The sequence below is a fragment of the Streptomyces sp. NPDC101166 genome (assembly GCF_044768125.1).
GTDB lineage: Bacteria > Actinomycetota > Actinomycetes > Streptomycetales > Streptomycetaceae > Streptomyces.
The window spans coordinates 219935-335277 of sequence record NZ_JBIWPF010000006.1; the positions used below are offsets into that span (position 1 = coordinate 219935).

Consider the following 115343-nt stretch of genomic DNA (forward strand, 5'->3'; position numbering starts at 1 on the left):
GACGGGGTCCCCCTGACGATGTCGGCGCTCTCCGGCCCGCAGTTCATCAGCAGGTCCAGGACCGACAGGTGTGAGGAGAACCTGTCGCCCGCCTGCGGGTAGACCGGGTGCGCGTAGTGGAAGTACTCGATCCGCAGGCCTTTCAGGCCGGCGGGCTCCAGGTAGTTCGCGGCCTGTGGTCCGGCGATGAACGCGTCCGCGCCGAACCGTTCGCACAGCAGCGGGATGATCGTCTGGCGGTCGAACTCCGGCAGGCCGAGCCGGGAGATCCGGTGCACGGGACAGTCGATCTTGAGCTGGTCGAGGCAGTAGTCGATGAACGGCAGGCACACGTCGTTGAGGGTGGTGAAGTCGGTCGCGTAGTAGGCCTGGAGGAAGTCCGCGTGCTGGCGGAAGTACGGGGCCCGGCGGTAGGCCATCTGGACGGCCTTCCAGTGCTTGCGCCGCCAGCCGTCGTCGACGAGGCGCACCTCGTCGATCGGCCGCTCGGCCCGCAGGTCCTCGTGGGCGAGGGGGATGGTCAGGAGCAGTTCGCCGCCCGGGCCGCCGATCTTGTTGCGGTTGAGCATGTTCCGCCGGCCGATGCGGCTGCGGTCGTGCAGGACGAACAGGTCCGAGCGGGCGATCTTGGCGAAGTAGCCCAGCCACGGAAGGTAGGCCGGCTGGTGCGCGCTGATGATCATCGTGTCCCCCTCCTGTCCGTGAACTCCCCGGGCTCGATCGGCTCCGTGGGCCCTGTGGGCTGTGTGGCCTCTGTGAGCTGCGTGGGGTCGGCGGGCCGCCACCGGACGACGCGGGACGCGGCGGCCACCGCTCCCCAGCCCGTCTTGAACCTCGCCTGTCCCCCGCCGGCCGCCGCGCCGAGATCGACCGTGCCGACGCCGCGGGCGGCCAGTTCGGTGAGCGCCGACCAGAACGCGAGGTGCCCCGCGTTGGCGGCCCGCCCGCGCTCGCTGGTGAGCTGCATGAGGTGGAACGCCCCGGGCGCGCCTTCCTCGCCCGGCGTGCCCCCGGCGCCCGGCCCCACCGCCTCGGCTCCCGGCTCGCCGACCGCGAACACCGACGCCGCCTGCACCCCCTCCTCGTCGAGCACCACCGTGGTCACGGCCTGCTCGCCCGCGGTCAGGAAGGCGAGGTCCGACGCGGTCACCGCCGAGGTGACGCCGTGGCGGGAGAGCGTCTGCCGGTACAGGTCGAGCAGGTCGCTCTCGTGGCCGGGCGCCGCGGGGGAGGCGACGAGGCCGAGCGCGCCCGCCCGTCGCACGGCCGTACGGCAGTTGCCCCTGGCGGCCTTCCACACCGCACCCGCGTCGCCGGCCAGGCGCAGGAGGTACGTGTCGCGGCCGGGCCGGGCGGGCCAGGTCCCGCTCTGCCGGTCGACGCCGGGGAAGGCGCCGTACGGGGGGAGCAGCGTCGTCAGCTCCGTCAGTCCCCTCTCACGGCACACCGCCTCGGCGAGGCCCGCGAAGTCGACGGGGCGGCCCTGCCGTTCGGCGGACACGGCCAGGGAGCCGTAGCCGTAGCAGCCGATCTGCGCCCGGCTGCCGGACACGCACAACGGCACCAGCACCTCGTCCCCCTCCGCCCGGCGCACGGCCGTGGGGACGAACCGCAGCCGGGGCGCGTCGGCCAGGCCGAGGGCGAGCCAGCGGCGGCGCGCGAACGGCAGTTCCGCCCGTGCGGCGGCCAGCCGGACGTCCCACGCGGCCTCCGGCAGCGCCGACACCTCCGCCCTCTCCCGCAGTTCAGTCACGGCCGGCCTCCTCGTCCCGCACCGACCGGTCGGCCGCGATCATCGCCTCCGCCAGCGACTCGGCCGTGAGGCGCGGCTGCGGCTGCTTGGCCACCGTCAGCACGCGCGGCCACAGGGAGTCCGCGCCCGTCATCGGTCCCGCCGCGTACCGGGCGTAGGGGGCGAGCCGGTGCAGCGGGTAGTAGTTCCACGTGCTGGGGATCCCGCGTTCGGCCAGGGCGCGGGCGAAGACGAACCGCTGTCCGGGCCGACGGAACAGCAGCTCGACGCCCGGCCCGAGACGGGGATCGGCGGCGACGGGCTCACAGGTCGTCAGCTCGGCCGCCACCGCGGCGCGGACCCGTTCGTGCAGGGCGGCGGCCTCGGCCGCGACGCCGGACGCGGTGCGCAGCAGGGCGGCCGCGGACGCGACCTCCCAGCGGGACGGGGCGTCCTGGCGCACCGGCCCGGTCCCGGTCGGCAGATGGTCGGCCTTGGTGTGCGACCAGCCCGGCGTGCGGGCCTCCGCGCGCTGGACGGCGGCCCGGACCGCGACGGGCGCGTGCGCCACGATCCGCGCGGCCACCGCCCGCCGCAGCGGAGCCGGGTCGAAGCCCCGTCGCATCCGCCCCCGGCTGGCGAGCGGCGCTGAGGCGAGCGGCGTCGAGGTGAGCAGCGCTCCGCCACCGAGCCCGCCGAGCGGCTTGCCCTCGCCGAAGCTCAGGACGAGGGGACAGCCGGCCGCGCGGAACCGGCGCAGCACCTCGGGCGCGACGCAGGCCTGCGCGAGGTCGAGCACCACCGTGCCGCCCCGCTCGCCGATCCGCTCGGCGTGGGCCGCGTGTTCGTCCAGACCGAGCCCGTTGGTCAGCACGACCGCGCGGCCTGCGAGCTCCACCGACGTGAACGCGGGGCCGTGTACGGGGTCCGCGTCGACCAGCACCGGCCGCGCGCCCGCCGCGAGGACGGCGTCGGCCACGGCGGGGCAGTTGAAGGTGGACAGGACGACCTCCTCGGCGCCGGTCTGCCGCACCGCGAGCGCGAGGGCGGCACGCCCGGTCGCGGTCAGCACGCAGGCGGGCCGTCCGGTGTGCTCGCGCAGCCGGGCGGCGAGCTCCGCACCGGCGTGCCGGGGCCGGGCGGCGGCGACGGCGGTCGCGGCCAGCCGGCCCGCCGACATGCGGGACGGGTGGAGGTAGCCGACCGGGCGGCGCGGCGGGGGCGCGTACCACAGGTCGGACGGCTCGGTCCGGTCGAGGATCACGGTCGCGCCGCCCCCGCCGTGTCGTCGGCCGCGGCGGTCATGGACGTCCCGGTGGCGCCGCTCTGCGGCCAGTCGGTGCGCTGGAGGCGCAGGGGCATCTCGCCCGAGCCGGCGCGGACCCACTCGACGGTCTCCCGCAGTCCGCTGACGAAGTCGCGGCTCGGCCGGTAGCCCAGCAGGGTGCGGGCCTTGGTGAGGTCGGGCCGGCGCGACCGGATGTCGGGCCCGGTGTGCGGGACGTGCTCGATGGGCGCCCCGGTGCCGCTCAGCTCTGCGGTCAGCCGGGCCAGTTCGGCCACGGTCGTGTCGTTGGTGTCGTCGCCGACGTTGAAGGCCTCACCGGCGGCGGCCGGGGTGAGCAGGGCGCCGATCAGTCCGGCGGCGAAGTCCTCGGCGTGGCACCAGGCCCGGGACTGCGTTCCGTCGCCGTGCACGGTGACCGGCTTCCCGGCCACGGCCTGCGCGGCCAGGGCTCCGACGGCGTACGTGCCGGTCCTGAGCGGGCCGTAGACGTTGAAGGGCCGCACGATCGCGAACGGCAGGCCGTCCTCGGTGCCCCGGGCCGCGGTCATCGACTCCGCCGTGACCTTGCTGACGGCGTAGGACCAGCGCGGGTCGTCGGCCCGTACCGACAGCCACTCGTTCTCCTGCGCGCCCTTGGCGTCGCTGCCGTACACCTCGCTGGTGCTCAGCAGCAGGAAGCGGCGCAGCCGCGGGTTGCGCACGGCGTAGTCCAGGGCGACGGCAGTGCCGTCGATGTTCACCCGCAGGGTCTCGCGGGGGGCGTTGCGCACCTTGGCCACCCCGAGCAGCGCGGCGGCGTGGATCACATGGTCGACCTCGCCGAACCGGTCGAGGGAGCCGCGCTCGGTGACGTCGGCCCTGCCGGTCTCCACCGCGGACTCGTGCAGCAGCCCGGACAGCCAGGCGGGCGTGCCCTCGGGATCCCGGTCGTCGACCAGGACGACGCGGTGGCCGGACCGGATCAGGCCGGCGGCGACCCAGGTGGCCAGGAAGCCGAAGCCGCCGGTGATCAGGGTGCGCGGCGCAGTGTGCGGGTTGCTCATGCCCTCCCCCTCGCGGGTGTCGATCCGTGCACGATCTTGGTGACGGCGTCGACGACGCGGTCGCAGTCGTCGTCGGTCATCCCGCGCCACAGCGGCAGCGAGAGCAGTCCGGGGAAGGCGGCGTCCATGGCCGTGAACGGCGTCGTCAGCCGCGGGTCGGCGTCGGCGAACGCCGGCAGCCGGTGCAGCGGCGTGTAGTGCACCTGGCACCTGATCCGCCGGTCGAGGAAGGCGGCCAGCAGGTCCTTCTTGGACGTGCCGAGGCCCTCGACGTCGAAGACGACCGGGAACAGGTGGTGCGCGGAGCCGGTGCGCCGCCGGCCGGGCACGGTGCGCACGAACGGCAGTCCGTCCAGCAGGTCGTGGTAGCGCGCGGCCAGCCGGGCGCGCTCGCGCCGGGACTCCTCCGCCCGGCCCGCCTGGACGACCCCGACGGCGGCGTGGAACTCCGAGAGCCGCAGGTTCAGTCCGGGCTCCCGGATCGTGTAGGGCCAGGGGTCGTGGTCGCCGGTGTGCTCACCGGCCGGCTCCATGTTGTGGTTGCGCAGGGCGCGCAGTGCGCGCAGCAGGCCCGCGTCCGCCGTGCTCACCGCGCCGCCCTCGCCGGTCGCGATCGGCTTGGCCGGGTGGAAGCTGAAGTAGGCGGCACGGGAACCCGGCCAGGACCCCACCGGCAGGGTGCCGTCATAGGTGGCCCCGGCCGCGTGGCAGGCGTCCTCGACCAGGTCGGCGCCGTAGCGCTCGCACAGGGCCGTCAGCGCGGTCATGTCGGCGCTGTGCCCGGCGTAGTGCACCGGGACGACGACGGTCATGGCGTAGTCGCGGTGGACGCGGTCCAGGAGGTCGCCGAGGCTCTCGGGGCACACGGTGAGGTCGTCGGCCCTCACGTCGCACAGGCCGACGTCCCAGCCGAGCAGCCTGGCCGAGGCGGCGGCGGCGGCGAAGTTGAGCGTCGGCGTGACCAGGAGCTTCGGCCCGGGGACCGTGCGTCCGAGCTCGTGCAGCAGGGCGTGGACCGCGCCCGTTCCGCTGGACAGGGTGACGGTGGGGGCGCCGGTCAGGCGCCGGAGTTCCTCCTCGAAGAGCGGCACCTGGCCGCCGTTGGTCCAGAACCCGGACTCCAGCGTCGTCATCAGGGCCGCGGCTTCCTCGGCGTCCCAGTGAGGGCGGGCATAGGGCAGTTCGGGCTCAGGCATCGCCGCTCCTCGTACAGTCGACCCGGGCGGCCAGTCCGGGGACGGACGCCAGCCAGTCGTAGGTCTCCCAGCAGTTCTTCCGGCTCTCGTAGTCGTCCTCCTGCACCTCGAACACGACTCCGGTCCCGGGCGCCGGGCCCGCCTCTCCCCCGTCGCCGGCGGCCGAGGCCGCCGCGTCGAGCGCGGCGGCGAGCATGCCCGCCAGCAGGTCGGGCGGGACGTCGCCGGCGAGCGGCGGGACGCCCTCGCGGCACTGGTCCGGCCAGCCCGGCATGGCGTGCCCGGAGAACGAGGAGAAGTGGACGTGCTTGACCGGCGGCTCGGGCAGGGCGAACGGCGCCACCGGCTCCGGGCGCTGCTCCAGCCGGGCCATGGCGGTCAGCGTCGAGTAGGTCACCGCCCAGTGGCAGACGTCCCAGGTGACGCCCACGCGGTCCGAGCCGAGCGCGGCGATCGGGGCGAAGTCCGCGGGGAGCACGAAGACCGAGTCGAAGTCGACGCCCTGGGCACCGATGACCGGCATGTTCTCGACGCCGATCCAGATCGGCGCGTCCCCCAGGTGGGCGTCGAGTGCGGCGATCCGGTCCACGACCCGGGCCCGGGCGCCCGCGAGGTCGAACGCGGGCCAGTCGGCGAGCTGCACGAACTGGTTGGCGTGCAGGACGACGCCCTGGGCGCCCGCGTCGGCGGCCAGGTCGCAGAACCGGCGCAGCCGGTCGTAGGCGGTCCGGTCGCCGACCCAGTCGGCGTTCTCCGTCGGAAAGTGCAGGGTCAGCGCACGCGCGCCGACGTCGAACGCGTACCGCAGGTTGTCGCTCAGCGTCCGCCACTGGTCCTCGTGGACGAGGTCGTCGCCGTCGAAGACGTAGGCCTCCACTCCGCCGAGCTCCCGGGCCCACCGGGTGTCGATCTGGCTGCGCCGCAGGCCGTCGAAGGTCAGCCGCAGCGTGGCTCGCGCACCGCTCACAGCTGTTCGACCTCCGCCGCGTTGAGCATGCCCCGGCAGTCGAGGATGAGGTCGGAGGAGGCGAGCACCGTCTCGTAGTCGATCTCCTCGTGGTCGGTCACCAGCAGGACGGCGTCGGCGCCGCGGCACTCCTGTGCGGTCAGATCGACGGCGGTGAAGGCGTCGGGGACCCGGTCGACGCCCAGCCAGGGGTCGGTGACCTTGACGTCGGCGCCCATGCTGACGAGTTCGGCGGCGATCGCGAGCGCGGGCGAGTTGCGCGCGTCCGCCACGCCCGACTTGAACGCGACGCCGAGGACGAGCACGGTGGCGCCCTGCAGGGCCCGGCCGCGCTGCTCCAGCGAGGCGGCCAGCCGCTGGATCACATGGCGCGGCATCGAGTCGTTGATCTCGGCCGCCGCGTGCAGCAGTTCGCTCTTGTGGCCCGCGGAGTGCAGCGCGTGGTTGAGGTAGTGCACGTTGTTGGGCAGGCAGTGCCCGCCGACGCCCGGACCGTGGTGGAACGGCATGTACCCGAACGGCTTGGTCGACGCGGCGGAGATCACCTCGCGCAGGCTGATGTTCATCTCCGACGTCGCCTTGCTCAGCTCGTTGACGAAGGCGATGTTGAGGTAGCGGAAGGTGTTCTCCAGCAGCTTGGTGAACTCGGCGACCTCGCAGCTGGAGACGGGGACGACCTCCTTGAAGACCGTCCCGTAGAAGGTGCGGATCGCCTCCAGTGACCGGTCGTCGAGGCCGGAGACCAGTTTCGGCACGTCGCACAGCACGCTGTCGCGTCCGGGGTCGACGCGGTCGGGGCTGTAGGCGAAGAACACGTCGACGCCCGCCTTGAGCCCGGAGAGCCGTTCGAAGAGCGGGGCGATGTGCCGGCGGGTCGCGCCGGGGTAGATCGTGGACTCGATCACGATCAGGGCGCCCGGCCGCGCGACCTCGGCGACCTGTGCCAGCGCGCGGTCGAGGGTACTGAGGTCGGGCTGCTTGTCGTCGGTCAGCGGCGTGGGCGTGGAGATGACGTAGACGTCGACCTCGGGCACCTCGGCCAGGCCGGACACCGGAACGTACCGCTTGTTCCCGGTCTCTCTGCGCAGTTCCTCGTCGGTGACGTCGACGAGGTACGACCGGCAGGCGCGCAGTGACTCGTACCGGGCCGGATCGATCTCGACCGCGTACAGGGTGTGGCCCGAGGACGCGATGGCGATGGACAGCGGCAGACCCACGTACCCCTGGCCGATGGCTGCGACTCGCACGTTCCCCCCTTTCGTCGACATTCGTCGTGGTCGGTTGTGGATCTGCTGGGTTGATCGGGTGTCGGACGGCGGCGAGCGGGCGCTCAGGCCTGGTCGGCGGTCGCCGCCTCGCCTTCGAAGATCGGCAGTTCGGTGGTGGCGACGCGCAGCGAGCGCCGGTTGAAGCGCTCCGCGGCGGCCACCGCCCCCAGCGAGGCCGCCGCCGCCAGTCCGGCGGCCACCCGGCCCGCCCGTGAACCGGAGCGGACTCCCGCGAGCGCGGCCAGCGCCCCGCCGGTCAGGCCGAACCTGCTGAGCACGCCGGTCAGCGCGAGCGAGCCGACCGCTTCCTCGACATGGCCGCGCAGGCCGAGCCGGGAGTCGTCCCGGTAGCTCTTGGGCTTGACGTAGGTGACCGTGCTCATGCCGAGCCCGAGGGCGGCCATGATCGCGCCGACGTTGCCCTTGGTGAAGGTCAGCTCGCCCAGCCGGCGGGCCACGTCCTGGCGCATGACGAAGAACGAGCTGGCCCCGTGCGGGATCGGACGCCGGCCGAAGCGGGTCTCCAGGAAGTAGAAGACCGCCTGCCCGACCAGCAGCCGCGCCGGGTCGTCGCGCTTGCGGGTGGAGGTCACGCCGAACACCGCCGCGGTCTCGGGCCCTTGCTGCTCCAGCGCGGCGACGAGTTGCGGCACCACCTCGGGCGGGGTCTGCATGTCGGCGTCGAGCACGCACACCATCGCGCCGCGCGCGGAGAGCATGCCGGCTTTGCTGGACGCGGGCTGCCCGCAGTTCGGGCGGAGCTGGACCCAGCGGAACTCCGGTGTGGTGGCACGCAGTTCGGCGAGGATCCGCGGGGTGGAGTCGGTGCTGCCGTCGTCGACGGCGAGCACCTCGAAGGAACGGCCCCAGTTCTTGCCGACCCGCACCGCCCGTTCCACGGCCTCCCGGGCGATGTCCTCCTCCTTGTACATGGGGATGACGAAGCTGAGGTCCACGCCGTCGGCCGAGTCGGTGCGGTGCTCGTTGAGTTTCCGGCTCATGTTGTCCCTACGGTTGTGACCGGCTCTGACTGCCGCCGCCCTCGGGCGGCTCGCGTCAGGCGGCTCGTTTGAAACTGACCATCATCTGGGCGGTGGGCGCGAACCTGGCGCGCAGGAAGTCGACGCCGGCGAAGAACGCGGTGAGCGGCTCGTACACCCGGTTCATGTAGGCGGGCCGCTGCGGGGTGACCTTGATCCAGCCGCGGTCGCTGAGCCACGCCATCACGCTGATCGCCCACTGCGGGGCGCCCTGGGTGTAGTAGCTGTCCGACTTGACGAGCCCCACCTGGCGGCCGAGCCGGTCCAGTCCGGGCTCGGTGAACAGGACGAAGTGGCGGGGGCAGTGCAGTCCGCCCCAGTTGCGGTGGCGGAAGAGCCGGGCGTCGACGGTGGCGGTGTTGGGCGTCTTCATCAGCAGCACGCCGTTCTCCGACAGCAGGCCGGTCATCGCTGCCATGACTCTGCGCGGGTCGGGCACGTGCTCGATGATGCTCATCATCAGGATCAGGTCGAACGGCTCGTCGGAGGTGAACTCCTCGATGGGCATGCAGTGGTAGACGTGGCCGGCCGCCTCGGCCAGCGGCGCCGCCGCGGACTGGAGGTCGACCTCGTGGGTCTCGGCGACCCGCGGATCCGCGCGGCGGACGGTGGTGAGCAGCCAGCCGGCCCCGCCGCCGACGTCGAGGACCCGCAGCTTCTCGCCGGGGACGCCCTTCAGCACCTTGGCGAGCATCCGCACGTCGAGCCGTTCCTTGACGCGCTCGGTGAAGGTGGTCGACTCGGCGATGCCGCCGTAGGAGTAGTAGTTGGGCGGGTAGATCTCGTCGAGCCGGTCGGCGGGCGGGGAGTCCAGGTACACGGCGGTGCATGAGGGGCAGAGCGCGTAGCGGTACTGCTTGTCGCTGGTGAAGTACTCCTTGTCGTACGCCTTGGCGAACAACTCGACCTCGGTCTCCCCGCAGACCGGGCAGGGCATCAGTTCCTCAGCCACGACGGGCCTCCTTGATCAGCGTCCTGATGGCCGCTCCGTATCCGGTGCGACTGGCCTCCATCTCCGCGGCGAGCGGGGTCCGGGACAGGAACTCCCCCATCTCCGCGAAGCGGGTGTACGAGATCGCCGGATCCCAGTGGTGCAGCAAGTGCTGGTTGAAGCCGGCCGAGCCGAAAGTCCGCGACACCGGTCCGGTCCCGAACAGCCGGTTCACCGGACCGTGCAACTCGACGGTGAAGTCCACGTCGCAGGGGGCGTCCAGCTGCCGGTGCTCGACGACCGTCCGTACGGTCGCCAGCAGCGGGAACACCGCGCCCACCGCGAAGACCCAGGTCAGCGCGGCGAGCGGGAAGCCCGCCAGGAGCAGCCCGGCGACGATCGCCGTGTGCACGGTGAACGAGCGCAGCGAGGCCAGCAGTCCGCTGGAGGTGCGGCTGGACGTACGGGCGGTGCTCTTGCGTGCCTCGCTGTGCCCACGGTTGCGGAGCAGGACCTCCAGCACGTGGATCCCGGTGACCGCCTTGAGCATGTTGAGCACCGACAGGCACAGGTGGTAGGTGGTCTCCGTGTCCTCGTGGTCGCCGAGGTGGGCGTGGTGCGTCATGTGCGTGTAGCGGTAGTTGGCGGTCGTGGAGCCGTACAGGATCCACACGCACCAGTCGCCCAGCCGGTCGTTGAGCTTGCGGCGCCGCGCCAGGTTGGTGTGCGCGGCCTCGTGGCCGAAGAGGAACAGCGAGTGCAGCCAGTAGCCGGTCCAGCAGACCGCGAGGACGACGAGCGCGGCGGTCGCCGCCGTCGAAAGCGTCCGCGAGGCGAGCGCGACGACGATGAGACCGGCTGCCGACGCCAGGTAGCACAGGGCGATGTCGCGCCAGACGATCCCGTAGCGCGGCCGCAGCGTCTTGCGGTAGTCGACCCAGCGCACGCCGTCCGCAGAGACGATCGACGGGAGGTGCGGCGATCCCGGGTTGCCTGTGCGCCGGGTCCCGCCCGTTGCCGACTCCATGCGTGGGTTCCCCCCTTTGTGTCAGTGGCCGTCCGGTGGACCGCGCCGTGTCTCGGATGGCTGTCCGGTGGACCGCGGTGACGACGTGGCAAGCACAACACGGTGGTCGGCGGGCGGCCTGAGTAGTCACTACTCAATTCCGCGGACGGCCCTGGCCGGCCGCCGTGCGGTCAGGTACTCGGTGACGCGAAAGGCCAGGTCGAGGGACTGATCGGGATTCAGGCGCGGGTCGCACACCGAGCGGTAGCGGGCGGCCAGGGCGTCGTCTGCGACGCCCACGCCGACACACTCCGTCACGTCGTCCCCCGTCAGTTCCAGGTGGACGCCGCCGGGGTGTGCGCCCAGGCCCCGCAGGACGTCGAGGAAGGCGGTGAGCTCGGCCAGGACGTCGTCGAAGCGGCGGGTCTTGTGACCGGAGGGCGCGGTGACGGTGTTGCCGTGCATGGGATCGCAGACCCACGCCACCTGGCGGCCTTCGGTCGTGACCCGCTCGACCAGGGCCGGCAGCGCGGCCCGGACGCGGTCCGCGCCCATGCGCGTCACCAGCGTGAGCCGCCCGGGCTCGCCCTGGGGTGAGAGTCGGTCGATCAGACGCAGCAGCTCGTCCCCGGTGACGGTCGGCCCGACCTTCACCGCGATCGGGTTGCTGATCCGGGAGAAGTACGCCACGTGCGCGCCGTCGAGCTGCCGGGTGCGTTCACCGATCCACAGCAGATGGCCCGACGTGGCGTAGGCGCGGCCGGTGACCGGGTCCACGCGGGTCAGCGCCGACTCGTAGTCCAGCAGCAGCCCTTCGTGCGACGTGAACAGCTCGCCGGGGATGTACCAGCCGTCGGCCCCGGTGAAGCCGCCCGCGCGCTCGATCTCGGCGGCGAGCTCCGCGTGCCGGGCCCGCTCCGGGGAGGCGCGGGCGAACCGCAGGACGCACTCCAGGGCGTACGCGGGGTCGGCGTGCTCGCCGCTGCCGTACGCCCGTACGAGGTTCAAGGTGGCGGCGGAGGCGTGGTAGACGCGGAGCATGCGGTGCGGGTCGGGAGTGCGGTCGGCCGCTGTGAAGGCGTGGCCGTTGACCGCGTCGCCCCGGTACACCGGCAGTTCCACGCCGTCGCGGACCTCGGTCGGGGCCGAGCGCGGCTTGGCGTACTGTCCGGCCAGGCGCGCCACCGTGACCGTCGGCAGCGCCGTCGCGTAGCCGAGGACGGTGGCGAGCTGCTGGAGCAGGCTCGCGCTGCGGCCGAGGGCTCCGGCGTCGACGGCGTCCAGGGACTCGGCGCAGTCGCCGCCCTGGACGAGGAACGCCTCGCCGCGCGTGACCGCGGCCAGCCGGCCGGTGAGCCGGTCGCACTCGCGGGGCACGACGAGCGGCAGGCTCGCCGTGAGCGCGGCGACCGCCTCGTCCCGTGCGGCGGGGTCGGGCCACCGGGGCTGCTGGCCGGCGGGCAGCGAGCGCCAGTCCGCCGGCGGGTGCGCGGCCCGCGCTTGCGTCGCGGGGTCCGCCGTGGTGTCCGTCAGGGGCGTCACGCCGTGAGCTCCGCTCCGTGTGGCACCGGCGTGAGCGCACCGGTGACCAGGCCGTCGAGGATCGCCGAGCCGTGCCGGGTCATCACCGACTCGGGGTGGAACTGCACGGACGTGAAGCCGGGTCCGCGCAGCGCGTGCACCTCGCCGGTGGCGGGGTCGTGCGCCACGTCCACCGGGCCCGGGCACAGCGGGGCGGACAGCAGCGCGCTGTCGGAGCAGGCGGTGAACGTGTTGTAGAAGTAGACCGGCTCCGGGGCGCCGAACAGGTCGATCGTGCGGCGCACTCCCTGGTGGGGGCGGTCCAGCCGGCGCAGCGGCAGGCCGAGCAGCGAGCACAGGATCTGGTGGCTCAGGCACACGGACACGAACGGGATGCGCAGGTTGAGCAGGCTGCCGGTGACGGCGCGCAGGTGCGCGATCTTCGGGTGGCCGGCGTCGCGCGGGTCGCCGGGACCGGGGCCGAGCACGACCAGGTCGTATCCGCTGATCCGGTACGGCTCGTCGAAGCGGCGCACGGTCACCTCGTAGCCGAGGCTGCGCAGCTGGAGCGCGCTCATCGCGGTGAACGTGTCCTCGGCGTCCACGATGAGCAGTTGGCCGCGCGCCGCGGGCCGGGCCGGGGCGGGGGTGAGCCAGAAGTCCGACAGGGGGGCGTTGCGCCGGTCGAGGGCGGCCCGGATGCGGGGGTGCCCGTCGAGTCCCGCCGGTCGCCGGGTGCGGGCCGGCCGGTGCAGGGCGTCGAGCAGCCCGGCCGCCTTCGCCCGGGTCTCGGCGGCCTCGGCGGCCGGGTCGGAGTCGCGGACGAGGGTGGCGCCGACGCCGATGCGCATCCGGCCCGCCGCGTCCACGTCCGCCGTCCTGATCATGATGGCGGAGTCCATGCGGCGGCGGTTCGCGGCGTCGCGGCCGATCAGCGCGGCCACGCCGGAGTAGTAGGCGCGGCCCGTCGGCTCCAGCCGGGCGATGACCCGGCAGGCGCTCTCGACCGGGCTGCCGGTGACGGTGGGCGCGAGGAGCGTCTCGCGCAGGATCTCCCGTACGTCGCGGGTGCTGCGGCCGACGATGCGGTACTCGGTGTGGGCGAGGTGGGCCATCTCCTTCAGGTGCGGCCCGACCACGTGCGCGTCGTCGCACACGCGGCTCATCATCTTCAGTTCCTCGTCGAGCACCATGTACAGCTCGTTGGTCTCCTTGCCGTCGGCGAGGAACTCCAGCACGCGCGAGGGGGTCGGGCCGTCCTCGGGGTAGCGGTAGGTGCCGCTGATCGGGTTCATCACGGCGACGCCGTCGTCGAGGCTGACGTGCCGCTCGGGGCTCGCGCCGATGAAGGTGCGCTCCCCGGTGTGGACGAGGAACGTCCAGTACGCGCCGGGCTCCCCGCGCAGCAGCCGGCCCCACAGTGCCAGCGCCGTGCGCACCGACCAGCCGGGCACTTCGGTGACGTAGGTGCGCTTGAGGACGAAGTTGGCTCCGGAGCCATGCCCGATCTCCTCGGCGAGGACCCGGCGCACCAGGTCGCCGTAGGCCTCGTCGTCGAGGTCGAAGCCGCCCTCGCCGGTCTCGACGGGCCAGCGCGACACCAGCTCGAGCACCTCCTGGACGGGCAGCAGGGCCTGCTCGCGCACGGACATGGCGAGGACGGGTTCGCCGTCGTCGCGGTGGTCGTAGCCGCGCTCGCCGATCACCCGGTACGGCAGCACGGCGAGCACCTCGTGGGCGCCGGGCGTGCCGAGGTCGGGCACGGGCAGCTCGGCGGTCCCGGCGACCTCCGTGAACTCGCCGGTGAGCAGGTCGACATGGCCGGGCGTGCCGCTCTCGGGGCGGTGGAGCACCGCGAACGGGCGTCCGGAGCAGGCGAGTTCCTCCAGCCGCCGTGCTTCCCGCGCTTCCTGCTGTTCCCGCTCTTCCGCGCGGTCCCGCGCTTCCCCGTGGTCCCGGCGGCCGGTCATACCGGACCTCCCGGGGACGTGAGGGCCGTCGCCGTCAGCGCCTCGAGCACGGCCGCGGCCGGCAGTGTCACGGCGCAGCGGGTCGCCGCGTACTCCAGGGCCATCCGGTGGTGCCCGGCGGTGAAGTCGGCGACCGCGTCGGCCACGACGAACGGCTGGACGTCGTGCGCGAAGGCGTCGCACGCGGTGAGCAGGACCCCCACATGGGCGTAGACCCCGCAGATCACCAACTGGTCGCGGCCGCGCTCGCGGAGCAGGTCGAGCAGGCCGGTGCGGTGGAAGGCGCTGGCCCGCCATTTGGTCAGGACGGTGTCGTGCGCGCCGGGCGCGATCAACTCGGGGATGCCGCGGTCCTCGGGGGCCGCGGACATGCCGGCGCCCCAGAAGTCCTGGAGCAGCCCTCGCTGCTCGCGGGTCATGCCGCCGGGCTGCGCCGTGTACACGACCGGGACGCCGACCTCGGCACACCGCTCGCGCAGCGCGGCCACGTGGGCCAGCAGCTCGGTGCGCGGCCGGTCGGCCCCGGCGAACGGGGCGAGGAAGTAGTGCTGCATGTCGTGCACCAGCAGCACGGCCCGGCGCGGGTCGACGGTCCAGGCGGCGGTGTTCGCCGGAAGTTCGGCGGGGCGGGGCATCGGATACGGGTCGATCGGTGCGATCGCCACGTCGGGTGTCCTTTCGGGGTCGGGGAGGTTCGGCGCCGCGCGGGCGCGGTCGGTGACGGTCGCCGTGCGGGGCGGCGGAGGTCGCAGGGCCTGCGCAGAGGCCGGCGCGATACGGACCGCGCAGAAGCCGGCCGCGGGGGCGGCGCAGGACCGCCGCGGTCGAAGGCGGCGGTCGGGGACCGCGCGGCCGACGGCGGCGGTGCAGCCGGTCGGAAGGGGCCGCGGGGCCGTCGGGAGGGTGGTGGTCTGCGGGGTGTGCGGTTCAGCCGCCCAGGGCCGCCCCGCCGTCCACGGTCAGCTCGTGCATCGTGATGTGGGCGGCGCGCTCCGACAGCAGGAACAGCACCGCGTCGGCGATGTGGGAGGGCTCGGCGACCCGTCCGAGCGGGATGCCCACACGGTAGGCGTCCGGGACGCCCTCGACGGAGGCGCGTTCGGCCGCGTCGCCCTGGAGGGCCGTCAGCATCGGGGTCCGGGTGGAGCCGGGGGCGACCACGTTGCAGCGGATGCCGTGGCCGGCCAGCTCCAGACCGAGGCACTTGGTGAACATGGCGGAGGCCGCCTTGGACGCGGCGTACGCGGACATCGACACCCGGGGCGTGAACGCCGCGTTGGACGCGACCGTCACGATCGCGCCCCGGCCGCGCGGCGTCATCCGGCGGGCGACCGACCGGCTGACGTGGAAGACCCCGCTCGCGTTGACGGCGAACGTGTGGTCCCACTCCTCGTCGGTGAGTTCGGCCGCCGGTCCGCTGCGCAGCACGCCCGCCGCGTTCACCAGGTGCCTGATCGGGCCGAGTCCGGACTCCACCTCGGCGATCGCGGCCTCCACGTCCGCGCTGTCCGCGACGTCGACGGCGACCGCGAGCACCTGGCTCCCGTCCCTCTCCAGGGCGGCCGCCAGCTGCCACAGCGCCGTGACGTCCCGGTCGAGCAGCGCCACCGGAACGCCGGCGGCGGTGAGGGCGCGGGCCACCTCGGCGCCGATGCCGCCCGCCGCGCCGGTCACCACGGCCACCCCGGACAGCTCGGCGGACGGCGTCGCCGGGGGCGTGCGCACGGCCGGGGCGCTCACCGGGTCACCTGCCCGAGGACCCGCCCGACCACGTCGCCGGGGATGCGCAGCGTACGGGTGGAGAAGCCGCGCAGGGCCTCCAGGTAGCGCTCCTGGAGCGCCGCCTCGTCGACCTCGACGCTCTTCCCGCCGCGCAGCAGCGTGCGGCCGCCGACGATCACCGTGTCCACGTCCGCCGACCCGGCCAGCCACAGGAAGCTCTCCAGCGGCCGGGGGTTGAGCAGATAGCGCCAGTCGTCGGCCGGGACCAGCAGCAGGTCGGCCTGCTTGCCGGGCTCCAGGCTGCCGACGGCGTCGTCCCAGCGCAGCCCCTTGGCCGCGATCCGGGTGCCCATCGCCAGCGCGTCGGTGGGCAGCACCTCGGTCTGGTCGGCGCTCATCTCGTTGTACATCTGCCAGGCGGCGCGCATGGTCTCGGCGATGCCGGCGCTGGGCGTCGAGGAGCCGTCGGTGGACAGCGACACGTCCAGCCCGGCGCGGCGCAGCGCCGGTACGACGCCGGTCTCGGTCAGCGAGGACTCGCCCGAGGGGCCGTACTTGCCGGGCGAGTGGCTGATGTGGGCGCGGGCCGCGAGCATCAACTTCTGCTCGTGCTCGTCGAGGAATCCGGCGTGTCCGGCCATGAACCGGTCGTCGACCAGGCCGAGTTCGGCCAGTCGGCGCAGCCCGGTCTCGCCGTGGTAGGTGCGCATGACGTGCGCCTCGTTGCGCAGCGCGCTCACGTGCGTGGCGAAGGGAAGATCGTGGCGTTCCCGCAACTCGGCCATGCCACGCGCGAGTTCGTCGGTCATGTTGGTGACGTAGGCGATGCTCGGCCGGCATCGCAGCCGGCCGGACGCGTCGGCGGAGACCAGGCCGACGAGTTCCTCGAAGCCGGCCAGGATGCGGTCGGCGTCCCGGGTGCGCACGAAGCGGGACTGCTCGGGCGGGCAGACGGCGTCGCTCGCCCAGGTGCTGGCGGAGAAGCGGATGCCGAGCCGGCGGGCAGCGGCGACCATGGACGCCGGGCGGTTGAGCGAGCCCATGTCGCCGAGGGTGGTGACGCCGCCGCGCAGCTGGGTCCACATCGAGTACTCGGCGATGGCCTGCGCCTCGTCCGGCGTCATGCCGTCGATCAGGTCGTCGAAGCGGTCGAACGTGGCGGAGATCTGGTGCATGTCGCCGCCGCCGCCCATGAACGCGACCTGGTCGTCGCGGTCGGACACCGGCCGCAGTGCGCCGCGCATCGGCAGTCGCATCGCGAACATCTCGTGCCAGTGCGCGTTGACGAAGCCGGGCAGGACCATCATCCGGCGCGCGTCGACGGTGCGCAGTCCGGCCCGTCGGGCGGGGTCGAGGGCGGCGACCGCCTCGTCCACCTCGGCTGCGGAACCGACCGCGGCGATCCGGTCGTCGACGATCAGCACGGCGCCGCGCGCGTGCACGGACTCATGGGCGTCGGCGGTGTAGACGGTGCCGCCGGAGATCAGCTGGACGCTCATGACGCCGCCCCGGGCCCGGCCGGGACGGGCCGGGCGAGGGACGCGAAGTGCGCGAGCCACCCCGTGAGCGTGGGCGCGGCGACCAGCGCCTCGAACTCGACCGGGATGCGCTGCCTGCGCCAGCGGCTGACCAGCCGCATGATCTCCAGCGAACTCAGACCCAGGACGACGAGGTTGGCGTCCGGCTCGATGGCGTCCCGCGGGACCCCGAGCACGGGGGCGAGAGTCGCCCGCAGTTCCTGTTCGGTGGGCGGGGACGGAGGGGAAGCGGGGGCGGAGGAGGTGTTCACATCAGCCTTCCTGCTCGGACGCGGCCTGCGCGGCCAGCGCCTTCTTGTCGACTTTGCCGAGCGGGGTCAGGGGGAGCTCGCGCAGGTAGCGCACCGCGTCGGGCAGTTTGTAGTCGGCGACGCCGCGTGCGTGGACCGACCGCTTGAGATCGGCGAGGGACGGCTCGGCGCCGTCGGCGACGAGATAGGCGCAGATCCGCTCGCCGAGGAACTCGTCGGGCACGCCCACCACCGCGGCCGCCGCCACGGCGGGGTGCGCGAGCAGCAGGTCCTCCACCTCGCCGGCGGAGACCTTGTCGCCGCCGCGGATGATCATCTCCTTGATGCGGCCCTCGATGACGAGGTCGCCGTCCGGGGTGAGCCGGGCGAGGTCGCCCGTGCGGTAGAAGCCGTCATCGGTGAAGGCGCGCCGGTTGTACTCGGGTACCCGGTAGTAGCCGCGCAGTGTGTACGGGCCGCGGGTGAGGAGTTCGCCGACCTCGCCGGCGGGCAGTTCGTCGCCCCCCTCGCCGACGATCCGGATCTCGTCGGCGTCGGAGATCGCCCTGCCCTGGGTGGTGAGCACCGACTCGGCCGGGTCGTCCGGCCGGCTGAAGGTGAGCAGGCCCTCGGCCATGCCGAACACCTGTTGGAGGCGGGCGCCCAGGGCCGGCTGGATGCGCTCGGTGAACTCGCGGGTCATGCGCGCCCCGCCGACCTGCACCAGGCGCAGGCTGGACAGGTCGGCCTCGGTCCACTCGGCGTCGTCCAGCCAGAGCGCCATGATCGAGGGGACCATCGCGGTGACGGTGGCCCGGTGCCGCTCGATCAGCGGGAAGCAGTCCGCCGGGTTGGGCGTGTCGGCGAGGACCACGGTGCCGCCGGTCTGGAGGGTGCCGACCACTCCGGGGCAGCCGAAGGCGAAGTTGAACTCGATGGGCAGCACCGCGAGGTAGACGTCGTCCTCGGTCAGTTCGCACACCTGGGCCGCCCGCTCCGACATGTACACGTAGTCGTCGTGGGTGCGCGGGATCAGCTTGGGCAGGGCCGTGGTGCCGCCGGACAGCAGGAAGAACGCCACGTCCGCGGGGTCGGGCTCGGGCAGCGGCGGCGCCTCGCCGGCCGCCGCCTCCAGCTCGGCCACCGACACGAAGCCCTCGGCCTTGTCGCCCAGCACGAACAGGGAGGTGAGGGTGCCGGTGTCGGCCTGCACCCGTCGGGCCAGTTCGCGGTGGTCGAAGCCGCGGTGCGTCTCGGGCACCACGTAGCCGACCGCGCCGCTCAGCTCGACGAGGTGGGTGATCTCGCTGGCGCGGTGCGCGGGCAGCGAGAAGACCAGCTTGGCGCCGAGCCGCATCAGGCCGAAGGCGATCGCCACGAACTCCGGCACGTTCGGCAGCTGGACGACCAGGCGGTCGCCGGGGCGTATGCCGTGCGCGGCGAACCCGGCGGCCAGCCGGTCGGCCCAGCGGTCGAGTTCGGCGTAGCCGACACGGCGCTCGCCGTGCACGAGGGCGATCCTGTCCCCGTGGCGCCGCGCACGGTCGCGCAGCACCGCGCCGAGGGTCTCCCCGCGCCAGACGCCGTGCTCCCGGTAACAGCGGGCGACGTCGTCGGGCCAGGGGGTGCATCCGTCGAGCATCGTCGCGCTCCTAGGCTTCCGGGGTTGCGGCGGCGGCTGCGGGACCGCTGTCGGCGGCGGCCTCGGTGATGCGGACGACGGCGGCGCCGGCCTCCATGCCGGTGCTCGCGCCGATGAGCAGCACATGGTCGCCGGGCCGCACCTGTCCGGTGCGCCACACGTGTTCCAGGCCGAGGAAGAGGTCGGCCGCGCCGGTGTGGCCGACGGTGCTGACGTACTCCCAGACCGTCTTCTCCTCGGGCACGTCCAGCGGCAGCAGGAACATGGCCTCCAGGGCGGGACGACCGAAACCGACGTGGCAGACCCGGACGATCTGATCGAGTGTCAGATCCGCTTCCTTGAGGGTGCGTTCGGTGATCTCGGCGACACGGTCGCCGAAGTTCTTGATCGGTGGGGCCTGGCCCTCCGCCCACTGTTCGCGGACCTTCTCCGCGCGCTCGGCGAAGTTCAGGCCCCGGCCGCGGGTGACGCCCGGGGGGAAGAGCTCCTCGCCGGCCCGGTGAAGGATCTCCATGGAGGAGTCGGACAGGGAGCCCACGGCGAGCAGCTCGGCGAAGCCGGTGCGGCGCGAGAGGACCACGGCCGAGCCCGCGTCGGCGAGCACGAACAGCCCCGAGGCCCGCCAGCGGTCGACTCCGGGCGTCGAGTAGTTGTCGCCGGTGGTGATCAGCGCCGCGTCGTGCGTGGGGTTCGCCGTCAGCCGGTTGGCGGCGATCTCCAGGGAGGCCAGCATGCCGAGGCAGCCCTGCTTGACCTCGACGGCCGGGATCGGGCGGTCGACGGTGTTGTTGAGGATGTAGTGCACCGCGGACCAGCCGTCGGGGCCCTGGTGGTGGGTGTAGCTGTGCAGCAGGATGCCGACGTCCTCCGGGCCGTGCCCGGATCCGGCCAGCGCGACGCGGGCCGCGTCGATCGCCAGCTCGGGGGCGGGGGTCGACTCGCTGACGGCCGCCGACCGCATGCCCGAGGCCTGCCGGGCCCCCTCGTCGTACAGGCCGTCCGCGACCGCGCGCTCGGCCGGGACGAGGGGCGGCAGGTGGCTGCCGATCCCGGCGAGATACAGGTTCGCAGTCCTCATCGAGCCGACTCCTTCGTGGGTGGGGCCTTGGTGGGGTGGGTCCTTGGGGGCGGGGGTGGGTCGGCGGCAAGCACAACACCGGTCGCGTCCGGCACTCATGAGTAGGCGGTACTCAACCGGCGGGGCCCCGGACGCCCCTCGCGCGGGGCGGGTCGCGCACGTCGCCCGTGGGGTTCCGGGCGGCGGTCGGGGTGGCCGATTTGAGTACCGACTACTCGCGCCGCTGCGCGGGCCGCGCTGCTGTGCTGCTGCCTGCGCAGCCGCCGTACGGCCCGTCCGCGGCGGCGGGCCGCCGGCCCCCGGGAGGGGCGGCTCCACGCGGTCACCAGACCACGAGGTCACTAGGTCACGAGGGAGAACCCATGTCGAGGTCGCGTCCGGAACCGGGCGACTGGTCGAATGCCGCCGAACTCGCCGAGCTGCAACGGGCACAGCTGCCGAGGGTGCTCGCCCAGGCGCTGCGCTCGCCGTTCTACGCGGCCCGCTACCGGGGCCGTGACGCGCCGCGCACCGCCGAGGACTTCGTCGGCGTCGAGCCGACCACCAAGCAGGACCTGCGCGACCAGTACCCGTTCGGCATGCTCGCGGTGGACCGCGAGGAACTCTCCACCTACCACGAGTCGAGCGGTACGGCGGGCGAGCCGACCGCCTCCTACTACACCGACGAGGACTGGACGGACCTCGCGGAGCGCTTCGCGCGCAAGTGGGTCGGGATCGGCCGGTCCGACACGTTCCTGGTGCGCACCCCCTACGGCCTGGTGATCACCGGGCATCTCGCACAGGCGGCCGGACGGCTGCGCGGCGCGACCGTCGTGCCGGGGGACGCGCGGTCGCTGGCCACCCCGCTGTCCCGGATGGTGCGCGTCCTGCGGTCCCTCGACGTGACGCTCACCTGGTGCAACCCGACCGAGATCGCGCTGCTGGCCGCCGCGGCCCGGGCGGCCGGACTGCGCCCGGCGGAGGACTTCCCGTCCCTGCGGGCGATGTTCACCGCGGCCGAGCCGCTGACCGCGGTGCGCCGGCGGCGGCTGAGCGAACTGTGGGGCGGCATCCCGGTCGTCGAGGAGTACGGGTCGACCGAGACCGGCACGATCGCGGGGCAGTGCCCCGAGGGGGCGCTGCACCTGTGGGCGGACCGCGCGGTCTTCGAGGTGTACGACCCCCGCACCGGCGAACTGTCCCCGTCCGGCCGGGGCCAGATGGTCGTCACACCGCTGTACCGGGACGCGATGCCGTTGCTGCGCTACAACCTCGCCGACGAGGTCGAGGTGTCGGCCGAACCGTGCGCCTGCGGCTGGGCACTGCCCACGGTGCGGGTGCTCGGACGCGCGGGCACGGCGTACCCGGTGGGTTCCGCCTCGGTCACCCAGGAGCGCCTGGAGGAGCTGGTGTTCGGGCTGCCGGCGCGCTACGAGGTGCTGTTCTGGCGGGCGATGGCCCACCACGACGTGCTGCGCGTGGAGTTCGAGGCGCCGGACGCGGTCCGTGACCGGGCCGTGAAGGAGCTCGGCGAGGCCATCGACCGCCGGCTCGGCGTACCGCACCGCGTCACCGGTCTGCCCCCGGGGACGCTCGTCCCCGTCGAGGCCCTCACCGCACAGCGGGACATCCTCAAGGCCCGCTACCTCTTCGCGGAGGGCGAGAACTGGGACGCGTGGAGCAAGGGAGTCACGTTCGCATGAGCCGGCTCCCCGCTCCGCCCGTGCCTTCTCCCCTCCCGTCCTCAGAGCTCCGAACAACAGTGGAGCGCGGCTCGCGGGGTCTGGCACGCACGCTCGCCGCGTTGCCGGAAGCCCCTGGTAGCTCCGCTACGAGGAGCTTCCGGCGCCTTGCGATCGCACGCACCGGACGCCGCGAGCTGATCGGACTCCACTTTTGTTCGGAGCTCTTACTCTTCCTGCCCTCGTCGTCCGCCGCGGGCGACGCCGACCGTGAGCGGTGACCCCATGAGCGATGTGTACCGACTCCCGCCGAACCCCGAGGATCCGATCGCGGTCGTCGGCATCGGCTGCCGCTTCCCCGGCGGGGCCGACTCGCCGCACGCCCTGTGGGAACTGCTGATGGACGCGGTGGACGCGTCCGGCCCCCTTCCGGAGGAGCGGTGGGCGCCGCAGCGGGCGCAGTCCCGCGAGAACGCGGCCCTGCTGTCGCGGGTGACGTCGAACGGCGCGTTCCTCGACGACATCGCCGGCTTCGACGCGTCGTTCTTCGGCGTCTCCGCCACCGAGGCCCGCCAGTTGGACCCGCAGCAGCGGATCGCGCTGGAGGTCGCGTGGGAGGCGCTGGAGCACGCGGGCATCCCGGCCTCCGGCCTGGCCGGCACCGACGCGGGCGTGTTCATCGGCGTCGGCACCGACGACTACGGCCGACGGCTGCTGGAGGACCTGCCCGGCGTGGAGGCCTGGACCGGCATCGGCTCCTCGCTGTGCGGTGTGCCCAACCGGATCTCGTACACGCTCGATCTGCGCGGACCGTCCGTCGCCGTGGACACGGCGTGCTCGTCCTCGCTCGTGGCGGTGCACCAGGCGTGCGCGAGTCTGCGCGCGGGCGAGGTGCCGGTCGCTCTCGCGGGCGGCGTCATGCTGATGGCGGGGCCGGGCCTGACGACGGTGCTGGACCTCGCGGGCGCCATCTCGCCGGACGGCCGTTCCAAGGCCTTCGACGAGGCCGCCGACGGGTACGGCCGTGGCGAGGGCTGCGGCATCGTCGTCCTCAAGCGCCTCGCCGACGCGCGGCGCGACGGCGACCGGATCGTCGCGCTGATCCGCGGCACCGCCGTCCACCAGGACGGCCGCACCGAGGGCATCATGGCGCCCAGCGCGGCCGCCCAGGCGCACCTGATGCGCAAGGCGTACGAAGCGGCGGGCGTCGCCCCGCACGACGTCGACTACGTGGAGGCGCACGGCACCGGCACCAGGGTCGGCGACCCGATCGAGGCGTCGGCCCTCGCCGGGGTGGTCGGGGCCGGGCGCCGAGGGGCCCGGCCGTGCCTCATCGGCTCGGTGAAGACCAACATCGGCCACTGCGAGGCCGCGGCGGGCATCGCCGGGCTCATCAAGACGGCGCTCGCGATGGAGCACGGCGTCATCCCGCCCACCCTGTCGGTGGCCGGCCCGCGCCGCGAGATCCCCTGGGCGGAGTCGGGTCTCCACGTGGTCACCGAGCCCACCCCCTGGCCCGAGACCGGCCGCCCCCGCCTGGCAGGCGTGGCCAGCTACGGCTACGGCGGCACGATCGCCCACGCGGTCCTGGAACAGGCCCCGGCGGATGCTCCGCGGATCGCTGCGCGGGACGGACAGGATTCACCGGCCGGCGGCGCAGCGGGAACGCCGAGTGCCGGGCGGGGCGCGGCGGCCGGGCGGGGGCCCGCCCTGTATCCGGTGTCGTCGGCGACCGCGGGCGGGCTGAGCCTTCAAGCGGGGCGGCTGGCCCGGGGGCTCGGCGGGCACGCGCTCGCGGACGTCGGTCACACGCTCGCGCACCGCAGGGCGCACCTCGCCGCCCGTGCCGTCGTCCTCGCCGCGGGCCGGGACGAACTCGTCGACGCACTGCGGGCGTTGGCAGAGGGCCGGCCGGATCCGGCCCTCGTGACCGGTGAGCCGGCCGGCGGTGCGGGGAACCCCGTGTGGGTGTTCTCCGGCCACGGCGCCCAGTGGGTCGGCATGGGCCGGGAACTGCTCGCCGAGGAGCCGGTGTTCGCCGCGGCCGTCGACCGGCTCGGCCCCGTGTACGCCGAGGAGCTCGGCGTCACCCCGCGCGAGGTGCTCACCGGCGGCGACCTGGAATCGGTGGACGTCATCCAGGCGATGCTCTTCGCGATGCAGATCGGCCTCGCCGAGGTGTGGCGCCGCCACGGCCTCGCGCCCGGCGCGGTCATCGGGCACTCCGTGGGCGAGATCGCCGCCGCGGTCACCGCCGGCGTGCTGACCGAGGAGGACGGCGCCCGCCTCATCTGCCGCCGTTCCGCCCTGCTGCGCAAGGTCGCCGGCAAAGGCGCCATGATCATGGTGGACCGGCCCTTCGACGAGGTGCGCGACCGTATCGGCGTCGCGCGGGACGACCTGTGCGCGGCCATCGCCGCCGCGCCCTCCTCCACCGTCGTGGCCGGCGACGTCGCGGCCGTCGACGAGGCCGCCGAGCGGTGGGCCGCTCTGGGCTGGACGGTCCGCCGCGTCGACTCCGACGTCGCGTTCCACAGCGCCCACATGGACGAGATCAGCGGCGACCTCGCCGTCGCCGTCGCCGATCTGGAACCCCGCACCCCGCAGGTCCCGCTCTACCTCACCGCGGTCGACGACCCGCGCTGCGGCCGGCGGCAGGACGCGCACTACTGGGCCGGCAACCTGCGCAACCCCGTCCGCTTCCACCAGGCGGTGCGGGCGGCGGTCGAGGACGGCCACCGGCTCTTCCTGGAGGTCTCCGCGCACCCGGTGGTGAGCCACTCGATCACCGAGACCCTCGCCGGGGCCGGCGACGCGCTGGTCGTGCCGAGCCTGCGCCGCAACCGGCCCGAGAAGGCGACGCTGCTCGCCTCGCTGGCCGCGCTGCACTGCCGGGGCGTGAAGATCGACTGGTCGGTGCTGCAGCCCGCGGGCCGTCTCACCGATCTGCCCACCGCCGCCTGGCAGCACGACCGGCACTGGGTCGACGCACGCGGCGGCGCCGAGCCGCCGGTGGACACGCTGCTCGGCCCGGAGACCGCGGTGCACGGTTCACGCACCCGCGTCTGGCAGACCACGCTGAACCTGCGAACCCGGCCGTATCCCAGACGCCACCCCGTGCTCGGCACCGAGATCGTCCCGGCGGCCGTCCTGATCAACACGTTCCTCACCGCGGGCCGTACGGACGTCCTGACCGACGTGCGGCTGCGGCAGCCGGTGGTCGTCCCGCAGCAGGAGCCGCGCGAGGTGCAGATCGTGAGCGACGAGGGCGGGCTGCGCCTGGTCTCGCGCCGGGCCGGCGCGCCGGACACGGCGTGGGCGACGCACACGCTCGCCGCCGTCGGGGAGCCGGCCGGGCCGGGCGCACCCCTCGTCGTCACGGACGCGTCCGAGGCGCTCGACCCCGGCCACGTCGTCGAGCGGCTCGCGGAACTCGGCGTCGCCGACATAGGGTACCCGTGGACGATCGAAGAACTGCGGCGCGGGGACGGCACGTTGACGGCCGTGGCGAGCTCGGACCTCGACCGCAGCTGGGCGGCCGTCCTGGACGCCGCGCTGTCCATGGCGTCGGTGATCTTCCCGGGCCCCGGTGTCCTGCGCATGCCCGCGCACATCGACCACGTCACCCGTCTCGGCCCCGCACCGCGCCGCGCACGCATCACGGTCCGCCTCGACGAGAACCGCCCCACGACGGTGCACGTCGAGGTGCGGGGGCTGGGGGAGACGGCGGGCGACGCCGCGCTCGGCGCCGGGTCCGTCGCGACACTGCGGGGGCTGCACTACGGCGAACTCGACGGGGACCTGTCCGGCGAGGAGCCGCGCTCGGGCGGCCGGTTCGAGGTGGCGTGGCGGCCGTTCCCGGTGGACGGGGCGGAGCGGTCCGCCCTGGTGGGCCGTACGGTCCTGGTGCTGGGCCCGATCGACGTGGCGCGGGCGCTGGTGCCCGAGGCCGCCGCGCACGGGGCGACGGTGAGCGCCGACCCGGCCGGGCTCGCCGACGCCGACCACGTGCTGTTCGCGCCCGACGGCGCCGAACCGGCCGAGGTGGCGGTGGAGTTCGCCCGTCTGGTGGCCGGTGTCGCCGCGCTGCCGGGCCGCAAGCCGGTGCTGTGGTGCCTGACCCGGGGGGTGCGCGAGGCCGCCGACCTCGGCGGGTCCCCGCTGTGGGGCATGGGCCGGGTCGTGGCGAGCGAGCACCCGGAGTTCTGGGGCGGCGTCATCGACGTGCCGCGGGGACCGGCGGAGGACCTGCCGGCACGCCCGCTGTTCCATCTGCTCCATCTGCGGCCCGCCGAGCCGGTGCTCGCCGTGAGCGACGGCGAGGTGTGCGCGCCGCGGCTGGTGCCGGCCGAACCCGCCCGGGACGGGGACCGGTTCACCTGCCGCCCGGACGGCACGTACCTCGTCACCGGCGGTCTGGGCGTGCTCGGCCTGAAGCTGGCCGGGCATCTCGCCGAGCGCGGCGCCCGCCGGATCGTTCTGCTGGGCCGCACGCCCGTGCCACCGCGGGCCCGCTGGTCCGACGGCGATCCGCGGGTCGAGGCGCTGCGGCGTCTGGAGGCGGCCGGGGTCACCGTCCGCACGGTGGCCGCCGACATCACGGACGCGGCGGCGGTGCGGGCGGCGCTGGAGGCGCTCGACCTGCCGCCGGTGCGGGGCGTCGTCCACGCCGCGGGCACGGTGCACAGCGCGCTGATGCACCGGCTGCGGGGCGAGGAACTGCGTGCGGTGATGCGGCCCAAGGTGGACGGCGCGCTGGTCCTGCACGAGCTCTTCCCGCCGGGCACGACGGACTTCTTCGTGCTGTTCTCCTCCGCCGGCCCGCTGCTCGGCCTGCCGGGCCAGGGCGCGTACGCCGCCGCCAACGCGTTCCTCGACGCGCTCGCGGCGCACCGGCGGCTCGGGGGGCACACGGAGTCGGTGGCCATGGCGTGGACGAGCTGGCGCGGGATGGGCATGGCGACGGCCGCCGAGGCGACCGATGTGGAGCTGGCGGCGCGCGGCACCGCCGACATCGCCCCGGACGTGGCGTTGCGCGCCTTCGACCAGACGGCCGGGCGGGCCACCAGCGGCCTGGTGGCGGTGATCGGCCTGCTGCGCGGTCACACCGGTCCACGGCCGGCGCTTCTGGCCGAGCTGGCCGCCGAGGACGCCGCCCAGCCGCAGGAGGTGCCCGACTGGGTGGGTCTCACGGGCGACGACCTGGCCGCATACCTGCTGGAGGACGTCCGCCGGCGGGTCGCGTCGGTGCTCGGGACGCGCCCGGAGGCGGTCGGCGTCCACCGGCCGCTCACCGAGGCGGGCGTGGACTCCCTGCTCGCCGCGGCGATCCGGGTGGCCCTGGAACGCGACCTGGGGGTGCCCCTGCCCGCGACGCTCCTGTGGAACCACCCCACGGTCTCGGAGATGGCGGCCTTCCTGGCCACGACGCTCGCGGACACCCGCGCCCCCCAGGAACAGACCACGGCCTGACGCTGCCCGGAGGGGCCGGCCCCACGACACCCGGCCCCTCCCCCGCGCCGGCACGCGTCCGGGCGCACCGGTCATGGGGGGTGAGTCAGTGGTCGGCGCTCTCCGCCGGCGGCCTGAGCATCGCCTCCGCGCCGTCCAGGCTGCGCTCCACCGTGAAGCGGAAGAAGGCGAGTTCGTGGTCGGCGACGTCCGCCGGGTTCGCCTCGCGGGCGATCGCCTCCGCGGCCGCGGCGGCGAGGCCGGGGCGGGTGTCGTCGCCGGCGAACGCGGCCATGACGCGGCCCATGTCCGCACGGGCCGTCGGGTAGTCGCCGCGGTCGTCCTCCACGGCCACCAGCATGAAGGCACTGTTGAGCAGGTAGCGGTAGACCTGCGTGGCATGCTCGCCGAAGCCGGCGTCCAGGAGCACCCTTATGCCGATGTCGATCGTCGACAGCGCCGACGGCACATTGGGGCCCACGACCACCATCCGGCGTGCCACACCGGGGTACCGCCGCAGCACCGCGCGCCCTTCGAGCATCAGCGTGCGGAACCACTCACGCCACGGAACGTCCGCGTCCGGCACGGGTATCCGGGAGATCACCCGGTCGGTGACGCCCATGACCACCGCGTCCCGGTCGCCGACGTGGTGGGCGATGACGCCGGGCCAGACGCCGAGTTTCGTGGAGACCTGCCGGATCGACCAGCCGTCCAGCCCGCGCTCGGCGGTGAGCTCGACCGCACTGTCGATGATCTTGTCGGCCGTGATCGGCGGCAGCCCCGACGAGGCGCGTGACTTGCGGCGTGGCGCTGTCTGCGACATGGCGAAACCACCTGTCCGTGGGAGTGGTCGGCGCGGCGGCTCCGGCACCGGTGAGTGCGTTCAATGATCAAGTCTAACCTATTAGCCACTGTCTAAGAGCATGCTGTAAGCTATTAGTCACTGTCTAAGAGGGTGTCTGTCAACCCTCTCGCACGCGTCCCCGCACACCGCGCTCCGCTCCCGGGCGACGCGTGCTCGCGCGCCCTCACTCCCGTCCACTCCTCCCGGAGAGGCCTCCGCCCATGCGCAAATGGATGCCGTTGCTGGCCGTGTGCCTAGGCACCTTCATGCTCCTCGTCGACGTGACCATCGTCAGCGTCGCCCTGCCACAGATGACCGACTCCCTGGACACGTCGTTCTCCGCCCTCCAGTGGGTCGTCGACGTCTACGTCCTGGTGCTGGCCGCCCTGCTGATGGCGCTCGGCTCACTGTCCGACCTCACCGGCGCCCGCCGCGTCTACCTCGCCGGTCTCGCCGTGTTCGCGCTCGCCTCCCTCGCCTGCGGCCTGGCGAACAGCAGCGAGATGCTGATCGCCGCCCGAGGCGTGCAGGGCCTCGGCGCGGCCGCCATGTTCGCCACCAACACCGCGCTCCTCGCGAGCAACTACGAGGGCCGCGACCGCGGCGTCGCCTTCGGCCTGTGGGGCGCGGTGAACGGCGCCGCCGCGGCCGCCGGCCCCATCCTCGGCGGCGTGCTCACCGAGCACCTCGACTGGCGGTGGATCTTCCTGGTCAACCTGCCCGTCGCCGCCGTCGCCCTCTACATCGGCGGCAAACACCTCAGCGGCTCGTCCACCCGGACCGACCGCCGTGTGGACCTGCCCGGCGCCGTCGGCTTCACCCTGGCCGCCACCCTGCTCATCTTCGCCCTGATCCGCGCGGGCGAGGACGGCTGGGGCGCGACCGGCACACTGCTGCTGTTCGGCGGTTCCGCTCTCGCGCTGCTCGCGTTCGTCCTCGTCGAGCGGGGCCGGCGGGACCCGATGCTGGACCTCGGCCTGCTGCGCACCCCGTCCTTCGGCGGCCTCATGACCGGGGCGGTCGTCTTCAGCGCCGCCGCCTTCGCCAACCTGGTGTTCGTGTCGGTGTGGGCGCAGACGGTGCTGGACTTCAGCCCCGTCAAGGCGGGCCTGATCCTGATGCCGCTCAGCGGCATGTCCTTCGTCGCGGCCGGGCTCGCGGGCCGCTTCCTCGCCCAGGCGCCGCCGCAGTACCCGATCGGCGGCGGTCTGCTGCTCATCGGCGCGGGCACGCTGATGGAGATGTCCGTCTCGGGCTCCTCGGGCTGGCTCGCCCTGCTGCCCGGCTTCCTCGTCACCGGCCTGGGCGTCGGCATCGCCTCGCCGATCCTCGCCTCGGCCGCGCTCGCCGCCGCACCGGCCGACCGCGCGGGCATGGCGGGCGGCGCCGCCAACACCTTCCGCCAGCTGGGCTTCGCGCTCGGCATCCCGGCCGTGGGCACCCTGATCTCCGGCGCGGTCGCCACGAAGCTCTCCGCGAGCGGGCTGTTCACGCACACCGACGAGGCGGCCGAACTCGTCACCGGCGGCCAGTCGGCGAACGTGCTCGCCGGCGTCCCGGAGCAGTCGAAGGCCGCGGCGACGGCCGCCGTCGAGGACGCCTACGCCGCCGGCCTGGACCGGGCGTTCCTCGCGAGCGGCCTCGCGGCGCTCGTCGCCGGCGTTCTCGTCCTGTTGGTCGTACGCCCCTCCGCGCCCCGCCCGCAGGACATCCCCGAGCAGGAGACGCTCCGGTCCGACCCCGCGGACAGCGCCGCCCGCCCGGCCTGAGGCGCGCGAAGCGCGAAGCGCACGCGAGCGCGGCGCCGCCCGCCCCGTCCAGGGGCGGGCGGCGCCGCGCCGGTGGCGGTGGCGGTGGCGGTGGGACAAGACGGCACGGCGGGCGCGGGCGGCGGACGGTGCGGCGGTGGTCGTGTGCGGGCACGCGTCGGAGGCCGCCCACCGGTCGTGGTGGGCGGCCTCGGGCGGTCGAGCCCGGCCCGGGAGCGGGGGTGTCCCCGGGCCGGACGTTCAGTGGACGGCGGTCCCGCCGTCGGCGGCGTCGGTGCGGGCCTGGGCGTCGATGCGCCGCTTGGCGTCCTTCCAGTCGATCGGCAGCTGCCCGACCGGCGTCTCCCAGAAGGTGAACGTCGAGTCGCGCATGGTGGAGCGCAGGCCGACCATGATGCTCTTGTGGGGTTCCGCCCGCGCGTACGCGTACAGGGCGTCCCGGTCCTCCCAGGCGGAGAGCGTGAAGAACACGCCCTTGGTCAGCTGGGCCTCCAGCGAGGCCCCGAGGGCACCGGGCGCCTTGCGCACCTGCCCCCACGCCGACAGGGACTTGAGGAAGAAGCGCGGCACGTCCTTCAGCGATCGCACCTCGAGCCGCGAGGCCATGATGAAGGCGGTGGTGTTGGGCCGGGCCGGGTTCGGCTTCACCCAGGGAAGAGTGGGCACGGTAGTCTCGCCTCCACAGTTGGTGAGTGGCACTATCTATATTAGACAGTGGCGCTGCCCAATGCCAGTGGACGGAACGGAAAAGCTGTGCGCATCTCAGAACTGAGCCGTCGCAGCGGTGTCCCCACCGCGACGATCAAGTACTACCTGCGAGAAGGCCTGCTGCCGCCCGGTCGTGCGACCGCCGCGACGCAGGCGGAGTACGACGAGCACCATGTGCGCAGGCTGCGGCTGATCCGCGCCTTGATCGGGGTGCGGGGACTGTCCGTCAGCGCGGCCCGCAATGTGCTGGACGCCGTCTCCGAGGGCCAGACCGACACGCACTCGCTGCTCGGCCTCGTCTTCGGGCTGTCGCCCACCGGAGAACCGGGCGAGAAGCCCGGCGAGTCCGACGAGGAGGACTCCTCCTCTCCGGGCGGCTCCGAGGCCGCTTCCCTGCTCGCCGAGCTGGGCTGGGACGTCACCGAGCACAATCCGGCCCGGCACGTCATCGACCGGACGCTCTGGACCCTGCGCTCCCTGGGCGTCGACTACGACTGGCAGTCGCTCCTGCCCTACGCCCGACTCGCGGAGAAGACCGCGGTCCTCGATCTCGACCAGTTGCAAGCGCCGTCGGACCCGCTCGAGAAGGCCGAGCGGGCGGTGCTCCTGACCTTCCTGCTGGAACCGGCGCTGCTCGCGTTGCGCCGGCTCGCGCAGGAGGCCGAGTCGCACACCCGGTTCGGCGCCTGACACCGCGCCGCCCCGGCCCCTCCCCACCGCCGGCCGGGTGACCGACGCGTGAGTGGGAGGTACTCAACTACACGTGCCGGTGAGCCCTTTCACCGATTCGCGGCCCTGTCGTCCGCGGACACAAGTGAGTACCGGAAACTCAGGAACACGGTCCCTTCCGCGTGGTCTTCTCGGGGCGAACGGAAAACGACGGCAAGCCGTTTGTGAAACGCTTCGCGGGGAGGAAGGGAAATGCAGTTCCGTATCCTGGGGTCACCCGAGTTGTACGACGACGTGCGCCGCCGGCACACACCGCTCAACGCCCCCAAACAACGCCTTCTGCTGGGCGCCCTGGTCTCACAGGCCCATCGCACCGTGTCCCGTGAAGCACTCGTACGGGAACTGTGGGGCGCGAAACCCCCGCGGAAATCGGCGAGCACCCTCAACGCCCATGTCTCACTGCTGCGCAAATCCCTGCTGGACCTGGAACCGCAGCGGGCGCACGCGCCACGGCTCGTGGCGCGCGGCTGCGGATACCTGCTGGAGGCGACGCCCTCGGAGACCGACTTCGGGCGTTTCCGCCAGGGGCTGGCCCGGGCGCGCCGGACGGCTGCCGACGACCCCGAGCACACCTGCGCGACGCTGCGCGAGGCGCTCGCCCTGTGGCGCGGCACCGTACTGGAGGGCGGCGCCCACGGCCCGCTCTGCGCGCGGCTGGCCGCCCGGCTGGAGGAGGAGCGACTGCAGGCGCTGGAGCTGCTGTTCGACTGCGCGCTGCGCACCGGTCTGCACCGCTATGTCGTGCCCGAGCTGGAGGAGGTCGCCGCCGCGCACCCCTGGCGCGAGCGCTTCCACGACCAGCTGATGGAGGCGCTGTGCGGCTGCGGCCGGGAGGCCGAGGCGATCGGCGTCTACCACCGGGCGCGCCGCCATCTGCCCGCCGGCGCCGACGGCGCCCCGCTGCTCACCGCCCGCCTGGACCGGATCGGCGCCCGCTCCGCCGCACCCCCCGCTGCCGGCGCGCGGCCGTTCGGGACCGGCCGGCCGGAGGCGGAGCAGGAGGTGCAGTCGGTGTCCGGCTATCTCCGGGAATTGCTCAGCGGACAGGTCCTGCTGTCCCCCCGGGGCTGACGTTCCGGAAAACCACCGGTCCCTCCCCATGAAAACGCCTCGCGCCCCCGCCGGAAAGCGGGGGCGCGAGGCGTTGCCACCGATGAGCGGAGACGGGTTCAGAGCTCGGCGACGATCTGCGCCGCGGCCTCCCGTCCGGAGGAATACCCGGCCTCGTGCGAGCCGATCTGGTCCACGCCGTGCCGCTTGGCGTGGAAGTACGCGCCGCACAGCTTCACCCGGGTGCCGACGTTGACGTCGTAGATGTCCTGCTGCATCTCGCGGACGGACACGTCGATGATCGGGTGCGTGTACGGGAATTCGGCGATGACCGTTTCCGGGGCGACCTCGCGCGGATAGTCGAGGGTGACGAAGTAGTCCTTCTCGGCGGTGAATCCGTGGAGCTTGTTCATGTAATAGGCCACGTAGGTGCGGTCCTGGCCGTCGACCCGCACCTTGCCGTAGTTCCAGGCCTCCCACCGTTCGCGGTCGGCGGGCATCACCGAGGGGTCGGTGTGCAGGACGACCCGGGAGCCGTTGTAGCGGACCTTGGACAGCACCTCGCGCTGGCGCTCGGTGGGGTTGTCGAGCAGGGCGAGCGCCTCGTCGGCGTGGGCGCCGACGACGACGTGGTCGAAGCGCTCGCTGCCGCGGGCGGTGGTGACGGTGACGCCGTCGTCGTCCTGACGGATCGAGGTGACCGGCTCGCCGGTGCGGATCTCGGGGCCGATGGCGGCGAGCGCCTTGCGGACGTAGGAGATCGAACCGCCGCCCACGGTGCGCCAGTCCACCTGCCGCCCGCCGAGCCCGCCCTCGTCGTGGCCCATGAAGAAGGCGATGGCGGTGCTGGCGGGCATCTCCCAGATCAGCTCGGCGGGGATGGACCACACCGCCGAGCACAGCAGGATGACGTACGAGGTGCGGAACGCCTCGCTGTAGCCGCCCCGGTCGAGGTACTCGCCCAGCGGGACGTCGGCCTTCTTGCGGACGAAGTCCCGGCGCCCCTCGGTGTTAAAGCGGCGCGCCTCGCGCCAGATGGTCAGGAACTCCTCGGAGTAGCGGGCCGCCACCTCCTCCTCGGCGAGGTCGAACTCGCGGGTGCCGTACTCCAGTCCGCTGTCGAGGTCGAAGAAGTTGAAGGCGCCCTTGTGCTCGACCTGCTCGACGCCCAGCTCGTCGAAGAACTCGCACAGGTTGGTGTAGGCGGGCCGGTTGAACACCACGAACGCGGTGTCGATGCCGAGGGTCCTGCCGTTCTCCTCGACCTCCACGGTGTTGGCGTGGCCGCCGATGCGGTCCTCGCGGTCGAAGACCGTGACACGGGCGCGGTCACGCAGGTGGTAGGCCGCGGAGAGACCGGAGACACCGGCGCCGACGACGGCGACACGAGGGAGGGTGGGCTGCGACATGGTCATGTCCTTCACAGGTCGGTGTCATGCGTAGGCGTCATGCGTGGGTGAGGTCGGTGAGAGCGGCGCGGCCGGGAGGTCCCGGCGGAGCGGTCAGGTCGCTCAGGTCGGCGAGATCGGTGCGGCGCAGCTGTCCGGGTCGGCCGTCTTCCGTGGCCACCGCCAGGACGTGGCCCGGACCGGGGAAGAGCAGGTCGAAGTGCCAGCGGGCGGCCGCGTCCGGCGGCTGGAGCGGATCGTGCACGGCGATGCGGCCGCCCGGGCGGCGGGTGAGGGCGAAGGATCCGAGGTCGCGGGTGAGCCCGGTGCCCAGCCCCTTGAGGTAGGCCTCCTTCAGCACCCACAGCTCGCCGGCCAGCGCCCCGCGCGCCCCGGGCGCGGCCGCGACGAGCTCCGCCCGCTCGGCCGGGGCGAGCCGCCGGGCCAGGTGGTCGGTGAGCTCGGGGGCGGCGGGCAGGGGCTCCACGTCGACGCCGCAGCCGCGGCCACGGGTGACGACGCAGGCGATGAGCCCGGGGCAGTGCGAGAGGTTGAACCGGACGCCGTCGTGGGGCGGTCGGGGTTCGGGCCGCCCGTGGACGCCGGCGGTGAAGCGCCAGTGGTCCAGCGGGCGGCCGGTGCGGGCGCTGAGGGCGTACCGGCACAGCAGCCGCGCGCCGAGGTGACGGCGGCGCGCGCCGGGGGTGAGCCGCCGGTCGAGGCCCGCCCGTTCACCGGCGCTGAGCAGACGGGCGCCGCCGAGGGCGGAGGCGAAGGAGTCCACGGCCCGCTCGGGCAGCAGCCACAGGTGGCTCGTCTCGCTCCGGGTCACGCGGCGCTCCTCGGCGGTCGGGGTCGGGTGCGGGTCGGGGGGCGGCAGTCGGGCACCGCGTTCGCGGTCCGCCCTACAGTTCGTCGGCGCGTTCCGCGAGGGGAAACTGCCAGTGGGAGAACAGGCGGTTGTCGCGATGGAGGTGGCGCAGCACCTGCATCACCTCGTCGACGACGCTCTGGTCGGTGATGAACTCGTGCGGCCACACCTGCCGGCGCAGCCGTTCCATCTGGAGCAGGAGGAGCGCCCCGCTGGGCAGCGGATCGTCCAGCACCTCGTGCGAGTGCACGAAGGTGTGCACGCACGCGGCGGCGGCGTGCAGCAGGCAGTACTCCTTGGCCATGTCGAACAGTTCGGGGGACTGTGCGTACGCCCGGCCCAGGGAGGCCTTGAGGGCGGCGGCGCGGTCGGCGAGCGGCCACACGCGGTCGAGGAGTTCCTCGGCGGCGTCGGCGGCGAGGCCCAGCCGGTCGCGCTCGGCGCCCTTGGCGGCGGCGGCCAGGGCGCGCAGCCGGACCAGGCCGTCGGGCGCGGCCTGTACGGCGTCGTCGAGGCCGCGGCTGAACAGCTCCTGCTTCCAGGGCTCGTAGCCGGGCAGATCGCGGTCCATGCCGAAGAGGACGGCGACGCGCTCGGCGGCCCGTGCGTCGCCCTCGGGGGCGCCCGTGGTGATCGTGGTGAGCAGACCGCCGAGCTGGTGGCCGAGATTGCGCAGGTTCACCACGGTGTTGCCGTCGGCGAAGTTGGTCACCAGCAGGTCGCGCAGCATCTTCTGGTGCATCGAGAAGTGGGCCTGTCCGCGCAGGAACATCCGGGCGCCCAGGACCGTGTTCAGCTCCGCCATGCTCTTCTCCAGCAGCGTGGGGAGCAGGTACTTGGCGACCGAGGACACGACGCTGACCTGTTCGGGGGCGGCCTGCAGACCGCGGGAGGCGCCGAGGCTCACCGCGTCGGCCACCATCAGGTCGGCGAACGCCTCGGTCAGCTGGCGCCGGGTGTAGGGGACGTCGCTGACGGCGCCGCCGAACAGCATGCGGTTCTCGGTGAAGTCGAGGTTGACCCGCAAGGTGGTGTCGACGGCGGCGAGAGCCAGGCTGCTGATGACGGCGCGCATGGCCTGGCTGGCCTTGAGGGCGATCTCCAGGCCCTGCCCTTCGCCGCCGATCCGCCACTCGTCCGGGACGAACGCGCCTTTCAGGCGCACCCCGCTCAGGTCGAGGGCGCGCAGCCCGTGCAGGGGCTCGCCGGGAAGCTCCTCGATCGTGTCCGGCGCGGCCGTGTCCTTGTCGAGGACGAAGACGGAGTGGGCGGCCGGTCCGCCGCGCTTGCCGGTGCGGGCGAAGACGGCCATCCGGCCGGCGACGGTCGCGTTGCCGATCAGCCACTTCTCGCCGGTGAGGAGGTAGCCGCCGTCGACCTTCTCGGCGACGGTCTCGTTGGCGAGCAGGTCGCTGCCGTGGTCGCGTTCGGACAGTCCCCACGACAGTCCGCCGCCGTGCCTGAAGTCGGCGATGAGCCGTTGCTTCTGCTCGTCGGTGCCGGCGATCCACACCGGCATGAAGGCGAGGTTGGTGATGACGAGGGCGGTGGCGGTGGTCGGGTCGCGGCGGGCGACGAGGCGCATCAGGTTGAACCCGGTCTGCACGTCGCCGGCCCGTCCGCCCTGGGCGGCCGGCAGCGAGTACTCGTGGACGCCGAAGCGGCGTAGCTGGTTGACGAAGGAGTGCGGGTACTCCTCGCGCTCGTCGCTCTCGAGGACCCGGGCGAAGGACATCCGGCTGCCTGCGTCGTACGGGTCGCCGAGGTACCGCTCCAGTTCGGCGGCCAGGGCGACGAGTTCGGCCTTGGACATGAGTAGCGCTCCTAACGGGCTGTCGGATGGGGGGCGCCGGCCAGGCGCACGGGCCGGGCGGTGAAGAGCCGGCCCGTGTCCCGCAGGGCGCGCACGGCGTCGAGCGCGGGGGTCATCAGGTCCCCGTGGCGGCGCGGGTCGACGCCGTCGGCCCTCGCCAGCAGGTAGCCGAGGACGGCGCCGAGCCAGCCCGGGTCGCCCGGCTCGGCCCCGTACAGGGACCGGTCGCGGCCGGCCCGCCACAGGTGGAGGCAGCACGCGGCGGCGTGCAGCCACGCGTACCGCTCGGCGGTGTCGACCAGCGCGTTCGGGTCGGCGCCGGGCCGGCGCGCGGCCCGGGTCAGCTCGCCCAGCCCGGCCGCCGCGTCGGCGAGCCGCCGTACGAGGACGCCGGTCTCCCCGAGCCCCTCCGCCACGCCCACGGCCTCCGGGAGCGCGGCGAGGACCGGGTCGGCGCCGCGGGCGAACAGGTCGAGCCGGGCGGGGTCGTACGGCGGCAGCTCGGCGTCGAGGGTGAACACGGTCCGAACGGCGGCCGGGTCCGGTCGGCCGCCGCCCTCGGTGAGGGTGGGCAGCTGCCCGGCGTAGGAGCGCAGGTTGGACAGAGTGCTGGCGTCGATCACCCGGACCACCGCCGAGTCGCGCTGGAGCTTCTGGAACAGCCCGGCCCCCGGCGCTCGCTCGCGCAGCACCGAGCGGGTGGCGAGGACCGTGCCGCAGCGCCGGATGAGGTCGTCGGCGGCCTCGGCGACGACGTGCTTGGCGGCGAGCGCCCACACGCTGAACGCCTCCGGCGCCACGTGCACCCCGCGGGCGGCGCTCAGCGCCACCGCGTCGGCCGCCAGCAGCGCCGCCGACGCGACCGCCAACTCCCGCCGTGCGTAAGGGGTGTCGGCGAGGGCGTCACGGCCGACGCGCCGCTCGTCGGCGAAGTCCAGGGCCAGGCGGACCGCGGTGTCGGCGATGCCCAGGCTGCCGGCCATGCTCATCAGCCGCACCGCCTGCTGGGCCTTGACCGCGGCCTCCAGCCCCTCGCCCTCCTTGCCGACCAGCGCCTTTGGGGGCACCTGGACGTCGTGGAAGCGCAAGGAGGCGAGGTCGATGCCACGCATGCCGCCCGTGCGGGGTGCGGGCACCCGCTCCAGGCGGCCTTCCGGCACGTCCGCCGTCTCCAGCAGGACCGCGGAGAAGGCGGCCGGGCCGCGTTCGCCGGTGCGGGCCACCACGTACACCGCCTCGCAGCGCAGTCCGAGGCCCACCATCCACTTCTCGCCGCTCAGCAGCCCGTCGGGGCCGAGCCGCACCTCGCCCGCGAGCAGGTCGCTGCCGTGCGCGGCCTCGGTCAGCGCGAACGCCACCGCGCCCCCGCCGCGCAGGATCCGCGCCGCCCGCCGCTGCTGCTCCTCGCTGCCGTGCAGCTGGAGGCAGGTGGCGGCGATGATGCTGAACATCGTGCCGGGCATGACGTTGACGTCGCGGCGGGCGGCGGAGCGCACCAGGGTCAGACTGCGGTCGAAGGACTCGAACGCGCCGCCCCACCGCGCGGGCAGGTAGTTGAGGTGGAACCCGGCGCGGACCAGCTCCGCGCACAGCTCCTCGGGGAACTCCTCCCGCTCGTCGCGGGCGACGGCGGCGGCGAAGCCGTACGGGTTGGCCTCGTCGGCGGGGTCGCCGAGCCGCTCCTCCAGTTCCTCGGGCGTCAGCGGGCTCATCGCAGCCCCACCGAGGTTCCGGGCGCCGGGCTCTCCAGCGGCACCGGCCGGTAGTCGGCGGCGGACGGCGGGATGTGCACCCCGGCGGTCCGCAGCTGGGCCAGCCGGGTGTGGAAGGCGGCGCCGCGCATCAGGTGGTGGGCCACGTCGGCGACCCGGCGGTTGCCCGGCGTCTTGAGGTAGCTGCCGGTCACCCAGTCGTTGAAGCTGCCCATCGCGGGGCCGCACCAGATCTGGTAGTCGAGGGCGCGCTCCTCGTCGCCGGTGACCGCCCAGCGCGAGGCCATGCCCAGGTACCAGCGGAAGACCAGCGCCATACGGCGTTTGGGGTTGCCGGCGGCGCGTTCCAGCTGTTCCGGGTCGCGGCGGCTGAAGTAGGTGACGCAGTCCCGCCAGACGTCGTCCAGGGACCGCCGGAAGATCTGCTGCTCCAGCCGGGCCCGGTCGGCCGGCGGGATCGTCTCCAGGCCGTCGCAGGTCTGGTAGAGCTCGTACAGGCGCTTGGCCCGCATGGGGAAGAACGTGCCCTTCTTCAGCACCTGGAGTTCCACCCCCATCTCGAACATGTCGGCCGCCGGGGCCATCTCGCAGTCGGCGATGCCGGCCTCGGCGAGCATCGCCTTCGCCCTGGCGGAGGCGCCGGACTCCAGACAGGACTGGTTGACCGAGCCGGTGACCACGTAGGCGGCGCCCATCGCGAAGGCGGCGGCCACCGCGGCCGGGGTGCCGAGGCCGCCGCCCGCGCCGACCCGTACGGGTACGGCGTAGCGGAACTCGCGCTGCACGGTGTCGCGCAGCCGCAGCAGGGTCGGCAGCAGCGCGGGCAGCGGGCGCCGGTCGGTGTGGCCGCCGGAGTCCGCCTCCACGGTGATGTCGTCGGCGAGCGGCACGTGGTGGGCGAGCGCGGCCTGTTCCGTGGTGATCAGGCCCTGCTCCAGCAGGGCGCTGACCAGGGCGGCCGGGGCGGGGCGCATGAACCGCTCGGCGGTCTCGGCCCGGGAGACCTTGGCGACGACCCGGTTCTCGGCGACGGCCCGGCCGTCGGGGCCGCGGCGCAGCCCGGCCAGCCGGTAGCGCACCACGTGGGCGGTGAGGTCCAGGTACGCGGACGCCTCCACGCAGCGCACACCGTGCCGCAGGAACAGGTCGACGGCCTCCCTCTCCAGCCGGTCCTCGCTGGGGCTGTGGATCAGGTTGACGGCGTACGGCAGTCCGGGGATCTCGGCGGCGAAGCGGGCGAGCGCCCGCTCGATGTGCTCCGGAAGCAGTCCGGCCGCGCCGAAGGAGGCGAGGAAGCCCTCCCGGGCGAGGGCGACGACCATGTCGGCGGAGGCGATCCCGCCGGCCATCGCGCCCGCCATGTAGGGCTGGGCGACGCCGTGCGCGGCGCGGAAGGCGGCCGAGCCGAGGCGTTCGGGGAGCAGTGGCTGGGCTGCGGCGAGCAGCGGCAGGCCGTCGCCCTCGGCGGTGGCGAAGCCTCCGGAGACGGCGCCGATGCCCTCGGGGGTGGCGGTGATGAAACAGGGCCGGTCCAGATCGGCCAGGGCGTCATAGATGCCGGCCGGGTCCGTGCTGGGATACCGCTCTCCGTACCACCGGAGAGGGGTGTCGCGAAGGGTCATGGGAAACGAAGCTCCTTGGCTGAGCGGCGGGGTGGGCGGGCCGTCACTCGCCGGCGGAGCGGACCTCGACGGCCACGTCGGTCAGTTCGTAGATGCGCAGGCCCGGCTTCCACAGGTCGGCGTCCGCGACGACCAGCAGCCGGCCCTCCTCCCGGCGGACCTCCTTGACGTGCACGTCGAAGAAGAGCTCCTTGTCGTGGCGCAGGATCTGCCCGCGGTACTTCCAGGACGTCTCCACGTCGGTGGCCATGGCGAAGCGGGGCCGCTCGACGCCGTCGGCGAGGTTCTCCTCCAAGACGAACAGGCGCAGGGCCTGCAGCACCGCCTCGACGCCGAGCGATCCGGGCATCACCGGGTCGCGGTGGAAGTGGCAGTCGAAGTACCACTCGTCGGGGCGGATCTCCCGGCGGCCGTGCAGGTAGCCGCGGCCGTGCCGGCCGCCGTCGGCGACCAGGTCGACGTGGTCGACGAGCGCGAAGTTTTCACCGGGCAGGCGCAGATGGCCGCCGGCCGGGTCGGTGAACGCCGGTGCTCCTGCGGGCAGTTCGATACGGCGCACGCGGGCGGCGGCCGGCTGCTCGGCCTCGATCCACGGGGCCGTGTACCGGCCGTTGTCGAGGCCGACCTGGTTGGCGAGGGCCGCATCGCTGAAGTAGCCGAAGAGGGACTCGCCGGTGTAGAACACCTCGCCGTCCGCGGAGAGTTCGTAGCGGAAGTTCTGCAGCACCGCGCCCTGCACGGCGCTGGTCATCAGCAGTTCGGAGCGGTGCCGGATCGTCTTGCCGCGCAGGTCGACGTCCTTGACGAGGGTGGCGCGGCCGTCGAGGTTGCGGATGGCGTACTGCTCGTCGGGGTTCTTCAGGGTGGCGCCGAGGTAGTAGCCGAGGAAGATCGCGGCCTGCAGCGAGCTCTCCATGTACACGCAGTTCGGCATGTGCGGGTACGCGTTCTGCTCGTAGTACCAGGCGTCGGCCGGGGAGTCGTACTCGGTGACCATCTCCGCGCCGGGCGAGAGGTCGCCGCGGGTGCCCTTCAGGGACATGACGCGGTCGACGAACTGGAAGGCCCCGTTGGGGATGTAGGGGGCGCGGCTGTCGCGGTAGACCTCGAACTCCGGGCCCATCGCCATGTCGAGGAGGCCCTTGGCGGCGTGCGCGAGGTGCAGTTCGTTGATCATCGCGGGTTCGCCGTCGCGGTTGCGGCGGCCGAGGAAGCGCGGGACGCCGCCGACTTCGGGGCGGTACGGCGTCCCCTCCTTCTCCCGCACCTGGAGGCCGAGGTTCTTCATCCGGACCACCGGCTTGTCGCCGAGGTAGATGAGGACGTCGGCGATGACGGTGGCGCGGGGCAGGAGGGTGAGCTCCATGACCTCGACCTCGTAGCGGATCTCCCGGCAGGCCTGGGTGATCTGGCCGCGGACCTGGACCTCGATGGGGGTGTCGGTCACGCACTGGAAGCGGGCGTCGGGGAGCGTCAGGTGCAGCCCCTGGTGCATCAGGTAGATCTGCAGCAGCTGGACGGCTCCCTCGGCGACCAGGGAGCCCGCGAGGACGTGGTCGTCGGGGAAGTGGCAGGTGAAGTACCAGGCGTCCGGCTCCAGCCGCTTGACGGCGCTGATCTTGCCGAGACCGCGGGGGCCGCCCTTGCGGTCGATGTCGACCTCGTCGATCATCCGCAGCCTGGCGTCCGGCAGGCGCAGCGCGGGGTTGATCCCCGGGTCCTGGGCGTGGTCCGGGCCGAAGACGTCCCCGGGCCGTCCCTGGGCGAGCAGTTCCAGATCCTCGGCGGTCAGCCGGTTCTTCGCGGTGTGGGCGAGCGGCTTGAAGTACCCCTTGGGCAGGGCGGCCCGCTCGGCCTTCTCCTTGTCCGTCATCACCACGCCGAGCGGGGTGTCGAGTTCGGCCTGGCTGAAGAAGCCGGCGCAGGCGTCGTGGAGTTCGAGGATCAGCTCGCCGTCGGCGTAGCACTTGTAGCTGAAGAAGAAGAGGGTGGTGTCGCCCTGGTGGACGAAGCGGTCGATGGAGATGTCGTACCGCAGGGTCTGGCCCACGCGGGGCAGGTCGCCGCGGAAGATCAGGGTGCTGTCCAGCAGGCGGTAGACGCGCTCGCCCTTGTTGCGGAAGTCGATCCCGAGGTAGCTGACGAGCAGCAGGTCGCACTGGCCGGCCTCGACGGTGACGGCGGGGGGCGCGCCGCCGTCGACGGCGTACCAGGCGTCCTCCGGGATGTCGTACTCCGTGGTGATGGTGGCGGGCTTGAACTCGCCGGTGACGCCTTCGAGCGCGGTGACGCGACTGACGAAGTGGTACGGCGGGGCGGGCAGCCGCACGCGCTTGGCGTACCCGTCGATGACCCCGAACTCCGGCCCGAACACCTTGGCGACGGACCCGACGGCGAATTCCAGGAGCTCCTCCTCGCCCCAGATGACGCCGGCCGGACGGGAGCCGACGGCTTGTGGCGTGGGCGCGGCGGCGACCGGGAGGTGGGCGGGTGCGTCCGACCGCGATGCGGGGGCGGAGGGGGGCAGAGCGGGGTGAGCGGCGTCGGCCGGCCGCGCTGCGGGCGCGTCGAGCCGGGTGCGCGAGGCGGCGGACTGCTCGGCGGAGGCGGCGGGGAGGGCGGGGCGCTGCTGCTGCCCGACCTGCGCGGTGGCTTCCGCCGCCGCCCCGTCCAGCAGCGCCTCGACCCGGCTGAGCGTCGCCGACTGAAGGATGTGCTGGGTCTCCATCACGACCGAGTGGGTGGACAGCATCTGCCGGCGTATCTCGCGGACGAGATCGGAGGCGGCGCCCGCCGGGTCCCCTCCGCCGGCGGGAGCGGGCGCGGGCTCGGGCGCGGCCTGCGGAGCCGGGGCCGCGGGGGCGGCGGGGGCCGGCCCGGTCGGCGCCCAGGGCAGGTAGGAGAGGGGAGTGCCGTCGAAGGCTATGACCTCGGCATCGGCGAGGGTCGGGTCTGCAGGCATGAGAACGGAGTCCTCCGGCGGTACGGACGAGGAAGAGGCGGACGTCACGGAAGGGGCGGTAGGGGCGGGAGGCGAGGCGGGAACGGAGGGCGTGGACGGGGCGGTGGTCCGGCGGGCGGCCCCTCCCCCGGCGTCGGAGCCGACACCCGGCCCACCGACCGCTCCGGGCCCGGCCGACGATGTCACCGACCCGCCGGAGGCCGAAGGCATCGCGGCCCTCGACACCGGGCCGCCGGCCGGAACACCGGACGTGATGGGGCCGACGGCCGCGGGCGGGACGTCCGCGGCGGTGGACAGCGGTGTCGCCGAGCCGCCGGCGGGCCCGGGGCCGACCAGGGCATCGGTCTGCGTGGCCGCGGCCGAACCGTGGGCGCCCCACCCGGCGTCGGACGAGCCCGCGAGGGCCGGGCCCCCGGACACGGCGCGGACGGCGGCCGCGGGCCCCGCGGCTCGCGGCGCCCGGGCCACCGGAGCCCCCGGGGCGGGCACACGCGCTCCCGCCGGCGAGCCCTGGAGGGGCGCGCCCGTCAGGGGCGCGGGTGCGGCCGGTGTGGGGACGGAGTGGCCGGGTGGGGCGTCGGCCGCGGGCGTGCGGGTGGTGAGTTCGCGGGCTATGCGGGTGGGGGCAGGAGGTGCTCCGCCCACTCGGAAAGGCGTGGGACGGGCCGGGCGGGGCGGGACCCGTTCGGCCGGCGGAGCCAGCAGGGGGGCGAGGTTCAGGTCGAGTCCGTGGGCGGTGAGGCGGGCCGCCAGCTGGGCGAGGGACTTCGTCGTGGGGACGCCCCGACGGTCGATCGGAGCGGCCACATGCGGCGCGTCGCCGAGCGTGTCGCGGATCCAGCGGGCGCAGGTGGCGCTGGGACCCGCCTCGATGAAGTAGCGGAACCCCCGCTCGTACGCGGCGCCGACCAGCCGGGGGAAGTCGATCGGCGACCGCAGCGTGGTCGCGATGCGGCGCGCGATCTCGCCGCGGCCCAGGCCCGCGGGCAGCACGTCGTAGTCGTAGGCGCTGAACAGTTCCAGGTCGCCGAAGGACCCCGTCGGATAGTCGTTCAGGCCCGCGAGCCCGTCGAACTCGGCGTCCACGACCGGGCAGTGCATCACCGCGTTGACGGGCGAGCGCGCGGCCGGGCAGCCGAGTTCCTCGATGAGCGCGCGGCACTGCGCCGGGTCCCCGGCGACGACCAGCTCGCCGGGCGTGTTGACGTGGGTGAGGTGGACCCGGTCGTAGCGGGGCAGCACGGCCCGTACGGACTCCGCGTCGGTGAGCAGGACCTGGCTCGCCCAGACCCCCTCGTCGGGGACACCGTCGGCCAGGCCCCACGCCTCGCGGACCGTGCGCCGCGGACCGCACAGCCGGTCCTTGAAGATCGGCGTGCCGCTGATCAGTGCGTCGTCGCGGCTGTCCGGCCGCCAGCCCCGGGTGGCGAAGAGCATGCTCGACTCGCCGAGGCTGTAGCCGAACCCCCCGTGGGCGCCGATGCCGAGCACCTCGCGGACGAGGTCGGTGTAGAGGATCGCGAAGCTGGTGCCGGTGGCGAGCATGAACGGGATGTCCTCGGACAGCCCGGCCTCGAACGCCATCAACTCCCTGCGCCCCAGGACGCTTTGGGTGCGCGGATACAGCGCGGCGGCCCGCAGGTGCCGCTCCGGCTCGTCGGCCATGTCCTCGAACGCGTCGAGCAGGCGCGGGAAGGCGCGGAAGAGGTCCTGGCCGAGTCCGGGGTAGGAGTTGAAGGCTCCCGGGTAGACCAGCGCCACCTTGCCGTCGGGCCCGATGGGCCGCGCAGTGAAGCAGCTCCCGGCGGGCGTCGCCCACTCGCCGCCGGAGGCGTGCGCGGTGGGCAGCCCCCGCACCGCGAGGTCGAGCTGCGCGCGCAGTTCTTCGCGGTCCCGGCCGACGAGCACCACCCGCAGGCCGCGGCCCGGCAGCAGCCGGGCGGCGTCCCGGGCGAGGGCGTAGGGGTCGCCGCCGTCGGCGAGCAGGTCGCGGTGGCGGGCGACCTCGGCGAGCAGCCCGTCGAAGGAGCCGGCGGACAGCGGCAGGACCACCGGCCCGCCGGCCCGCTGCCAGTCGTGCGGCACGACCGCGCCGCGCGTGGCGTCGGCGGACAGCACCAGGTGCCCGTGCGCGCCGGAGGCCCCGATGAAGGCGACGGCCGCGTGCCGGCGGGCGCCCCCGGCGGTGCGCAGCCACGGCCGTGAGGCGTCCGGGACGTACAGCCCGGAGGCGGCGAACTCCTCGGCGAGCGAGGCGTCCGGGCGGCTCCACTGCGGGGTACCGGGCAGATAGCCGTGGTGCAGGCAGAGCACCGACCGGATGAGCCCGGCCATGGTCGCCGCGCAGCCCGTGTCGCCGATCTGCGCCTTTGCGCTGCCGAGCGCCACCCGCCGGCCGCCGGCGGCCGGGTGGAGGCGCGCCAGAGCGGCGATCTCGGCCCGGTCCTGGGCGTCGGTTCCGCCGGCGTGCGCCTCCACATAGCCGATGTCGGCGGCGGTGACGCCGGCGGCGGCGAACGCCTCCTCGGCGGCGGCCGTGTAGGTCTCCGCGTCCGCCTCGGGCGCCGTGCCGTCGACCGGCGGGGCGTACCGGATCGCGACCGCGTCCAGCCGCGCGTACACCGGCGTGGTCGACTCACCGGGCCGGGTGACGACGACCGCTCCGGCACCCTCGCCGACACGACGGCCCCGTCGGCCCTCGCCGAAGGTCAGTCCGGCCTCGGCGACGACGTCCGGGCGCAGCAGCAGGTTCTCGGCGGAGCCGGCCAGGTCCACGGCGCCGACCAGGACGGCTTCGATCCCGGGGTCGAGCAGCAGCAGCCGCGCGACCTGGAGGGCCTCGGCGGTGCCGGAGGCATCGGAGGAGACGGTGAAGGACGGGCCGGTGAGGTTCCACAGCGAGGAGATGCGGCTGGCCATGACGTTGCCGATGTAGCTGAGCACCTCGTTGGCCACGATCGGGTCGACCACGGCGTCCCGCCCGACGGCCGTGAGCCGGGCGAGTTCCGCCTCGTCGACGCGTACGCCGGCCCGCTCGAACTCCTGGCGCACGAACGCGCCGAGGCCGTGGCGGGTGATCCGCAGGTGGGTCGTCGGCTCCATCTCCATGGCGACGACGACGGCGACGCGGCGCGGCGGGGGCGCGGTCCGTCCCTTGGGCACGGCCCGGCTGAACCCGGCGTCGTGCAGCGCCTCGTCGGCGACCTTGATGGCGAGGGCGTGCTGGAGGTTGTAGGTCCGCAGGTCCGCGGGCGGGATCTTGAGGTCCATGGGGTCGATGCCGAGCCCGTCGACGAACGCGCCGTGCGGCAGCGCGTCGGGGGTGACGCCGGCGCCGTGCTCCAGTGAGCCGTTCCGGGTCCGGTCGAGCCCGCGCCAGCGCCGCTCGGGCAGCGGCGCCAGCGCGTCGCGCCCGGCGTGCACGGCGCGCTCGTACGCGTCGAGGGAGTCGAACGCCCCGAAGTGCGCGCCGAGCCCGACGATGTCGAGCGCGGGCACGGCGGCGGACGGCTCCCCGGCGGGAGGCGCGGACTCGGCGTCCCGGTGTTCGGAGAGGATCACATGGGCGTTGGTGCCGCCGAAGCCGAAGGCGGAGACCGCCGCGCGGCGCGGCCCCGCGCCGCGCGGCCAGTCACGGCCGGCGCGGACCATGGCCTCCTCGCCGACCCGCCCGTCCTTGGAGCGGATGGGCCGCTCGACGCCGATCGTCGGCGGGATGTGCCCGTTGCCCATGGCGAGCACGACCTTGATGAGGCTGCTGAGCCCGGCCACGGTGAGCAGGTGCCCGATGTTGCCCTTGACCGAGCCGATCAGCGGGACCTTCCCCGCGGTGGCGAAGAAGTCGGCCACGGACTGGGCCTCGGTGGCGTCCCCGATGGGCGTGCCGGTGGCGTGGCACTCCAGGTAGTCGACGGCGGCCGGGTCGATCCCGGCCTGCGCGTAGGCGAGTTCGTACGACTTCAGCTGCCCGTCGCCCTGCGGGACCAGCAGGTGGCGGCCGCTGCCGTCGTTGGTGAGCCCGATGCCGTCGACGACCGCGTGGATGCGGTCGCCGTCGCGCACCGCGTCCGCCAGCCGTCTGACGGCGACCATGCCCGCGCCCTGCCCGGTGAGGATGCCGCCGGAGCGGCTGTCGAAGGGCTGGCTGAAGCCGTCGCGCGGATACGCCTGGAGGTCGCCGAAGGACAGGTGGATCAGGGTGGGGTCGGGCGCGCAGACGCCGCCGGCGAGGACCAGGTCCGCCTGTCCGGCGGCGAGGTGGTCGCAGGCCAGCTTGAGCGCGTACAGCGCCGAGGAGCAGGCCGCGTCGAGGGCGTAGCGCGGGCCGCCCAGGCCGAGGGCGGTGGCGGCGACGGACGCCGGGGAACCGCTGACCCGCAGGTCCTCGGGGTGCAGCCGGGCCGGGTCGATGCGGTCCTCGGCGTGCGCGAGGGCGCCGAGCGGCGGGTGCCCGGCCTGCCGCAGCCCTTCGAGGACCGCTTCCCGCACCAGTGGGACGCTGACCCGGGCCGAGGCGGGTGTGGGGAAGGAGTAGTTGCCGAGGACGAGGCCGGTGCGGGCCAGGGTGTCGGGGCGGTCGGCGTGACCGCTGTCCCGCAGTGCTTCCCCGGCCACGTGCAGGGACCAGTGGAAGAGCCGGTCGAGTCCGGCGAGACGGCCGGGGTCGAGGAGGTAGCCGTTCGGGTCGAAGGCGAAGTCGGTGAGGAAACCGCCCCGGACGCAGTAGATCTCGTGCTGAGGGTCGGCGTCCCGGGCCTCGGGCCGGGGGCCGAACACCTCCTCGCCCCCTTCCCGGCGGCTGTCGACGCCGGCACGGAGGTTCTGCCAGAACTCGGCGGGCGTCTCCGCTCCCGGGAACAGGCAGGAGAGGCCAACAATGGCGTACTTGCTCATGAGAGCTCTCGGGTCCCTTCTGGGGGCGGCCGGCCCGGACGGTCGGCACTGGGCGGAACCGTCCGGGCCGGCCCGATCGCTTGCGTCGGACGGGGAGCGGAGTCAGCCGCGGACGGACCCGCCGTCAAAGTCGCCGGGGGAAGCGCTGACGAACTTGGCCGCCAGTTGCGGGGCCGAGACGACGCGCACGCCGTCGAACCGGGCCAGCACCGTCCCGTCGGGGGCGCAGGCGGTGATCGTCAGCGCGGCGGTGGCGCCGCCGCCCGGCTCGGCGGATCCGGCCGGTTCGGTCGATCCAGCCGGTTCGACGACGACGAGGAACGGCTCACCGTCGGGCAGCGCGCTGTGCAGGTCGACGCGGGCCGCCGCCAGGGGCAGTCCGGCCGTGCCGCGGAACAGCCGCACCCAGACCAGACCCGCCTGCAGCAGCAGGTCGGCTGTGCCGGGCGCGTACCGGGCGCCGGCGAACGCACCGCCCTCCGGGCTGAGTTCGGGCAGCGCGCACTCCAGGACCAGGCGGCTCTCCGTCTCGGCGAGCACCCGGCGCACCCCTTGCAGGGCCGGTCCGTGGAAGAGGGTGCCGTCGGTGTACAGGCCCGCCGCGTCGCGGCCGGAGCCGAGCGCGGGCAGTCCGGTGAGAGCGGCCGGGGCGGGAGCGGCGCCCGGTGCGACGACGGCCGCGTAGTGCGGTCGTACGGCGCCCTTGCCGTCGGTGGACCGGATGGCGACCTCGACGGTGTCGCCCGCCGGGGTCATCGTGAGGCTGAGGCGCTCGGGCTGGGTCCCGTCGAAGACGACGCCCTTGTGGACGGAGAAGTCGCGGAGGTGCCGGACTTCTGCGGCGCCGGTCCGCTCGGCCGCTCCCGTCCGCTCGACCGCGCCGATCGCCCAGCCGAGCGCGACGGCGGCCGGCAGCACCGGGGTTCCGCCGATGACGTGGTCGGCCACGATGGGATCGCCCGGCAGGGCGCCGACCGACCGCTCGACGGTGACGGCGCCGGTCGCGGCGGGCCGCTCGGGCTCGGACAACGGGGTCGTCGGGCCGAGCACGGTCACCACGTCGGCGGAGCGCTCCGCCGAGAACTGCTCGGTGAACAGCCGGGCTCCGGTGTCCACCGGTATCAGCGTGATGCCGCGTTCCTCGAACACCGCCTTGATCTGCGGCGAGACCATGCCGCTGTCCCAGGCGCCCCAGTTGAGCGAGGTGACGCGGGCGGCGGGGTGGCGCTGCTTGAAGGAGGACGCCCAGGCGTTGAGGACCTCGTTGGCCATCGCGTAGTCGGACTGTCCGCGGTTGCCGAAGAACCCGGCGACCGACGAGAACAGGACGACGTGCCGCAGCCTCTCGGCGTCCAGTGCGGCGGCGACCGAGCGCAGACCGGTCAGCTTGGGCGCGAAGACCCGCTCGATCTCGGACGCCTTCTTGTTGACGACGAGCTGGTCGGCCAGGACGCCCGCGCCGTGCACGAGGCCCGTGACGCGCTCCTTGTACGGGGCGAGCGCGGCGGCCGTGGCGGCCGGGTCGGTGATGTCGACGGCGAGGTACTCCACCGTGCTGCCGGCTGCGCGGACGTCCGCCAGGGTGGCGTGGATCTCCCGGGCGCCGACGACCGTGCCGTAGAGCTGCTCCACACGCTTCGGGGTGGGCTTCTCCCCCGCCGCCTTCAGGTGCGCGGCGGCCGCGGCCTTGAGACCGGCGTCCTCGACTCCCAGGGCCCAGTCCGGTTCGTCCCCGAGCGGCGTACGGCCGAGCAGGAGCAGGCCCGTACGGTGGCGCCGGGCGAGTTCGGTGACGCAGGCGGCGGTGATGCCGCGGCCGCCGCCGGTGACGACGAGGAGATCGTCACAGGTGAGGTCGGGGACCTCGGCCGCCGTCGCCTCCGTCGCGGCCGGCGGCTGCTCTGCGAGGCCCAGGCCGACGCGGCGGGCGCCGTCGTGGCCGACCTGCGCGATGTCGGTGACGACGTCGTGGAGCTCGTCCAGGACGAGGGCGGCGGCGGCCTCCGGCGTGAGTCCGGGGGCCAGGTCGACCGACCGGCCGAACAGCCGGGGGGCCTCCACGGCGAGCGTCTTGACCAGGCCGGTCACCCCGGCGGCGGGGGCGAGCGGCTCGCTCACTCCGCCGAGGCCGAAGGTCCCGTCGAGCCGGGTGACGGTGACGAACGCGGCACGGCCGGTCCCGGCGGCGGCGGTCAGCGGCTCGACGGTGTGCTTGGCGACGAGCAGCGTGTGCGCCAGGCGTCGCGTGGCCTCCGCCCAGTCGTCGTGGTGCGCGGCGGTGACGTCGACGACGAGGCTGATCCGGTCGGCGAGGGCCGCCTCGACCCGCTCGGCGAGCTCCGTCACGCCCCAGCCGGACAGGGCGTGGTCCTTGACGCCGGCGATCCGCTGGGGCACACCGGGCAGCCGCAGCACGTGCACGTGCCGCCCCGACTCGAGGAGCGCCGCGGCGACCGCCGGCGCGAGCTCGGACCCGTCGTCCACGACGAGTGCGCCGGACCCCTGCGGGTAGGCGCCGACGAGCAGGTCGGGCGTGGGCAGTTCGACGAGGGAGGCCTGGGCGCGGCCTATGCCCTTGCGGGTCACGGGGGTGCTCTGCGGGGCGTCGGCGGTCAGCGGCGCCGAGCCGTCCTGCGGAGCGGCGGGAGCAGCGCCACCGGTCATGAACTCCACGATGTGACGCAGCGTCCGCAACTCCGCCAACTGCTCCGGACCAGCACCCACACCACCACCGAAACGCTCCTGCATCACCCCCATGATCTCGACCCGCTTGATCGAATCGATCCCCAGATCCGCCTCGATGTCCAGATCCAGATCCAACATCTCAGCCGGATAACCCGTCTTCCGCCCCACCACCTCCAACAGCACCGCCTCCACACCCGCCACATCCCCACCCACCGGCTCAGCGACAGGCAACGAGACGGCGACAGCAGCACCACCGGCCACGAACTCCACGATGTGACGCAACGTCCGCAACTCCGCCAACTGCTCCGGACCAGCACCCACACCACCACCGAAACGCTCCTGCATCACCCCCATGATCTCGACCCGCTTGATCGAATCGATCCCCAGATCCGCCTCGATGTCCAGATCCAGATCCAACATCTCAGCCGGATAACCCGTCTTCCGCCCCACCACCTCCAACAGCACCGCCTCCACACCCGCCACATCCCCACCCACCGGCTCAGCGACGGGCAACGGGACGGCGACGCTCACCGCGGAGGCGACGACGGCGGGAGCCGGGGCGGACGCCACGGCCGCAGCCGGGGCGAGGGCCGGTGCGGGAGCCGGGGCAGGGGCCAGGGATGTCGGCGTGGTGACGGCCGGCGCCGGGAGGGCGGGCTGCCGGGTCGGCCGGATCGGGGCCAGGGCCGGCGCGGGGGCGACGGGAGCCGGGGCGGCCGCGCCCAGCTCCAGGGCGGCCAGGTCGCGCAGGATCTCGTTGGCCCGCAGGTGGCTGCGCCCGATGTCCAGGCCGTGTTCCTTCACGGCGTTGATGCCGGGGAGCACCTGGCCGAGCCGGCCCTGCTCGGCGGCGCGCTCCAGCAGGCCGGTGAGGCGCTCGGCGCTCTGGAGCTGGCTGTTGAGGTAGTCGTCGTGCAGGGCGAGGTGGTCGGCCACCAGACCGGCCAAGCGGTCACTGTCCACGTGGGGTGTCTCCATGGCGGTGGGAAGGGGCGAAGGAGAGGGATGAGCGGAGCGCGCGGGCAAGGCCGGCGTCGGTGCGACGGTGGTGCCGGCCTCACCCGGGGCGGGTTCGGTGAGGACGGCCGCCGCCGGGGCGACGGGGGCGGACACCACAGGTGAGGGCGACGCCGGACGCAGAGCCGGTGCCGTAAGGGACCCGGACACCGACGAACCGGAGCCGGCCGCCGGCAGGCCGGAGCCGTTCGCCGCGGAGGTCGGGAGCGGGGCCGTGACGGCTCTCCCGCCTCCGTCGGCGGGCCCGTCGGCCGACGCTCCCGGCGTCCAGGGCACCGCGATCCGGTAACCGTTCTCGATCGCGTCCCGGTAGGCGGCACGCCGTTCGGGCGAGACGTGGTTGATGCCGTTGAGGAGAATCGACATGCCCTTGGCCGGCTCGGCCGCGAGCGGCGCGGCGGCATAACGGTCGGCGGTGGCCAGCGGCAGGCCGAGGACGGCGAGCCGGGCGACCCCCTGCTTAAGGGCGACGTCCGCGTCCTTTCCGGGCCCGGCGTCCAGGGCGAGAACGGTGTGCTCACGGTCGCCGAGGACGCGTCGGACGAGCTGGGTGAGCACCGACTTGGGCCCGAACTCGACGAACACCCGGTGTCCGGCGGCGTACATCTCCTCGACGCGGGTGGCGAAGTCCACGGCGTGGATGAGCTGTTCGGCGAGGACGGCCCGGTTGGCGGTGACGTCGTCGCCGTAGACCGCGCCCCGGGTGTTGGCGAAGACGGTCCCGTGCGGCCGCCCCACGTCGACCCGTCCGACTTCGGCGCGGAACGCCTCCACGGCGTGGCCGACGTACGGGGTGTGGAACGCGGCCGACACGGGCAGCCGGCTCGCCCGCAGCCCGGCTCGACCGGCCCGCGCGACCAGGTGGTCGACCGCCTCGGTGGCGCCGCCGACCACGATCTGGTCGGGCGCGTTGCGGTTGCAGACCACCAGGTCCTCGCCCGCGACGAGGAGTTCGCTCACGCGCTCCTCCGGGGCGAAGACGGCGGCCATCGCGCCGGCGTCGAACCCGGGCTCCGGCGGGGCCATCGCCCGGCCGCGGGCTCGGGCCAGAGCGAAGAACCCCTCGTCGTCGAGCGCGCCGGCGGCCCACAGGGCGGTCAGCTCGCCGAAGCTGTGGCCGAGGAACCCCTCCGCCCTGAAGCCGAGTTCGCTCAGATAGCGGAACTGCCCCGCGGACAGCGCGCCGATGGCGGGCTGGGCATAGGCCGTGGCGCGCAGCGCGGTCTCCTGTTCGGCCCGCTCGGCGTCGCTGAAGACGGGCGGCGGGAAAGCGACGCGGGACAACGGCTCGGCGCCCTCGAAATGCCGGTTCGCGGCGTCGAAGGCGGCCCGCAGCGGTGGCAGCGCCATGACGGCGGTCCGGCCGAGGCCGACGTACTGGCTGCCCTGTCCCGCGAAGAGCGCGGCGACCTTGCCGAGTCGGGCGGCGCGGCGGCGATAGTGGACGCCCTTGGGGTGCGACCAGTACTCCGCGTCGGGCCGGGCGCGCAGCTCGCCCAGGGCCAGCTCGCGCAGGTCTGCCAGTTCGGCGTCGGTGCGGGCCACGAAGGCGATGCGGGCGTGCTCCTCGGGGGCGGGGCCGCCGGTCGCGGGTGCGCCGGAGGCGAGGGCCTCGGCCAGCGCGGCCGCGTCGGGGGCGTGCCAGAGGTGGACCGCGGCGACGGGGTGCGTCACGCGTACGTCGTCGCCGTCGCCGTACTCCTCCAGCACCATGTGGAAGTTGGTGCCGCCGAAGCCGAACGAGGAGAGGGCGGCCCGGCGTTCGGGGCGCTCCGGGGTGCGGATCCAGGGGCGGGCCTCGGTGTTGACGTAGAACGGGCCCGAGGCGAAGTCGATGGCGGGGTTGGGCTCGTCGACGTTGATGGTGGGCGGCAGGAGCCTGTGGTGCAGCGCGAGCGCCAGTTTGATCATGCCGGCCGCGCCGGCCGCCGCCTTGGTGTGCCCGATCTGCGACTTGACGCTGCCGACGGCCGCGTACCGGGTGGTGTCGGCGGCCTCGGAGAGCACCGCGGACAGGGCGCTGAGCTCGGTGGCGTCGCCGACGGCGGTGCCGGTGCCGTGCGCCTCGAAGAGCTCGACGCTGGCGGGCGAGCAGTCGGCGTCCTCGTACGCGCGGCGCAGGGCGGCCATCTGGCCCTCCTTGCGGGGGGCGTAGATGGACTTGAAGCGACCGTCGCTGGAGGTGCCGATGCCGCGCAGGACGGCGTAGATCTGGTTGCCGTCGCGTTCGGCGTCGGACAGGCGGCGCAGGGCGAGCATGCCGATGCCCTCGCCGATGAGCGTGCCGTCGGCGTTCTTGTCGAAGGGCCGGATACGGCCGGACTTGGACAGCGCGGGCGTCTTGCTGAAGCACAGGTACATGAAGATGGTGTTCTCGGCGTCGCAGCCGCCGACCAGCATGGTGTCGGCGCGGCGCTCCAGCAGTTCGCTGACGGCGGTGCGCACGGCGCCGAGGGAGCTGGCGCAGGCGGCGTCGATCGTCATGTTGATGCCGCCGAGGTCGAACCGGTTGGCGATGCGGCCGGCGACGACGTTGCCGAGCATGCCGGGGAAGGAGTTCTCCTCCCACGGCGCGTACGCCAGGCGGAACTTGGCGACGATCTCCTCGGCGTCCCGGTCGGACAGCCCGCAACTGCGGACGACCTCCTTGAGCACGCCGCTCTGCAGCCGGGCCGTCAGCGGCTGGGTGAGCTGGTTGGCCCCTGTGATGCCGAGGACGACGCCGGTGCGGGACTTGTCGTACCAGGGCTGGTCGGCGCCGGCGTCCTTCAGCAGGTCCCGGGCGACGACGAGGCTGAGCAGCTGGAGGACGTCCGTGACCTCCAGGGTGTTCGGCGGGAGGCCGAACTCCAGGGGGTTGAAGGGGACGTCGGGGATGAAGCCGCCACGGGTGGAGTACGTCTTGTCCGGGACGGTGGGGTCGGGGTCGTAGTGCTCGGCGACGTCCCAGTGGTCGGCGGGCACGTCGTCGATGCAGTCGGCGGCCGAGACGACGTTCGCCCAGAACTCCCGCAGATTGCTGGACTTCGGGTAGAGCGCGGAGAGGCCGACGATGGCGATGGGGTCCCGGGCGAGCCGACGGTCGAGGTCGGATTCCTGCGAAGGGTTCACGGCAAGTCTCTCTGGATCTGGGCGAACAGGGACTTCGATGTGGTCGCGATACGGAGGCCCACGGCACCGCGGGCCCTGAGAGCCGGGCACGACACCCGGGGTTCCGACACCGGTGACACGACGGCCGGCGGCGCCCGGCAGGGGCGGCCCGCCGAGGTGCTGCCGACCCTTCCGGCCGGGGCTCCCGGCACTTCCGCCGGGGACGGTTCCCCCGGGCGAGTTCGTACCGGCGGGGGCTCCCGGCGGGCGTACCGGTATCTGCGACTGCTTCGCCCGGCCTGCTCCTGGCGGGCGAACTCCCGTCGGCGGGGCTCCCGCCCGAGGGTGGTCCCGACGGACGAGCTTTCGACGGAGGCAAGCACTCGACGAAGGGCGGGCACTCCCCCGGCGGGCCCCGGAAGGAGTCGCGCTCCCGGACGGTCGCGTGGCGGGCGCCGGCCTGCGCTGCCGACGGCAACCGCCGGCGCGCGGTGCCGTACCCGCCGGCAGATCATGTGTCCGGAACAGGGTCCCGGCGAGCCGGAGGCCGCACCCTCCGGCCGGGGTCCCGGCCCGCGATCGAGCACGCGCGGGGGCACCACTCCCTGACCGGGACGAGCTGTCCGAAGACGCCCGCCCGACGAGGGGCTCACGCCCCGGAGCGCATCGGCAAGTGCACCGTGCCCCGCGCCGGCGCCTGGCGCGTTCCGGGATCCTGCGTGCACTCCGCGGGGAGCAGCCGTCCGGTCGCCGGGGGCACCCGCACCCGGCGTCCGCGCACTACGCCGCCGGCGCCCGGCGTTCGCACTCCTCGGCGATGTGGGCCGACAGGGCCTCGATGGTCGGGTGGTACCAGAGCGCGGTGGTGCCGAGCTCGAAGCCCAGCCAGCTCTCCATCTCGCCTGCGATGATCAGTGCGGCAGTGCTGTCGAGGTCGAGTTCGTCGAAGTACTGGTCCGGCGGAACCTCGGACGGTTCGACGCCCAGACGCTTGGCGATCTCCTCGATCAGCCACTTCTGGGCTTCGTCGGCCGTAATCCTAAACATTTGCGATCCTCTCCGAACGGCTTGTCGCACGCCTGCCGGGGCACCGCGAAGGATCCGCGGTTCGCGTCGCACGGCAGACAGGGATTCACGAGCAGGGGCCGCGACGGACCCGGACGCGGGCCCTGCCGGCAGGCTGTGAACCTAGGCCGACACCTCACCCCGGGCAACCGAACTCCCCTTTCCCACAGGGGAAATGACCGCGTACGACCCCGCCCGGCGGCCCGCGCCGCTCACCGCCCCCACCCCTGAGCTGCGGCGACCGCGAGCGGCGCACGAGAGTCCGACGCCCGCGTCAGCCTCACGCAAGGCTGTCAGCGCCCGTGTCAGCACGCTCGCCCCTCGCGAAGAAAAGCCCACCCGCTCGCACCCGCAACGGCATCCGAACGAGCAATTCCACCGCGCCGACCTGAAAATCCGCGGTGAACGCGCGAAGGCGGCCGGAACACAGCGAGAGGAATCCATGAACAGGAACACGCCCGAAAGCGGAGGCGGCCCCGGAGCACACGCATGCACCCACTGGGTCGAATGCGGAAAAGGAAGGGGAATGCAGCTGTCGCCCACCGCGAAAGAACCCCGCTCAACCACCCGACGAGCACGCCGAAGGGACCCGGCCTACCGCCGCGTCAAAACCTTGTCGTCGTCCCCCGAGGCGGCAGAAGCAACGGACGGACCGTCGGGCCCGGAAGACGCGGAGAGCCCGGAAGACGCGGAAGGCGCAGAGGGTCCGGAAGACCCACGAGAGCCGGAAGGCCCCGCAGATCCGGACGACCGGGAGGCCTCGGACGCCTCCGGATCACGCCGCCCCGCCCCGCTCTCCCGCAGGATCGCCCGCCGCGCCCCCCGCAGCTCGTCACCCGGCTCCACCCCGAGCTCCCTGCCCAGCCGCAGCCGCAGGTCGTCGAAGAGGCGCAACGCGGTCGCCCGGCGGCCGGTGGCGGCCATGACCAGCATGATCCGCGCCTGCAACGCCTCGTGCAGCGGCTCCTCCGACGCGGCGACGGTGAGCTGGTCCAGCACGAGGGCCGGCCGGCCGAGGCTCAGCGCCAGGTCGGCGAAGTCGATGGCCACGTCGATGTGCCGCTGCGCGCCCTGCACCACCGCGGGGTGCTGCCGCAGTTGGGGGAGGTCCTGGAGGAGCCGACCCTGCCAGCAGCCCAGCGCCTGCGTGTAGAGGTCGAGTGCGGCCGGCGGGTCGGCGCCGGCCGCGCGGGCCGCCCGCGCCGCCCGTTCGTCGAACCGGCACAGGTCGAGTCCCATCCCCCGGCTGTTCAGGACGTATCCGCCGTGCACGGTGCGGATGCGGCGCCCGCCCACCCCCTGCCGTTCCTCGCGCGGCGTGATGAGCCGGCGCAGTCGCGCGACGTAGGTGTACACCAGGTGCCGGCAGCCGGGCTGGGCGCCGTCTCCCCACAGCGCGTCGGCGATCTCCTCGTGGCCGACGACCTGGTCGGGCTGGACCGCCAGCAGTCCGAGCAGCACGCGCTGCTTCAGCGGCATGTCGACCGGCAGCCCCGCGCACCGCACCGACATCGGCCCCAACACCCGTACCTCACAGGGCAGTCGGGAGCTCCCCGGCCCACGACCGCCGTCGACGAGGTCGTAGCCGAACACCTCGGACATGCGCTCCAGCGTGGCGGCACGCGGAGTGACATGGCCGCCCTCGATGTGACGCACGGTCCTGACGCTGATCCTGGCCCGCCGGGCCACTTCGTCCTGGGTCAGCCGCGCTCGGATCCGGGCATTGCGCAGAACATCTCCCCAACTCCCCTCAGCCATACCCCCGCCCTTCAGGCGCAATCGCTTTCTGTCAACCGTCACGGCTGTCAGAACGACGCGGAAGCGACGCACGTCCGCCAACCCCCTGTTCGGAGGTTATACGGCGACGACCGCTCAAGTATGGGGATTACGCGGCAAGTGCGCAGCATTGGAAATCGGCCGCACGACGTCACCGAGGAGGCGGAAAACGAACTTCCGCGAACAGTCGCCTCGCCGGCCCCCTGCAGCGCCACAGAAAGCACACGGCGACTCTCTGACCTCACCGGTGACGAACGGGGAAATGGGTGCGGGCTCCTTTCACGCCGCCCCGTGCCCTCTCACGCGGGCGCCCTCACGCCGGTACCCGGTCCGGCGCCCATCCCGCGACGACCGACACGAGTGTGCGCTCATAGCAGTCGGCGGTCCTGACCCCGGGCGGTTCGTGGCCGGCGAGTTCCAGCGACACGAGCCCGTGCGCCGTGGCCCAGCACGACAGCGCGACGGCCTCGGGGTCGCACTCCGTCGTGAACTGCCCGGCCGCCTGGCCCCGGCGCACCGCGTCGACGAGCGGCTGGTAGGTCTCCAGCACCTCGCCCTCTCGCTCGCCCATCGCCTCGAAGGCGCCGGCGCGGGCGGAGAAGAGGATCGCGTAGAGGTGCGGGTTGGCGACGGCGTACTCGCGGTAGGCGAGACCGAGGCGGATCACGTCGTCGGCCGGGTCGGGTGTCGCCTGCACCGCGCCGAGGCGGGCCGCGAACAGACGGGCCGCCTCCTGGAGCAGGCTGTCGAGCAGCCCTGCCTTGTTGCCGAACAGCGAGTAGACCGCGGTGGTGGAGGTCTTCACGTCCGCCGCGAGCTGCCGCAGGCTCAACGCCGTCGGGCCACGGTCGAAGACCGTGGCGGCCGCTCGGTGAAGCAGGCGCTGACGGAGGGCTTCGTCATGTGTCTTTGGCCTGGCCATCATCCCTCAACGTTATCGCAACACTGTTTTCAATGATTCCGTCAGAGCATGTCAGGCCGCTGTCAGCTTTGCCGCTCCGCTGCCGCGCTCGACGTCAGCAATTTTTTTCGGACGATCTGCGCAGGTCACAGGCGCTGTTTTGAAGATCGTCGGGTTAGACACTGTCCAACAGGGCTGGAGGGCGCGATAAAAACGGTGTTACGTTTGCCGCCGGCGCCAGATCCGGGCCGCCGTCTGCGGCACGCTCGTGAACGATCTAGGGAGACCCATGTTTGAGGGGTTGGGGCGTTTCATTCACCGGGGGCGGAAGCCTCTGTTAGCTCTGACGTTGCTGTTCGCCGTCCTGGCCGGCGCCTACGGCGTGGGCGTCTTCGGCGACATGAAGCCGGGCGGGTTCGAGGACCCGGGCTCGGAGAGCCGCACGGCGGCGCGGCTGGCCGAACAGGCCTTCCCGCAGCGGGCGCCCGACGCCGTGGTCGTCTACCGCGACGACACGCGCACGGTCGACGACCCGTCGTTCAAGGCCGCTGTCGTCAAGAGCCTCGAGGCGCTGCCGAAGTCCGAGGTCACCGGCTTCGCGCACTTCTGGATGACGAACATGCCGCAGCAGGTGAGCCGGGACCGGCACGCCACCTACGTGGCGATGAACCTCGCGGGCAGCGACGACAACGGCAAGGAGGAGGCGTACAAGGCGGTCAAGGACAAGCTCGACGTCCCGGGCCTGACGACCCTGCGCGGCGGACCGGTCCCCACCGGGCACCAGGCCGGCGACGAGATCGGCAAGGATCTCGGCATGGCCGAGGGACTGTCGTTCCCGGTGCTGTTCGTGCTGCTGGTGGTCGTCTTCGGCGGCCTGGCCGCGGCCAGTCTGCCGCTCGTCGTCGGCGGTCTGTCCATCATCGGCTCCATGGCCGTGCTGCGGGTGATCGCTCAGGTCACCGATGTCTCGGTGTTCGCCATGAGTCTGGTGACGGTGCTCGGCCTCGCCGTGGCCATCGACTACGGCCTGCTGATCGTGAGCCGCTACCGCGAGGAGCTGGAGCGCGGCCACACCGGCGAGGAAGCCCTCGCGCGCACCGTGGCCACCGCCGGGCGCACCGTGGTCATCTCCGGCATCACGGTCGCGGTGGCGCTGGCCGGCATGACCTTCTTCCCGTTCGGCTTCCTGAAGTCCATGGCGTACGGCGGTGTCGCCGCAGTCGTCCTGTCGGTGTTCTTCTCGCTGATCGCACTGCCCGCCGCGCTCGCGGTGCTCGGCCCCAAGGTCAACGCCCTGTCGCTGCGCCGGAGGAAGCCCGCCGCGCCGGCCGGACGGACCGCCGGGGCGGGTGGCCAGGGCGCCTGGTACCGGCTGGCGCACGGCCTGATGCGCCGTCCGGCCGCGGTGGGCCTGGGCACGCTGGTCGTCCTCGTGGCGCTCGCGCTGCCGGCCCTGCGGATCGAGTTCGGCGCAAACGACGCGCGCCAGCTGCCCGACAGCGCCGAGGGGCGCAAGGTGCACAACACGATGGAGCGCGACTTCGACGGCGACGCCGTCAAGTCGATCGACGCGCTGCTCACGCTCAAGGGTGACGCGGCCTCCCCGCAGCAGGGCGCCGCGGTCCAGGCCTACGCCGGGCGTCTGGGCGCCACGGAGGGCGCGAAGGGCGCGGAGATCACCGGGGCCACGGGCACGACAGCCCGGGTGTCGGTGACGTTCGAGGGCACCGCGGTCTCCCCGGAGGCCCGCGACCTGGTGAACCGTCTCAAGGGCGTCACCCCGCCACCGGGCGCGAAGGTGTACTTCGGCGGTGAGACCGCGGTGTTCGACGACACGCTGGACGCGCTCGGCAGGACCCTGCCGTGGATGCTGCTCTACATCGCGGTGGCGACATACCTGCTGCTGTTCCTGTCGTTCGGTTCGGTGCTGCTGCCGCTGAAGGCGATCGCGATGAACCTGCTGTCGCTGTCGGCGACCTTCGGCGTACTGGTGTGGATCTTCCAGGACGGGCATCTCGAGGACCTGCTGGGCTTCACCCCGACGGGCAACATCGAGCCCAACATGCCGATCATGCTGTTCGCGCTGATCTTCGGGCTCTCCATGGACTACGAGGTGTTCCTGGTGTCCCGGATCCGCGAGCAGTACGACATCCTGGGCGACCCCACGGCCGCCGTGGCCACCGGCCTGCAGAGCATCGGGCGGCTGATCGCGAGCGCCGCACTGCTGATGATCGTGCCGCTCGCGGCGATGGCGACCAGCGGCGTGCTGACCATGAAGCTGTTCGGCGTCGGCATGGTGTTCGCGATCCTGCTGGACGTGGCCGTGGTCCGCATCCTGCTGGTGCCGGCCGTCATGAAGCTCATGGGCAGGGCGGGCTGGTGGGCCCCGGGCCCGCTGGCCCGGTTCTACTCCCGGTACGGCATCAAGGAGACGGACGCGGCGCCCGAAGCGCCTCGACCCGTCACCGTCGCGGGCTGAACGCCTCCCCCCGGGGGCCGAAGTGCCGTATCCCCCGCGGCACTTCGGCCCCGCTTCACATCCGCGTCCGACCTTTGTCCCGCCCGCCGGTGCTTGACGCGCCGTGTCGGGCTTCCGCTACAGTCGTCACCACTGTTAGACACCGTCTAACAGCTGTCCAAGCCAAGGACCTGGAGGACCCGATGGCCGCGGAAAAGGCCGCACTTGGCGCGATTCTCCGCCCGATCAAGGGCAGGCTGCGGTGGGCGGTCGCGGCGCAGGCCGTCTCGGCCGCCGCCGGCGTCGTGCCCTTCATCGCCATCGCCGAACTCGGCCGGATACTGCTCGACGACGGGCCCGACCGCGACAGCGACGCCTGGACCGTCACCGCGATCGGCGCGGGCGCCCTGCTGGTGCGTCTGGTCTTCCTGCTGGCGTCGGGCGCCGTCTCCCACTTCGCCGACAACGAGCTCCAGCTGCACATCCGGCGCGGGCTGGTCGACCGTCTCGGCCGGGTGCCGCTGGGCTGGTTCTCGTCCCGCAACTCCGGCCAGGTGAAGAAGGCCGTCCAGGACGACGTGGAGGCGATGCACCATCTGATCGCACACTCCCTGCTCGACATGACCGCCGCGACCGTCGTCCCGGTCACCTCGCTCGCCTACCTCTTCTGGGTGGACTGGCGGATGACGCTGGTGACGCTCGCGCCGCTGATCGTCGGCATGTCGCTGTACAGCGCCACCATGGCCCAGATGTCCAAGCACCTGCCCGAGTACGACCGGGCGATGGGCCGCATCAACGGCAGCGCCGTGGAGTTCGTGCAGGGCATCGCGGTCGTCAAGACCTTCGGCCAGACCCGGCGCGCGCACCGCGAGTTCGCCGAGGCGGCCGACGACTTCTCCACGTTCTTCCGCTCCTGGGTGCGCTCGACGCACGGCTCCAAGGCCGCCGCCGAGATGGTGCTGTCGCCGATCGCGGGGCTCGTGGCCACGCTCGTCGGCGGCGCGCTGTTCGTCACCCGGGGCTGGCTCGACGCCGTGGACGTGCTGCCGTTCGCCCTCCTCGGCGTCGGGCTGACCGCGCCGATCCTCTCGCTGTTCTACGCGAGTTACGACCTGCGCATCGCCAAGGGCGCCGCCGAGCGGGTCACCGGGCTGCTCGCCACCGAGGAGCTCCCGGTGCCCGCGGATCCGCGCGTCCCGGTCGACAACCACGTGAGCTACCAGGGCGTGCGCTTCAGCTACGACGGCAAACAGGACGCCGTCGCCGGCGTCGACCTGGAGCTGGAGCCGGGCACGGTCACCGCGCTGGTCGGCCCGTCCGGCTCGGGCAAGAGCACCCTGGCCACGCTGCTGCCCCGGTTCGGGGACGTGGCGGACGGCGCGATCCGCATCGGCGGCGTCGACATCAGGGACATGCCGCTCGAAGACCTGTACCGCCGGGTCGCGTTCGTCTTCCAGGACGTGCGGCTGACCCGCGACACCGTCGCGAACAACATCCGCATGGCCCGGCCCGACGCGTCGCTCGACGCGGTGCGCGCCGCGGCACGGGCGGCCTGCGTCGACGACGTGATCGAGGCGCTGCCGCGCGGTTACGACTCGGTGGTCGGGCAGGACGCGCGACTGTCCGGCGGTCAGGCGCAGCGCGTCTCGATCGCCCGCGCGCTGCTCGCGGACACGCCGGTGATCGTCCTCGACGAGGCCGCCGCCCACGCGGACCCGCACTCCGAGGCCGCGGTGCAGGACGCCCTGTCCGAGCTGACCCGGGGCAAGATCGTGCTGGTGATCGCGCACCGCCTGTCCAGCGTCGTCGGCGCCGACCAGATCGCGGTGCTGGAGGACGGCCGGATCGTCGAGCGGGGCCGGCACGGGGAACTGCTCGCCGCGGGCGGCCGGTACGCCCGGATGTGGCAGGCCCACGAGCGTACGGCCCGGTGGCAGCCGCACGGGCCGGCGCCCCAGCCTTCACCCGGGCCTGGCGCCCCCGTCCCACCGGACGTCACGACCGCATCCGGCGTCACGACGGCATCCCCCGCCGGCGCCGCGAGCGTCGCGAGCACCGCGACAGGAGGCAAGAGCTGATGATCCGTCAACTCATCGACGTGGTGGGCCCGGAGCACGCGCGTCCGCTGCGCAGGATGGTCGCCGGCCTGGTCGTGGGCGCGGTGCTCCAGGGCATCGCCTTCGCCCTGCTGGTCCCGGTCCTCGAAGCACTCCTCGGCTCGGACCCGGACGAGGTGTGGCCCTGGATCTGGGCGATGCTCGGGGTGTCGCTGCTGTACTGCGTGGCGTACTACGACAGCATGCGCACCGGGTTCGACGCGGGTGCGGCGCTCTCCCGGAGTCTGCACCACCGCATCGGCGACCAGGTGGCCTCGCTGCCCCTGGGCTGGTTCGCCCCGGAGCGGGTGGGACAGCTCGGGCAGCTCGCCACCAAGAGCGTCATGGACATCATGGGCGTGCCGGCGCATCTGCTGCGCCCCCTGGTCACCAGCTATGTGACGCCCGTGACGGTGGTCGCGCTGATGTACGCCTTCGACTGGCGGCTCGCGCTCGCGGCCACGCTCACCGTGCCGGCGATCGTCGCCGTCTACCGGTGGAGCACCCGGCTGACCCGCGCCGCCGACGAGGTCCGCACCGCCGCGCACGCCGAGACCGGCGGCCGGGTGGTCGAGTTCGCCCAGCTCCAGCCGGTGCTGAGGGTGTTCGGTCGCTCCGGAGCGCACGAGGGCTCCCGGCTCGACGACGCGCTGCGCACCCAGACCGAGGCGTCCCGCCGGTCCCTGGTGACCGGGGTGCCGGGGCTGATCGGTTTCGCGCTGGTGATCCAGGCGGCGTTCACCGTCATCCTGGTCACCGGCACCTATCTGGCGCTCGACGGCAGCCTGGGGGTGGCCAAGCTGCTGGCGGTCCTGGTGCTCGCGGTGCGCTTCACCGAGCCGATCACCGAGACCGCCGTGCTCGGCTCGACCCTGCGCACGGCCCGCTCGGCGCTCGACCGGGTCGCCGACCTGCTGGCGCAGCCCGTGCTCCCGCAGTCCGACGACCCGCACGTCCCCGACGGCAACGACGTGGAGTTCCGCGGCGTCGGCTTCGGCTACGACGGCAAGCCGGTGCTTCACGACGTGGACCTGACCCTGGCCGAGGGCACGATGACCGCGCTCGTCGGGCCGTCCGGTTCCGGCAAGACCACGATCGGCAAGCTGATCCCGCGGTTCTGGGACGTGGACACGGGAGTGGTGCGCGTGGGCGGGGTGGATGTGCGGGACATCGAACCGGAAGTGCTGATGTCCCGCGTCTCGGTGGTGTTCCAGGACGTGTACCTCTTCGAGGGCACCATCGCGGACAACATCCGCGTCGGGCGTCCTTCGGCGAGCGATGACGAGGTCCGTCAGGCCGCACGACTCGCCCGGGTCGAGGAGATCGTGCACCGGCTGCCCGACGGCTGGGACACAAAGGTCGGCGAGGGCGGCGCACTGCTCTCCGGCGGGGAACGCCAGCGGGTGTCCATCGCCCGCGCCATCCTCAAGGACGCGCCGATCGTGCTGCTCGACGAGGCCACCGCCTCGCTCGACCCGGAGAACGAGCAGGCGGTTCAGGACGCGCTGAGCGCCCTCACCACGGGGCGCACGCTGCTCGTCATCGCCCACCGGCTGCAGACCGTGGCGGCCGCCGACCAGATTCTCTTCCTCGACGAGGGCCGGATCGTCGAGAGCGGCACGCACGAGCGGCTCGTCGCCGCGGGCGGCCGATACGCGTCGTTCTGGTCCGGGCGGAACAAGGCCGAGGGATGGCGACTCGTCCGGGAGAACGCCTGACGGCCCGTCACTCCAGCATCAGCAATTTCGCCATTCAACGAAATGGTTCAGCCAGCGCCGGGCGGCCACTCGACCGACAGCAATGAATTGCCGGTCGAAGTTGCCGCCCGAGGCGTGAAGATCGGTTCCGACTCACCGCACCACCAGGCACTTCAATAGTTCAGCCGCTCGTCGGTCGCATTCCAGATTCACTGGCGTCAAGTCGCCCTACACTCATTCTTGACCGAAAGTGGAACGACCTTGCCGACCGACGGGTTTCGGACATTGATCAGTACGTGTTGACATATTCGAGCGGGGGTTTGAAACGGATGTCAACGGAGAGTTCATTTCACTGGCCGATAACCGCGCGTGAAAACGAACTGCACGGCATCAGATCAGCGGTCGGCCGAGGCGGCGGCGCGTTGCTCGTGGGTCCCACGGGCGTCGGAAAGAGCCGCCTGTTCTCCGCCGCGCTCCAGGGCGCGGCCGACGAGGGCAGGATGGTCCTCTCGGTCGGCGGAGCGAGCTGGATCAGCGGGACCAGGGCGCGCGGCTTCGGCTCGCTCGCCGAGTGCCTGGAGTCCCTGGACCCGGGCAGGCCGGGGGGCGGCGCGGCCGACCGCCCGCTCGTGGGCGTCGACGACGCGCATCTGGTCGACGCCGCCGCCGGCGACCGACTGCACCGCCTGGTCGCCGCCGGGCGGATCAGCGTCCTCGCCACCGTCCGGCAGGACGCCTCCGCGCCGGCCGGGATCGACAAGCTCTGGGTCGAGCGGCTCGTCGAGCACATGGACGTGGCTCCCTTCGACAGCACGGCGCTGGGCACCGTGCTGCACGCCCGGCTCGGCGGCCACATCGACACCTCGACCCTGGAACGGCTGTGGGCCGCCACCCACGGCAACGCCCTGATGCTGCGCGAACTCGTCGAGCACGCCCTGGAGGACGAGTCCCTGACCTGCGTCAACGGCACCTGGCGGTGGCTGGGGCTGACCGAGCGTCCCGGCAAGCGGCTCTCGGACGTCATCCGGGTCGGCCTGCGCGACCTCAGCCACGACGAGCACGAACTGGTGCACATGCTCGCCGTCGCCGAGCCGCTGGAGGCGGAGATCGTCACCTCCTTCGGTCTCGCCAAGGCGGCCGAGTCGCTGGACCTGCGCGGCATCATCAGCGTCGAACGCACTCGCGCCCGCGTCCGGTTACGACTCGCCGTCCCGCTCAGCCGGGTCGTCGTGGCGTCCCGGATGTCCGACCTCACCGCACAGCGGCTGCGCCGTCAGGTCGCCGACGCCCTCGAGCGCACCGGCGCCCGCCGCGAGGACGACGTCCTGCGCATCGTCTCCCTGCGTATGGAGGCGGGACTCGTGCCCGGGCGCGAACAACTGCTCACCGCGGCCCGCACCGCGATCCGGCGCAAGGACCACCCCCTCGCGGAGCGCCTGTGCCTGCTCGCGCTGCGCGACTCCCCCTCCGACGTGGAGACCTCGCTGTACGACCCGGTCCCGCAGTCGGCCCGCTACGGGGCGGGTCTTCGTCGCGTGGTGACGCGCGTTGCGCGCGACCCGGAGAACGCCGTGGACTGCGTCCGGGCGGCCCTGCTGCTCGGGCAGGTCCTCGTCGGCAAGGGCCATCACGAGGACGCCGAGACGGTCCTGGCCACGGCGCTGGAGTCGGGCGTCGAGGTACCGCTTCACGAGTACGTCGTCGCCGCGCACACCCGGGTGATGAACCTGGCCTGGAGCCTGCGGCGCGTCGGCGACGCCGGAGCCGTGCTGGCCGACGCCATCACCGCGGTCGGCGCCGAACGGGCCGGGATGCTGCACGCCACCCGGGCCATGATCGCCGTACTGTCGGACCGCCTGCACGACGCGGTCGCCATCGGGGACTCGGTGCTGCACGACGAGTCGGCGGAAGTGCCCGTCACCCAGGCGCTGCTGCCGACGGTGACGTTCGCACGGACCGAACTCGGCGATCCGGCAGGTGCGTTGGCGGTCCTGGACCGCTACCGGGAGGTCTCCCTGGACTGGGACACCGACGCCCTGCTCCTCGCCAACGCCGTCTCCGCCCGCTGCTCCTACCTTCTCGGCAACCTCCGCGGCGCCGCCGAGGCGCTCGACGCCATCCACCGCGACGCCGCAGACCGCCGGCCGGTGCTCATGCAGAGCGTCCTCGACCGCGCCCGGCTGCTGCGACTGCTGGGGCAGCCCGAGCACGCGGTCGTCCTGCTGCGGCAGTCGATCGCCGTGGAGACCGTCCACGAGTTCCCCGCGACCAAGGCCTGGCCACTGGCCCAACTGGCGGGCGCACTCGCCGAATCGGGCCGCCAGGCGGAGGCGCTGCGCACCCTGGTCGAGGTCCGCTCGGTGCGCAGCGAGATCCTCTCCTCCCCCATCGCGGAGGACGAGATCGAGTACGAGAGCGCACTCGTCCTCGCCCACACCGGCGACCACTCCGGCGCCGTCGCACAGGCCCTGGAGGTCGCCGAGCGGGCCGCCGGCGCGGGCCGTACGGTCCGGGCGGTGTTCGCGCTGCACCTCGCGGCGCGCATCACGGACGGCGCCGCGTTCCGGTTCCGCGACCAGGCCCTGCTGCTGTCGGCCCGCACCACCGGCGGCATCGTACGCGTGGTCGCCGACCACATCCGGGCGCTCGCCGACGCCGACGGCAACGCGCTGATGGCGGTGTCCGCGCAGTTCCGCGAGATGGGCGCGCTGCCGCTCGCGGCGGAGGCCGCCGCCCAGGCGGTCCGGGCCCTGCGGGCCTCGGGCCAGCGCCGTAAGGGCCGGGAGGCATGGGCCTCCTGCCGGGACCTGCTGCGCGGATGCGACGCCGGGCTGCCGCCGTGGCTGGACCGGGAGAGCAACCAGGAGCGGGACGTCGCGCCGCTCACGCCACGCGAGCGGGAGGTCGCCGCGCTCGCCGCCATCGGACTGTCCAACCGGGACATCGCCGACCGGCTGGTGGTCTCGGTGCGCACGGTCGAGAACCATCTGCACCGGATCTACCACAAGCTCGGCATCACGGCCCGCAGCGATCTGGAACGCGGCCTGGAGACGGTGATCGCCCGCGCGGAGGGGCGGACGGAAGGCACGCCCCTGACGGCGCCGCTGCAGCTGATGGCGGCGGGAGCGGAACGGGTCGCCTGACGCGTCCGAGGGCGGTGCCCCGCGAGGGAGTTCCTCGCGGGGCACCGCCCTCACCCGTCGCCGCTCACCGCCCGGGGGCGGGCGGCGGGGCCTGGTCCGGGGCCGGCAGCACTCCCCGGCGCACGAAGTAGTCCACGTAGGCGGCGAACACCTCGTCGTCGATGGCCGGGCAGCTCACGCCGGCGCCCTTCAGCCGCTCCCGGGTGATCTCGTCGGAGAACTCCGCCAGTTCGGTCTTCTCCGTGTCCACCAGGACCCGCATCAACGGCACCATGGAGTTGTTGACGTCCGCCGAGACGGCCTTCATCCACCGCAGGGTGCTCAGCTCGGTCAGCTCGTACCCGGCGCCCCGCAACAGCCGCAGCAGGTCCTCCGCGTCCAGCGAACCGGGGCTCACCTGGTGGTAGACCCCGCCGAGCGCCTGCGGGTCCCGGGAGAGAGCGACGACGGCCCGGCTGACGTAGTCGATCGGGACCATGTTCATCCGCAGCCGGAACCTGCGCGGGTAGCAGCCGGCCTGGATGGAGCCCTTCATGAACCGCCACACGAAATCGTTCGGCTGGCAGGCGCCGGTGCGCGAGTCACCCCAGACCTGCCCGGGTCGGTGGATCGTCACCGGCACGCCACGGCGCCGGGCCTCCAGTACCAGCTGCTCGGCCACCCACTTGCTCTTGGTGTAGCCGAGCGCCAGGTCCTCCGGCGGCCCGGTCGGGTCGAGCTCGCCGCGTGGCACGCCGTCCTCGGCGGGCAGGAACACGCCTGTGGTGGACACGTGGTGGAGCGTGGCGCGGGCCGTGCCGGCGAACCGCAGTATCTCGTGGGTCGCGTCGACGACGGCCCGGCGCAGCCACTTGTAGACGGTGAGGAAGTTGACCTTGGCGGCTGAGTGGTACACCGCGTCGACGCGGCCGGCCAGCTCCGCGTACACGGTGTCGGCCATGCCGAGGCGGGGCTTGGCCACGTCCCCGTTGTGCACCCGGACCCGACTCAGGTCCAGGCCGTCCAGCAGCTCGTACCCGCGCAGGTTCTCCTTCAGCCGCGCGAGGCCCGTGGCCGGGTCCGGGCCGCGCACCAGGCAGTGCACGACGAGGCCGTGCGCCAGCAGGTCCCGCAGCAGGAATGCCCCGAGGAAACCGGTCGCGCCGGTGAGCAGCACCTCGGACACCTCGTGCGGTTGCGGTGCCTCGAAACCGGTGATGTCCTCGGCCAGCACGATGTCGGCGGCGAACTCCTCGGCGACTCCTTTGAGCGTCGTCGAAGTCATGGCGTGTGTGGGTTCCTTCCTGATGGGGTTCCCGCTCACGGCGGGGCCGCGGGCTGGACGGCAGGTCTCGACGGGCGGGGCTTGACGGCAGAAGGCTCGACGGCGGAGCCGGGTGACGGTTCTCGACCGCGGAACCCGGCCTCGGGCACCGGCCGCGCCCCGCGACTTCGGGCAGCAGTTCTTGCGGTGGCTTTCGGCGGTGTGTCCGGGTGGCGGCCCCGGACTACGGTGCCTGGGGCCAGGCCAAGGCCGCCGGCCTCGGCGGCAGGTATCGGTGGCAGTTCGGGTGACGGTTCCGGCGGCGCAGTTGGGGCGCGCGGTCCGGGACGGATCTCGGCAGCCGGTCCGGGTCCCCCCGGTCGCGACGGCGGATCGCCGTCGCCGGCCCCTGCCGCAGGGCGCGGCAGACCTCCGCGGGCCCCGCGGGCCCCGCGGGCCGGACGCCGGTTCCGGCCGCAGACCCCGGCCCCGGGCCCCGCCGACGGCTCAGGCCGTGGCGGCCTTCGCTGTCGTCTCGCCGAGCAGCGAGAGCGCTTCCTCGACGTCCTGGCCGGTGGCGACGATCGGCGGTAGCAGGCGGATCGTGGTGGGCCGGCTGATGCACGGAGAGACGACGAGACCGGCCTGCGCCAGCCCGGTCAGGACGTCGCCCGCCATCTCCGGCGAGCGGTAGTCCATGCCCCACAGCAGCCCACGGCCCCGCACCTCGACGAGCGCGTCCGGGTAGCGGCCGCGCAGGTCGGCCAGACCGCGCTCCATCGCCACAGCGATCCTGGCCCCGTTGTCCGCCTGCCGCTCGATGGCGTCGAGGGCCGCCGGGACCACCGCGGTGCCCAGCGGATGGCCGCTGAAGGTGGCGGTGTGCAGCAGCGGGTCGGACAGCAGCGGCGCGTAGAGCCGGTCGTTGCAGACCGCCGCCGAGACGGGCACGATCCCTCCGCCGAGCGGCTTGCCGAGCAGTACGCCGTCCACCGGCAGCCCCGCGGCCAGCGCGACCGAGCGGGGGCCGCAGCGGCGCAGGCCGACCTGGATCTCGTCGGCGATGACCAGCGCGCCGTGCGCGTGGGCGTCCTCGCACCACCGCGCGAGCACGCTCTCGTCCAGCAGCCGCACGCCGTTCTCGGCCTGCACCGGCTCGAAGACCACGGCCGCCACGTCCTGCTCCCGGACGACCTTCGCCACCGCCTCCGGATCGTCCGGCGCGACGTGCACGACCCCTTGGAGGAGCGGCTCGACGCCCTTCTTGAAGCGGGGGTTGTCGGTCAGCGCGAGTGCGCCGAGGGTCTTGCCGTGGAAGGCGCCCCGGACGGCGATCACCGTCGTGCGGCCCGTGGCCATCCGGGCGAGCTTGACGGACACCTCCACGGCGTCCGCCCCGCCGCAGCCGAAGAACACCCGGTCCAGCCCACCCCCGAGGTACCCGGCGAGGGCCTCGGCGGCCAGCGGCGGCACCGGGCTCTGCACGGTCCTCGTCGAGGTGGGCATCACGTCCAGCTGGGCACGGGCCGCGGCCAGGACCTCGGGGTGGCGATGCCCGAGGAGGGCGACCGCGTAACTGCCGAAGTCCAGCATGGTCCGGCCGTCCGACAGGGTCACCCGGCTGCCCTCAGCGGCCGCCTCGACGGCGCCCTGTCCGGTGAACTTCCCGGCGACGGCGAGCGCGGGCGAGAAGTGACGCTTCACGCGCCGGAAGGTCTCCCTGGCGCTACGCGCGGCGTCTTGCGTGGTGTTTCGCGCGGCACTTCGCACGGCGTCCGCCGTTTGCTGCTCACTCATGTTCCTCCGCCCCCTCTCACGCGCTCTGGTCGATGATTTCCTGCTGGTAGCCCTCGAGGGCCTTCGCCACCGCGGGGTGGATCATCTCCTCCACCATGGGCAGACCGATGTCGAATTCCACGTTGAGTTCCAGGGCCGTCCCCGCCTCGTCCTCGTGGATCTGCCAGTAGCCCTCGTAATGGGCGAGGTCGCCCTCGGTCTGACGGAACTCCCAGCGCCGCCGCATCGGGTCGAGGACGTCCTCCTGGTCCCACTCCATCTCGGAGCCCTTGAGCTCGACGATCCAGCTGCTGGAGCGGCGGTCCCCGTCCTCGCCGGTGACCGTCACCTCGTTGACGCCCTCCATGAAACCGGGGAACGCCTCGATGTCCCGCAACACCTTCCACACCTGTTCCGGTGTTCCGGCGCCCCTGCGCGTGGTGTGCAGTACGGCCATGGAAATCTTCCTCTCGAAAAAACACTGGATACGGGTAGGGATGCGGCGCACATGCGAAACGCGGACAACCGCTTTGCGGCGCACCGCAGTTTAGGATCGGAAAAGTGGGCCGGGGCCCGCCCGGCGCCCACACCTGACACGGAATTGACAGCCTGACGGACATTTGGGTCCCCGGCGTCCTCAGGTCAGGCGGAATCCCTGCTCCGGCTCAGGGCACGCGCCTCCACGAGAGCCATCAACCGATGTACTTCCGAGCGGAGTTCGTCCTGCTGCGAGGTCAGCTCCTCCACCCGCCGACGCAGGCGCAGCAGTTCGTGACCGGGCGCGCGCTCGCCGAGCGCACCGTCGCCGACGGTGCGCTCGGTGACCGGACGCTCCGCTTCAGGGTGCCCGGCCGCCCGCCCGTGCGCCGCGTCGTTGAGCAGGCGTACGTTGCCGGGCCGACCGGCGGGGGCGCCGCCGCCTCCCTCCACGGTCCGCCGGCGGCGCGCCAGGTCGTTCACCGCCTGCGCCTCGCTGTGCCGCCCGCAGCGCTGCAACGCGAGCACGAGCTGATCGCGGAACCTCTTGCGGAACGGATGGGCGGCCACCAACTCCTGCAGTTCGTCGACGGCTTGCCGGTGCTGCCCCAGGCTCAGCGAGGCCTCGCACAGGTCTTCGGTCGCCAGCAGCCGCTCCTCCTCCAGCCGGGCCGCGGGCGCCGCGCACAACCGGCCGTGCGCGGCCCCCTCCAGCGCACGGCCCCGCCACAGGTCCAGCGCCCGGCGCAGCAGAACGGACGCGGTGCGCGGATCGGACCCCAACTGCCTTTGCGCGCGGGCGACCTGAAGCCGGAACTGCACGCTGTCCAGCTCCTCGGGACGAGCCTGCAGCAGATAGCCCTGGCCACGCGCCACCAGCCGCGGACAGCTCGCACGTGCCGGCTCCGCCTCGATCAGCTGCTGGCGCAACCGCGAGACGTGGGCCTGCAGCGCGTTCCCCGCCTTGTCGGGCGCGTTGTTGCCCCACAGCTCGAAGATGAGTTCGTCGGTCGGCACCGGTGCCCCCGTACGCACCAGCAACGCGCCGAGCAGCACCCGCTGCTTGGGACTCGTCAGCTGGACGCTCCGCTGCTTGACGTCGTCGTGGATCCCAGGGGGTCCCAGTACCCGGAACTGCATCAGAAACCTCCACACGTCGTCGCGGCCACGAACCGCACGGCGTATCGAGGTGATCACGGACGGATGCCCGGCCACATGAGTACTCAGGTACTCCAAACCTCCGTCGACGCCAGTGGCGTCGGTCACACCGCCCGGCCCCCGCGACGGCCCTCTGGGCGGCGAACCGGCGGAAGCTGAGTGTCCGTTACTCAGGCCCACTCATGACCGCCGTGGTCGCCCGCCCCGGCGACGCGCCCTGTCCGTGCCGGGGCGGTCCGGGGCCGCCCCGCAGTTGCCCGGCGGCAGCTCAGCCGGCGGCGGCGAGGACCAGGGGCAGCACCGGTCCGCTGCCCGCCCGGCGCAGCAGGCGGGCGGCGACGGCGAGGGTCCAGCCCGAGTCCGTGCAGTCGTCGACGAGCAGCACGGGTCCGGGGGCGAGGGCCAGCGCACGGGACAGTTCCTCGGGGACGGTGAAGGCGTCCGTCAGCGCCCGCAGGCGCTGGGCGGAGTTGCTGCGCCGCGCCGCGTGCGTGCCGTCCGGTCCGACGTGGCTCAGGGCGCCCAGGAAGGGCAGGCGGCCGACCCTCGCGATGCCCTCGGCGAGGGAGCCGACGAGCTGCGGGCGGGCCGACGACGGCACGGCGACGACGCCGACCGGCCGGGCGGAGGCGTCCGGAGCCTGCGACGCCCATCCCCCCGGGGAGCGCGCCCAGTCGGCCAGGACCGCCACGGCGGCCCGCAGGACGTCGTCGGGGACCGGTCCGTCCGGCGCGTTGTCCGCCAGCAGCGGGCGCAGCCGGTTGCCCCAGCCGATGTCGGAGAGCCGGCCCAGGGCTCGCCCGGTGGAACACTGTTCACCCGCCGGGATGCGCCCCTTGAGATCGACGCCCAGGGCGGGCATGCCCGTGGGCCACATCCGGCGCGGCTCGACCTCCACTCCCGGCCGGTCGAGCTCCTTCACCGCCCCCGTGAGCGCGTCGGCGGAAACGGCGGCATCGGCCCAGGGGCCCGCGCAGCTGTCGCACCGCCCGCACGGGGCTGCGCCCTCGTCGTCCAACTGCCGGCGCAGGAACTCCATGCGGCACCCGGTCGTGCTCACGTAGTCCCGCATGGCCTGCCGCTCGGCCGCCCGCTGTTCGGCGACCCAGGCGTAGCGCTCCTCGTCGTAGACCCACGGTTCCCCGGTGGAGATCCACCCGCCCTTGACCCGCTTGACCGCGCCGTCCACGTCGAGGACCTTCAGCATGGTCTCCAGACGGGTGCGCCGCAGGTCGACCAGGGCCTCCAGGGCCGGCACGGACAGGGGCCGGCCCGCGTCGGCGAGGGCCGAGAGGGTCTGACGGACCTGCGCCTCGGGCGGAAAGGCCGTGTCGGCGAAGTAGCGCCAGATGGCCTCGTCCTCCTTGCCCGGCAGCAGCAGCACGTCCGCGTGGGCCACACCGCGCCCCGCGCGCCCCACCTGCTGGTAGTAGGCGATCGGCGAGGACGGCGAGCCGAGGTGCACCACGAAGCCCAGGTCCGGCTTGTCGAAGCCCATGCCGAGCGCCGATGTCGCCACCAGCGCCTTGACGCGGTTTCCCAGCAGGTCCGCCTCCGCCTGCAGCCGGTCCGCGTTCTCCGTGCGCCCCGTGTACGACGCCACCCGGAAGCCGCGCTGCCGCAGGAACGCGGTGGCCTCCTCGGCCGCCGCCACCGTCAGCGCGTAGACGATTCCCGAGCCCGGCAGCTCGTCCAGGTGCTCGGCGAGCCAGGCCAGCCGATGCGCCGCGTCCGGCAGGCGCACCACCCCGAGCCGCAGGCTCTCGCGCTCCAGCGGGCCGCGCAGCACCAGGGCCTCGCCGGCGCCGGTGCCCAACTGCTCGGCCACGTCCGCCGTGACCCGCGCGTTGGCCGTCGCCGTCGTCGCCAGCACCGGCACCCCGGGGGCCAGCTCGGCGAGCATCGCGCGCAGCCGGCGGTAGTCCGGGCGGAAGTCGTGCCCCCAGTCGGAGATGCAGTGCGCCTCGTCGACCACCAGAAGACCGGTCGTCGCCGCGAGCTTGGGCAGCATGTGATCGCGGAAGTCCACGGAGTTCAGCCGCTCCGGACTCACCAGGAGCACGTCGGTCTCGCCCCGCTCGACCTCCTCCTGGATGGCGTCCCACTCCTCCGGATTGGCCGAGTTGATCGTCCGCGCCCGGATGCCGGCGCGGGCCGCCGACTCGACCTGGTTGCGCATCAACGCCAGCAGCGGCGAGACGATCACCGTCGGTCCGCCACCGCGTCGGCGCAGCAGCGCTGTGGCGACGAAGTACACCGCGGACTTGCCCCAGCCGGTGCGCTGCACCACCAGGGCGCGCCGCCGCTCCCGCACCAGAGCGTCCACCGCCTGCCACTGGTCCTCGCGCAACCGCGCCGCCCCTGGGGCGGCTCCGACGAGCTCGGCGAGGATGGCATCGGCTTCGGCGCGCAGCTCCGTAACGTCCATGCCCCCATGCAACCCGACGCCACGGACAATCGGCCACTTCACCCCGGTTACCGTGCGCAACCGGCCGGGCGCTCTGGCGACTCCCCCGCACCGCCTTCAGCGGCTCGACCGGGGGAAACTCGCCTCCCACAAGGGGTTAACAGAGCGTGTACGGCGGGCACACGCGTCACGGCGCACCTCATTGGGTAGGGATATATGACTCGCACCGCCACATAACGGTCGGTGGCCCCAATTGCTCGTTGCCGCATCCAAGTTCGACAGGAAGAATTGAGTTCCGCTCCCCGCACGGTTCGTCCGTGGTCCGGCAGGGCCTTGCTGCGGTGTGCGCTCCCCCCGAATCCGACCCGCCCCCTGTGTGGGCCGTAGCCGAAGGGAGGCTCGTGACCTTCGGATTCGCTCCGTCCTCGGCGGCATCATCGTCCACGTCCACCGCTTCCGCCAACCGCTTGCTCGAGCCTGCCGAGTGGGCCGCGGCGGGGATTCCGCTGCTGCGCAACCCTCGCGAGGTCGTCAGCGGGCTGCATGCGCGCCACCGGCCCCGGCCGGCCACCGCGGTCGTGGCCGTGCTCGATCCGGACGAACGGTTGCTGGCCAGCGCCTCGTTCACCCGCCGCCAGGCCCCGGCCGACGGCTGGATGTTCCGCAACGCGCTGCTCTCGCAACTGCGCCGGGTCATCCCGCACGACCTGCGCCGCCGCACCCCGGTGCGCACCGCCGTGCTGCTCTACTGCCGTGACGGCGACGCCCGCTGGACGGAGGAGGACGGCGCGTGGATGTGGGGCCTGCGTGACGCCTGCACACTGCACGGTCTGCGCTGCGGGTCGTACATCACGCTGACCCGGGACGGCTGGCAGGTCCTCGGCGAGGGCCGCGGCGGCCGCCGCCCCAACGCGGACTCCTCTCCGGAGCCCTTCGCCCTGTCCGAGGCGCCGCCTCCGCTGCCCCGCACAGGCGGCGCCGCCTCGGAGGTCCTGCGCCGAGCCGCCGCCCGCTGAGCGCGGACGCCGGCGCGAGCCGGACGCGACACGGGCACCCGCCCCTCACGAAGCAGCCACCCGCCCCGGAAGGCCGACCGTTGTCACGGCCACCTTCCGGGCAGGGGAACGGCTTGCGCAGGCACAACCGCCTCGCGGCAGGACGGGAAACGCTTGCCCGCATCTCCGCCCCGAGGCGGACTCCCTCCGGAGGGCTGAGCGGAGTGCACCCACGACGAGGAGACCCCCGTCCGGCGCTCAGCACCGCATGGTTCACGGCGCTGCTCACGGCCTGCACGACCTTTGGCCGACCCGGCGGACCGGAGCGAACCACCGGGACCACCTACGCAGGTGCCGCCCTGAAGCCGCCTCCGCCCGCTCACCGCCCCCGGCGTCGGACTGCGCCGCTCACGCGGTTACGCGTGCAGGACGGTCGCTCGTCCCCGCCGGGCGCCGGCTCAGGAAACGCCGGCGGTTCACGGCTGCCCGAGCCGGCCCCGGCCGGACGCCATGATCCCCCGTCAACCGGGCGTGCGGAGTCGCGCCTCGGAGGCAGCCGCGACCGCGACGCCTCCTCCGCCCCGCTTGCGCACCCCGATGCTCACCGGGGTGACCGCAACCGGCTCGGCTCAGACGCCCGCGCCCAGCACGGCGTTGACCTGCTGCGGGTCACCGCAGACGATCAGCAGCGTGCCGGCCCGCTTGTGGGCGAGCGGCAGAGCGGTGGCGGCCACGGTCTCGGGACCGCCGTTGACGGCGACCACGACGACGGGCCGCACGGCGGCGCGGTCCACAGCGGCGGCAGCGGCGTAGAAGACGTCGTCTCCCGCGTCGTGCTGCGCCCAGTAGGACGCCTCGCCGAAGCTCAACTCATGGGCCGCCCAGGGGTGCTGCTCGCCGGTGGTGAGCACGAGCACCTCACCCGGGGCGCGCCCCGAGTCCAGGAGCAGGTCCACGGCCTCCTCTGCGGCGTCCAGAGCACCCTCGGCCGAGGCCGGGATGAGCTGGACCTGAGGAGTCGCCGGGGCGGCCGGCGAAGCGGCGGGGACGGCCGGGGCCGAGGGCCCGGGCTTGGCGGCGTCACGCTGTGCGCGCTGCGCGGGCGGCGTGGGCCGGACGGGACCAGGACGTCCCGGACGCGACGGAGCCGCGGGACGGGGACCAGGTACGGGTCGAGGGGTCTGCGCGGTGCGGCTGCTGGCCGGAGTGGCGCGGGGACCCTGGGCACTCTCGTGAATCTGAGGCTCCTCGGGAATGAGAGGCATGGGCTGTTGTCTATCAAACGTTGGTGCGGCTCGCGCCAGCAGGTGGCACATCAGTGCGAGCGGAATCGTCAGAAGTCGAAGCCGAGCTGACCCTCGATCTCCGGAACGCTTCCGTCCGCCCAGCTGCGGGTCTTCTTGAGGTGCCGCCACTGGGGCAGCGCATCAAGATACGCCCACGACAACCGGTGGTACGGGGTGGGTCCCCGTTCCGCCAGTGCGGCCTTGTGCACGGGTGACGGATACCCGGCATTGTCCGCAAAGCCGAAGTCTGCATGGTCGATGCCCAGTTCGGCCATCATTTTGTCGCGCCGAACCTTGGCGATCACCGATGCCGCCGCGACCGCGACGCACGACCGGTCCCCCTTGATGACGGTGCGGACCTTCCACGGGGTGCCGAGGTAGTCGTGCTTCCCGTCGAGGATCACCGCGTCGGGACGTATCGGCAGAGCGTCCAGTGCGCGCACCGCGGCGAGCCGCAGCGCCGCCGTCATCCCGAGGTCGTCGATCTCCTCCGGAGAGGCGTGACCCAGGGCGTAGGACGTGACCCACTCCTCCAACGCCACGACGAGCTCGTTGCGACGCTTGACGGAGAGGAGCTTGGAGTCGGTGAGGCCGACGGGCGGCCGGCGCAGTCCGGTGACCGCCGCGCAGACGGTGACGGGACCGGCCCAGGCACCGCGACCCACCTCGTCGACACCGGCAATGACCTTCGCTCCGGTCGTGGCGCGGAGGGAGCGCTCGACGGTGTGAGTGGGTGGTTCGTACGGCATGGCGACCTTAGGGTACGCCGCCGGGATCCCCGCGCGACACCCCGGTTTCCCCACACGCGCGTGGAAGGCGGCGAGAGCCCTCCACAAACCACCCCAACCCCCCTCCAGAAGTGCACGGTTGACCAGAAGACGACACCCCGACGATCACCCTCGGTCCGCTCACCGACGGGACGCCGGGGAAACAGCCCTCCGACTCTTCCCGCAGCGACAGCCCCGACGGCGGACCGAGTTGGCCGGCCCGCCGCCGACCGCCCGCGTGCCGCGACGCCGATCCGACCGCCCACCCGCCGCCGCTCGGAGTCCCCGAACAGAACGAAGACCATCACGGGCCACAGCGCCCGCGCCAAGTGCATGAACCGCATGACCATCCCCCGACACTCCCCGCATCACTCTCAATCCTCGCTTCGGACATCACCACCGGTGCGGCACTCGCATCGCACACAGCGGATACTCGAAGAACGGGTCCTGGTCACGCAGAGTTCCCGTCGAACACGGAGAGTTTTCGGCTATCCGGTCCGAGGCGTCCATCCGGGCAGGTCCTCCACCTGTGCCGCCCAGGCGCCGGGAGGAGCCCCGGCCTTGCCCGACGCGAGCACGCCGCCCACGATGGCGCAGGTCGTGTCCACGTCCCCACCCACCTGCGCGGTCGTCCAGAACCCCTTCTCGAAGTCGCCGAGGGCGCGGGCGGCGGACCACAGCGCGAACGGCACCGTGTCGTGCGCCGTCGTGCGCCGTCCGCAGCCGAGAACGGCCGCCACGGTGCTCGCGTCGCCGTAGTCGAGCATGTCGCGGGCCCGCCGCAGACCGGCGCCGACGGCGCTCTTGGGGACGAGGGCGATGACGCCGTCGAGAAGGGCCTCCGGGGCGGGCGGACCCCCCGGAGCGCCGACCAACGCGGCCGCCGCGGCGACCGCCATGGCCCCGACCACGGCCTCCCGGTGCTGGTGCGTGGGGTAGGCGGAGATCTCCGCCTGGTGGGTGGCCTGTTCGGGGTCGTCGGCGTACCAGGCGCCCAACGGGGCGATCCGCATGGCGGCGCCGTTGCCCCAGGAGCCCTGACCGTTGAAGAGGGCGGCGGACAGCTCACGCCAGTCGCCGCCCTCCCGGACCAGCCTGAGGAGTCGGTTGACGGCCGGGCCGTAGCCGCGGTCGAAGTCGTGGTGCTCGGCGAACGAGCGGGCCAGCGCGTCCTGGTCGATCCGGTGGTGGGCGGCCAGCACGGCGACCACGGAACAGGCCATCTCCGTGTCGTCCGTCCACTGCCAGGGACCGGCCGGCAGCTCCCGGCGCTTGAGCAACGGATAGTTCACCGGCACGAAGAACTGCGAGCCCAGCGCGTCCCCCACCGCGAGCCCACACAGAGAAGCCAGAGCGCGCTCCAGGCGCCCCTCATAAGAGAAGTCAATGGTCATCGCTCTGCCACTCTAATTCGTCACCGAAGAATCGTCACCGAAGAATCCGGCACCACCAGCGCAGCTCCGCTCGTCCGGGCCGTGCTGCTCAGGCCGTGGTCGCCGGTGCCGTCCTCGCACGCGCTCAAGCCCTTCAGCGGGCCCTCGGCGGCGCGGCCCGTGGAGGCGTCTATCCGGAGATCCCGTACGGCTCCGGGTCTCGCCAGCGGTCGAACGGGCGGTTCAGGGCGTACTTGCCGTCGTCTCCGAGAACGAGCATCCGCATCTCGGCGTTCCCGGGGTTCGACAGTGACTCGAATTCGGCGACCGTCCAGTGGAACCAGCGCATGCAGAACAGGCGCATGGCGAGGCCGTGGGTCACGATCAGGACGTTCGGCGGGTGGTCGGGGTCCTCGAAGCTGCGGAAAAGGCTCTCCAGGAAGCCGCCGACCCGGTCGTACACGTCGGCCCCGCTCTCCCCCTGCGCGAACCGGTAGAAGAAGTGCCCGTAGGCGTCGCGATAGGCCTTCTGCAGACGGACGTCGTCGCGGTCCTGCCAGTTGCCCCAGTCCTGCTCCCGCAGCCGGGGCTCCTCGCGGACCCGTATGTGGTCCGGGTCGAGGTGGAAGGCCTTGAGGGTCTCGTGCGTGCGTCTGTAGGGCGACACGTACACGCTGACGCGCTCGCCGCCGAACACCTCCCGCAGGGTCTCGCCCGTCTCCTCCGCCTGCCTCACACCCCGTTCGGTCAGAGCCAGAGCGTGGTCGGGTTCACGCTCGTACACGGTGTCATCAACATTGCCCGTTGACTCCCCGTGCCGGACAAGGACGATGCGCCGTGGTCGTGCCATGCCAAAACCCTAGATCGGATGGCGGCCGATCGAGCACTCGTAAGCCCTTCATACAGCGTAGGTCACACGAAGTCCGCACCGGGTGACATCGCGAAACGCTCGCGCGAGCGGCCGGCGATCAGACCGTCCAGGCCGGTTCGAGCCGCACGATGTCGCCGGTGAGAGAGGAGATGTCCGCCTCTGTCTGGGCCCGCAACGCGAGTCGCTCGACGCGTTCGGTCCGGTACTTGCCGTGCTCGGCCTCCGAGCGCCACATCGACAGCACCAGGAACTCGTGTCCCGGCGCCTCCGCGAACAACCCGCGGATCATGCCCGGCGAACCGGCCATCGCGGGGTTCCACACCTTCTCCTGCATCAGCGTGAAGTGCTCGGCGCGCTCCTCGCGCACCCTGCACAGAGCGACCCGGAGCAGGTCGGCGTCGGTGAAGCGGGGCTCGAAGCCCGTCTTCACGTCGAAGCGGTAGTCGAAGAGCCGTACCTGGGCGTCCTTGAAGGTGCCCGCCTGGGCCGTCGCGAGCCGGTCATGGGAGCGCGCCATGAAGGAGTCGTAGAAGGCGCGGCTCTCCCAGAAGGCGAAGACGTGCGCGACCGAGGGCCGCGCCCTGCTCCAGCCGCCGCCCTGCCCCCGGAACCCCGGCTCCCCCGGAAGCCCCGCCCACTTCCGCTGCCCCCGTTCGAAACCGCGGCGGTCCACCACGGTGCAGCGAATCCACTTGACCAGCACCGCGCCATGGTAAGGCCCCAAGGCGTGGCGTCGGTCACGTTCGGACGGGAAGCAGCCGTGCGGGCGCTCACGCTCGCGTGGCAGGATGGACAACCGGCCCTGGTGATCAGGGAGTTCAGGGCGGCACACCCGCAACGGGGAGGGAAGTGACGGTGAACGGCCTCAACAAGGCGATCGGCAAGGTCGAGACAGCGGTGAAGTGGGACCCGAGTCCGGCGGGGGAGCCACCCACCGACCTGGACCTCGTCGCCGCGACCTACCTGAGCGAGGACCCTGAGGCGGAGCCCGCCTACGTGGTGCATTTCGACAGCCGCTCCCCCGACGGCACCATCTTCCTCAACCGCGACAGCAGGGACGGCAAGGGCTTCGGCTGGGACGAGGTCATGACACTGGAGCTGGACCGGCTCGACGCGCGGTACGTGCGGGTGGTGGTCGGCGTGGTCATACAGCAGCGCCCCGCGCACCGGACGTTCGTCAGCGTGATCAACCCCGCCGTGCGCATCCGTGAGGGTTACACGGACCTGGCGACGGACGACTTCGGCGGCGTCCTCGGGTCGACGGCCGCGACGATCGCGGAGTTCGTGCGCGTGCCGCCCGTCGGCTGGACGTTCCGCCCCGGAGTCCAGGGCTACGAGGGCGACCCGGCGGACTTCGGCCGCATCATGGGCCGCACGCGCCACGCCTGAGACCGCGCTGCCCGTGCCACCGCACTCCTGAACCGCACGCGCGAGGGCGGTGGAGCCGCACATCGGCTCCACCGCCCTCCGCCAGGTCACTCACCCCTGGCAGGCGTGCCCGGGATCAGCTGCAGCCGCTGGTCGAGCCGCAGCCCTCGCAGATGTAGCAGGAACCGGCGCGCTGCATCTTCGTGCCGCAGGAGAAGCACAGCGGGGCGTCGGCCTGGATGCCCAGCTGCATCTCCACCAGCTCGGCGCTGGTGTGGGCCTGCGTCGGGGCGGGCTTGGCCGCCTCGGACTCGGCCTTGGGCGTGGCGACGGCCTTCAGGTCCGTCTGACGCGGAGCCGACTGGGCCAGACCCTCGACGTCGACGTCCTCCTCGGCCGGCTCGTACGAACCGGTCTCCAGGTGACGCTGACGCTCCTCGGCGGAGTGGATACCGAGCGCGGAGCGCGTCTCGAAGGGCAGGAAGTCGAGCGCCAGGCGGCGGAAGATGTAGTCGACGATCGACTGGGCCATCCGCACGTCCGGGTCGTCCGTCATACCGGCCGGCTCGAAGCGCATGTTGGTGAACTTCGAGACGTACGTCTCCAGAGGCACGCCGTACTGAAGGCCGACGGAGACCGCGATGGAGAAGGCGTCCATCATGCCCGCGAGAGTCGAGCCCTGCTTGGACATCTTCAGGAAGACCTCGCCGAGACCGTCGTCCGGGTAGGAGTTGGCGGTCATGTAGCCCTCGGCCCCGCCGACCGTGAAGGAGGTGGTGATGCCGGGACGGCCCTTGGGCAGGCGCTTGCGGACCGGGCGGTACTCGACCACCTTCTCGACCGCGGCGCGGATCGCCTCCTCGGCCTTCTCCGTGATCTCGACCTTCTCCTTCTCCTTGGTCTTCGCGGAGAGGGGCTGGCCGACCTTGCAGTTGTCGCGGTAGATCGCGAGCGCCTTGACGCCGAGCTTCCAGGCCTCGAAGTAGATCTCCTCGACCTCCTCGACGGTCGCCGACTCCGGCATGTTGACCGTCTTGGAGATGGCACCGGAGATCCAGGGCTGGATCGCGGCCATCATGCGCACGTGGCCCATCGGGGAGATGGCGCGCTCGCCCATGGCGCAGTCGAACACCTCGTAGTGCTCGGGCTTGAGGCTGGGGGCGTCGATCACATTGCCGTTGTCGGCGATGTGGGCGACGATCGCCTCGATCTGCTCCTCCTGGTATCCCAGGCGGCGCAGGGCCTGCGGGACGGTGCCGTTGACGATCTGCATCGAGCCGCCGCCGACCAGCTTCTTGAACTTGACCAGAGCGAGGTCGGGCTCGACGCCGGTGGTGTCGCAGGACATCGCCAGACCGATGGTGCCGGTCGGGGCGAGCACGGACGCCTGGGAGTTGCGGAAGCCGTTCTTCTCGCCGAGGCGCAGCACGTCCTGCCAGGCCTCGGTGGCCGCCGCCCACACCGGGGTGTCGAGGTCGTCCATGCGGGTGGCCGTGCCGTTGGCGTCGGCGTGCTGCTTCATGACGCGCTTGTGGGCGTCGGCGTTGCGGGCGTAGCCGTCGTAGGGGCCGACGACCGAGGCGAGTTCGGCGGAGCGCCGGTACGACGTGCCGGTCATCAGGGAGGTGATGGCGCCGGCGAGGGCGCGGCCGCCGTCGGAGTCGTAGGCGTGGCCGGTCGCCATCAGCAGGGCGCCGAGGTTGGCGTAGCCGATGCCCAGCTGGCGGTACGCGCGGGTGTTCTCGCCGATCTTCTGGGTGGGGAAGTCCGCGAAGCAGATGGAGATGTCCATCGCGGTGATGACGAGCTCGACGACCTTCTGGAACCGCTCGGCCTCGAAGGACTGGTTGCCCTTGCCGTCGTCCTTGAGGAACTTCATCAGGTTCAGCGAGGCGAGGTTGCAGGACGTGTTGTCCAGGTGCATGTACTCGCTGCAGGGGTTCGAGCCGTTGATGCGGCCGGACTCCGGGCAGGTGTGCCAGTGGTTGATCGTGTCGTCGTACTGGATGCCGGGGTCGGCGCAGGCCCACGCGGCGTCGGCCATCTTGCGGAAGAGCGACTTGGCGTCGACCTCCTCGATGACCTCGCCGGTCATGCGGGACGTCAGCCCGAACTTGCCGCCCTGCTCGACGGCCTTCATGAACGTGTCGTTCACGCGGACCGAGTTGTTGGCGTTCTGGTACTGGACGGACGTGATGTCGTCCCCGCCCAGGTCCATGTCGAAGCCCGCGTCGCGCAGGGCGCGGATCTTCTCCTCTTCCTTCACCTTGGTCTGGATGAAGTCCTCGATGTCGGGGTGGTCGACGTCGAGGATGACCATCTTGGCGGCACGGCGGGTGGCGCCGCCCGACTTGATGGTGCCGGCGGAGGCGTCGGCGCCGCGCATGAAGGAGACCGGGCCGGAGGCGTTGCCGCCGGAGGAGAGCAGTTCCTTGGAGGAACGGATCCGGGACAGGTTCAGGCCGGCGCCGGAGCCGCCCTTGAAGATCATGCCCTCTTCCTTGTACCAGTCGAGGATCGACTCCATGGAGTCGTCGACGGCCAGGATGAAGCAGGCGGAGACCTGCTGGGGCTGCGGGGTGCCGACGTTGAACCAGACAGGGCTGTTGAAGCTGAAGACCTGGTGCAGGAGGGCGTAGGCCAGCTCGTGTTCGAAGATCTCGGCGTCGGCGGGCGAGGCGAAGTAGCTGTAGTCCTCGCCGGCCTTCCGGTACGTCTTCACGATCCGGTCGATCAGCTGCTTGAGGCCGACCTCGCGCTGCGGGGTGCCGACGGCGCCCCGGAAGTACTTGCTGGTGACGATGTTGACCGCGTTCACCGACCAGAAGTCGGGGAACTCGACGCCACGCTGCTCGAAGTTGACCGAGCCGTCGCGCCAGTTGGTCATGACGACGTCACGACGCTCCCACGCGACCTCGTCGTACGGGTGTACGCCGGGCGTGGTGTGGATGCGCTCGATACGCAGCCCCTTGGTGGCCTTGGCGCCCTTCGCTCGGGAACCTCGTGCCGGACCGCTCGCCGTCTCTGTCATGCCGCCTCCCTGTACAGGCAAAAACGCCCTGAAATGCCACGATGTTCCCGTGGCACGGTGTTGTCTGTGATGTCGCGGGCGCGCTCGCCTGTCGCCCGTGACACGTCTTCGTCCGCCGCCGCCCGGCCGGGCCCGGGGCCTCCGCCCGGTTCCGGCCCGTCGGTCAGTCGGCGGCGTGCGCGGGCTCGGGGACCTGGACGGTCCCTCCGGGTCCCGCGTCGTCTTCCCGGCTCCCCGTGACAGCGCCCTTGTCGTCCTCGCGGTCGTCGTCGTCCGCGGCGGGGCGCCCCGTCTCCCTGAGTTCCGTGATCGCGGTCTCGAAGTCCTCGAGCGAGTCGAAGGCCCGGTAGACCGAGGCGAACCGCAGATAGGCGACGAGATCGAGTTCCTGCAGCGGGCCGAGTATGGCCAGGCCCACGTCGTGGGTGGTCAGCTCGGCGCTTCCGGTGGCCCGCACCGCCTCCTCGACCCGCTGCCCGAGCTGGGCGAGCGCGTCCTCGGTGACCGGCCGTCCCTGGCACGCCTTGCGGACGCCGTTGATGACCTTGGTGCGACTGAAAGGCTCGGTGACTCCGGACCGCTTGACCACCATGAGCGAACAGGTCTCCACGGTCGTGAAACGACGGGAGCAGTCAGGGCACTGGCGGCGCCTGCGGATCGACGTGCCGTCGTCGGTCGTACGACTGTCGACGACGCGGCTGTCGGGGTGCCTGCAGAAGGGGCAGTGCATGGAACTCCAACCCTCCTCACAGCAGACTCAACAGCCTCGCCGGGCCTCTTCAGCCCCGCGAAGCAGCCCCCAGCATAGGCGATCCGCGACCATCCGAAGACAAGGGGGACCACAACACTTGGGCTGCTGTCGCAATCCAACCACTACATATGGGGCTTGACCCATACGACCAGGCAGTAGCGCGTGTCGCGGGCACACGGTCTCACCGCATGCGTCTTCGCCGTCACACGCCGCACCCGGCGACGCCCAGGCACACGCACGCGTGCGCGGCTGTATCGCGGCCGCGCTTGCGGGGATAGCGTGAGCGCCACAAGGGGAAGAGGTGGGACTCTCGGGCAGAGCCAGGCCTGATCCCGGATCACCGGAAGGACCGATGGCAGACTGAAGCGACGCCCCAGGAGGTCATCGGCCCGGCGGTGAAGACTACAACGGCGAGCCCGCCTCGACCTGCCGGGAAGCACGTCAGCCATACACCCAGACACATGATCAAGTCAGACAGTCCACGCTTTTTCACTCGAACGTGTGTTTGGCGCAACCTTTCGAAAGCAACTACCGTTGTCCAGCAGGGAGACAACGAGAGGGGCCGACGTGACCACCACCGCAGACAGTGCCACCATCACTGCCCAGGACCGCTCCCAGGGCCGAATCGATCCGGTGCATGCGATGAACGAAGCCACGAATCCCGAGGGGCACAAGCGCTCCCTGCCGGGGCGACCTCCAGGCATCCGGGCGGACAGCTCGGGACTCACCGACCGGCAGCGCCGGGTGATCGAGGTCATCAGGGATTCCGTTCAGCGGCGCGGATACCCGCCGTCCATGCGAGAGATCGGCCAGGCGGTCGGGCTGTCCAGCACGTCGTCGGTCGCACACCAGCTGATGGCATTGGAGCGCAAGGGCTTCCTGCGCCGCGACCCGCACCGCCCGCGCGCGTACGAGGTGCGCGGCTCGGACCAGGCGGCCTCCGTCCAGCCCACCGACACCGCCGGCAAGCCCGCCGCTTCGTACGTCCCGCTGGTCGGCCGGATCGCGGCCGGCGGCCCGATCCTCGCCGAGGAATCCGTCGAGGACGTCTTCCCGCTGCCCCGGCAGCTCGTCGGCGACGGTGAGCTCTTCGTGCTGAAGGTCGTGGGCGACTCCATGATCGAGGCCGCGATCTGCGACGGCGACTGGGTCACCGTCCGCCGCCAGCCGGTCGCGGAGAACGGTGACATCGTGGCCGCCATGCTCGACGGCGAGGCGACCGTCAAGCGCTTCAAGCGCGAGGACGGCCATGTGTGGCTGCTCCCGCACAACGCGGCCTACGAGCCCATCCCCGGCGACGACGCGACCATCCTCGGCAAGGTGGTGGCCGTACTGCGCCGCGTCTGAGACGGCGGCGGACGGGCCTCCTCGATCCGCCTCCCTGACTGGGCCCCGGAATCCCTGCGCCGATTCCGGGGCCCTGTGCCGTTCGGGGCCCATCCCGTCAGGCCCAGGCCGTCGGCCGGGCCCACCCGTTGGGGTGGGCCGAACGCCGTCAGCCTTCCGCCTCCTTCGTCGCCGCGTCGATCGCGGCGAGCGACTTGCGAACCTGGTTTCGGTCCGTCGTGTACCAGAAGTCGGGCATGGACGCCTTCAGATAACTGCCGTAGCGGGCCGTCGCCAGCCGCTGGTCCAGCACCGCCACCACACCGCGGTCCTGCGACGCGCGCACCAGCCGCCCCGCCCCCTGAGCCATGAGCAGCGCGGCATGTGTCGCGGCGACGGCCATGAAGCCGTTGCCGCCCGCGTCCTCGACCGCCTTCTGGCGGGCGCTCATCAAGGGGTCGTCCGGACGCGGGAACGGGATCTTGTCCATCACCACCAGCTGACAGCTGGGGCCCGGCACGTCGACTCCCTGCCACAGCGACAGCGTCCCGAAGAGACACGTCCTCGCATCCGCCGCGAAGTTCTTGATCAGTTCACCGAGGGTCTCCTCGCCCTGCAACAGGATCGGGAACTCGGGGATGCGGGTACGCAGTTCCTCGGCCGCCAGTTGAGCGGCGCGCATGGAGGAGAACAGCCCGAGGGTGCGCCCGCCGGCCGCCTGGATCAGCTCCGTCAGCTCGTCCAGCATGTCCCCGCGGTCACCGTCACGCGCGGGCCGCGCCAGGTGCTTGGCGACGTACAGGATGCCCTGCTTGCGGTAGTCGAACGGCGAGCCCACGTCGACGCCCTTCCACGGCGGCACGTCCTCGCCTTCCGTGCCCTCCGGCGCCAGGCCCAGGGAGGCGCCCACGCCGTTGAAGTCGCCGCCGAGCTTCAATGTCGCGGAGGCCAGGACGACGGATCGGTCCGCGAAGAGCTTCTCCCTCAGCAGGCCGGACACGGACATCGGGGCGACACGCAGAGAGGCGCCGAAGCGGTCGTGCCGCTCGTACCAGACGACGTCGTACTCGGAGCCGTTCACGATGCGCTCCGCCACGTCGTGCACGCTCTCCACGGAGGCGAGCGCCTGCTTGCGGACGGCGTCCTCGTCCTGGACGGACTTGTCACGGGTCGCGCCGATCGCGGAGATGACGGTGCGCGCGGCGTCGCGCAGCGCCATGAGCGCGTAGCCGAGATCCTCCGGGATCTCCTCCAGGCGGCCCGGCAGCGCCAGCTCCATCAGCCGCTCGAAGCCCTCGGCGGCGGTCTGGAGCTGGTCGGCGGCCTTCTCGTCGGCCAGTTTCGCCGCCCGGCGCACCGCACGGTTGACCTGGCCCGGGGTCAGCTCGCCGGTGGCCACACCGGTGACCCGCGAGACCAGCTCGTGCGCCTCGTCGACGATCAGCACCTCGTGCTGCGGGAGGACCGGGGCGCCCTCGATGGCGTCGATCGCCAGCAGGGCGTGGTTGGTGACGACGACCTCGGACAGCTTGGCCCGCTCACGGGCCATCTCCGCGAAGCACTCGGCGCCGTAGGCGCACTTCGAGGCGCCAAGGCACTCCCGGGACGAGACCGACACCTGGCTCCAGGCGCGGTCGGAGACGCCCGGCGTCAGGTCGTCGCGGTCTCCGTCCTCCGTCTCGTCCGCCCAGTCGCGCAGCCGCAGCAGGTCCTGGCCCAGCTTGCTGGTGGGGGCGGCCGCCTCGAACTGGTCGAAGAGTCCTTCGTCCTCGTCCTGGGGCATGCCTTCGTGCAGGCGGTGCAGACACAGATAGTTCGAACGGCCCTTGAGCATCGCGAACTCCGGCCGGCGGCGCAGCAGCGGATGCAGCGCGTCGACCGTGCGCGGCAGGTCCCGCTCCACGAGCTGGCGCTGCAGGGCCAGAGTCGCGGTCGCCACGACGACACGCTCCCCGTGCGCGAGCGCGGGCACGAGGTACCCCAGCGACTTGCCGGTGCCGGTGCCGGCTTGGACCAGCAGATGGGTGCCGTCGTCGATCGCCTCCGCGACGGCTTCGGCCATGGTCACCTGACCGGGGCGCTCCGTACCGCCGACGGCGGCGACGGCGGCATGCAGGAGTTCGGGGAGTGAGGGCTTCGTCATAGCGCGACCACCCTACGGCGCGGCACTGACAAACGTGTGGTCGCGCAGGTGGACGGAGGTGCGGACGGGGACGGAATCAAGGTCGGGCGCTTCCCGGATCTATGGGGGCGAAGAGGACGGAGGAGGAAGAGGGGAAGGGAGGGGACGGGTCGTGGGGGCGGGGGCGGGAGGGGAGGCCCGAAAGGCTCGCTCGGACCTCCCGGAAAAAAGTGGCGGGACACCGGACCACCGGGAACCCGGCGGTGCACCGGACCGTTCCACCTGTGACGGATCAATCACCGATCGTCACAATAAAGGGGAGGCGGCCGGTCTCTGACCATGAGGGCCGCCCGTTTGTCGGGGAGGTCGATCTCGGTGGAGAAGCGGAAGCCGGCGTCGAGGAAGGCGGCGATGGAGGGGATGTTGCGGAGGTCCGGTTCGGCGATGACACGGGGGCAGGCGGGCCGCCTCTCGAGTGCGAGGCCGACGACGGCCCGGAGCAGAAGGCCACCGAGGCCTCGCCCGCGGTCGGCGGCGCCCCCGATGAGGAGGTGTACGCCGGTGTCGTGCGGCCGGGCGCGGTAGTGCCGGGACAAGGGGTCGAGGTCTGCCCGGTAGATCTCCCAGTAGCTCATCGGTGTGCCGTCGAGCACGCCGAGACAGGGAACGCTGTGCCCATGACCGGCCGACTGGCGGCGCAGGTGGGCCGCGGTCACGGACTCGGGCCCGGCCAGTTCCCAGAACGCGGCGACCGCGGGGTCGTTCATCCACGCGGAGATGAGGGCGAGATCGCGCTCCGGTCGTACCGGGACGAGGCGGAAGTGACCGGCGGGGGTGATGGCAGGCCCCCAGTCGCCGATGCGGTCGAGCGGGTCCACCACGTCGAGGGGAGACATCGCGCGGCTCCTCTCGTCAGCGGGTGCCGGCAGGTGCGTGCGACAGGGATGTGTTCATACGTGGAGGGGGTTGGCGATGGTGACGTACACGGACTGGGTGTCGACCGGGCCGACGAGCTCGTCGAGACCGTGCAGCCGGGTCAGCAAATTGGCCTTGCAGCGCAGGACGGGTGAGTCGAGCAGTCGACCGGGCAGCGCGCTGCGCAGTCGGCCGGGGCCGCAGACCGCGCTGCTCAGGAAGCGGCGGAAGGCGGCGAGCAGCAGGCGCTCGTCGGCGAGCCGCTGGGAGCCGAAGGCGCCGATGAGACCGAGCACGTTGTTGATCGCGAGGTAGTAGGCGAAGCGCTCGTCGGTGACCTCGTCGGAGACGAAGGTGTCACTCGCCGCGCCGATGCCGGGCAGCCGGGACTCCAGGTCCGCGCGGTGGGACTCGCGGAAGTAGTAGCCCTGGTTGTCGCGGTACCGGCCGCCTGTCGGCCAGCCGTCGGGGTCCAGCAGAACCAGCGTGTTCTGCTGGTGCGCCTCCAGGGCGATGCCCGCCTCCCCGTCCAGCCAGAGCACTGGGCGGACGACGTGCTCCAGGTACCTCAGGAACCACTCGACGGCGACGGCTGGGCGCGGACGAGCGTTCCTGCGAGCGAGACGTGCGATGAGTTCGGCGAGTCGGGACGGAGGGAGGCCGCGCTCGCGGTCGGCGTCCTGCCGGACAGGCGATCGATGGGTGACGAGGCCGGCGACGCAGGCGACGTCGTCGCCAGGGGTGAACGGATTGTGCCGGATCACCGCGTCGAGTCCGGTCACCGGGAGGCCGTCCGGCCCGTCCACGGCGATCCAGGCCGGGTCCCGGACGATGTCGAAGCCCGGGTGCTCCGCCTGCCACTGCCGGCCGAGGCCGGCACGCAGGAGCCGGTGCACCTCGACACCGCGGTGGAGTTCCTTGCGGAGGTTGTGGCGAAGGGAGTTGGTGATGCGCAGCCCCAGCGACAGTTTGAGCATGGCCGGGGCGTCGGAGCGGTGGACGGTGCGTACGGAGGAGGTGGGGTGCCAGGGCGAACCGTGGACGCCGAGGTCATGCAGGAGCCCGGCGTCGAGCAGGGCTGCGACCTCCGGCCGGTGACGGACCTCGCGGGCCTGCCAGGGGTGCAGCGGCAGGGCGGTGTGGCCGGCGGGCAGCGCGAGACCGGCGCCGGTGAGCCGGAGGGTCAGTCGGTCCGCGCTGACGCGACGGCCGCGCTCGGTCCAGGCGGAGTCGGTGGCGAGAACGGAAGGGGCGACGGCGAACCAGTGCAGGGGAAAGGAGCCGTGCGATTCGGGTGAGTACAGGAGCGCTTCGGCGTCGGAGAGGCCTTCTCGGCTCTTGGGTGTCGGGTGCAGGGGGTGGCCGAGCAGCAACGCCTGCTCGGCGGAGAGGAACAGGTGGGGCGGGTCGGCGGGGTGTTCCCTGCGCGCGGAGACGAACGCCTCGGTGAGGCGCACTGAGGCGGCGACACGGGCAACGAGGTCGACGGCATCGCGGGGCTTGCCCGCCGTCGGGGTCTCGCGGGTCAGCAGGGCGGCGAGGGTGACCGCGTCCAAGGGCGGGGCCGGTTCCGGAGCGGCGGCCAGGTACGGAGGGCCGAAGCGGTGCCAGCCCGTGGGTGACCAGTAGCGGACGGGGGCGAACAGCGCGGTGCCGGAGGCGGGGAGTGGAACACGCAGCACGCCGTCGCCGGGGGCGGACAGGCCCTTCTCCCTGACCCAGCAGCGCAGCAGGTTCTCGACGGCAGCCGCCTGGGCCGCGGTGTGCGGGTCGGGATGGTCCAGGAGATCGGCGGCGGCTTGGGGCGACGGTTCGTGCAGGGCGGGGAGTCCCTGCCGGTGAGGGACGAGTCCCTGCTGGTGAGGGATGCGGACGGATTCGGAGGAGGGCGACGGAGCGAAGGAGGTCGAGGTCTGTGTGGCGGGACCGGTCGATGTCAGCGTCGGCGAAATGGCGTGCTGTGGGGGCGTGTGCAAGGTCGCTCCTCGTCGGGTGGGGGGTGAGGCCGGGGGTTCACACGGGTCGGTGGGGGCCGCCCAGGGCGTGCCTAGGGAAGCGCGCGGGCGACCGCCTCCACAGCGTCCGCGAGCCGGTCGAGCAGGGCGTCCGCCTGCTCGTCGGTGATCGTCAGGGGCGGGAGCAGACGGACGACGCCGAAGTGGCGTGGGCAGCGGTCGACGATCAGCCCGCGGTCGAGGCACTCGCGCTGGACGGCGGCGGCGAGTTCGGGTGCGGTGAAGGCAGGACGGGCGACGGATTCCGCCAGGGCCCTCGGCATGTGCGCCGACGGGCCGAGATCCGGCATGGCACCGCCGACCCCACGAGGGCCGGCCGTCCCGCTCACGTCGCCGCCGGTGAGGCCGCCCCGCCCTCGTGTGCCCCGATCCCGGTGGTCCGCTGGAGCTGCCATCTCGACGCCGATCATCAGCCCTCGGCCGCGTACCTCGCCCACGCACGGGAAGCGCCGGGCGAACGCGCGCAGCTGGTCCAGCATGCGGGCGCCCACGACGGCCGCGCGGCCCGCGAGGCCATGGGTGCGGACGTGGGCGAGGGTGGCCGTGCCGGCGGCCATGGCGAGTTGGTTGCCTCGGAAGGTGCTCGCGTGGGCGCCGGGCTCCCAGACGTCGAGGTCCTCGCGGTGGACGATGACCGACAGGGGCAGACTGCCGCCGATGGCCTGGGAGAGGACCATCACGTCGGGGACGATCCCGCTGTGTTCCACCGCCCAGAAGGCGCCGGTCCGCCCGACGCCCGTCCGGACCTCGTCGGCGATGAGCGGGACGGAGCGGTCGGCCGTGATCTGCCGTATGCGCCGCAGCCAGGCGTCCGGAGCGGGAACGACCCCGGCGTCACCCTGGACGGCTTCGAGGATCACCCCGGCCGGTGGCCGCAGGCCCGGCCCGGAGTCGTCGAGGGCGGACTCGGTCCAGCGGACGGTGAGTTCGGCGCCGCGTTCGTCGCCGATGCCGAAGGGACAGCGGTGGTCCTGCGCACGGGCCGGTCGGGACTCGCCTGCGGCGGCGCCGCCGGCGTGAGCGTCGTCGGCGGCGGCGAGGGAGTCCGCGGTCAGGTCGTGGCAGGTGTCCGTGAACGTCAGGATGCGGGTTCGGCCGGTGGCGGCGCGGACGAGTCCGAGGGCGGCGTCGACGGCGTCCGCTCCGGTCGGCCCGCAGAACCGCACCCGGGCGTGGTCGGCGAGGCCGGGCGGCAGGGTGTGGAGCAGTTCGGTGACGAAGGCGTCTGTGACGGGGGTGGCGAGGTCGAGCGCGTGCAGGGGTGCGCCCGAGTCGAGGACCTTGCGGATGGCCTGCAGCACCACCGGGTGGTTGTGTCCCAGCGCGAGAGTGCCGCCGGAGAGGCAGTCGAGGTAGCGGCGGCCGTCCGCGCCCTCGATCGTCAGTCCGCGGGCCCGCACCGGCACGATCGGCAGGGCGCGGGCGTAGGTGCGAGCCGCCGACTCGCGCGGGGGCTGGCGTCGAAGCACTCCCTCGCCGGCGGGACGCCCGCTCACCTCGGCGAGGGCCTCGCCCCCCACGCCGGCGTCCTCGGGAGCCTCGCCCCCGCCGGTGGAGCGGTCTGCGGACGCCTGGCCCTCAGGCGCAGGCTCGGTCACCGCCACGGCTCTCCGTCCTCCCGCTCCCCGCATCCCGTCACACCGTGGGAAGTTGGCTCCCCTTGGCTACCAACCCCGGACGGTGCGACGGGTTACGGGTTGCTTCAAGATCCGTGCCGTGACGGAACCGTTGCCGTCCCGTCGGAAGTCCCTTTCAGCGAGCGCATATCGTGTGAGGCCGTTCCACAGGGCCGTGAGACCCGCGATGACCCCGGGTGAGATCCCGGGAGTTCCCGAGGCGGGGACGGCCACCGCTCCAAGTTCGTTGACAGCAGGGGGAGTCAGACCATGCGATCCATACGACCGTCGTCCGGGATTCGACGGGGGAGGAACGCCCGCCGCAGAACCTCCCCCGTGCTGGGCGCCGTAGCCCTCGTCTCGGCGCTCGCGCTCACCGCGACCGCCTGTGACTCGGGCGAGGCCGACGCGGGAGGCCGGGCGAGCGCGTCGGCGTCCGCCTCGGCCGCCGGCGACGGGAAGATCACGATCCCGGACGACATCAAGGACCGGCTCAAGGAGCACGGGATCGATCTCGACAAGTGGCGCAACGGCGCCTGGAAGGACTGGAACAGGGACGACTGGCTGCGCGAGGCCAAGGACTACGTCAACCCGATCATCAAGGGCCTGTGGGACCCGGACCGGATGCGCAGGGCCGAGGAGCCGGACCGGGCCGTCGACGACAGCGACCTCTCGGGCGACCAGGGCGTGACCGACCCGACGCCGGCGGCGGTGGAGGCCGCGGCCGTGCCGACCACGTACCACGCGAACGCGCCCGTGGCGGGCAAGCTCCTCTTCGACTCCCCCGAAGGCACGAGCGTGTGCTCGGCGACGGTCGTGGAGGACCCGGCCCACCCCGGGAAGTCCAACCTGGTGTGGACGGCGGGGCACTGTGTCCACGCGGGCAAGAAGGGCGGCTGGTACCGCAACCTCGCGTTCGTGCCGTCGTACAACGACGCGGGCATGTCGGCGAAGCAGTTGGAGACGGCCTCCAAGAAGCAGCTCGCTCCCTACGGGGTCTGGTGGGCGGACTGGGCGCAGACCTCGGACCAGTGGATCGCGCAGGGCGGGCCGACGGGCGGTGACGGCGCCTCGTACGACTTCGCGGTGATCCATGTGACGCCGGAGGAGGGCGACTCGGGCAAGTCGCTGGAGGAGACGGTCGGTTCGGCTCTGCCGGTGGACTTCGCGGCGCCTGCGGTGCCCAAGGTGCGGAGCATCACCGCCACCGGTTACCCGGCGGCCGCGCCTTACGACGGGCAGCGGCTGTACCGGTGCGAGGACAAGCCGGGGCGGCTGTCGCTCAACACCACGGATCCCACGATGTACCGCATCGGCTGCACCATGACCGGGGGCGCCTCCGGCGGCGGCTGGGTGGCGACCGGTTCGGAGGGCGAGCCGGCGCTGGTGTCCAACACGTCGATCGGCCCGGTGAAGGCGGGCTGGCTCGCGGGCCCGCGACTCGGCGGGGTGGCCAAGGGCGTGTACGACTCGGTGAGCAAGAAGTTCGCCGGTCAGTGATCGCACGGTAGCCGACGACAAGGGCCCGCCCCTGCGGAGAGCAGGAGGCGGGCCCTGTGCGCTGAGCCGTCAGGCGAGCTGGGCGGGGGCGTACGGCGTGAGGTCCGCCGCCAGTTCCTCGTGCACCCGTGCCTTCAGCAGGGTGCCCTCCGCCGTGTGCTCCGCGGAGATCACCTCGCCTTCGGTGTGGGCGCGAGCGACCAGCTTGCCGTGGGTGTACGGCACGAGCGCCTCGATCTCGACCGACGGCCGGGGCAGCAAGTCGTCGATGAGGGCGAGCAGCTCGTCGATGCCCTTGCCGGTACGGGCCGAGACGGCGATGGAACGCTTCTCGATCCGCATCAGCCGCTGGAGCGTCAGCGGGTCGGCCGCGTCCGCCTTGTTGATCACGACGACCTCGGGCACGTCGGTGGCTCCGACGTCCCGGATCACCTCGCGCACGGCGGCGAGCTGCTCCTCCGGGTTGGGGTGCGAGCCGTCCACCACGTGCAGGATCAGGTCGGACTCGCCGACCTCCTCCATGGTGGAGCGGAACGCCTCGACCAGGTGGTGCGGCAGGTGCCGGACGAAGCCGACGGTGTCGGCCAGCGTGTACAGGCGGCCGCTCGGGGTCTCGGCCCGGCGCACGGTCGGGTCGAGGGTGGCGAACAGGGCGTTCTCCACCAGGACGCCCGCGCCGGTGAGGCGGTTGAGCAGCGACGACTTGCCGGCGTTGGTGTAGCCGGCGATGGCGACCGACGGCACCCTGTGACGCTTGCGTTCCTGGCGCTTGATCTCGCGGCCGGTCTTCATCTCCGCGATCTCCCGGCGCATCTTCGCCATCTTCTCGCGGATCCGACGCCGGTCCGTCTCGATCTTGGTCTCACCGGGACCACGGGTGGCGAGACCGCCGCCCTTGCCGCCGCCCATCTGACGGGACAGCGACTGGCCCCAGCCTCGCAGCCTCGGCAGCATGTACTGCATCTGCGCGAGCGCCACCTGCGCCTTGCCCTCTCGGGACTTGGCGTGCTGGGCGAAGATGTCGAGGATCAGGGCCGTACGGTCGATGACCTTGACCTTGACGACGTCTTCGAGGTGGATCAGCTGGCCCGGGCTGAGCTCACCGTCGCAGATGACGGTGTCGGCGCCGGTCTCCAGCACGATGTCGCGCAGCTCGTCGGCCTTGCCGGAGCCGATGTAGGTGGCCGCGTCGGGCTTGTCGCGGCGCTGGATCACGCCGTCGAGCACGAGCGCGCCCGCGGTCTCCGCGAGGGCGGCGAGCTCCGCGAGGGAGTTGTCCGCGTCCTCCGCGGTCCCCGAGGTCCAGACGCCGACGAGCACGACCCGCTCCAGGCGGAGCTGACGGTACTCGACCTCGGTGACGTCCTCGAGTTCGGTGGAGAGGCCCGCGACGCGGCGCAGTGCCGCCCGCTCGGAGCGGTCGAACTGCTCGCCGTCCCGCTCTCCGTCGATCTCGTGGCTCCAGGCGACGTCCTCTTCCATCAGGGCATCGGCCCGAAGACCCTCGGGGTGGCTGTGCGCGAAGCGCTTGGTGTCCTGGGAAGGGGATGAAGAGGAGGTCATTGGGTCCTTACGTCGTTGGGGATGCCGTTGTGGCCGTCTGCACGGCGGTCACTGTGGACAACGCACGAGTACCCCGGGAGATTCCCGTGTCCCGTGCCGCGCCGACCTGACGATGTTCGCACGGTACGGCCCGTCTCGTCATCGCCTTATTCCCGGGTTCAGGCGGCGGGCGGCGCGGGCTTCCAGTCGGGGTGGCCGGGCATGGGCGGGGTCTTCTCGGCGTACAGCCACTCCTTGAAGAAGGCGCCGAGGTCGCGTCCGGAGATCCGTTCGGCGAGACGCTGGAAGTCGGCCGTGCTCGCGGTGGCGTCGTGGTGCTCCTGCACCCAGGCCCGCTCCACCTGCTCGAACGCCTGCTCGCCGATCTCCTGGCGGAGGGCGTAGAGCACGAGGGCCGCGCCGTCGTAGACGTTCGCGCGGAAGATGCCGATCTTCTTTCCGGGCTCGGGCGGCTTGGGTGCTCCGGGCGGCCCGCCGGCGGCGCGCCAGCCGTCGGAGGCGCCGTACGCCGCCTTCATGCGCGCCTGAAGCGTGCGGCCGGCCTTCTCCTGCGCGTAGAGAGCCTCGTACCAGGTGGCGTGGCCTTCGTTGAGCCACAGGTCGGACCAGGTGCGGGGGCTGACGCTGTTGCCGAACCACTGGTGGGCCAGCTCATGAACCATGATCGACTCGATGTACCACTGGGGGTAGGCCGGCTCGGTGAACAGGTCCTTCTCGAAGAGGGAGAGGGTCTGCGTCTCCAGTTCGAAGCCGGTGCTGGCCTCGGCCATGAGCAGGCCGTACGTCTCGAAGGGGTAGGGGCCGACCCTTTTCTCCATCCACGTGATCTGCTCGGGGGTCTTGGCGAGCCAGGGTTCGAGGAGGTCGCGGTCACCGGCGGGGACGACGTCACGGAGCGGCAGCGCGTGCGGTCCCTCGCGGTGCACGACGGCGGAGCGGCCGATGGAGACCTGGGCCAGTTCGGTGGCCATGGGGTGCAGCGTGCGGTACGTCCAGGTGGTCGCGCCCGCCGCCCTGCGCACGCCGGTGGGCACACCGTTGGCGACGGCCGTGTAGCCGTCGGGCGCGGTGACCCGGATGGTGAACAGCGCCTTGTCGGAGGGGTGGTCGTTGGACGGGAACACCAGGTGGGCGGCGTCGGCCTGGTTGGCCATCGCGAGGCCGTCGGAGGTGCGCAGCCAGCCGCCGTCCCGGCCCTCGCTCACCGGGTCGCTGGTGTGCCGCACGGTGACGCGCATCCAGTCGCCCCGGGGCAGCGGGTTCTGCGGGGTGATCACCAGGTCCTCGCCGGCGCTCGCGAAGGCGGCGGGCTTGCCGTCGACCTCGACGGAGGAGACCTCGCCGTGGGCGAAGTCGAGGTTGATCCGGTCCAGTGCGGCGGTGGTCCAGCCGTCAATGGTGGTGACCGCCTGGAGGGGCTCGCTGTTGCTGCCGGAGTAGGTGAACGACAGGTCGTACGAGGCCACGTCATAGCCGGGATTGCCCAGGTACGGGAAAAGGCGGTCGCCGACGCCGAGCGGCGTCGCCGGGGCGCTCGCGGCGACCAGGCACACGGCGACCGCCGAGGCGAGGAGGGCGGGCTTCAGCCTGCGCCGCCGGGAGGCGGCGGGGCGCGGGCTCGGTGACACGGGAAGGCCGGCGTGGGCGCGAGGGGTGAGCAGCATGCCCCACCGCTATCAGCGCGCGCGTGCGCCTCGGCGACGGCGCGCGACCGGCCCACCCGAACGGGTTGTCCGGGTGCGGTGGCGGCCACCGGGGCGGACGCCCGCCACCGCGCGCCCCCAGGGAAGCACCGGGGCGGACGCCCGCCGCCACGTGCCCCCGAGCAGAGCACCGCAGGCGGGCACACCCAGGGACGACGGTCGCGACCGCCCCGGCCCGGCTGACGACTCAGGTCCCTCGGTGCGGGTGCGTCCGCCTCAGGGCGTCGGCGCGTGGTGGGGTGTGCGGCTCACGTCGTACACGCCGGCGACATTGCGCATGGCGCGCATCAGGGTGGGCAGGTGCGCCGCGTCGGGCAGTTGCAGGGTGTAGGTGTGGCGTACGCGCTGCTGGCTGGGGGGTTCGACGGTCGCGGAGACGATCTCCGCGCCTTCCACGGCGATCGCTTCCGTGAGGTCGGCGAGCAGATGGGGGCGGCCGAACGATTCGGCGACCAGGGTGACACGGCACTCGGTGGTGTCCCCCCAGCGCACGTCGACCTCCGTGCGCCCCGCCTTCGCCAGCCGGGCCACGGCGGCGCACTCGGCGCGGTGCACGGTGACCACTCCCCCGCGCACGGCGAAGCCGGTCACCTCGTCGGACGGCACGGGTGTACAGCAGCCGGCGAGCCGGACGCCGGCGTCCGGGCGGTCCACGACGGTGATCGCGGTGTCGGGCCGCGCTCCGGGCTCCCCGGAAGCCGACCGCCCGCTCGCGGGCCGTTCGGTCGCGGGACGCCCGGGGCCGCCCCCCTCGCCGTCCGTCCCGTCGGCCCCGCCGGGCACGGCCCCGTCGGCGGACCCCCCGGACTCGGCGTCCGTCCCGGGATGCGCCGCCAGCCAGCGCTGGATGGCGATACGGGCGGCAGGAGTCTGGGCGTGCTCCAGCCACTGGCTGGAGGGCTCTGCGGCCGGGTCCTGGCCCATCAGGAGCTGGACGGTGTCGCCGTCGCGCAGGACGGTGCTCAGGGTCGCCAGGCGGCCGTTGACGCGCGCTCCCATGCAGGCGTGGGCGTCGTCGCCGTACTGCGCGTAGGCGGCGTCCACGCAGGTGGCTCCTTCCGGCAGGCCGAGGGTGCCGCCGTCGGGGCGGAACACGGTGATCTCCCGGTCCTGGGCGAGGTCCTCGCGCAGGGTGGACCAGAAGGTCTCGGGGTCGGGCGCGCCTTCCTGCCAGTCGAGGAGCCGGGAGAGCCAGCCCGGCCGGGTGGGGTCGACGCGCTCGCCGTCGCCGACGGGGCCCCCCTCCGCCCGGGAGCTCTCGGCCGCGCCCCGCTCGGTCCGATCCGTCCGTCCGGCCTCGCCGCCCTGGTCCTCCGTGGGCTGGGCGTAGGGGTTGCCGAGCGCGACCACGCCGGCCTCGGCGACCTTGTGCATCTGGTGGGTGCGGATGAGGACTTCGGCCACCTGGCCGTCCGCACGGGCGACCGCCGTGTGCAGCGACTGGTACAGGTTGAACTTGGGGACGGCGATGAAGTCCTTGAACTCCGAGACGACCGGCGTCATGCAGGTGTGCAGTTCGCCGAGGACCGCGTAACAGTCGGCGTCCTCGTTGACGAGGACGAGCAGCCGGCCGAAGTCGCAGCCGCGCATGCGCCCGCGCTTGCGGGAGACGCGATGGACGGAGAGGAAGTGCCGTGGCCGGATGAGGACTTCGGCCTGGATGCCGGCGTCGCGCAGGACCGTGCGCATGGCCTCGGCGAACTCGGTGAGGGGATCGTCCGCGCGGGTGGCGTTGTCGGCGATCAGGTCCCTGGTGTGCGCGTACTCCTCGGGGTGCAGGATCGCGAAGACCAGGTCCTCCAGCTCGGTCTTGAGTGCCTGCACGCCGAGGCGTTCGGCGAGAGGGATGAGGACCTCGTGGGTGACGTTGGCGATGCGGGCCTGTTTCTCGGGGCGCATCACGCCGAGGGTGCGCATGTTGTGCAGCCGGTCGGCGAGTTTGATCGACATCACTCGGACGTCGTTGCCGGTGGCGACGAGCATCTTGCGGAAGGTCTCGGGTTCGGCGGCGGCGCCGTAGTCGACCTTCTCCAGTTTGGTGACGCCGTCGACCAGGAAGCGGACCTCCTCGCCGAACTGCTCCCCTACCTGGTCGAGCGTCACATCGGTGTCCTCGACGGTGTCGTGGAGCAGCGAGGCCGTCAAGGTGGTCGTCTCCGCGCCGAGTTCGGCGAGGATCAGCGTCACGGCGAGCGGGTGCGTGATGTACGGCTCGCCGCTCTTGCGCATCTGGCCGCGGTGGGAGGACTCGGCCAGCACATAGGCGCGGCGCAGCGGTTCGAGGTCGGCGTCGGGGTGGTGGGCGCGATGCGCCTCCACGACGTGGCTGATGGCGTCGGGGAGGCGGCCGCGGGAGGTGGGACCGAGCAGCGCGGCCCGGCCCAGGCGGCGCAGGTCGATCCGGGGGCGGCTGCGCCTGCGGGAAGCGGCAGGCACTACCGGGCCTGGGGTCGCGGGGTTCGTGGCCTCCGCACTCATGGGCACCTCCGGCTGCGTGGACCGGCGGACGGAGTGCCCCAGGGCGGACACGGCTCAGGGGGCTGGCGTCTCCCCCGTCCGGGCCGGTGCTTGATGCTACCGAGCCCATCACGCCCAACTGGCCGCCTCTCGCCGAGCGTGAAACGGATCACCCATTCGAGCGACGATTTCGAGGTTTATCTTTTACGCCAGCCGACTTTGAGCCGATCGTGCTTTCCAACTCGTGACAGCGCCCCGGGCGGCGGTCTCGCGCCCCGGCGGGCCCTGTCGCCTGCGATGCCAAGCCGGCGGCCGGCTCAACGGACCGCGGTTTCCAGCCATTCGGGTTCGATCTCGCCTTCGGCGACGATGACCGCGGGTCCGGTCATCTCGATCTCGCCGTCCGGCTGCTCGGTGATCACGAGGCGTCCGCCGGGGACGTCCACGGTGTACGTGACGGGGGATCCGGTCGCGGCCGGATCGGCGCCGTCCCTGCGCGCGGCCGCCACGGCGACGGCGCACGCGCCCGTGCCGCACGACCGGGTCTCGCCGGAGCCGCGCTCGTGCACGCGCAGAGCGACGTGCCGCGGGCCGCGGTCGACGACGAACTCGACGTTCACGCCGTCCGGGTAGGCGGAGGCGGGGCTGAAGGGCGGCGGGGAGAACAGGTCGCCCGCGTGCGCGAGGTCGTCGACGAAGGCCACGGCGTGGGGGTTGCCCATGTTGACGTTGCGCGCGGGCCAGCTGCGCTCGCCGACGCTCACGGTGACGTCTCCCTCGGGCAGGCGCGCCCTGCCCATGCCGACGGTGACGTCGCCGTCCTTGGCGATGTGCACGCTCTTCACTCCCCCGCGCGTGGCCACCGAGAGGTCGCCGTCGGCGACGAGACCCGCGTGCTGGAGGTAGTGGGCGAAGACACGGACGCCGTTGCCGCACATCTCGGCGACGGAGCCGTCGCCGTTGCGGTAGTCCATGAACCATTCCGCCTCGGCCGCCATCGCCTTCGCCTCGGGATGGGCGGCGGAGCGCACGACGTGCAGCAGCCCGTCCCCGCCGATGCCCGCACGGCGGTCGCACAGGGCGGCGACGGCGGCCGGGGGGAGGTCCAGGGCGTTCTCGGGGTCCGGGACGATCACGAAGTCGTTCTCGGTGCCGTGCCCCTTGAGGAAGGCGATCCGCGTGCTCATTCCTCGATCGTACGGGGTGGGTACGACACGGCTCGCGGGACGGGGCTCAGCGCAGCCTGGCGACGCGCAGGACCGCCAGGACCACCACGGCGGCCACCAGGACGACGTACGCGAGGACGACGCGCCAGTCGGGACGCCGGCCCGAGCCGCGCGGGGGGAACCCGGGCCACGTGTGACCCACACGGCGGGCGGCCGTCATGCCCCACCCGGCCGCGCAGAAGCAGATCAGCAGCCCCAGCATGGCGATCACGGCCCCGCTGTCGCCGAAGTCGAAGGCGAGGGGGAACGCGAACATCAGGGAACCGGTGGCGGCCAGGGCCACGATGGGGGCGAGCTGCCAGATCCGGAGGCGACGCTGCGGGCGCAGTTCGACCTCGACCTCGGGGCCGCTCGCGAACATCTCCTCGGGCTCGGGACCGTCCTCGGTCACACCGTCCAGAGTGTCGTCCACACCGCTCCCGGCGTCGTCCGGTCCGTCGGGGCTCAGACGCACGTCCTCCGGCTCCGGTTCCACCCGCTCGGTGATCAGGTGCTCGGTGCCTTGTGCGGCGTCACGAGGGCCGGCCTCCATCGCCACGCGCCCTCCCAACTCGGACTCCACTTGGTCGATCGAAGCTCGATGATGGCACGCTGCCGGGGGCCCGGATGACGGCCTGAGCGTCCCGATGCCATGACGTGATCAGGCTGTGACCGGTCGTTCGAGCAACGTCAGTGCGAGCCGCGGAAGTTCCGCGCGGTCCGCGACGGACCCACTCAACCAGTGCACCCGCGGGTCGCGCCTGAACCACGAATCCTGACGGCGCGCGAAGCGCTTGGTGGCTCGCACGGTCTCCGCGCGCGCCTCGTCCATCGTGCACTCGCCGGCCAGCGCCGCCAGGACCTGCTGGTAGCCGAGCGCGCGCGACGCCGTACGCCCCTGGCGCAGGCCCCGCGTCTCCAGGGCGCGCACCTCGTCCACGAGCCCCGCGTCCCACATGCGGTCGACGCGGCGGGCGATGCGCTCGTCGAGTTCGGGGCGGGCCACGTCGACGCCGATCTGGACGGTGTCGTAGACGGAGTCATGGCCCGGCAGGTTGGCCGTGAAGGGCCTGCCGGTGATCTCGATCACCTCGAGGGCGCGGACGATACGGCGTCCGTTGCTGGGCAGGATCGCCTGCGCGGCCTCGGGATCGGCGGCGGCCAGGCGGGCGTGCAGGGCGCCGGAGCCGCGCAGGGTGAGCTCCTCCTCCAGCCTGGCGCGGACCTCGGGGTCGGTGCCGGGGAACTCCAGATTGTCCACGGCGCCGCGGATGTAGAGCCCGGAGCCGCCGACCAGGATCGGCCAGCGCCCCTCGGCGAGCAGCGCGTCGATCCGCGCGCGGGCCAGCCGCTGGTACTCGGCGACGGAGGCGGTGACGGTGACGTCCCAGATGTCCAGGAGGTGGTGCGGGACCCCGGCGCGTTCCTCGGGCGTCAGCTTGGCGGTGCCGATGTCCATCCCGCGATAGAGCTGCATGGAGTCGGCGTTGACGACCTCGCCGCCGAGCTGCTGGGCCAGGAAGACGCCCAGATCGGACTTTCCGGCCGCCGTGGGGCCGACGACCGCGATGACGCGGGGGGTGGAGGATGCGCTGCTCACCGTGACAGTCTCCCAAACCTCGCGCCCTGCCCTCGAACGAGTGAGGTGACGGGGCAGGTTCGGCGTCGTTTTCCGCCCGGCGCCGGGCGACGCGGGATGCCGCCCGCGCGAGTACCGTATGGAGTGATTGCGGGCGTTATCGCATGTCTCGTTCTGCTTCTGCGGAGAAGGTGACCCATGGGTCTTCTGCACAACTTGAAGTCCAAGCTCGCCCCGGCCAAGGACAAGGTCTCGGACCTGGCGCATCGGCACGAGGGGAAGATCCATCACGGGATCGACAAGGCCGCCAGAACCGTCGACCAGAAGACGAAGGGCAAGTACAGCGACAGGATCCACTCGGGCACCGGCAAGGCGAAGGGCGCCATGGACCGGCTCGCCCACAAAGACGGACCGCTCGCGCACAAGGAGGGGCCGGGGGCGGGCGACACGTTCACGCCGCCGACCACACCGCCGCCGCCGAACTCCTGAACTGCGCCTCACGCGCGCCCACGCGCACGCCCGCCTCTAGACGTCAGGACCAGGCGGCGACCGCGTACCCCACGCCGTACGGGGCGTCCTCGTACAGCAACGTGCCCGTGAGACCCGCGCCCTCAGCCGCGCCCGCGAGCACCTGCCACGGGGCCCGGCCGGAGGCTTTCAGCTCCCGTGCCACACGGACGTCGAGCGCCTTGAGCGCTTCGACGTCCGCCGTGCCGAGCGCCCGTGCGACGGCGGCGTCGAACGGGGCGGCGCGCTCGTCGAGATAGCCCGGCGCCTTCACCGTCCGGCAGGCGCTGGCGTCTCCCATGACCAGCAGGGCGACCCGCCCCGACCGCGCACCTATGTCCCTGCCGACCTCGACGCAGCGCTCGACGGCCAGGGGCTCGCCCACGCCGAGACCCTCGACCGGGACGTCGGGCCGTCCGGCGTGCTCCAGCAGCCAGGCGCCGACGGCGAGGGACGGCGGCAGCTCCCCCCTGGGGCCGGCGTCGGCGACGGCGCGTCCCAGGCGTACGGAGAGGTCCACGCCGAAGCCGCGGAAGGAGCCGTGCGCGCCCTCGGGGTGCGCCCCTCGTCCGGGCTCCTCGGCGGGGCCGACGACCACGAGGCGGTCCGGCCGGATGGCGGCGAGCACGCCCACCGCTGCGGCGCACGCGGCGCGCGCGTCGTCCAGCTCGGACGCGGCGCCCGCGGCGACGTCGGGCACGAGCAGGGGCGGGCAGGGGCAGACTGCGGCGGCGACCAGCATGATCAGTCGCAGCCGCAACCGCTGCCGGCGGCCACCGGGAGCGGCGCGGGGGCGCCGATCCCGGGCAGGCCGAGCATGACGCCGGCGGACCGGGCGGCCTTCTCGGCGTGACGCTTCTCCCAGGCGTCACCCGCGCGCGTGCGGCGCACGTCAAGGACCGCGCCCTCGGCGAGGAGGTGGTGCGGGGCGGCGTAGGTGACCTCGACGGTCACCATGTCGCCGGGGCGCACCTCCTGCTCCGGCTTGGTGAAGTGGACCAGGCGGTTGTCGGGGGCGCGGCCGGAGAGGCGGTGGGTGGCGCCGTCCTTGCGGCCCTCGCCCTCCGCCACCATGAGGTCGAGCTTGCGGCCGACCTGCTTCTTGTTCTCCTCCCAGGAGATCTCCTCCTGGAGGGCGACGAGACGCTCGTAGCGCGCCTGGACGACTTCCTTGGGGATCTGGTCCTCCATGGTCGCGGCGGGGGTGCCGGGGCGCTTGGAGTACTGGAAGGTGAACGCCTGCGAGAAGCGGGCCTCACGCACGACGTGCAGGGTCTGCTCGAAGTCCTCCTCGGTCTCGCCGGGGAAGCCCACGATGATGTCGGTGGTGATCGCCGCGTGCGGGATGGCGGCGCGCACCTTCTCGATGATGCCGAGGTAGCGCTCCTGCCGGTAGGAGCGGCGCATCGCCTTCAGGACGGTGTCCGAACCGGACTGCAGCGGCATGTGCAGCTGCGGCATCACGTTGGGGGTCTGGGCCATGGCCGCGATGACGTCGTCGGTGAAGTCCCGCGGGTGCGGGGAGGTGAAGCGGACGCGCTCCAGGCCGTCGATCTTCCCGCAGGCCCGCAGCAGCTTGCTGAACGCCTCGCGGTCGCCGATGTCGGAGCCGTAGGCGTTGACGTTCTGGCCGAGCAGGGTGATCTCGCTGACGCCCTCGTCGACCAACGCCTCGATCTCGGCGAGGATGTCGCCGGTGCGGCGGTCCTTCTCCTTGCCGCGCAGCGCCGGGACGATGCAGAAGGTGCACGTGTTGTTGCAGCCGACGGAGATGGACACCCAGGCGGCGTACGCGCTCTCCCGGCGGGTCGGCAGGGTCGAGGGGAACGCTTCCAGCGACTCGGCGATCTCGACCTGCGCCTCCTCCTGGACGCGCGCGCGTTCGAGCAGGACCGGCAGCTTGCCGATGTTGTGCGTGCCGAAGACGACGTCCACCCAGGGCGCCTTCTTGACGATGGTGTCGCGGTCCTTCTGGGCGAGGCAGCCGCCGACCGCGATCTGCATGCCGGGCCGGGAGACCTTCTTCGGCGCGAGCCGGCCGAGGTTGCCGTACAGCCGGTTGTCGGCGTTCTCGCGGACCGCGCAGGTGTTGAAGACGACGACGTCCGCGTCCCCGTCCGATCCCTCGGGGGCGCGCACGTATCCGGCGTCCTCGAGCAGCCCGGACAACCGCTCGGAGTCGTGGACGTTCATCTGGCACCCGTAGGTGCGGACTTCGTAGGTCTTCACGCCCTCTGCCCGGGTCCGGTCGCTGCTGCTGGTCATGGGACAAGGGTAGGCGCTCGCGAACGGTGCCCCGGATCACCGTTCGTCGCAGGGGCCGGCCGGGCCTCAGGGGTCGATCAGGCCGGCGCGGATCGCGTAGCGGGTGAGCTCCAGGCGGTCGCGCATGCCGAGCTTCTGGAGCAGGTTGGCGCGGTGCCGTTCGACCGTCTTGGCGCTGATGAAGAGCAGCGCGCCGATCTCCTTGGAGGTGTGGCCCTCGGCGACGAGCTTGAGGATCTCCTCCTCGCGTTCGGTGATGGGCCGCTCGGGGAGGCCGTCGACGCCGTCGCCGCGGTGCAGGCGGTCCAGGTAGGAGCGGACGAGGGCCCGCTCCGCGCCGGGGTAGATGAACGGTTCGTCGCGCATGACCGCACGGCATGCCTCGACGAGGTCGCGGTCGGCGACGGACTTCAGCACGTAGCCGCCCGCGCCGGCCTTGAGCGCCTCGAAGAAGTACTGCTCGCTGTCGTACATCGTGAGGATCAGGATGCGCAGGCCGGGGAGGCGGCGGGAGAGCTCGCGGGCGGCCTGGAGACCGGTCGTGCGGGGCATGGCCACGTCGAGGACGGCGAGGTCGATGTCGCCGGCGCGGGCCCGTTCGACCGCCTCCGTGCCGTCCCCGGCCTCGGCCACGACCGCCAGGTCGGGCTCGCCGTCCAGGATGAGCCGCACCCCTCGGCGCACCAGGGTGTGGTCGTCGGCGAGGAGGACGCGGATGACGCGGCCGCCGGGCTCGGCGTCCTGCGGGGACTGCTGGTGGGTCATCAGGGGGCTCCGGAGGTGGCGGCGGCGGTGGGCGGGGCGCCGGAGGGGCGGGCACGCGCGCGTGGGTCCGCCGCGTCGCCCGCGCCGGGCGTGCGGACCCGGAGCCGCACCCGCGTCCCCCCGTCGTCGCCCGGGCCGACGGTGAGGTCCACTCCGATCAGCAGGGCGCGTTCGCGCATGCCCCGGATGCCGGTTCCCTCCTCCGTCGTCGGGCCGAGGCCGGCGCCGTTGTCCCCGACGAGGAGTTCGACGCCGTCGGGGGCCGGGCGGAGGCTGAGTTCGGCGCGGTCGGCGCCGGAGTGGCGGGCGGTGTTGGTGAGGGCTTCCTGGGCGACGCGGTAGAGCACCAGTTCCGTTTCCGCGGTGAGCGGCGGCAGACCGGTCCGCAGGTCCGGGCGCACCGTCAGGCCGTGGGCGGTGAACTCGGCGGCGAGCGAGCGCAGGGCGCTGAGCAGGCCGAGTTCCTCCAGGACGCCGGGGCGCAGCCGACGGGCGATGCGGCGGATCTCGTCGAGGCCGGCGCGGGTGGCCTCCTGTGCCTGGCCCACCTCCTCGCGCAGGTCGTGCGGGGCACGGTCGGCGACGCGCTTGAGCTGGAGCAGTACGGCGGTCAGGGTCTGGCCCACCTCGTCGTGCAGTTCGCGGGCGATGCGGTGGCGTTCGCGCTCCTGTGCCGACAGGGCCCGGCCGGCGCTCGCGGCCCGCTCGGCGCCGAGCCGGTCGAGCATGGAGTTGTAGGTGGCGATCAGCTCGGCCGTCTCCACCGGGCCGGAGACGACGGGCCTGGGCCCGGGGTGCAGCAGGTCCGCGTCGGCCATCGACCGGCCGAGGCGTGCGAGCGGGGCGAGGCCGACGCGGAGCACGACCGCGTTGACGGCCAGCAGCGTGGCCAGGCCGCCCACGACGACGAGCACCTCGGCCGGCAGGACGGGCGTGGAGACGGTGACCGGGCCCAGGAGCATCGCGGCGGCCACGACCAGGCCCACGGCGTTGAGGGCGAAGATCCGCCAGAACAGCGACACGTGTGTGATCCCCCCTCTTCCCTCGGGTATCCGTAGCACTGCCCTGACCAGTCTCCGCGCGGGTCGCCGGCGTCGTATATCCGTCATGACACCCATGTCGCCACGGTACGGCGGGATGGCAGCATGGCGGCTCCGCGCACCCGTGACCGGCGGCTCCGCGGGGCCGCCGGCCGGGCCGATTCGAACGTCATCGGGCCTCGAACGTCTTCGAGCCTCGAACCCGAGCATCAAGGAGTGGAGAAACATGTCTGCCCCCCGTCTCCGGACGACGCCGCTGCCAGGGATAGGCGTCCAGTACGACCTCGTGACGCGGGAGCAGCGCCACCTGTCCGTGGTGGCGCACCGTGACGGTGCCCGGACGGTGAGCGTGTACAGCGCCGACGACCCGGATTCCTGCGCCCAGTCGCTGCGGCTGACCGTCGCCGAGGCGGGCTCGCTGATCGACGCGCTGATGCCGTCGCACCACAGCGCGAGCCTGCTCTACACCACTGACCTGGGGCTGGTCGCCGAACGGGTCGAGGTGGCCGCCACCTCGCGCTGGAACGGGCGGGTGCTGGGCGACACCCGGATGCGCACGGAGACGGGAGCGTCGATCGTGGCGGTGCTGCGGAGGGCGGAGGCGATCCCGTCGCCGGCGCCGGACTTCCGGCTGGCGGGCGGGGACACCCTCATCGTGATCGGCACCCGTGAGGGCGTCGACGCGGCCGCGGCGATACTCGGCCGGGAGTGAGAGGGTGCACTCTTCCGCAGTCCTGTTGATCGAGTTCGGTTCCATCATCCTGGGTCTCGGCCTGCTCGGCCGGTTCGCGGCCCGGTTCCAGTTCTCCCCGATTCCGCTGTATCTGCTGGCCGGTCTGGCCTTCGGCGAGGGCGGGCTGCTGCCGCTCGGCGCGAGCGAGGAGTTCGTGGCCATCGGCGCCGAGATCGGCGTCATCCTGCTGCTGCTGATGCTCGGCCTGGAGTACACGGCGAGCGATCTGGTCTCCAACCTGAAGGCGCACTATCCGTCCGGGCTGGTGGACTGCGCCCTGAACGCGGTGCCGGGCGCGTTGGCCGCGCTGCTGCTGGGCTGGGGTCCGGTGGCGGCCGTGGTGCTCGCCGGCGTCACCTGGATCTCGTCGTCCGGGGTGATCGCCAAGGTCCTGGGCGATCTGGGCCGGGTCGGCAACCGGGAGACGCCGGTGATCCTCAGCGTGCTGGTGCTGGAGGATCTGGCGATGGCGGTCTACCTGCCGATCGTCACCGCGCTGGTGGCCGGGGTGGGGCTGGCGGCGGGCAGCGTGACGCTGGCGATCGCGCTGGGCGTCGCGGGTCTCGTGCTGTTCGCGGCGGTGCGCTACGGGCGGCTCATCTCCCGTTTCGTGTCCAGCGACGACCCTGAGAAGCTGCTGCTGGTGGTGCTGGGGCTGACGATCCTGGTCGCGGGTGTGGCGCAGCAGCTCCAGGTGTCGGCGGCGGTCGGCGCGTTCCTGGTGGGCATCGCGTTGTCCGGGGAGGTCGCCGAGGGGGCGCACACTCTTCTGAGCCCGCTGCGGGACCTGTTCGCCGCGGTGTTCTTCGTGTTCTTCGGGCTGCACACCGACCCGGCCAGCATTCCGCCGGTGCTGCTGCCCGCGCTCGCGCTGGCCGCCGTCACCGCCGCCACGAAGATCGCCACCGGTTACTGGGCGGCCCGGCGGGCCGGTGTGTCGGTGAAGGGCCGCTGGCGCGCGGGCGGTGCGCTGGTGGCGCGCGGGGAGTTCTCGATCGTCATCGCCGGGCTGGCGGTCACCGCCGGCATCGAGCCCTCGCTCGGCCCGCTGGCGACCGCGTACGTGCTGATCCTGGTCGTCCTCGGCCCCCTCACCGCCCGCTACACCGAACCGGTGGCCCTGTGGTGGTCTCGGCGGCGCGGCGACTCCGGGCGGGGTGTTCCGGAGCGGGCGCCCGAGGTGCGGGAGGAGACACCGGTCGGCGACTGAGACGGGCCCGCGCGCGACGATCGCACGGTCAGGTCACGCTCAGGCTGCGCCGCCCGGCTCCCACCCCTGGCGGCGCAGCACCGCCGACACGTCCGGCGCCTCGTAGTGCTCGCCTTTGAGGACCTTGCCGTCGGCTCTGCGGGCGACCTGCCCGTCGGGGCCGATCTTGGTCATGTTGGAGCGGTGGATCTCGGCGATCACCGCGTCGAGGTCGATCCCGTGCACCAGGGCGGTTCCGTAGGCGACGTAGACGACGTCGGCCAGTTCGTGCGCGAGCCGGTCCAGCGGGCCGTCGACCGCCACTTCGGCCACCTCGGCCGCCTCCTCGGCGAGCAGCTCCCCGCGATGCCGGGCGAGCCGGGGCGACACCGTCGACGGCGTGGTGCGGGCGTCGAGCCCGAAGGCGAGGTGGAAGGCGCGGACCAGGTCGGCGGGCGAGGAGGAACTCATGCACCGACTGTAACGACGGCCGCTGACAGCGCGGCCCGCCCGCCTCGGGCGCCCGCTCCCGCCGCCCTGTGACCCTCGCCCTGGTCACCGTCGCCTCCGGCCTGGCAGGATCGCGCGCATGTCCAAGGTGTTCCCCCGTGCCGGCAGGGGCCGCGTCCTGTCGGGTGCGGCCGGCGTCGTCGTGCTCGGGCTGCTGCTGTGGTGGCTGCTGCCGCTGGGCGAGGAGCCGCCGAGCGGCGCGGTCACCCTCAGCACGGGCACCACGAGCGGCGTCTACTACGAGTACGGCAGCCGCTTGCGCAACGAGCTCGCCGCGGACATGCCGGACCTGGACGTGGACCTGACCGCGAGCAACGGCTCGCAGGAGAACGTCGCGCGCGTGGCGACGGGGCAGGCCGACTTCGCCATCGCCGCCGCCGACGCCGTGGAGACGTACGAGGCGCAGCACGCGGACGCCACCGCCCGGCTGCGCGGCGTGGCCCGGCTCTACGACGACTATGTGCAGCTGGTCGTGCCGCGCGACTCCGCCGTGCGCTCCGTCGCGGACCTCAAGGGCAGGACGGTCGCCACGGGACTTCCCCGGTCCGGGGTGAGGCTCATCGCGGAGCGGGTGCTGCGGGCCGCTGGGCTCGATCCCGCGAAGGACATCACGGCCATGGCCGAGGGCATCGACACCGGGCCCGAGCAGCTGCGCCAGGGCAGGATCGACGCGTTCTTCTGGTCCGGCGGGGTGCCGACGGCCGGGCTCCAGGATCTCGCCAACCGGTTCACCTTCCGGTTCGTGCCGATCGGTCCCGAGCTCGTGGCCAAGATGCACGAGCAGGACGACGCCACCGGCTACTACCGGGCGACGAACATGCCGGAGTCGGCTTATCCGACCGTCCAGAACGGCGCGACCGTGCCGACGATCGCGGTCTCCAACCTGCTGATCACGCGTACGGACATGGATCCGAGGCTCACCGAGTGGCTGACCCGGACCGTGATCAAGAGCCGGGACGGCATAGGCCGGCACGTCCACTCCGCGCAGCTGGTCGATCTGCGCACCGCGATCTACACCGACCCGCTGCCCCTGCACGAGGGCGCCAAGCGCTACTACAAGTCGGTCAAACCGTAGGGCGCTCTTTCCGAGGGCAGCTCGCTCTCACGCCGTGGGCTCCTCAGCCCGTCGGTCGTGACCTGGGCACCGACACCGTCACCCTGAGGCCGCTGGGCTCGTGGTGCTCGTAGGCGAGGGAGCCGCCGCCGGCCGCGAGGAGGGTGCGGGAGATGGACAGGCCGAGGCCGGAGCCCTTGATGTTCTGGTGGCGGCCGCTGCGCCAGAAACGGTCGCCCACGCGCGCGAGTTCCTCGTCGGTCAGCCCGGGGCCGTTGTCGGTGACGACGACGGTCGTGGCGCCCCCGTCGCTGGCGACCGCGACCTCGACGCTCTCGCCCTCGGGCGTGAACTTCACCGCGTTGTCGATCACCGCGTCCAGGGCGCTGGACAGTGTGACCGGGTCGGCCCAGGCGGTGGTGGGCGGGCAGTCCCCGATCAGGCGCACGCCCTTGGCCTCGGCGGTCGGCGACCAGGCCGCGACACGCTCGGCGGTGAGCGCGCCGATGTCGGTGACCCTGAGGTCGGCCTCGGTGTGCTCGGCCAGCGCCAGGTCGAGCAGGTCGTCCAGGACCTGGGCGAGACGCTTGCCCTCGCTCTGCACGGAGGCGATCTCCTCGTTGCCCTCGGGGAGTTCGTAGGCCAGCAGTTCGATGCGCAGCAGCAGCGCCGCGAGGGGGTTGCGCAGTTGGTGCGAGGCGTCGGCGACGAAGGCGCGCTGCTGTTCCAGGACGTCCTCGACGTTGTCCGCCATCTCGTTGAACGACCGGGCCAGCCGCCGCAGTTCCGGCGGGCCGCTGGCGACGGCGACGCGGGACTTCAGACGGCCGGTGGCGATGTCGTGGGTGGTGGCGTCCAGGACCCGGACGGGCCTGAGCACCCACCCCGTCAGCCGGAGGGCCGCGCCGATGGCGAGGAGCATCGCGGCGATCTCGCCGGCGCCGACGACGAGCCAGCCGTGCAGGATCCGCGAGCGCATGGCCCCGGTGGGCGAGTCGGTGACGACGACCGCGACGACGTCGCCGTCGCGGATGACCGGTGACGCCACGACGAGCCGGTTGCGCTGCCATGGCCACACCTGCTGGGGGTCATGGCTGCGGCGGCTGAGGAGCGCCTCCTCGAAGGCGTCCCGCACCTCGCCCGACTTGGGGAGGTACCAGTCCCTCGGCGCATGAGCCATGGGGGCGTCGGTGCCGTAGAAGACGCCGGCACGGATGCCGTAGACGTCGTAGTAGCTGGCCAGTTCGCGTACCAGCGCCTCGCGCCGTTCGTCGGGGGACGTGGGCTCGGCGGCGGTCGGCGCGGTGACGAACTGGGCGAGGGCGGCGAAGCGGGCCGTGTCGTCGATGCGGTCGACGACCACGTCCTGCTGCTCGGCCCGGGCCACGCTGACGGCGAGCGGCACGCCCAGCGCGAGCAGGACGGCCGCCATCAGCACGATGAGCAGCGGGAGGAGACGAGTCCGCAAACCGTCCCCGCTAAGCGGCCGGGGCGACGAGCCGGTACCCGACGCCGCGCACGGTCTCGATCAGGGCGGGCATCCGCAGTTTGGCGCGCAGCGAGGCGACGTGCACCTCCAGGGTGCGCCCGGTCCCCTCCCAACTGGTTCGCCACACCTCGCTGATGATCTGTTCCCGGCGGAAGACGACGCCGGGGCGCTGGGCGAGCAGCGCGAGCAGGTCGAACTCCTTGCGGGTGAGCTGGATCACCGAGCCGTCGACGGTGACGCGTCTGGTGGGCAGTTCGATGTGGACGGGGCCGAGGCGCAGTTGGTCCTCGCCGGCCTCGGCCGGGTCCTCGGGCGCGGTGCGCCGGCTGACGGCGTGGATACGGGCGAGCAGTTCGCCGGTGTCGTACGGCTTCACCACGTAGTCGTCGGCGCCGAGGTTGAGGCCGTGGATGCGCGAGCGCACGTCGGAGCGGGCGGTCACCATGATCACCGGGGTCGCGGTGCGCTTGCGGATCTTGCCGCAGACCTCGTAGCCGTCCTGGTCGGGCAGCCCCAGGTCGAGCAGGACGACACCGAAGCCGGGGCCTTCCGGGACGAGCGCCTGGAGCGCCTCCTCGCCGCTGCGCGCGTGGGTGACGTCGAACCCGTGCCGCTTGAGGACCGCTGACAGCGCGGCGGCGACGTGGTTGTCGTCCTCGACGAGCAGCAGTCTCACCCCGGCCTCCTTCGGTTCATCGGGCGTACGATCTGATTCTGTAGAAAGTCGTACGAACTGGACGTGTGGTTTCAGCACACCACCGGCGCGGCGCACACGCGCGTGCACGGTGGAAGTCACGCTGATGGACGAGGACGCCGTCAAGTGGGTTCCGGTTGCGCGGAGCTTCCGTTATCCGCCCGATACGCGCCCAGGTCACAAGTGCTACGACACGTGTCCGATTGCTATCGGATCGTGATGCTCAGATTCCCCTCAGATGTAATGACGCTGGTCGCGAGTGGTTACTACTGTCCTCCGAAACCGAGGAGGACGGAGCCTTAGAGCGATGACCGAAGTATCGGTGGCCAAGGAAGACGCGGCCGCGCCCGGCGAACTGGTCGTCCTGAAGAGCGTCAACAAGCACTTCGGCGCGTTGCACGTTCTCCAGGACATCGATCTGACGATCGAACGCGGTGAAGTCGTCGTGGTCATCGGACCCTCCGGGTCCGGCAAGTCCACCCTGTGCCGCACCATCAACCGCCTGGAGACGATCGACGCGGGGACGATCACGATCGACGGGAAGCCGCTGCCCCAGGAGGGCAAGGAGCTGGCCCGGCTGCGCGCCGACGTCGGCATGGTGTTCCAGTCGTTCAACCTGTTCGCGCACAAGACCGTGCTGCAGAACGTGATGCTGGGCCAGATCAAGGTCCGCAAGACGGACAAGAAGAAGGCGGAGGAGAGGGCCCGCGAGCTCCTCGACCGGGTCGGCGTGGGCACCCAGGCCGACAAGTACCCGGCCCAGCTCTCCGGCGGTCAGCAGCAGCGCGTCGCCATCGCGCGGGCCCTGGCCATGAACCCGAAGGTCATGCTCTTCGACGAGCCGACCTCGGCCCTCGACCCGGAGATGATCAACGAGGTGCTGGAGGTCATGCAGCAGCTCGCCCGGGACGGAATGACCATGATCGTCGTCACCCACGAGATGGGCTTCGCGCGATCGGCCGCGAACCGCGTCGTCTTCATGGCGGACGGCCGGATCGTCGAAGAGGCCACGCCCGACCAGTTCTTCAGCAACCCGCGCAGCGACCGCGCCAAGGACTTCCTGTCGAAGATCCTGCACCACTGACGGCGCGCCGCCCGGCACACCGCCCCGGCGCCTCCCGCGCCGCCCCGACGACGATTTGCGCCATCGATCCGCGTCACCCGGCCCGGATCACCGAACCGCGTCACCCGCCTTTCGACGGCCCGCATTCCTTCGTCTCCTGAAGGCATCATCCAAAGGAAGTTCACCATGAAGCTTCGCAAGGTCACCGCCGCCTCGGCCGCCGTCCTCGCCCTCACCCTGAGCGCCACCGCGTGCGGCGGCGACAAGGACTCCGGCTCCGGAGGCGACAAGGTCAAGGTCGGCATCAAGTACGACCAGCCCGGCATCGGCCTGAAGGAGCCGGACGGCTCCTTCTCCGGCTTCGACGTGGACGTGGCGACGTACGTGGCCAAGGAGCTCGGCTACGAGCCGAAGCAGATCGAGTTCGTCGAGACCAAGAGCGCCGACCGCGAGAACGCCCTCTCGCGCGGCGACGTGAAGTTCATCGTGGCCTCGTACTCGATCAACGACAAGCGCAAGGCCAAGGTCGACTTCGCCGGCCCCTACCTGCTGGCGCACCAGGACCTGCTGGTCAAGTCCGACTCCAAGATCGCCAAGGGCGCGGACCTCAACGGCAAGAACCTGTGCTCGGTCACCGGATCGACCTCGGCGCAGAACATCAAGGACAAGATCGCCCCCAGCGCCAACCTGCGCCAGCTCCCGGGCTACTCGGAGTGCCTCGCCGCCCTCCAGAGCGGTTCGGTCGACGCGGTGACCACCGACGACTCGATCCTCGCGGGCTACGCCTCGCAGGACAAGTACAAGGGCAAGTTCAAGCTGGTGGGCGAGCAGCTCAGCAACGAGAACTACGGCATCGGCGTGAAGAAGGGCGACAAGGCCACCGTCGACAAGATCAACGCCGCCCTGAAGAAGATGGTCGACGACAACTCCTGGCAGAAGGCCGTCGAGAAGAACTTC

The 115343-nt window shown here is 72.6% G+C and carries 78 protein-coding genes (2 of these 78 running past the window's edge); 19 read left to right on the plus strand and 59 right to left on the minus strand.

Annotated elements, in window-relative coordinates:
* The 18 genes from ACIRS4_RS13820 to ACIRS4_RS13905 form a co-directional block, all read right to left on the minus strand.
* Positions 1-683 carry the 5' portion of a WbqC family protein gene (locus tag ACIRS4_RS13820; RefSeq protein WP_404194477.1) on the minus strand. Its footprint begins 4 nt before the window's first position, so 683 of the gene's 687 nt are visible here — the first part of the coding sequence; the start codon lies at positions 681-683; the stop codon falls past the left edge of the window.
* On the minus strand, positions 680-1753 hold the full coding sequence (locus tag ACIRS4_RS13825; protein WP_404194480.1) for a hypothetical protein: 1074 nt from the start codon (positions 1751-1753) through the stop codon (positions 680-682). Before ACIRS4_RS13825 ends, ACIRS4_RS13820 begins: the two co-directional genes overlap by 4 nt.
* Entirely contained in the window at positions 1746-2996 is a 1251-nt protein-coding gene (locus ACIRS4_RS13830) for a DegT/DnrJ/EryC1/StrS family aminotransferase (RefSeq protein ID WP_404194483.1), read from the minus strand. The genes ACIRS4_RS13825 and ACIRS4_RS13830 overlap by 8 nt, the downstream gene beginning before the upstream one ends.
* Positions 2993-4063, minus strand: a complete 1071-nt coding sequence (locus ACIRS4_RS13835; protein WP_404194486.1) for an NAD-dependent epimerase/dehydratase family protein — start codon at positions 4061-4063, stop codon at positions 2993-2995. The genes ACIRS4_RS13830 and ACIRS4_RS13835 overlap by 4 nt, the downstream gene beginning before the upstream one ends.
* The gene (locus ACIRS4_RS13840) at positions 4060-5259 is read right to left on the minus strand and encodes a DegT/DnrJ/EryC1/StrS family aminotransferase (protein ID WP_404194489.1); all 1200 of its coding nucleotides are present in this window, start codon (positions 5257-5259) and stop codon (positions 4060-4062) included. Before ACIRS4_RS13840 ends, ACIRS4_RS13835 begins: the two co-directional genes overlap by 4 nt.
* On the minus strand, positions 5252-6226 hold the full coding sequence (locus tag ACIRS4_RS13845; RefSeq protein WP_404194491.1) for a sugar phosphate isomerase/epimerase family protein: 975 nt from the start codon (positions 6224-6226) through the stop codon (positions 5252-5254). The genes ACIRS4_RS13840 and ACIRS4_RS13845 overlap by 8 nt, the downstream gene beginning before the upstream one ends.
* Complete coding sequence (locus ACIRS4_RS13850) at positions 6223-7473, minus strand: nucleotide sugar dehydrogenase (RefSeq protein ID WP_404194493.1); 1251 nt, start codon at positions 7471-7473, stop codon at positions 6223-6225. Before ACIRS4_RS13850 ends, ACIRS4_RS13845 begins: the two co-directional genes overlap by 4 nt.
* An 83-nt stretch (positions 7474-7556) precedes the next feature.
* Positions 7557-8495, minus strand: a complete 939-nt coding sequence (locus ACIRS4_RS13855) for a glycosyltransferase (RefSeq protein ID WP_404194495.1) — start codon at positions 8493-8495, stop codon at positions 7557-7559.
* A 55-nt stretch (positions 8496-8550) separates the two neighbouring features.
* Positions 8551-9486, minus strand: coding sequence for a class I SAM-dependent methyltransferase (locus tag ACIRS4_RS13860; RefSeq protein WP_404194498.1), 936 nt, complete (start codon positions 9484-9486; stop codon positions 8551-8553).
* Positions 9479-10492, minus strand: a complete 1014-nt coding sequence (locus ACIRS4_RS13865; protein WP_404194500.1) for a fatty acid desaturase family protein — start codon at positions 10490-10492, stop codon at positions 9479-9481. The genes ACIRS4_RS13860 and ACIRS4_RS13865 overlap by 8 nt, the downstream gene beginning before the upstream one ends.
* A gap of 129 nt (positions 10493-10621) precedes the next feature.
* The gene (locus tag ACIRS4_RS13870; RefSeq protein ID WP_404194738.1) at positions 10622-12004 is read right to left on the minus strand and encodes a 3-deoxy-7-phosphoheptulonate synthase class II; all 1383 of its coding nucleotides are present in this window, start codon (positions 12002-12004) and stop codon (positions 10622-10624) included.
* Positions 12005-12009: 5 nt separating this feature from the next.
* Positions 12010-13962 (minus strand): anthranilate synthase family protein, encoded by a 1953-nt coding sequence (locus ACIRS4_RS13875; protein WP_404194503.1) that lies wholly within the window; start codon positions 13960-13962, stop codon positions 12010-12012.
* A complete protein-coding gene (locus tag ACIRS4_RS13880) occupies positions 13959-14627 on the minus strand; it encodes an isochorismatase family protein (RefSeq protein WP_404194505.1) in 669 nt (222 codons plus the stop codon). The genes ACIRS4_RS13875 and ACIRS4_RS13880 overlap by 4 nt, the downstream gene beginning before the upstream one ends.
* A gap of 262 nt (positions 14628-14889) precedes the next feature.
* Positions 14890-15702, minus strand: coding sequence for a 2,3-dihydro-2,3-dihydroxybenzoate dehydrogenase (locus tag ACIRS4_RS13885; RefSeq protein ID WP_404194507.1), 813 nt, complete (start codon positions 15700-15702; stop codon positions 14890-14892).
* Entirely contained in the window at positions 15699-17183 is a 1485-nt protein-coding gene (locus tag ACIRS4_RS13890; RefSeq protein WP_404194509.1) for an amidohydrolase family protein, read from the minus strand. Before ACIRS4_RS13890 ends, ACIRS4_RS13885 begins: the two co-directional genes overlap by 4 nt.
* A complete protein-coding gene (locus ACIRS4_RS13895; protein ID WP_404194512.1) occupies positions 17180-17473 on the minus strand; it encodes a phosphopantetheine-binding protein in 294 nt (97 codons plus the stop codon). The genes ACIRS4_RS13890 and ACIRS4_RS13895 overlap by 4 nt, the downstream gene beginning before the upstream one ends.
* A gap of 1 nt (position 17474) precedes the next feature.
* The gene (locus tag ACIRS4_RS13900; protein ID WP_404194515.1) at positions 17475-19094 is read right to left on the minus strand and encodes a (2,3-dihydroxybenzoyl)adenylate synthase; all 1620 of its coding nucleotides are present in this window, start codon (positions 19092-19094) and stop codon (positions 17475-17477) included.
* A 10-nt stretch (positions 19095-19104) separates the two neighbouring features.
* Positions 19105-20172 carry a ketoacyl-ACP synthase III family protein gene (locus tag ACIRS4_RS13905; RefSeq protein ID WP_404194518.1) on the minus strand — a complete coding sequence of 356 codons (1068 nt, stop codon included), beginning with the start codon at positions 20170-20172 and terminating at the stop codon, positions 19105-19107.
* Positions 20173-20534: 362 nt separating this feature from the next.
* Here ACIRS4_RS13905 and ACIRS4_RS13910 point away from each other — a divergent pair, with 362 nt between their 5' ends.
* Both ACIRS4_RS13910 and ACIRS4_RS13915 read left to right on the plus strand, forming a co-directional pair.
* Positions 20535-21854 (plus strand): phenylacetate--CoA ligase family protein, encoded by a 1320-nt coding sequence (locus tag ACIRS4_RS13910; RefSeq protein WP_404194521.1) that lies wholly within the window; start codon positions 20535-20537, stop codon positions 21852-21854.
* A gap of 264 nt (positions 21855-22118) precedes the next feature.
* Positions 22119-27305 (plus strand): SDR family NAD(P)-dependent oxidoreductase, encoded by a 5187-nt coding sequence (locus ACIRS4_RS13915; RefSeq protein WP_404194524.1) that lies wholly within the window; start codon positions 22119-22121, stop codon positions 27303-27305.
* Between the two features lie 85 nt (positions 27306-27390).
* On the opposite strand, the gene ACIRS4_RS13920 is transcribed toward ACIRS4_RS13915, so the two are convergent.
* Positions 27391-28107, minus strand: a complete 717-nt coding sequence (locus tag ACIRS4_RS13920; RefSeq protein WP_404194526.1) for a TetR/AcrR family transcriptional regulator — start codon at positions 28105-28107, stop codon at positions 27391-27393.
* A gap of 242 nt (positions 28108-28349) precedes the next feature.
* Here ACIRS4_RS13920 and ACIRS4_RS13925 point away from each other — a divergent pair, with 242 nt between their 5' ends.
* Positions 28350-29897 (plus strand): MFS transporter, encoded by a 1548-nt coding sequence (locus tag ACIRS4_RS13925; protein ID WP_404194529.1) that lies wholly within the window; start codon positions 28350-28352, stop codon positions 29895-29897.
* Between the two features lie 240 nt (positions 29898-30137).
* Here the strand turns inward: ACIRS4_RS13925 and ACIRS4_RS13930 are convergent, their stop codons facing one another.
* Positions 30138-30563, minus strand: a complete 426-nt coding sequence (locus tag ACIRS4_RS13930) for a DUF3291 domain-containing protein (protein WP_404194531.1) — start codon at positions 30561-30563, stop codon at positions 30138-30140.
* 87 nt (positions 30564-30650) lie between these two features.
* Here ACIRS4_RS13930 and ACIRS4_RS13935 point away from each other — a divergent pair, with 87 nt between their 5' ends.
* Together ACIRS4_RS13935 and ACIRS4_RS13940 are read left to right on the plus strand one after the other, a co-directional pair.
* Complete coding sequence (locus ACIRS4_RS13935; protein WP_404194534.1) at positions 30651-31295, plus strand: MerR family transcriptional regulator; 645 nt, start codon at positions 30651-30653, stop codon at positions 31293-31295.
* Between the two features lie 231 nt (positions 31296-31526).
* Positions 31527-32405 carry a BTAD domain-containing putative transcriptional regulator gene (locus ACIRS4_RS13940; RefSeq protein WP_404194537.1) on the plus strand — a complete coding sequence of 293 codons (879 nt, stop codon included), beginning with the start codon at positions 31527-31529 and terminating at the stop codon, positions 32403-32405.
* A gap of 98 nt (positions 32406-32503) precedes the next feature.
* On the opposite strand, the gene ACIRS4_RS13945 is transcribed toward ACIRS4_RS13940, so the two are convergent.
* The 10 genes from ACIRS4_RS13945 to ACIRS4_RS13990 form a co-directional block, all read right to left on the minus strand.
* Entirely contained in the window at positions 32504-33793 is a 1290-nt protein-coding gene (locus ACIRS4_RS13945) for an NAD(P)/FAD-dependent oxidoreductase (protein WP_404194540.1), read from the minus strand.
* Positions 33794-33830: 37 nt separating this feature from the next.
* Complete coding sequence (locus tag ACIRS4_RS13950) at positions 33831-34604, minus strand: 4'-phosphopantetheinyl transferase family protein (protein WP_404194542.1); 774 nt, start codon at positions 34602-34604, stop codon at positions 33831-33833.
* A 73-nt stretch (positions 34605-34677) separates the two neighbouring features.
* The gene (locus ACIRS4_RS13955; RefSeq protein WP_404194545.1) at positions 34678-36456 is read right to left on the minus strand and encodes an acyl-CoA dehydrogenase family protein; all 1779 of its coding nucleotides are present in this window, start codon (positions 36454-36456) and stop codon (positions 34678-34680) included.
* A gap of 11 nt (positions 36457-36467) precedes the next feature.
* Entirely contained in the window at positions 36468-38168 is a 1701-nt protein-coding gene (locus tag ACIRS4_RS13960; RefSeq protein WP_404194548.1) for an acyl-CoA dehydrogenase family protein, read from the minus strand.
* Positions 38165-39790 (minus strand): PfaD family polyunsaturated fatty acid/polyketide biosynthesis protein, encoded by a 1626-nt coding sequence (locus tag ACIRS4_RS13965; RefSeq protein ID WP_404194551.1) that lies wholly within the window; start codon positions 39788-39790, stop codon positions 38165-38167. Before ACIRS4_RS13965 ends, ACIRS4_RS13960 begins: the two co-directional genes overlap by 4 nt.
* Before the next feature lie 43 nt (positions 39791-39833).
* Positions 39834-47645 (minus strand): beta-ketoacyl synthase N-terminal-like domain-containing protein, encoded by a 7812-nt coding sequence (locus ACIRS4_RS13970; RefSeq protein ID WP_404194554.1) that lies wholly within the window; start codon positions 47643-47645, stop codon positions 39834-39836.
* Between the two features lie 102 nt (positions 47646-47747).
* Positions 47748-54458, minus strand: coding sequence for an SDR family NAD(P)-dependent oxidoreductase (locus tag ACIRS4_RS13975; RefSeq protein WP_404194557.1), 6711 nt, complete (start codon positions 54456-54458; stop codon positions 47748-47750).
* Between the two features lie 759 nt (positions 54459-55217).
* Positions 55218-55484, minus strand: coding sequence for an acyl carrier protein (locus ACIRS4_RS13980; protein ID WP_404194559.1), 267 nt, complete (start codon positions 55482-55484; stop codon positions 55218-55220).
* Between the two features lie 612 nt (positions 55485-56096).
* Positions 56097-57260 carry a BTAD domain-containing putative transcriptional regulator gene (locus tag ACIRS4_RS13985; protein WP_404194562.1) on the minus strand — a complete coding sequence of 388 codons (1164 nt, stop codon included), beginning with the start codon at positions 57258-57260 and terminating at the stop codon, positions 56097-56099.
* 331 nt (positions 57261-57591) lie between these two features.
* Positions 57592-58203 carry a TetR/AcrR family transcriptional regulator gene (locus ACIRS4_RS13990; RefSeq protein ID WP_404194565.1) on the minus strand — a complete coding sequence of 204 codons (612 nt, stop codon included), beginning with the start codon at positions 58201-58203 and terminating at the stop codon, positions 57592-57594.
* 325 nt (positions 58204-58528) lie between these two features.
* Here ACIRS4_RS13990 and ACIRS4_RS13995 point away from each other — a divergent pair, with 325 nt between their 5' ends.
* The 4 genes from ACIRS4_RS13995 (at position 58529) to ACIRS4_RS14010 (ending at position 67573) form a co-directional block, all read left to right on the plus strand.
* Positions 58529-60658 carry an MMPL family transporter gene (locus tag ACIRS4_RS13995; protein ID WP_404194568.1) on the plus strand — a complete coding sequence of 710 codons (2130 nt, stop codon included), beginning with the start codon at positions 58529-58531 and terminating at the stop codon, positions 60656-60658.
* A 182-nt stretch (positions 60659-60840) separates the two neighbouring features.
* A complete protein-coding gene (locus ACIRS4_RS14000; RefSeq protein WP_404194570.1) occupies positions 60841-62715 on the plus strand; it encodes an ABC transporter ATP-binding protein in 1875 nt (624 codons plus the stop codon).
* Complete coding sequence (locus ACIRS4_RS14005; protein WP_404194573.1) at positions 62715-64451, plus strand: ABC transporter ATP-binding protein; 1737 nt, start codon at positions 62715-62717, stop codon at positions 64449-64451. The genes ACIRS4_RS14000 and ACIRS4_RS14005 overlap by 1 nt, the downstream gene beginning before the upstream one ends.
* A 407-nt stretch (positions 64452-64858) precedes the next feature.
* Positions 64859-67573 carry a LuxR C-terminal-related transcriptional regulator gene (locus ACIRS4_RS14010; protein ID WP_404194741.1) on the plus strand — a complete coding sequence of 905 codons (2715 nt, stop codon included), beginning with the start codon at positions 64859-64861 and terminating at the stop codon, positions 67571-67573.
* 64 nt (positions 67574-67637) lie between these two features.
* Here ACIRS4_RS14010 and ACIRS4_RS14015 read toward each other — a convergent pair whose 3' ends face one another.
* From ACIRS4_RS14015 to ACIRS4_RS14035, 5 genes are all read right to left on the minus strand, one after another.
* The gene (locus tag ACIRS4_RS14015) at positions 67638-68837 is read right to left on the minus strand and encodes a thioester reductase domain-containing protein (protein ID WP_404194576.1); all 1200 of its coding nucleotides are present in this window, start codon (positions 68835-68837) and stop codon (positions 67638-67640) included.
* A 486-nt stretch (positions 68838-69323) separates the two neighbouring features.
* A complete protein-coding gene (locus ACIRS4_RS14020) occupies positions 69324-70520 on the minus strand; it encodes an aspartate aminotransferase family protein (protein ID WP_404194578.1) in 1197 nt (398 codons plus the stop codon).
* A 109-nt stretch (positions 70521-70629) separates the two neighbouring features.
* On the minus strand, positions 70630-71049 hold the full coding sequence (locus ACIRS4_RS14025; protein ID WP_404194580.1) for a type II toxin-antitoxin system RatA family toxin: 420 nt from the start codon (positions 71047-71049) through the stop codon (positions 70630-70632).
* Positions 71050-71234: 185 nt separating this feature from the next.
* Complete coding sequence (locus ACIRS4_RS14030; protein ID WP_404194583.1) at positions 71235-72209, minus strand: BTAD domain-containing putative transcriptional regulator; 975 nt, start codon at positions 72207-72209, stop codon at positions 71235-71237.
* Between the two features lie 286 nt (positions 72210-72495).
* Positions 72496-74655 (minus strand): RecQ family ATP-dependent DNA helicase, encoded by a 2160-nt coding sequence (locus tag ACIRS4_RS14035; protein WP_404194586.1) that lies wholly within the window; start codon positions 74653-74655, stop codon positions 72496-72498.
* A 380-nt stretch (positions 74656-75035) separates the two neighbouring features.
* Between ACIRS4_RS14035 and ACIRS4_RS14040 the strand changes: the two genes are divergently transcribed.
* On the plus strand, positions 75036-75650 hold the full coding sequence (locus ACIRS4_RS14040; protein WP_404194589.1) for a hypothetical protein: 615 nt from the start codon (positions 75036-75038) through the stop codon (positions 75648-75650).
* 608 nt (positions 75651-76258) lie between these two features.
* Here ACIRS4_RS14040 and ACIRS4_RS14045 read toward each other — a convergent pair.
* The 5 genes from ACIRS4_RS14045 to ACIRS4_RS14065 form a co-directional block, all read right to left on the minus strand.
* Positions 76259-76894, minus strand: a complete 636-nt coding sequence (locus tag ACIRS4_RS14045) for a hypothetical protein (RefSeq protein ID WP_404194592.1) — start codon at positions 76892-76894, stop codon at positions 76259-76261.
* 68 nt (positions 76895-76962) lie between these two features.
* Positions 76963-77664: a ribonuclease HII gene (locus ACIRS4_RS14050; protein WP_404194594.1), complete on the minus strand. Its 702-nt coding sequence runs from the start codon at positions 77662-77664 to the stop codon at positions 76963-76965.
* A gap of 506 nt (positions 77665-78170) precedes the next feature.
* Positions 78171-79076: an ADP-ribosylglycohydrolase family protein gene (locus ACIRS4_RS14055; protein ID WP_404194597.1), complete on the minus strand. Its 906-nt coding sequence runs from the start codon at positions 79074-79076 to the stop codon at positions 78171-78173.
* A gap of 169 nt (positions 79077-79245) precedes the next feature.
* Positions 79246-79905 (minus strand): histidine phosphatase family protein, encoded by a 660-nt coding sequence (locus tag ACIRS4_RS14060; protein ID WP_404194600.1) that lies wholly within the window; start codon positions 79903-79905, stop codon positions 79246-79248.
* A gap of 118 nt (positions 79906-80023) precedes the next feature.
* On the minus strand, positions 80024-80629 hold the full coding sequence (locus tag ACIRS4_RS14065; protein ID WP_404194602.1) for a YdbC family protein: 606 nt from the start codon (positions 80627-80629) through the stop codon (positions 80024-80026).
* A gap of 146 nt (positions 80630-80775) precedes the next feature.
* On the opposite strand from ACIRS4_RS14065, the gene ACIRS4_RS14070 reads away from it, so the two are divergent.
* Positions 80776-81315 (plus strand): TerD family protein, encoded by a 540-nt coding sequence (locus tag ACIRS4_RS14070; protein WP_404194605.1) that lies wholly within the window; start codon positions 80776-80778, stop codon positions 81313-81315.
* Positions 81316-81430: 115 nt separating this feature from the next.
* Here ACIRS4_RS14070 and ACIRS4_RS14075 read toward each other — a convergent pair whose 3' ends face one another.
* Together ACIRS4_RS14075 and nrdR are read right to left on the minus strand one after the other, a co-directional pair.
* Positions 81431-84325: a vitamin B12-dependent ribonucleotide reductase gene (locus tag ACIRS4_RS14075; RefSeq protein ID WP_404194607.1), complete on the minus strand. Its 2895-nt coding sequence runs from the start codon at positions 84323-84325 to the stop codon at positions 81431-81433.
* A gap of 163 nt (positions 84326-84488) precedes the next feature.
* Positions 84489-85055 (minus strand): transcriptional regulator NrdR, encoded by a 567-nt coding sequence (gene nrdR / locus ACIRS4_RS14080; RefSeq protein ID WP_404194610.1) that lies wholly within the window; start codon positions 85053-85055, stop codon positions 84489-84491.
* Between the two features lie 588 nt (positions 85056-85643).
* On the opposite strand from nrdR, the gene lexA reads away from it, so the two are divergent.
* Positions 85644-86423 (plus strand): transcriptional repressor LexA, encoded by a 780-nt coding sequence (gene lexA, locus ACIRS4_RS14085; protein ID WP_404194613.1) that lies wholly within the window; start codon positions 85644-85646, stop codon positions 86421-86423.
* Between the two features lie 148 nt (positions 86424-86571).
* Here lexA and ACIRS4_RS14090 read toward each other — a convergent pair whose 3' ends face one another.
* The 4 genes from ACIRS4_RS14090 to ACIRS4_RS14105 form a co-directional block, all read right to left on the minus strand.
* The gene (locus ACIRS4_RS14090) at positions 86572-88545 is read right to left on the minus strand and encodes an ATP-dependent DNA helicase (protein ID WP_404194615.1); all 1974 of its coding nucleotides are present in this window, start codon (positions 88543-88545) and stop codon (positions 86572-86574) included.
* A gap of 275 nt (positions 88546-88820) precedes the next feature.
* Positions 88821-89420, minus strand: coding sequence for a GNAT family N-acetyltransferase (locus ACIRS4_RS14095; protein ID WP_404194618.1), 600 nt, complete (start codon positions 89418-89420; stop codon positions 88821-88823).
* Positions 89421-89474: 54 nt separating this feature from the next.
* Entirely contained in the window at positions 89475-91415 is a 1941-nt protein-coding gene (locus tag ACIRS4_RS14100; RefSeq protein WP_404194621.1) for an IucA/IucC family protein, read from the minus strand.
* A 71-nt stretch (positions 91416-91486) separates the two neighbouring features.
* Positions 91487-93058, minus strand: coding sequence for an aminotransferase class III-fold pyridoxal phosphate-dependent enzyme (locus ACIRS4_RS14105; RefSeq protein WP_404194623.1), 1572 nt, complete (start codon positions 93056-93058; stop codon positions 91487-91489).
* Between the two features lie 282 nt (positions 93059-93340).
* Between ACIRS4_RS14105 and ACIRS4_RS14110 the strand changes: the two genes are divergently transcribed.
* The gene (locus ACIRS4_RS14110; protein WP_404194625.1) at positions 93341-94570 is read left to right on the plus strand and encodes a trypsin-like serine peptidase; all 1230 of its coding nucleotides are present in this window, start codon (positions 93341-93343) and stop codon (positions 94568-94570) included.
* 69 nt (positions 94571-94639) lie between these two features.
* Here the strand turns inward: ACIRS4_RS14110 and hflX are convergent, their stop codons facing one another.
* From hflX to miaA, 6 genes are all read right to left on the minus strand, one after another.
* Positions 94640-96133, minus strand: coding sequence for a GTPase HflX (gene hflX / locus ACIRS4_RS14115; protein ID WP_404194628.1), 1494 nt, complete (start codon positions 96131-96133; stop codon positions 94640-94642).
* Positions 96134-96291: 158 nt separating this feature from the next.
* Positions 96292-97797: a M1 family metallopeptidase gene (locus tag ACIRS4_RS14120; protein WP_404194630.1), complete on the minus strand. Its 1506-nt coding sequence runs from the start codon at positions 97795-97797 to the stop codon at positions 96292-96294.
* Between the two features lie 255 nt (positions 97798-98052).
* The gene (locus ACIRS4_RS14125; protein WP_404194633.1) at positions 98053-100314 is read right to left on the minus strand and encodes a RelA/SpoT family protein; all 2262 of its coding nucleotides are present in this window, start codon (positions 100312-100314) and stop codon (positions 98053-98055) included.
* Between the two features lie 296 nt (positions 100315-100610).
* The gene (gene dapF, locus ACIRS4_RS14130; protein WP_404194635.1) at positions 100611-101480 is read right to left on the minus strand and encodes a diaminopimelate epimerase; all 870 of its coding nucleotides are present in this window, start codon (positions 101478-101480) and stop codon (positions 100611-100613) included.
* 46 nt (positions 101481-101526) lie between these two features.
* On the minus strand, positions 101527-102051 hold the full coding sequence (locus tag ACIRS4_RS14135; RefSeq protein WP_404194743.1) for a hypothetical protein: 525 nt from the start codon (positions 102049-102051) through the stop codon (positions 101527-101529).
* A 108-nt stretch (positions 102052-102159) separates the two neighbouring features.
* A complete protein-coding gene (gene miaA, locus ACIRS4_RS14140; protein WP_404194638.1) occupies positions 102160-103098 on the minus strand; it encodes a tRNA (adenosine(37)-N6)-dimethylallyltransferase MiaA in 939 nt (312 codons plus the stop codon).
* Positions 103099-103275: 177 nt separating this feature from the next.
* Between miaA and ACIRS4_RS14145 the strand changes: the two genes are divergently transcribed.
* Positions 103276-103566 carry an antitoxin gene (locus ACIRS4_RS14145; RefSeq protein ID WP_404194641.1) on the plus strand — a complete coding sequence of 97 codons (291 nt, stop codon included), beginning with the start codon at positions 103276-103278 and terminating at the stop codon, positions 103564-103566.
* Between the two features lie 43 nt (positions 103567-103609).
* On the opposite strand, the gene ACIRS4_RS14150 is transcribed toward ACIRS4_RS14145, so the two are convergent.
* From ACIRS4_RS14150 to ACIRS4_RS14165, 4 genes are all read right to left on the minus strand, one after another.
* Positions 103610-104326, minus strand: a complete 717-nt coding sequence (locus ACIRS4_RS14150) for a class III extradiol dioxygenase subunit B-like domain-containing protein (protein ID WP_404194644.1) — start codon at positions 104324-104326, stop codon at positions 103610-103612.
* A 2-nt stretch (positions 104327-104328) separates the two neighbouring features.
* Entirely contained in the window at positions 104329-105849 is a 1521-nt protein-coding gene (gene miaB / locus ACIRS4_RS14155) for a tRNA (N6-isopentenyl adenosine(37)-C2)-methylthiotransferase MiaB (RefSeq protein ID WP_404194647.1), read from the minus strand.
* 66 nt (positions 105850-105915) lie between these two features.
* Positions 105916-106614 (minus strand): response regulator, encoded by a 699-nt coding sequence (locus tag ACIRS4_RS14160; protein ID WP_404194649.1) that lies wholly within the window; start codon positions 106612-106614, stop codon positions 105916-105918.
* The gene (locus ACIRS4_RS14165; protein ID WP_404194652.1) at positions 106614-107636 is read right to left on the minus strand and encodes a sensor histidine kinase; all 1023 of its coding nucleotides are present in this window, start codon (positions 107634-107636) and stop codon (positions 106614-106616) included. Before ACIRS4_RS14165 ends, ACIRS4_RS14160 begins: the two co-directional genes overlap by 1 nt.
* A 244-nt stretch (positions 107637-107880) precedes the next feature.
* Here ACIRS4_RS14165 and ACIRS4_RS14170 point away from each other — a divergent pair, with 244 nt between their 5' ends.
* Both ACIRS4_RS14170 and ACIRS4_RS14175 read left to right on the plus strand, forming a co-directional pair.
* Positions 107881-108366 carry a cation:proton antiporter regulatory subunit gene (locus ACIRS4_RS14170; RefSeq protein ID WP_404194654.1) on the plus strand — a complete coding sequence of 162 codons (486 nt, stop codon included), beginning with the start codon at positions 107881-107883 and terminating at the stop codon, positions 108364-108366.
* A gap of 4 nt (positions 108367-108370) precedes the next feature.
* Positions 108371-109597 carry a cation:proton antiporter gene (locus ACIRS4_RS14175; RefSeq protein ID WP_404194656.1) on the plus strand — a complete coding sequence of 409 codons (1227 nt, stop codon included), beginning with the start codon at positions 108371-108373 and terminating at the stop codon, positions 109595-109597.
* A 39-nt stretch (positions 109598-109636) separates the two neighbouring features.
* Here the strand turns inward: ACIRS4_RS14175 and ACIRS4_RS14180 are convergent, their stop codons facing one another.
* Positions 109637-110047, minus strand: a complete 411-nt coding sequence (locus ACIRS4_RS14180; RefSeq protein ID WP_358800236.1) for a MazG nucleotide pyrophosphohydrolase domain-containing protein — start codon at positions 110045-110047, stop codon at positions 109637-109639.
* Positions 110048-110165: 118 nt separating this feature from the next.
* Here ACIRS4_RS14180 and ACIRS4_RS14185 point away from each other — a divergent pair, with 118 nt between their 5' ends.
* On the plus strand, positions 110166-111161 hold the full coding sequence (locus ACIRS4_RS14185) for a TAXI family TRAP transporter solute-binding subunit (protein ID WP_404194658.1): 996 nt from the start codon (positions 110166-110168) through the stop codon (positions 111159-111161).
* Between the two features lie 43 nt (positions 111162-111204).
* Here the strand turns inward: ACIRS4_RS14185 and ACIRS4_RS14190 are convergent, their stop codons facing one another.
* Both ACIRS4_RS14190 and ACIRS4_RS14195 read right to left on the minus strand, forming a co-directional pair.
* Complete coding sequence (locus tag ACIRS4_RS14190) at positions 111205-112608, minus strand: ATP-binding protein (RefSeq protein WP_404194660.1); 1404 nt, start codon at positions 112606-112608, stop codon at positions 111205-111207.
* 10 nt (positions 112609-112618) lie between these two features.
* On the minus strand, positions 112619-113305 hold the full coding sequence (locus ACIRS4_RS14195; RefSeq protein ID WP_404194663.1) for a response regulator transcription factor: 687 nt from the start codon (positions 113303-113305) through the stop codon (positions 112619-112621).
* 325 nt (positions 113306-113630) lie between these two features.
* Here ACIRS4_RS14195 and ACIRS4_RS14200 point away from each other — a divergent pair, with 325 nt between their 5' ends.
* Positions 113631-114407, plus strand: coding sequence for an amino acid ABC transporter ATP-binding protein (locus ACIRS4_RS14200; RefSeq protein ID WP_404194665.1), 777 nt, complete (start codon positions 113631-113633; stop codon positions 114405-114407).
* Positions 114408-114572: 165 nt separating this feature from the next.
* Positions 114573-115343 carry the 5' portion of a glutamate ABC transporter substrate-binding protein gene (locus ACIRS4_RS14205; RefSeq protein ID WP_404194668.1) on the plus strand. Its footprint extends 57 nt past the window's final position, so only the first 771 of its 828 coding nucleotides appear in the window; it begins with the start codon at positions 114573-114575; its stop codon lies beyond the right edge, outside the window.

What these genes read in the sequence shown, in the direction of transcription:
- ACIRS4_RS13835 (WP_404194486.1), bottom strand. Translation starts at nt 4,063, where the DNA reads ATGAGCAACCCGCACACTGCGCCGCGCACCCTGATCACCGGCGGCTTC.
- ACIRS4_RS13840 (WP_404194489.1), bottom strand. Translation starts at nt 5,259, where the DNA reads ATGCCTGAGCCCGAACTGCCCTATGCCCGCCCTCACTGGGACGCCGAG.
- ACIRS4_RS13855 (WP_404194495.1), bottom strand. Translation starts at nt 8,495, where the DNA reads ATGAGCCGGAAACTCAACGAGCACCGCACCGACTCGGCCGACGGCGTG.
- ACIRS4_RS13865 (WP_404194500.1), bottom strand. Translation starts at nt 10,492, where the DNA reads ATGGAGTCGGCAACGGGCGGGACCCGGCGCACAGGCAACCCGGGATCG.
- ACIRS4_RS13875 (WP_404194503.1), bottom strand. Translation starts at nt 13,962, where the DNA reads ATGACCGGCCGCCGGGACCACGGGGAAGCGCGGGACCGCGCGGAAGAG.
- ACIRS4_RS13890 (WP_404194509.1), bottom strand. Translation starts at nt 17,183, where the DNA reads ATGAGCGTCCAGCTGATCTCCGGCGGCACCGTCTACACCGCCGACGCC.
- ACIRS4_RS13900 (WP_404194515.1), bottom strand. Translation starts at nt 19,094, where the DNA reads ATGCTCGACGGATGCACCCCCTGGCCCGACGACGTCGCCCGCTGTTAC.
- ACIRS4_RS13905 (WP_404194518.1), bottom strand. Translation starts at nt 20,172, where the DNA reads ATGAGGACTGCGAACCTGTATCTCGCCGGGATCGGCAGCCACCTGCCG.
- ACIRS4_RS13910 (WP_404194521.1), top strand. Translation starts at nt 20,535, where the DNA reads ATGTCGAGGTCGCGTCCGGAACCGGGCGACTGGTCGAATGCCGCCGAA.
- ACIRS4_RS13915 (WP_404194524.1), top strand. Translation starts at nt 22,119, where the DNA reads ATGAGCGATGTGTACCGACTCCCGCCGAACCCCGAGGATCCGATCGCG.
- ACIRS4_RS13920 (WP_404194526.1), bottom strand. Translation starts at nt 28,107, where the DNA reads ATGTCGCAGACAGCGCCACGCCGCAAGTCACGCGCCTCGTCGGGGCTG.
- ACIRS4_RS13925 (WP_404194529.1), top strand. Translation starts at nt 28,350, where the DNA reads ATGCGCAAATGGATGCCGTTGCTGGCCGTGTGCCTAGGCACCTTCATG.
- ACIRS4_RS13940 (WP_404194537.1), top strand. Translation starts at nt 31,527, where the DNA reads ATGCAGTTCCGTATCCTGGGGTCACCCGAGTTGTACGACGACGTGCGC.
- ACIRS4_RS13945 (WP_404194540.1), bottom strand. Translation starts at nt 33,793, where the DNA reads ATGTCGCAGCCCACCCTCCCTCGTGTCGCCGTCGTCGGCGCCGGTGTC.
- ACIRS4_RS13955 (WP_404194545.1), bottom strand. Translation starts at nt 36,456, where the DNA reads ATGTCCAAGGCCGAACTCGTCGCCCTGGCCGCCGAACTGGAGCGGTAC.
- ACIRS4_RS13960 (WP_404194548.1), bottom strand. Translation starts at nt 38,168, where the DNA reads ATGAGCCCGCTGACGCCCGAGGAACTGGAGGAGCGGCTCGGCGACCCC.
- ACIRS4_RS13965 (WP_404194551.1), bottom strand. Translation starts at nt 39,790, where the DNA reads ATGACCCTTCGCGACACCCCTCTCCGGTGGTACGGAGAGCGGTATCCC.
- ACIRS4_RS13970 (WP_404194554.1), bottom strand. Translation starts at nt 47,645, where the DNA reads ATGAGCAAGTACGCCATTGTTGGCCTCTCCTGCCTGTTCCCGGGAGCG.
- ACIRS4_RS13980 (WP_404194559.1), bottom strand. Translation starts at nt 55,484, where the DNA reads ATGTTTAGGATTACGGCCGACGAAGCCCAGAAGTGGCTGATCGAGGAG.
- ACIRS4_RS13985 (WP_404194562.1), bottom strand. Translation starts at nt 57,260, where the DNA reads ATGGCTGAGGGGAGTTGGGGAGATGTTCTGCGCAATGCCCGGATCCGA.
- ACIRS4_RS13990 (WP_404194565.1), bottom strand. Translation starts at nt 58,203, where the DNA reads ATGATGGCCAGGCCAAAGACACATGACGAAGCCCTCCGTCAGCGCCTG.
- ACIRS4_RS14000 (WP_404194570.1), top strand. Translation starts at nt 60,841, where the DNA reads ATGGCCGCGGAAAAGGCCGCACTTGGCGCGATTCTCCGCCCGATCAAG.
- ACIRS4_RS14005 (WP_404194573.1), top strand. Translation starts at nt 62,715, where the DNA reads ATGATCCGTCAACTCATCGACGTGGTGGGCCCGGAGCACGCGCGTCCG.
- ACIRS4_RS14015 (WP_404194576.1), bottom strand. Translation starts at nt 68,837, where the DNA reads ATGACTTCGACGACGCTCAAAGGAGTCGCCGAGGAGTTCGCCGCCGAC.
- ACIRS4_RS14025 (WP_404194580.1), bottom strand. Translation starts at nt 71,049, where the DNA reads ATGGCCGTACTGCACACCACGCGCAGGGGCGCCGGAACACCGGAACAG.
- ACIRS4_RS14030 (WP_404194583.1), bottom strand. Translation starts at nt 72,209, where the DNA reads ATGCAGTTCCGGGTACTGGGACCCCCTGGGATCCACGACGACGTCAAG.
- ACIRS4_RS14035 (WP_404194586.1), bottom strand. Translation starts at nt 74,655, where the DNA reads ATGGACGTTACGGAGCTGCGCGCCGAAGCCGATGCCATCCTCGCCGAG.
- ACIRS4_RS14045 (WP_404194592.1), bottom strand. Translation starts at nt 76,894, where the DNA reads ATGCCTCTCATTCCCGAGGAGCCTCAGATTCACGAGAGTGCCCAGGGT.
- ACIRS4_RS14050 (WP_404194594.1), bottom strand. Translation starts at nt 77,664, where the DNA reads ATGCCGTACGAACCACCCACTCACACCGTCGAGCGCTCCCTCCGCGCC.
- ACIRS4_RS14055 (WP_404194597.1), bottom strand. Translation starts at nt 79,076, where the DNA reads ATGACCATTGACTTCTCTTATGAGGGGCGCCTGGAGCGCGCTCTGGCT.
- ACIRS4_RS14060 (WP_404194600.1), bottom strand. Translation starts at nt 79,905, where the DNA reads ATGGCACGACCACGGCGCATCGTCCTTGTCCGGCACGGGGAGTCAACG.
- ACIRS4_RS14075 (WP_404194607.1), bottom strand. Translation starts at nt 84,325, where the DNA reads ATGACAGAGACGGCGAGCGGTCCGGCACGAGGTTCCCGAGCGAAGGGC.
- nrdR (WP_404194610.1), bottom strand. Translation starts at nt 85,055, where the DNA reads ATGCACTGCCCCTTCTGCAGGCACCCCGACAGCCGCGTCGTCGACAGT.
- ACIRS4_RS14090 (WP_404194615.1), bottom strand. Translation starts at nt 88,545, where the DNA reads ATGACGAAGCCCTCACTCCCCGAACTCCTGCATGCCGCCGTCGCCGCC.
- ACIRS4_RS14095 (WP_404194618.1), bottom strand. Translation starts at nt 89,420, where the DNA reads ATGTCTCCCCTCGACGTGGTGGACCCGCTCGACCGCATCGGCGACTGG.
- ACIRS4_RS14110 (WP_404194625.1), top strand. Translation starts at nt 93,341, where the DNA reads ATGCGATCCATACGACCGTCGTCCGGGATTCGACGGGGGAGGAACGCC.
- hflX (WP_404194628.1), bottom strand. Translation starts at nt 96,133, where the DNA reads ATGACCTCCTCTTCATCCCCTTCCCAGGACACCAAGCGCTTCGCGCAC.
- ACIRS4_RS14120 (WP_404194630.1), bottom strand. Translation starts at nt 97,797, where the DNA reads ATGCTGCTCACCCCTCGCGCCCACGCCGGCCTTCCCGTGTCACCGAGC.
- ACIRS4_RS14125 (WP_404194633.1), bottom strand. Translation starts at nt 100,314, where the DNA reads ATGAGTGCGGAGGCCACGAACCCCGCGACCCCAGGCCCGGTAGTGCCT.
- dapF (WP_404194635.1), bottom strand. Translation starts at nt 101,480, where the DNA reads ATGAGCACGCGGATCGCCTTCCTCAAGGGGCACGGCACCGAGAACGAC.
- ACIRS4_RS14135 (WP_404194743.1), bottom strand. Translation starts at nt 102,051, where the DNA reads ATGGAGGCCGGCCCTCGTGACGCCGCACAAGGCACCGAGCACCTGATC.
- ACIRS4_RS14145 (WP_404194641.1), top strand. Translation starts at nt 103,276, where the DNA reads ATGGGTCTTCTGCACAACTTGAAGTCCAAGCTCGCCCCGGCCAAGGAC.
- ACIRS4_RS14150 (WP_404194644.1), bottom strand. Translation starts at nt 104,326, where the DNA reads ATGCTGGTCGCCGCCGCAGTCTGCCCCTGCCCGCCCCTGCTCGTGCCC.
- miaB (WP_404194647.1), bottom strand. Translation starts at nt 105,849, where the DNA reads ATGACCAGCAGCAGCGACCGGACCCGGGCAGAGGGCGTGAAGACCTAC.
- ACIRS4_RS14160 (WP_404194649.1), bottom strand. Translation starts at nt 106,614, where the DNA reads ATGACCCACCAGCAGTCCCCGCAGGACGCCGAGCCCGGCGGCCGCGTC.
- ACIRS4_RS14170 (WP_404194654.1), top strand. Translation starts at nt 107,881, where the DNA reads ATGTCTGCCCCCCGTCTCCGGACGACGCCGCTGCCAGGGATAGGCGTC.
- ACIRS4_RS14180 (WP_358800236.1), bottom strand. Translation starts at nt 110,047, where the DNA reads ATGAGTTCCTCCTCGCCCGCCGACCTGGTCCGCGCCTTCCACCTCGCC.
- ACIRS4_RS14185 (WP_404194658.1), top strand. Translation starts at nt 110,166, where the DNA reads ATGTCCAAGGTGTTCCCCCGTGCCGGCAGGGGCCGCGTCCTGTCGGGT.
- ACIRS4_RS14200 (WP_404194665.1), top strand. Translation starts at nt 113,631, where the DNA reads ATGACCGAAGTATCGGTGGCCAAGGAAGACGCGGCCGCGCCCGGCGAA.